The 115,343-nt window shown below is 46.4% G+C and carries 109 protein-coding genes and 2 other annotated features (2 of these 111 running past the window's edge); of the genes, 101 read left to right on the forward strand and 8 right to left on the reverse strand.

The annotated features are described in order from the left end of the window. From lon to yajC, 49 genes are all read left to right on the forward strand, one after another. Nucleotides 1–1,282, forward strand: the 3' portion of a protein-coding gene (gene lon, locus AC0VYE_RS09160; protein ID WP_076271652.1) for an endopeptidase La. It extends 1,088 nt beyond the left edge of the window; 1,282 of the gene's 2,370 nt are visible here — the last part of the coding sequence; its start codon lies beyond the left edge, outside the window; its stop codon occupies nucleotides 1,280–1,282. Then, complete coding sequence (gene yihA / locus AC0VYE_RS09165; protein WP_076271653.1) at nucleotides 1,279–1,866, forward strand: ribosome biogenesis GTP-binding protein YihA/YsxC; 588 nt, start codon at nucleotides 1,279–1,281, stop codon at nucleotides 1,864–1,866. Before lon ends, yihA begins: the two co-directional genes overlap by 4 nt. A 212-nt stretch (nucleotides 1,867–2,078) precedes the next feature. Beyond that, on the forward strand, nucleotides 2,079–2,669 hold the full coding sequence (locus AC0VYE_RS09170; protein ID WP_339207840.1) for a non-ribosomal peptide synthetase module: 591 nt from the start codon (nucleotides 2,079–2,081) through the stop codon (nucleotides 2,667–2,669). Between the two features lie 169 nt (nucleotides 2,670–2,838). Continuing rightward, nucleotides 2,839–3,522, forward strand: coding sequence for a YjgB family protein (locus tag AC0VYE_RS09175; protein ID WP_076271655.1), 684 nt, complete (start codon nucleotides 2,839–2,841; stop codon nucleotides 3,520–3,522). 281 nt (nucleotides 3,523–3,803) lie between these two features. Further along, nucleotides 3,804–4,202, forward strand: a complete 399-nt coding sequence (gene speD, locus AC0VYE_RS09180) for an adenosylmethionine decarboxylase (RefSeq protein ID WP_054027216.1) — start codon at nucleotides 3,804–3,806, stop codon at nucleotides 4,200–4,202. Between the two features lie 199 nt (nucleotides 4,203–4,401). Next, the gene (gene hemA, locus AC0VYE_RS09185) at nucleotides 4,402–5,784 is read left to right on the forward strand and encodes a glutamyl-tRNA reductase (protein ID WP_076271656.1); all 1,383 of its coding nucleotides are present in this window, start codon (nucleotides 4,402–4,404) and stop codon (nucleotides 5,782–5,784) included. Nucleotides 5,785–5,806: 22 nt separating this feature from the next. Continuing rightward, complete coding sequence (locus AC0VYE_RS09190) at nucleotides 5,807–6,619, forward strand: cytochrome C assembly family protein (protein ID WP_076271657.1); 813 nt, start codon at nucleotides 5,807–5,809, stop codon at nucleotides 6,617–6,619. 31 nt (nucleotides 6,620–6,650) lie between these two features. Continuing rightward, nucleotides 6,651–7,295 carry a precorrin-2 dehydrogenase/sirohydrochlorin ferrochelatase family protein gene (locus AC0VYE_RS09195; protein WP_475447373.1) on the forward strand — a complete coding sequence of 215 codons (645 nt, stop codon included), beginning with the start codon at nucleotides 6,651–6,653 and terminating at the stop codon, nucleotides 7,293–7,295. Beyond that, nucleotides 7,295–8,266 (forward strand): hydroxymethylbilane synthase, encoded by a 972-nt coding sequence (hemC, locus tag AC0VYE_RS09200; RefSeq protein ID WP_339207845.1) that lies wholly within the window; start codon nucleotides 7,295–7,297, stop codon nucleotides 8,264–8,266. Before AC0VYE_RS09195 ends, hemC begins: the two co-directional genes overlap by 1 nt. A gap of 5 nt (nucleotides 8,267–8,271) precedes the next feature. Further along, on the forward strand, nucleotides 8,272–9,840 hold the full coding sequence (gene cobA, locus AC0VYE_RS09205) for a uroporphyrinogen-III C-methyltransferase (RefSeq protein ID WP_475447375.1): 1,569 nt from the start codon (nucleotides 8,272–8,274) through the stop codon (nucleotides 9,838–9,840). Nucleotides 9,841–9,843: 3 nt separating this feature from the next. Continuing rightward, nucleotides 9,844–10,842 (forward strand): porphobilinogen synthase, encoded by a 999-nt coding sequence (hemB, locus tag AC0VYE_RS09210; RefSeq protein ID WP_076271668.1) that lies wholly within the window; start codon nucleotides 9,844–9,846, stop codon nucleotides 10,840–10,842. Nucleotides 10,843–10,846: 4 nt separating this feature from the next. Continuing rightward, a complete protein-coding gene (gene hemL, locus AC0VYE_RS09215) occupies nucleotides 10,847–12,148 on the forward strand; it encodes a glutamate-1-semialdehyde 2,1-aminomutase (RefSeq protein ID WP_076271661.1) in 1,302 nt (433 codons plus the stop codon). An 86-nt stretch (nucleotides 12,149–12,234) separates the two neighbouring features. Continuing rightward, entirely contained in the window at nucleotides 12,235–13,236 is a 1,002-nt protein-coding gene (locus AC0VYE_RS09220) for an RluA family pseudouridine synthase (RefSeq protein ID WP_475447378.1), read from the forward strand. Nucleotides 13,237–13,325: 89 nt separating this feature from the next. Beyond that, nucleotides 13,326–14,606: a LysM peptidoglycan-binding domain-containing protein gene (locus AC0VYE_RS09225; RefSeq protein ID WP_475447380.1), complete on the forward strand. Its 1,281-nt coding sequence runs from the start codon at nucleotides 13,326–13,328 to the stop codon at nucleotides 14,604–14,606. Nucleotides 14,607–14,725: 119 nt separating this feature from the next. Next, nucleotides 14,726–14,966, forward strand: a binding site (T-box leader). A 56-nt stretch (nucleotides 14,967–15,022) separates the two neighbouring features. After that, nucleotides 15,023–17,665 (forward strand): valine--tRNA ligase, encoded by a 2,643-nt coding sequence (locus AC0VYE_RS09230; protein ID WP_475447383.1) that lies wholly within the window; start codon nucleotides 15,023–15,025, stop codon nucleotides 17,663–17,665. Between the two features lie 29 nt (nucleotides 17,666–17,694). Continuing rightward, the gene (locus AC0VYE_RS09235; protein ID WP_475447385.1) at nucleotides 17,695–19,080 is read left to right on the forward strand and encodes a bifunctional folylpolyglutamate synthase/dihydrofolate synthase; all 1,386 of its coding nucleotides are present in this window, start codon (nucleotides 17,695–17,697) and stop codon (nucleotides 19,078–19,080) included. 7 nt (nucleotides 19,081–19,087) lie between these two features. Further along, nucleotides 19,088–20,482 (forward strand): UDP-N-acetylmuramate--L-alanine ligase, encoded by a 1,395-nt coding sequence (gene murC / locus AC0VYE_RS09240; protein WP_339207856.1) that lies wholly within the window; start codon nucleotides 19,088–19,090, stop codon nucleotides 20,480–20,482. An 823-nt stretch (nucleotides 20,483–21,305) separates the two neighbouring features. Beyond that, on the forward strand, nucleotides 21,306–22,727 hold the full coding sequence (locus tag AC0VYE_RS09245; protein WP_475447387.1) for a hypothetical protein: 1,422 nt from the start codon (nucleotides 21,306–21,308) through the stop codon (nucleotides 22,725–22,727). 61 nt (nucleotides 22,728–22,788) lie between these two features. Further along, the gene (locus AC0VYE_RS09250) at nucleotides 22,789–23,031 is read left to right on the forward strand and encodes a DUF4321 domain-containing protein (protein WP_076270861.1); all 243 of its coding nucleotides are present in this window, start codon (nucleotides 22,789–22,791) and stop codon (nucleotides 23,029–23,031) included. A 54-nt stretch (nucleotides 23,032–23,085) separates the two neighbouring features. After that, complete coding sequence (locus AC0VYE_RS09255; RefSeq protein WP_076270876.1) at nucleotides 23,086–23,715, forward strand: Maf family protein; 630 nt, start codon at nucleotides 23,086–23,088, stop codon at nucleotides 23,713–23,715. Nucleotides 23,716–23,805: 90 nt separating this feature from the next. Further along, nucleotides 23,806–24,495, forward strand: a complete 690-nt coding sequence (radC, locus tag AC0VYE_RS09260; RefSeq protein ID WP_076270860.1) for a RadC family protein — start codon at nucleotides 23,806–23,808, stop codon at nucleotides 24,493–24,495. Between the two features lie 39 nt (nucleotides 24,496–24,534). Then, entirely contained in the window at nucleotides 24,535–25,563 is a 1,029-nt protein-coding gene (locus AC0VYE_RS09265) for a rod shape-determining protein (protein WP_076270859.1), read from the forward strand. A gap of 73 nt (nucleotides 25,564–25,636) precedes the next feature. Further along, entirely contained in the window at nucleotides 25,637–26,485 is an 849-nt protein-coding gene (gene mreC / locus AC0VYE_RS09270; RefSeq protein ID WP_475447390.1) for a rod shape-determining protein MreC, read from the forward strand. Then, nucleotides 26,482–27,006 (forward strand): rod shape-determining protein MreD, encoded by a 525-nt coding sequence (mreD, locus tag AC0VYE_RS09275; RefSeq protein ID WP_076270857.1) that lies wholly within the window; start codon nucleotides 26,482–26,484, stop codon nucleotides 27,004–27,006. Before mreC ends, mreD begins: the two co-directional genes overlap by 4 nt. A gap of 65 nt (nucleotides 27,007–27,071) precedes the next feature. Continuing rightward, entirely contained in the window at nucleotides 27,072–27,737 is a 666-nt protein-coding gene (locus AC0VYE_RS09280; protein ID WP_076270856.1) for a septum site-determining protein MinC, read from the forward strand. 3 nt (nucleotides 27,738–27,740) lie between these two features. Beyond that, nucleotides 27,741–28,532: a septum site-determining protein MinD gene (gene minD / locus AC0VYE_RS09285; protein ID WP_054027234.1), complete on the forward strand. Its 792-nt coding sequence runs from the start codon at nucleotides 27,741–27,743 to the stop codon at nucleotides 28,530–28,532. Between the two features lie 7 nt (nucleotides 28,533–28,539). Further along, nucleotides 28,540–29,685 (forward strand): FtsW/RodA/SpoVE family cell cycle protein, encoded by a 1,146-nt coding sequence (locus AC0VYE_RS09290; RefSeq protein WP_076270855.1) that lies wholly within the window; start codon nucleotides 28,540–28,542, stop codon nucleotides 29,683–29,685. Nucleotides 29,686–29,848: 163 nt separating this feature from the next. Further along, nucleotides 29,849–30,766 (forward strand): peptidoglycan DD-metalloendopeptidase family protein, encoded by a 918-nt coding sequence (locus AC0VYE_RS09295; RefSeq protein ID WP_475447393.1) that lies wholly within the window; start codon nucleotides 29,849–29,851, stop codon nucleotides 30,764–30,766. Beyond that, complete coding sequence (locus AC0VYE_RS09300; RefSeq protein WP_475447395.1) at nucleotides 30,759–31,640, forward strand: M50 family metallopeptidase; 882 nt, start codon at nucleotides 30,759–30,761, stop codon at nucleotides 31,638–31,640. Before AC0VYE_RS09295 ends, AC0VYE_RS09300 begins: the two co-directional genes overlap by 8 nt. Before the next feature lie 37 nt (nucleotides 31,641–31,677). Then, nucleotides 31,678–32,907, forward strand: coding sequence for an Rne/Rng family ribonuclease (locus AC0VYE_RS09305; RefSeq protein ID WP_076270852.1), 1,230 nt, complete (start codon nucleotides 31,678–31,680; stop codon nucleotides 32,905–32,907). 101 nt (nucleotides 32,908–33,008) lie between these two features. Further along, nucleotides 33,009–33,098: a sequence feature (ribosomal protein L21 leader region), on the forward strand. 15 nt (nucleotides 33,099–33,113) lie between these two features. Next, nucleotides 33,114–33,425 (forward strand): 50S ribosomal protein L21, encoded by a 312-nt coding sequence (rplU, locus tag AC0VYE_RS09310; protein ID WP_053374798.1) that lies wholly within the window; start codon nucleotides 33,114–33,116, stop codon nucleotides 33,423–33,425. A gap of 11 nt (nucleotides 33,426–33,436) precedes the next feature. Further along, nucleotides 33,437–33,775 carry a ribosomal-processing cysteine protease Prp gene (locus tag AC0VYE_RS09315; protein ID WP_054027239.1) on the forward strand — a complete coding sequence of 113 codons (339 nt, stop codon included), beginning with the start codon at nucleotides 33,437–33,439 and terminating at the stop codon, nucleotides 33,773–33,775. 88 nt (nucleotides 33,776–33,863) lie between these two features. Beyond that, nucleotides 33,864–34,175 carry a 50S ribosomal protein L27 gene (gene rpmA, locus AC0VYE_RS09320; protein WP_076270851.1) on the forward strand — a complete coding sequence of 104 codons (312 nt, stop codon included), beginning with the start codon at nucleotides 33,864–33,866 and terminating at the stop codon, nucleotides 34,173–34,175. Nucleotides 34,176–34,386: 211 nt separating this feature from the next. Continuing rightward, nucleotides 34,387–35,124, forward strand: a complete 738-nt coding sequence (locus AC0VYE_RS09325; RefSeq protein ID WP_076270850.1) for a Spo0B domain-containing protein — start codon at nucleotides 34,387–34,389, stop codon at nucleotides 35,122–35,124. Between the two features lie 13 nt (nucleotides 35,125–35,137). Next, nucleotides 35,138–36,463: a GTPase ObgE gene (gene obgE, locus AC0VYE_RS09330; RefSeq protein WP_076270849.1), complete on the forward strand. Its 1,326-nt coding sequence runs from the start codon at nucleotides 35,138–35,140 to the stop codon at nucleotides 36,461–36,463. A gap of 131 nt (nucleotides 36,464–36,594) precedes the next feature. Further along, complete coding sequence (locus AC0VYE_RS09335; protein WP_076270848.1) at nucleotides 36,595–37,032, forward strand: ACT domain-containing protein; 438 nt, start codon at nucleotides 36,595–36,597, stop codon at nucleotides 37,030–37,032. A gap of 24 nt (nucleotides 37,033–37,056) precedes the next feature. Continuing rightward, nucleotides 37,057–38,343 (forward strand): homoserine dehydrogenase, encoded by a 1,287-nt coding sequence (locus AC0VYE_RS09340; protein ID WP_076270847.1) that lies wholly within the window; start codon nucleotides 37,057–37,059, stop codon nucleotides 38,341–38,343. Between the two features lie 5 nt (nucleotides 38,344–38,348). After that, complete coding sequence (gene thrB / locus AC0VYE_RS09345; protein ID WP_076270846.1) at nucleotides 38,349–39,344, forward strand: homoserine kinase; 996 nt, start codon at nucleotides 38,349–38,351, stop codon at nucleotides 39,342–39,344. Next, nucleotides 39,341–40,210, forward strand: a complete 870-nt coding sequence (gene pheA / locus AC0VYE_RS09350) for a prephenate dehydratase (RefSeq protein ID WP_430057746.1) — start codon at nucleotides 39,341–39,343, stop codon at nucleotides 40,208–40,210. Before thrB ends, pheA begins: the two co-directional genes overlap by 4 nt. Before the next feature lie 201 nt (nucleotides 40,211–40,411). Further along, the gene (locus AC0VYE_RS09355; RefSeq protein WP_475447401.1) at nucleotides 40,412–42,814 is read left to right on the forward strand and encodes a LysM peptidoglycan-binding domain-containing protein; all 2,403 of its coding nucleotides are present in this window, start codon (nucleotides 40,412–40,414) and stop codon (nucleotides 42,812–42,814) included. A gap of 197 nt (nucleotides 42,815–43,011) precedes the next feature. Continuing rightward, entirely contained in the window at nucleotides 43,012–43,659 is a 648-nt protein-coding gene (locus AC0VYE_RS09360; protein ID WP_475447402.1) for a BofC C-terminal domain-containing protein, read from the forward strand. 161 nt (nucleotides 43,660–43,820) lie between these two features. Next, nucleotides 43,821–44,324 carry a crossover junction endodeoxyribonuclease RuvC gene (ruvC, locus tag AC0VYE_RS09365; protein ID WP_076270842.1) on the forward strand — a complete coding sequence of 168 codons (504 nt, stop codon included), beginning with the start codon at nucleotides 43,821–43,823 and terminating at the stop codon, nucleotides 44,322–44,324. Then, entirely contained in the window at nucleotides 44,321–44,956 is a 636-nt protein-coding gene (ruvA, locus tag AC0VYE_RS09370; RefSeq protein ID WP_054027250.1) for a Holliday junction branch migration protein RuvA, read from the forward strand. The genes ruvC and ruvA overlap by 4 nt, the downstream gene beginning before the upstream one ends. Before the next feature lie 19 nt (nucleotides 44,957–44,975). Then, complete coding sequence (gene ruvB / locus AC0VYE_RS09375; RefSeq protein ID WP_076270841.1) at nucleotides 44,976–45,977, forward strand: Holliday junction branch migration DNA helicase RuvB; 1,002 nt, start codon at nucleotides 44,976–44,978, stop codon at nucleotides 45,975–45,977. 6 nt (nucleotides 45,978–45,983) lie between these two features. Beyond that, on the forward strand, nucleotides 45,984–46,451 hold the full coding sequence (locus tag AC0VYE_RS09380) for a thiol-disulfide oxidoreductase DCC family protein (RefSeq protein ID WP_076270840.1): 468 nt from the start codon (nucleotides 45,984–45,986) through the stop codon (nucleotides 46,449–46,451). Then, the gene (locus tag AC0VYE_RS09385; protein WP_475447406.1) at nucleotides 46,441–48,561 is read left to right on the forward strand and encodes a SpoIID/LytB domain-containing protein; all 2,121 of its coding nucleotides are present in this window, start codon (nucleotides 46,441–46,443) and stop codon (nucleotides 48,559–48,561) included. Before AC0VYE_RS09380 ends, AC0VYE_RS09385 begins: the two co-directional genes overlap by 11 nt. Before the next feature lie 10 nt (nucleotides 48,562–48,571). Next, nucleotides 48,572–49,618 carry a tRNA preQ1(34) S-adenosylmethionine ribosyltransferase-isomerase QueA gene (queA, locus tag AC0VYE_RS09390; RefSeq protein WP_475447408.1) on the forward strand — a complete coding sequence of 349 codons (1,047 nt, stop codon included), beginning with the start codon at nucleotides 48,572–48,574 and terminating at the stop codon, nucleotides 49,616–49,618. Nucleotides 49,619–49,640: 22 nt separating this feature from the next. Then, a complete protein-coding gene (gene tgt / locus AC0VYE_RS09395) occupies nucleotides 49,641–50,774 on the forward strand; it encodes a tRNA guanosine(34) transglycosylase Tgt (protein ID WP_179089915.1) in 1,134 nt (377 codons plus the stop codon). 14 nt (nucleotides 50,775–50,788) lie between these two features. Further along, nucleotides 50,789–51,106: a preprotein translocase subunit YajC gene (gene yajC / locus AC0VYE_RS09400; RefSeq protein ID WP_076270836.1), complete on the forward strand. Its 318-nt coding sequence runs from the start codon at nucleotides 50,789–50,791 to the stop codon at nucleotides 51,104–51,106. A gap of 55 nt (nucleotides 51,107–51,161) precedes the next feature. Here the strand turns inward: yajC and AC0VYE_RS09405 are convergent, their stop codons facing one another. Continuing rightward, on the reverse strand, nucleotides 51,162–51,557 hold the full coding sequence (locus tag AC0VYE_RS09405) for a TIGR04086 family membrane protein (RefSeq protein ID WP_256711052.1): 396 nt from the start codon (nucleotides 51,555–51,557) through the stop codon (nucleotides 51,162–51,164). 259 nt (nucleotides 51,558–51,816) lie between these two features. Between AC0VYE_RS09405 and AC0VYE_RS09410 the strand changes: the two genes are divergently transcribed. Beyond that, entirely contained in the window at nucleotides 51,817–52,536 is a 720-nt protein-coding gene (locus AC0VYE_RS09410) for a YetF domain-containing protein (protein WP_475449503.1), read from the forward strand. Between the two features lie 58 nt (nucleotides 52,537–52,594). Here the strand turns inward: AC0VYE_RS09410 and spoVB are convergent, their stop codons facing one another. Continuing rightward, nucleotides 52,595–54,172, reverse strand: a complete 1,578-nt coding sequence (gene spoVB / locus AC0VYE_RS09415; protein ID WP_076270833.1) for a stage V sporulation protein B — start codon at nucleotides 54,170–54,172, stop codon at nucleotides 52,595–52,597. Nucleotides 54,173–54,393: 221 nt separating this feature from the next. On the opposite strand from spoVB, the gene AC0VYE_RS09420 reads away from it, so the two are divergent. From AC0VYE_RS09420 to AC0VYE_RS09490, 15 genes are all read left to right on the forward strand, one after another. Beyond that, a complete protein-coding gene (locus AC0VYE_RS09420) occupies nucleotides 54,394–54,633 on the forward strand; it encodes a post-transcriptional regulator (protein WP_076270832.1) in 240 nt (79 codons plus the stop codon). Between the two features lie 82 nt (nucleotides 54,634–54,715). Then, the gene (secD, locus tag AC0VYE_RS09425) at nucleotides 54,716–55,948 is read left to right on the forward strand and encodes a protein translocase subunit SecD (RefSeq protein WP_076270831.1); all 1,233 of its coding nucleotides are present in this window, start codon (nucleotides 54,716–54,718) and stop codon (nucleotides 55,946–55,948) included. Then, nucleotides 55,938–56,852: a protein translocase subunit SecF gene (gene secF, locus AC0VYE_RS09430; protein WP_475447412.1), complete on the forward strand. Its 915-nt coding sequence runs from the start codon at nucleotides 55,938–55,940 to the stop codon at nucleotides 56,850–56,852. The genes secD and secF overlap by 11 nt, the downstream gene beginning before the upstream one ends. A gap of 61 nt (nucleotides 56,853–56,913) precedes the next feature. Beyond that, nucleotides 56,914–57,831, forward strand: coding sequence for a cation diffusion facilitator family transporter (locus tag AC0VYE_RS09435; RefSeq protein WP_475447414.1), 918 nt, complete (start codon nucleotides 56,914–56,916; stop codon nucleotides 57,829–57,831). A gap of 32 nt (nucleotides 57,832–57,863) precedes the next feature. Continuing rightward, nucleotides 57,864–59,882 (forward strand): single-stranded-DNA-specific exonuclease RecJ, encoded by a 2,019-nt coding sequence (gene recJ, locus AC0VYE_RS09440; protein WP_475447416.1) that lies wholly within the window; start codon nucleotides 57,864–57,866, stop codon nucleotides 59,880–59,882. 22 nt (nucleotides 59,883–59,904) lie between these two features. Continuing rightward, entirely contained in the window at nucleotides 59,905–60,435 is a 531-nt protein-coding gene (locus AC0VYE_RS09445) for an adenine phosphoribosyltransferase (RefSeq protein WP_076270828.1), read from the forward strand. Between the two features lie 198 nt (nucleotides 60,436–60,633). After that, complete coding sequence (locus tag AC0VYE_RS09450; protein ID WP_076270827.1) at nucleotides 60,634–62,814, forward strand: RelA/SpoT family protein; 2,181 nt, start codon at nucleotides 60,634–60,636, stop codon at nucleotides 62,812–62,814. A gap of 54 nt (nucleotides 62,815–62,868) precedes the next feature. Further along, the gene (dtd, locus tag AC0VYE_RS09455; RefSeq protein ID WP_076270826.1) at nucleotides 62,869–63,312 is read left to right on the forward strand and encodes a D-aminoacyl-tRNA deacylase; all 444 of its coding nucleotides are present in this window, start codon (nucleotides 62,869–62,871) and stop codon (nucleotides 63,310–63,312) included. Between the two features lie 92 nt (nucleotides 63,313–63,404). Continuing rightward, on the forward strand, nucleotides 63,405–63,575 hold the full coding sequence (locus AC0VYE_RS09460; protein ID WP_179089914.1) for a hypothetical protein: 171 nt from the start codon (nucleotides 63,405–63,407) through the stop codon (nucleotides 63,573–63,575). 332 nt (nucleotides 63,576–63,907) lie between these two features. Beyond that, nucleotides 63,908–64,060, forward strand: coding sequence for a hypothetical protein (locus AC0VYE_RS09465; protein WP_179089913.1), 153 nt, complete (start codon nucleotides 63,908–63,910; stop codon nucleotides 64,058–64,060). Nucleotides 64,061–64,247: 187 nt separating this feature from the next. Then, entirely contained in the window at nucleotides 64,248–65,513 is a 1,266-nt protein-coding gene (gene hisS / locus AC0VYE_RS09470; protein WP_076270825.1) for a histidine--tRNA ligase, read from the forward strand. A 28-nt stretch (nucleotides 65,514–65,541) separates the two neighbouring features. After that, nucleotides 65,542–67,362: an aspartate--tRNA ligase gene (aspS, locus tag AC0VYE_RS09475; RefSeq protein WP_076270824.1), complete on the forward strand. Its 1,821-nt coding sequence runs from the start codon at nucleotides 65,542–65,544 to the stop codon at nucleotides 67,360–67,362. Between the two features lie 29 nt (nucleotides 67,363–67,391). Further along, nucleotides 67,392–68,147, forward strand: a complete 756-nt coding sequence (locus AC0VYE_RS09480) for a tRNA threonylcarbamoyladenosine dehydratase (RefSeq protein ID WP_430057769.1) — start codon at nucleotides 67,392–67,394, stop codon at nucleotides 68,145–68,147. Continuing rightward, on the forward strand, nucleotides 68,144–68,803 hold the full coding sequence (locus AC0VYE_RS09485) for a YdeI/OmpD-associated family protein (RefSeq protein ID WP_475447420.1): 660 nt from the start codon (nucleotides 68,144–68,146) through the stop codon (nucleotides 68,801–68,803). The genes AC0VYE_RS09480 and AC0VYE_RS09485 overlap by 4 nt, the downstream gene beginning before the upstream one ends. 193 nt (nucleotides 68,804–68,996) lie before the next feature. Further along, a complete protein-coding gene (locus AC0VYE_RS09490; protein ID WP_475447422.1) occupies nucleotides 68,997–70,304 on the forward strand; it encodes a replication-associated recombination protein A in 1,308 nt (435 codons plus the stop codon). Between the two features lie 90 nt (nucleotides 70,305–70,394). Here the strand turns inward: AC0VYE_RS09490 and AC0VYE_RS09495 are convergent, their stop codons facing one another. Both AC0VYE_RS09495 and AC0VYE_RS09500 read right to left on the reverse strand, forming a co-directional pair. After that, nucleotides 70,395–71,480: a copper resistance D family protein gene (locus AC0VYE_RS09495; RefSeq protein WP_076270821.1), complete on the reverse strand. Its 1,086-nt coding sequence runs from the start codon at nucleotides 71,478–71,480 to the stop codon at nucleotides 70,395–70,397. Beyond that, nucleotides 71,480–72,049: a copper resistance CopC family protein gene (locus tag AC0VYE_RS09500; protein ID WP_441912575.1), complete on the reverse strand. Its 570-nt coding sequence runs from the start codon at nucleotides 72,047–72,049 to the stop codon at nucleotides 71,480–71,482. The genes AC0VYE_RS09495 and AC0VYE_RS09500 overlap by 1 nt, the downstream gene beginning before the upstream one ends. 376 nt (nucleotides 72,050–72,425) lie before the next feature. Here AC0VYE_RS09500 and AC0VYE_RS09505 point away from each other — a divergent pair, with 376 nt between their 5' ends. Continuing rightward, on the forward strand, nucleotides 72,426–73,766 hold the full coding sequence (locus tag AC0VYE_RS09505) for a hemolysin family protein (RefSeq protein WP_475447425.1): 1,341 nt from the start codon (nucleotides 72,426–72,428) through the stop codon (nucleotides 73,764–73,766). Between the two features lie 74 nt (nucleotides 73,767–73,840). Here AC0VYE_RS09505 and mnmA read toward each other — a convergent pair whose 3' ends face one another. Continuing rightward, a complete protein-coding gene (mnmA, locus tag AC0VYE_RS09510) occupies nucleotides 73,841–74,974 on the reverse strand; it encodes a tRNA 2-thiouridine(34) synthase MnmA (protein ID WP_475447427.1) in 1,134 nt (377 codons plus the stop codon). Nucleotides 74,975–75,175: 201 nt separating this feature from the next. Between mnmA and cymR the strand changes: the two genes are divergently transcribed. The 15 genes from cymR to AC0VYE_RS09585 all read left to right on the forward strand — a co-directional run bounded on the left by cymR (nucleotide 75,176) and on the right by AC0VYE_RS09585 (nucleotide 91,512). Continuing rightward, nucleotides 75,176–75,595, forward strand: a complete 420-nt coding sequence (cymR, locus tag AC0VYE_RS09515; protein ID WP_054027272.1) for a cysteine metabolism transcriptional regulator CymR — start codon at nucleotides 75,176–75,178, stop codon at nucleotides 75,593–75,595. A gap of 12 nt (nucleotides 75,596–75,607) precedes the next feature. Further along, nucleotides 75,608–76,762 (forward strand): cysteine desulfurase family protein, encoded by a 1,155-nt coding sequence (locus AC0VYE_RS09520; protein ID WP_475447429.1) that lies wholly within the window; start codon nucleotides 75,608–75,610, stop codon nucleotides 76,760–76,762. A 17-nt stretch (nucleotides 76,763–76,779) separates the two neighbouring features. Next, nucleotides 76,780–77,316, forward strand: a complete 537-nt coding sequence (locus AC0VYE_RS09525) for a PRC-barrel domain-containing protein (RefSeq protein ID WP_083682557.1) — start codon at nucleotides 76,780–76,782, stop codon at nucleotides 77,314–77,316. Nucleotides 77,317–77,329: 13 nt separating this feature from the next. Then, on the forward strand, nucleotides 77,330–77,527 hold the full coding sequence (locus tag AC0VYE_RS09530) for a hypothetical protein (protein WP_054027275.1): 198 nt from the start codon (nucleotides 77,330–77,332) through the stop codon (nucleotides 77,525–77,527). Nucleotides 77,528–77,682: 155 nt separating this feature from the next. After that, nucleotides 77,683–78,753 carry an AI-2E family transporter gene (locus tag AC0VYE_RS09535; RefSeq protein ID WP_076270816.1) on the forward strand — a complete coding sequence of 357 codons (1,071 nt, stop codon included), beginning with the start codon at nucleotides 77,683–77,685 and terminating at the stop codon, nucleotides 78,751–78,753. Between the two features lie 354 nt (nucleotides 78,754–79,107). Next, a complete protein-coding gene (gene alaS / locus AC0VYE_RS09540) occupies nucleotides 79,108–81,741 on the forward strand; it encodes an alanine--tRNA ligase (RefSeq protein WP_475447432.1) in 2,634 nt (877 codons plus the stop codon). A gap of 50 nt (nucleotides 81,742–81,791) precedes the next feature. After that, the gene (locus AC0VYE_RS09545) at nucleotides 81,792–82,058 is read left to right on the forward strand and encodes an IreB family regulatory phosphoprotein (RefSeq protein ID WP_076270873.1); all 267 of its coding nucleotides are present in this window, start codon (nucleotides 81,792–81,794) and stop codon (nucleotides 82,056–82,058) included. Between the two features lie 121 nt (nucleotides 82,059–82,179). Next, entirely contained in the window at nucleotides 82,180–82,596 is a 417-nt protein-coding gene (ruvX, locus tag AC0VYE_RS09550; RefSeq protein WP_076270814.1) for a Holliday junction resolvase RuvX, read from the forward strand. 8 nt (nucleotides 82,597–82,604) lie between these two features. Next, on the forward strand, nucleotides 82,605–82,901 hold the full coding sequence (locus AC0VYE_RS09555; protein ID WP_076270813.1) for a DUF1292 domain-containing protein: 297 nt from the start codon (nucleotides 82,605–82,607) through the stop codon (nucleotides 82,899–82,901). Next, a complete protein-coding gene (locus AC0VYE_RS09560) occupies nucleotides 82,901–83,212 on the forward strand; it encodes a DUF1292 domain-containing protein (RefSeq protein WP_054027280.1) in 312 nt (103 codons plus the stop codon). Before AC0VYE_RS09555 ends, AC0VYE_RS09560 begins: the two co-directional genes overlap by 1 nt. Before the next feature lie 183 nt (nucleotides 83,213–83,395). Continuing rightward, nucleotides 83,396–84,502 carry an endolytic transglycosylase MltG gene (gene mltG / locus AC0VYE_RS09565; protein ID WP_076270812.1) on the forward strand — a complete coding sequence of 369 codons (1,107 nt, stop codon included), beginning with the start codon at nucleotides 83,396–83,398 and terminating at the stop codon, nucleotides 84,500–84,502. Nucleotides 84,503–84,556: 54 nt separating this feature from the next. Next, nucleotides 84,557–85,489 carry a peptidase U32 family protein gene (locus AC0VYE_RS09570; RefSeq protein ID WP_475447436.1) on the forward strand — a complete coding sequence of 311 codons (933 nt, stop codon included), beginning with the start codon at nucleotides 84,557–84,559 and terminating at the stop codon, nucleotides 85,487–85,489. Between the two features lie 95 nt (nucleotides 85,490–85,584). Beyond that, complete coding sequence (locus AC0VYE_RS09575; RefSeq protein WP_083682555.1) at nucleotides 85,585–86,847, forward strand: peptidase U32 family protein; 1,263 nt, start codon at nucleotides 85,585–85,587, stop codon at nucleotides 86,845–86,847. A 198-nt stretch (nucleotides 86,848–87,045) separates the two neighbouring features. Beyond that, nucleotides 87,046–89,262: a methyl-accepting chemotaxis protein gene (locus AC0VYE_RS09580; RefSeq protein WP_475447438.1), complete on the forward strand. Its 2,217-nt coding sequence runs from the start codon at nucleotides 87,046–87,048 to the stop codon at nucleotides 89,260–89,262. 210 nt (nucleotides 89,263–89,472) lie between these two features. After that, the gene (locus tag AC0VYE_RS09585; protein WP_475447440.1) at nucleotides 89,473–91,512 is read left to right on the forward strand and encodes a peptidoglycan D,D-transpeptidase FtsI family protein; all 2,040 of its coding nucleotides are present in this window, start codon (nucleotides 89,473–89,475) and stop codon (nucleotides 91,510–91,512) included. Between the two features lie 68 nt (nucleotides 91,513–91,580). Here the strand turns inward: AC0VYE_RS09585 and ytvI are convergent, their stop codons facing one another. Further along, the gene (gene ytvI, locus AC0VYE_RS09590; RefSeq protein WP_076270809.1) at nucleotides 91,581–92,744 is read right to left on the reverse strand and encodes a sporulation integral membrane protein YtvI; all 1,164 of its coding nucleotides are present in this window, start codon (nucleotides 92,742–92,744) and stop codon (nucleotides 91,581–91,583) included. A 166-nt stretch (nucleotides 92,745–92,910) separates the two neighbouring features. Between ytvI and AC0VYE_RS09595 the strand changes: the two genes are divergently transcribed. Next, nucleotides 92,911–94,302 (forward strand): polysaccharide deacetylase family protein, encoded by a 1,392-nt coding sequence (locus AC0VYE_RS09595; protein WP_076270808.1) that lies wholly within the window; start codon nucleotides 92,911–92,913, stop codon nucleotides 94,300–94,302. Between the two features lie 170 nt (nucleotides 94,303–94,472). Here the strand turns inward: AC0VYE_RS09595 and ilvD are convergent, their stop codons facing one another. After that, nucleotides 94,473–96,158 carry a dihydroxy-acid dehydratase gene (gene ilvD / locus AC0VYE_RS09600; RefSeq protein WP_076270807.1) on the reverse strand — a complete coding sequence of 562 codons (1,686 nt, stop codon included), beginning with the start codon at nucleotides 96,156–96,158 and terminating at the stop codon, nucleotides 94,473–94,475. Nucleotides 96,159–96,399: 241 nt separating this feature from the next. Between ilvD and AC0VYE_RS09605 the strand changes: the two genes are divergently transcribed. The 18 genes from AC0VYE_RS09605 (at nucleotide 96,400) to melA (ending at nucleotide 113,786) form a co-directional block, all read left to right on the forward strand. Continuing rightward, nucleotides 96,400–97,104, forward strand: a complete 705-nt coding sequence (locus AC0VYE_RS09605) for a response regulator transcription factor (protein ID WP_475447443.1) — start codon at nucleotides 96,400–96,402, stop codon at nucleotides 97,102–97,104. Continuing rightward, nucleotides 97,094–98,194: a sensor histidine kinase gene (locus AC0VYE_RS09610; RefSeq protein ID WP_144376879.1), complete on the forward strand. Its 1,101-nt coding sequence runs from the start codon at nucleotides 97,094–97,096 to the stop codon at nucleotides 98,192–98,194. The genes AC0VYE_RS09605 and AC0VYE_RS09610 overlap by 11 nt, the downstream gene beginning before the upstream one ends. Before the next feature lie 96 nt (nucleotides 98,195–98,290). Then, entirely contained in the window at nucleotides 98,291–99,259 is a 969-nt protein-coding gene (locus AC0VYE_RS09615) for a D-alanyl-D-alanine carboxypeptidase family protein (RefSeq protein WP_475447446.1), read from the forward strand. A 216-nt stretch (nucleotides 99,260–99,475) separates the two neighbouring features. Beyond that, entirely contained in the window at nucleotides 99,476–99,778 is a 303-nt protein-coding gene (locus AC0VYE_RS09620; RefSeq protein WP_475447448.1) for an urease subunit gamma, read from the forward strand. A gap of 93 nt (nucleotides 99,779–99,871) precedes the next feature. Further along, on the forward strand, nucleotides 99,872–100,240 hold the full coding sequence (locus tag AC0VYE_RS09625) for an urease subunit beta (protein WP_475447450.1): 369 nt from the start codon (nucleotides 99,872–99,874) through the stop codon (nucleotides 100,238–100,240). Then, entirely contained in the window at nucleotides 100,237–101,952 is a 1,716-nt protein-coding gene (gene ureC, locus AC0VYE_RS09630; protein ID WP_076270803.1) for an urease subunit alpha, read from the forward strand. Before AC0VYE_RS09625 ends, ureC begins: the two co-directional genes overlap by 4 nt. A 42-nt stretch (nucleotides 101,953–101,994) precedes the next feature. Further along, nucleotides 101,995–102,687 carry an urease accessory protein UreF gene (locus AC0VYE_RS09635; RefSeq protein WP_475447452.1) on the forward strand — a complete coding sequence of 231 codons (693 nt, stop codon included), beginning with the start codon at nucleotides 101,995–101,997 and terminating at the stop codon, nucleotides 102,685–102,687. A gap of 25 nt (nucleotides 102,688–102,712) precedes the next feature. Then, nucleotides 102,713–103,441, forward strand: coding sequence for an urease accessory protein UreG (ureG, locus tag AC0VYE_RS09640; protein ID WP_076270802.1), 729 nt, complete (start codon nucleotides 102,713–102,715; stop codon nucleotides 103,439–103,441). Next, complete coding sequence (locus AC0VYE_RS09645) at nucleotides 103,441–104,334, forward strand: urease accessory protein UreD (protein WP_475447455.1); 894 nt, start codon at nucleotides 103,441–103,443, stop codon at nucleotides 104,332–104,334. The genes ureG and AC0VYE_RS09645 overlap by 1 nt, the downstream gene beginning before the upstream one ends. Nucleotides 104,335–104,529: 195 nt before the next feature. Then, on the forward strand, nucleotides 104,530–104,973 hold the full coding sequence (locus tag AC0VYE_RS09650) for a MarR family winged helix-turn-helix transcriptional regulator (RefSeq protein WP_076270801.1): 444 nt from the start codon (nucleotides 104,530–104,532) through the stop codon (nucleotides 104,971–104,973). A 145-nt stretch (nucleotides 104,974–105,118) separates the two neighbouring features. Further along, nucleotides 105,119–106,156 carry a BMP family lipoprotein gene (locus AC0VYE_RS09655; RefSeq protein ID WP_076270800.1) on the forward strand — a complete coding sequence of 346 codons (1,038 nt, stop codon included), beginning with the start codon at nucleotides 105,119–105,121 and terminating at the stop codon, nucleotides 106,154–106,156. A 116-nt stretch (nucleotides 106,157–106,272) separates the two neighbouring features. Then, nucleotides 106,273–107,772 (forward strand): ABC transporter ATP-binding protein, encoded by a 1,500-nt coding sequence (locus AC0VYE_RS09660; protein ID WP_475447458.1) that lies wholly within the window; start codon nucleotides 106,273–106,275, stop codon nucleotides 107,770–107,772. Further along, on the forward strand, nucleotides 107,765–108,814 hold the full coding sequence (locus AC0VYE_RS09665) for an ABC transporter permease (protein ID WP_076270798.1): 1,050 nt from the start codon (nucleotides 107,765–107,767) through the stop codon (nucleotides 108,812–108,814). The genes AC0VYE_RS09660 and AC0VYE_RS09665 overlap by 8 nt, the downstream gene beginning before the upstream one ends. A 2-nt stretch (nucleotides 108,815–108,816) precedes the next feature. Then, nucleotides 108,817–109,740, forward strand: a complete 924-nt coding sequence (locus AC0VYE_RS09670) for an ABC transporter permease (RefSeq protein ID WP_076270797.1) — start codon at nucleotides 108,817–108,819, stop codon at nucleotides 109,738–109,740. 68 nt (nucleotides 109,741–109,808) lie between these two features. Then, nucleotides 109,809–110,483, forward strand: a complete 675-nt coding sequence (locus tag AC0VYE_RS09675) for a sulfite oxidase-like oxidoreductase (protein ID WP_076270796.1) — start codon at nucleotides 109,809–109,811, stop codon at nucleotides 110,481–110,483. A gap of 4 nt (nucleotides 110,484–110,487) precedes the next feature. Then, nucleotides 110,488–111,210 carry a nucleoside phosphorylase gene (locus AC0VYE_RS09680; protein ID WP_076270795.1) on the forward strand — a complete coding sequence of 241 codons (723 nt, stop codon included), beginning with the start codon at nucleotides 110,488–110,490 and terminating at the stop codon, nucleotides 111,208–111,210. Between the two features lie 32 nt (nucleotides 111,211–111,242). Next, the gene (locus tag AC0VYE_RS09685; RefSeq protein WP_475447461.1) at nucleotides 111,243–112,157 is read left to right on the forward strand and encodes an AraC family transcriptional regulator; all 915 of its coding nucleotides are present in this window, start codon (nucleotides 111,243–111,245) and stop codon (nucleotides 112,155–112,157) included. A gap of 132 nt (nucleotides 112,158–112,289) precedes the next feature. Next, the gene (gene melA, locus AC0VYE_RS09690) at nucleotides 112,290–113,786 is read left to right on the forward strand and encodes an alpha-galactosidase (protein WP_475447463.1); all 1,497 of its coding nucleotides are present in this window, start codon (nucleotides 112,290–112,292) and stop codon (nucleotides 113,784–113,786) included. Here the strand turns inward: melA and AC0VYE_RS09695 are convergent. Next, nucleotides 113,783–114,397, reverse strand: a complete 615-nt coding sequence (locus tag AC0VYE_RS09695) for a 3'-5' exonuclease (protein ID WP_076270792.1) — start codon at nucleotides 114,395–114,397, stop codon at nucleotides 113,783–113,785. The two genes, melA and AC0VYE_RS09695, sit on opposite strands and share 4 nt — an antisense overlap. Before the next feature lie 595 nt (nucleotides 114,398–114,992). On the opposite strand from AC0VYE_RS09695, the gene AC0VYE_RS09700 reads away from it, so the two are divergent. Then, nucleotides 114,993–115,343: the 5' portion of an MFS transporter gene (locus AC0VYE_RS09700; protein ID WP_475447465.1), read on the forward strand. The gene runs 906 nt beyond the window's last position; only the first 351 of its 1,257 coding nucleotides appear in the window; it begins with the start codon at nucleotides 114,993–114,995; its stop codon lies off the right edge, out of view.

A 115,343-nucleotide genomic window follows, 5' to 3' on the forward strand; every position in this document is an offset into this window, starting at 1 on the left:
CTCGCTTGCCCGTTCAATTGCCAAGTCGCTTGGTCGTAAGTTTGTGCGTATCTCGCTTGGCGGGGTGCGAGATGAAGCGGAGATCCGCGGTCACAGGCGGACTTATGTAGGCGCTATGCCAGGAAGAATTATTCAAGGCATGAAGACAGCAGGTTCTTCAAACCCTGTATTTTTGCTGGATGAGATTGACAAAATGGCGATGGATTTCCGTGGAGATCCAGCTTCAGCACTTCTAGAAGTGCTCGATCCGGAACAAAACAACACGTTCAGCGATCATTATGTAGAAGTGCCATTTGATCTATCTAATGTGATGTTCGTAACGACCGCGAATGCGATGCACAATATTCCTCGTCCGCTGCTTGATCGGATGGAGGTCTTGTATATTCCAGGATATACGGAGCTTGAGAAACTGCAAATCGGAAATCGTTACCTATTGCCGAAGCAGAAAAAGGAACATGGCTTGACCGAGGAGCAGCTCATTGTCTCGGAAGACGTATTGCTCCAGCTGATTAGGGAATATACGAGAGAATCCGGTGTTCGTAATCTAGAGCAGCAAATTGCAGCAGTGTGCCGTAAGGCAGCGAAACGATTTGTTGCAAATGAGCAAACGGAATCCACCGAGCCATTTGAAGTTACGAGTGAGGAGCTCAAGGAATTGCTGGGGCCATCGAAGTTCCGTTATGGCCTTGCTGAGAGCGAGAATCAGATCGGAGCGGTGACTGGTCTTGCGTGGACTGAGGTAGGTGGAGATACGCTTGTCATTGAAGTCACAGTAATGCCGGGTAGCGGAAAACTAACGTTAACTGGTAAACTAGGTGATGTCATGAAGGAATCTGCTCAAGCGGCATTCAGTTATACACGCTCGAAAGCGATTGAGCTGGGCATTGACCCAAGCTTTCATGAGAAAAATGATATTCATATTCATATTCCAGAGGGTGCGATTCCAAAGGATGGTCCATCAGCCGGCATTACGATTGCAACTGCGCTTATCTCCGCGCTTACAAACCGCTATGTGGATAAGGAAGTAGCGATGACGGGCGAAATTACGCTCAGAGGCCGCGTGCTTCCGATTGGCGGTTTGAAGGAAAAATCGCTGGCAGCACATCGTGCAGGCATTCGCAAAATATTGTTGCCGAAAGAAAATGAACGGGATCTAGGGGATATTCCCGATAGCGTACGACATGATATGCAATTTTTTCCTGTCAGTCATATGGATGAAGTGCTGCAGCATGCGTTGCTTCCGGTTCAAACGGAAGAGAAAGCAGGTACAACGATTTTATGAAAATTACACAAGCAGAATTCATCATCAGCGCAGTAAAACCACATCAATACCCAGAGGACGCCTTGCCAGAGATAGCTCTGGCAGGGCGTTCGAATGTCGGAAAATCTTCATTGATTAATAAACTTATTTTACGCAAAAACTTAGCTAGAACGAGCTCGCAGCCCGGCAAAACGCAGCAGCTTAATTACTACCGCGTGAATGACCTTATTTATTTGGTTGATTTTCCGGGGTATGGCTATGCTAAGGTTTCGAAAACTCAGCGCTTGCAGTTTGGCGAAATGATCGAACGTTATATCCGTGACCGTGAGCCGCTTAAGCTTCAGCTGCTGGTCATCGATATTCGTCATGAGCCGTCTTTGCTCGATCAGCAAATGTACAAATGGTTGAAGCATTATGAAATCCCGACATGCGTCGTTGCGACCAAGGCGGATAAAATTCCGAAGTCGAAATGGGACAAGCATATTAAAATGATCAAAAAAACGCTTGAAGTCGACCCAAGCGATTCCGTCGTATTATTCTCGTCTGAATTAGGGCTTGGACGCGAGCAACTATGGGACATCATAACCGAAGCGATTGCTACATGAGGTAGCAAGACCAGCAAGTTATTCTATAAAGCAGAGGATTTAGTGAAATAGTCGGCTTTCCTCGTGAATTCTTCCGTTATTTTGTGGAATATGCGAGAATATCGGGGATGAACGACAGGAATAAAATGATAAGATCACGTATAATATACTTAAGCAACAAGACCAAAGTTAAAGACCAAAGCGTGCAAGTTCAAAGAATTGAGGAGATTTTTATGGCTAAGCGGCTAGCCACAGAGTATGTAAATGCCAAACTGCAATTGACGAATGAAGAGATGGCTGAGTTTATCCGTTCATTTGAAGAGCAACAAATACACCTTCAGGTGTTGGTGCTTGACAATGGGAATCAGGAGCTCGTTCTCGAAGATGTAGCAGGGAGGGAAGAAGTCCGACTGACCTTTGAACGTCAACAAGACTATTACGTGTGCGTATTATCTTGCCGTCTTGTGCAACCGAGGCTGACCAATGCTATGCGAAAAGCTCTTTCAGCTTTCCGTGGCAACGCGATCGTCAACCGAATCTACAGTCATTATACGATGATCTATCATTATAAGAATGGTTCCGTTCACCAAATTGTCGAAAGCTCGAGCACAGGGGAGCGCATTGTATTCGAATTCAAGGATACACTTGGCCAACTGGAGCGTGTGTTCCAAAGTCGTTTGATCGAGCGGGAAATCGGATTGTTAAGCAATGCAGTCAATGAATTGCTAGATCTTCGCAACCAAACGAAGGATGCTGAAGAAATTAGCAAAATCGATGAGCGTTTAACCGATCTGACTCGCAAGCTCTTCATCCTTGAAGCTTAAACCATTTAGGAAATCTTGATTAAAGAGGCTGCTTTCGCAGCCTCTTTTTTTGTTTTCAAAATATTGCATCTATGAAATTTGCAACATTTTGCGTGTTTAAACAGTTAGTATCAGGGTAAGGCGAGTGGATAGCATCTTAGTTTTTTATACAACAAGGAGATGAATAGGAATGAATCAAACCAAACGATTTAAACAATTTGCTATCGGAATATCATTTGCGATCGCATTATCTTTAACAGCGTGCAGCAATAAGGATACAGGAGCAGATCAAGTGCCGCCGCCGGCAACAGCGATGCCGAGCAATCAGCCAGAGACAAGTACACCGGCCTCACCGGACACGAGGCCAAGCGTCCCGCCTTCTGAACAGCCTAATGAGCAACCAGGCGGCAATGGCGCTGAGGAGCCGTCTAGCGGCTCTGAGGCCGGAGAAACGATCAGCTCAGTCTATGCGCTTGCGAAGGAAGGCAAAGTTCCAGGCTCTGATTATGCAGCTCATATCGCATTATATGATGATATAGAGAAAAAATGGGGCAAGCCTGATACCAACGAATCCGCTGGGAAAGGGATGTATGCTGCCTACAAAGATAAAGGGATTACATTTGGATACAACAAAGGCATGCTTGTTTATGATGTAAGATCTTATTCGAAAAAGCTTCAAGGCATTACATTGAAAGACATAGAGATTGCGCTTGGGTCTGCTGATGAAAAAACGGTTAACGGTACGGATGACATTTATACGTATGAGGTCAATAAACAATATCAGCTTAAATTTATTTTGGCTGAAGCAACCGGCAAGGTGGATCACATCTCTGTATACAGTCCGCAGGACGCAAAAAATAATATGGCGGGATGATCGCACAGCCCATTGCGAGATAAGCTTCAACGTCATACATTGAAAACGGGGCTGGCAATGAAAGGTTATTTCCATCCTTTAGAAAAAAAGTATTGCAATTATCCCGGATAGATGTTATTTTTATTCTCGTTGAAAAGATTGTTGATGTTAATAATAGGAACCAGGATTCACTCAGGACATTGTTATGTTGCGAGAGATTAATCCCTCGAGAAGTGAATGACGTAGGTCCTAGCGGATGAAATTTTTCAAACATTTTATTCCTAGGAAGGGGGAACCGGAAGATGGAATACTCAACTTTCGGAAGACACGTTGCTGTTGATACTTGGGGTGTAGACTTTGATCTACTGAACAGCGCTGAATTTTTGCAATCACACATGGTAGAGGCTGCAGAGGCTTGTGGTGCTACTGTATTGTCGGTTCAAGCCAAACAATTCGATCCTCAAGGCGCAACTGTGCTCGTGCTGCTGTCGGAGAGTCACCTCTCGATTCATACGTATCCTGAGAGAGGTTTTGCTGCGCTTGATTGTTATACTTGCGGCGAAACTGTAGATCCTCAGCTTGCGATCGACTACATGCTCGCTGTACTGAAGCCAAAAGCGACGTATGCGAAGAAGCTTGTACGCGGTATGGGCGAACTGCAAGTAGAAGAGCCAAAAATGAAACAAACTGAGCTCGTTTAAGAGCTTTAAAACTTATTGCTCATAGCGAAATAACCATGGATGGTATCCATGGTTATTTCTTTGTAGTAAAAGGGAATAATGAGTCTGTACTTTTCAAATATTATTCATAAATGAACATTATCTGAATGTTTTACTATGCTATAATTATCGATAACATCAATGCTTGATCGCTTAAAGAGAAGGAGGCAGGTGACCGCGCATGCACATTATCGCAGTAGGACTGAATTACCGAACGGCTCCCGTAGAAGTAAGAGAACAATTTGCGTTCGCAGAACGGGATTTGCCGGAAGCATTAATACAGCTCATTCAGACACAAAGCATAATGGAATGTGTCATAGTAGCGACCTGCAATCGGACGGAGCTTTATGCAGTTGTAGATAGGCACCATCTATGCGGGCATTACATTCGAAGCTTTATGGAGAAGTGGTTTAAGCTGCCTAGGCAGAACTTCACCAACCATTTATATATGTATGAGGACGAGAAGGCGATTGATCATTTATTCCGTGTAACGAGCGGACTTGATTCCATGGTCATCGGCGAGACCCAAATTTTGGGACAAGTAAAAACAGCTTTTCAGCTCGCGCAGCAGCAGAAGACGACAGGTACAGTTTTTAATATGCTGTTTAAACAGGCGGTTACGATGGCCAAGCGTGCCCATTCCGAAACGTCGATTGGCGAATCTGCTGTTTCTGTGAGCTATGCTGCCGTTGAGCTTGGGAAACGGATTTTCGGACAATTCAACAAAAAAACGGTTATGGTCATTGGTGCGGGTGAAACGGGCGAACTGACTGCCAAGCATCTGTACACGAATGGCGCAGATCGCGTCGTTGTTGTAAATCGCACCTATGAGCGGGCAACACAGCTGGCAGACAAGTTTAATGGAATCGCATGGTCGATGGAAGAAGCGGTAGATAAGCTTCATGAAGCAGACATTATTATCAGCTCCACTGGCTCGAAAGAATACGTGTTAACGCGCAAACAGGTTGCAGAAGCTATGCAGCGTAGAAAAGCGAAGCCGCTCTTTATGATTGATATTGCGGTACCGCGTGATTTGGACCCTTCGATTGCTGCCGTTGATAATGTATTCTTGTATGATATTGATGATTTAGAGGGCATCGTGGAAAGCAATCTCGCGCATAGGCGTCAAGAGGCTGCCAAAATTGAAGCGATGATTACCGAAGAAATTGAAGTGTTCGAGCAATGGTACAAAACGCTTGGCGTTGTTCCCCTTATTCGAACTTTGCAATCCAAAGCAGCAGGCATTCACGAGGAAACGATGAACAGCTTGACGAATAAATTGCCTGATCTCGGCGAGCATGAGCTTAAAGTAATCCGTAAGCTTACAAAAAGCATCGTTAACCAAATGATGCAGGATCCTATTTTACGAATTAAAGAAATGGCTGGCGAGAAGCGGGCAGACGAAGCGATGGATATGTTCGTTAAGCTGTTTGCACTCGAGGAAGATCTTGCTAAAGCGCGTCAAGCGGAGCTTGAAGCGGCAACAGATACTGTCGCTGCTGCAAAAAAGAAAAATGTTCAACCCCATGCAGCTGCGGCGGTATTAGCACCTATTACAAGGTAGAGGGCTGCTAGGTGGAGGAGCTATGGAGACGCAAAACTTTTTATATGATGCGATACTTTATATTTACGCCCTGAGCCTGCTGTTTTATTTCTCCGACTTCATGAATGCAAGTCGGAGAGCGAAACGGATGGGTACAGGGCTGCTTATTTTTGTTTGGGTATTACAGACTGGTTACCTTGTTACTCGCATCGTATCTCATTTGCAAATGACGGAAGTATCAACCTTTGAATACTGGTTAGGCTTTTCTTGGCTTTTAGTTACCATTTCGCTAGTGATCAGTCGATTTATTAAAATTGATTTCATTGTGTTTTTTGTAAATGTTGTTGGTTTTGCGGTGTTGGCGCTTAACCTGTATAGTGACCCTGGAAATGGCGAGTCGCTTAAAGTTTGGGAAACAACAAGAGAGCTATTATACATTCATATCAGTCTTGTTTTGCTTGCGTATGCTGCATTAACCATAGGCGCTTTGTTCGCCGGCATGTATTTGTTTTTGCATAATCAGCTAAAACGAAAGCGCTGGTCAAACTTTGTGCGCAGATTGCCAAGCCTCGATATGATTGAGCGTTATGGAGATCGAGCAGTCATTGTTGGCGTTCCATTGTTTGCAATGTCGCTTGCGATTGCGGTGACGTCCATACTTGTCGAAAGACGGTTTGCGTTGTTGATTGACTGGAAGGTACTGTCTTCCTTTGGAACCTTGGTTATGTACATTATTTATGTGTACCAGAGAGCGATGCTCAAACGTCCCGGATTGCAATTGGCCCGCTTTTATATTATTTCGTTTGGTTTGCTGCTTCTGAATTTGTTTACTAATTATTTCTCCTCCTTTCATTAACGAGAATTGACTGCTGGAGGCAAGGACGGCAATGAATGGTTTATATCCAATTTTCATGCAGCTTATAGGCAGACGCTGCGTTATTATCGGCGGCGGAAGCGTGGCACAGCGAAAGCTGCAAGGGCTGCTGGCTGCTGGAGCGGATAAAATATGGGTCATCAGCCCGTCATTAACTCCTCAAATCGTGAGTTTGGCTTCCGAAGGGAAAATCCGCTGGTTCCAGCGAGAGTACAATGATGGCGATCTTGCGGGAGCATCGTTAGTGTTTGCGGCAACAAACGATAAACGTTTAAATGCGGAGATTGCGGCTGCGGCCGATCAGCTTGGCATTTTAGTAAATGCGGTGGATGATGCGGACAAAGGCTCGTTTATTTCACCTTCGATTGTCAGGCGTGGAGATTTGCTGCTGGCGGTTACTGCTTCAGGCGCAAGCCCGGCGTTGTCTCAGCAAATAAAGAAAGAGCTTGCAGCGCTTTATGGCCCGGAATACGAAGAAATAACGATAGTATTGCGACGCTTTCGGGAGAAAGTGTTAAACAGCTTGCTTGATGAACAGGAGAGACAATCCGTGCTGAAGCTTGCGGCCGAAGAGGCAGCGACGCTAAAGCGGATCAATATTGATATGGATGAATGGCTGCAAAGCCTGCTTCATCGGATAGACAGGGGGCTTACATAATGGCAACAACTAACCAAGGACAACGAATTATCGTGGTAGGAACAAGGCAAAGCGCACTTGCGCTTACACAAACGGGACAAGTGATCGATGAACTGACACGCATAAGTGAGAAGCATGGGTTTGATTATAAGTTTGAAGTAAAAAAAATAGTAACAAAAGGTGATCGCATACTTGATGTTACGCTGTCTAAAGTAGGTGGAAAAGGGCTGTTCGTTAAGGAAATTGAACAAGCACTTGCAGATGGTGTAATTGATTTGGCCGTTCACAGCATGAAGGACATGCCTTATGAGCTTCCGGAAGGGTTAATAAATGGAGCAATTCCAAGACGCGTCGATCCTAGAGATTGCCTTATCACTCGTGAAGGCGGCGGATTGTCTGAATTGCCTCTAGGCGCGAGAGTGGGAACGAGCAGCCTGCGCAGATCCTGCCAGCTTAAAAACGCGAGACCTGATCTTCAGCTTGAGTCCATAAGGGGCAATATAGATTCCCGTATTCGCAAATTAGAAACCGAAGGATTCGATGCGGTTGTACTTGCTGCAGCTGGACTGAAGCGCATGGGATGGGAAGATCGCATATCTGCGAACATTCCTGTTGATGTATGCTTGCCTGCTGTAGGACAAGGCGCACTTGGCATTGAATGCCGCGAGAATGATGAACAAGTTCGAGAGCTGCTTTCCCTTCTTAACGATGATGAAACCGAGGTTACGGTACGAGCTGAGCGAAGCTTCCTCGGTTCACTGAATGGTGGATGTCAGGTGCCGATAGGCGCATATTGCACATTAGGTGATGAGCTCCCGGGCCAAAGCGGGAAACATGAGCTTATCCTGACGGGCATGGTCGGATCGCCGGATGGAGCAACGCTGCTGAAAGAAGTGATGAAGGGGATTGATCCTGAACAGCTTGGCCGTGATGTTGCGGATGCGCTCATTGCACGCGGCGCAGACCGTATTTTAGCTGAAATTGGGGGATGACGGGCTTGGACAAGGGGAAGGTATACTTAGTTGGCGCCGGACCGGGAGATCCGAAGCTGATTACGGTGCGCGGACTGCAATGCTTGGAGGAATGTGAGGTTGTCGTTTACGATCGCTTGGCAAGCCCGAGATTGCTCCGGTACGTGAAGCCGGGAGCGGAGAGAATCTACGTCGGCAAGCTGCCGGACCGTCATACGATGAAGCAGGAGGAAATCAACCAGCTTCTTGTCGATTTGGCGCTGCAAGGCAAGATCGTTACACGTCTGAAAGGCGGAGATCCTACGATTTTTGGACGAGTTGGAGAAGAAGCCGAGCTTCTTTATGATAACGGAATCGAGTTCGAAATCGTGCCAGGCATTACCTCGGCAATCGCAGTTCCCGCTTACGCGGGCATTCCAGTCACACATCGTGATATGGCATCATCCTTGTCCATTATTACGGGTCATGAGAGTCCGGATAAGCTTGACCGCTCCATTCATTGGGATAAAGTTACGAATGCTACGGGAACCCTTATTTTTCTAATGGGTGTCGCCAAAATAGGATATATTTCTGATCAGCTCATGAAGCACGGCAAGCCGCCGCAAACGCCAGTTGCGCTTATTCGCTGGGGAACGAGAGTTGAACAGCGTACCATTGTTGGCACGCTGGAAACCATTGAGGGGATTGTCAAAGCAGCGAATTTTCAGCCACCTGCTGTCATTGTGGTAGGCGACGTTGTACTGCAGAGAGAGAAGCTGAAATGGTATGAGAACAAGCCGCTATTTGGCTTGCGTATACTCGTTACACGAGCTAGAGCACAGGCAAGCGAGCTAGCTGAACAGATTGAAACGCTTGGCGGGGAGCCTTGCGAGTTTCCAGTTATTGAAACGATTGAACCAACGGACCCCGTTGTTGTAGCTAACTTAAAGGAACAGTTGGAGCAGGCAGAACAATATGAGTGGCTGATGTTTACGAGCGTAAACGGCGTGGAGTACTTTTTTGAATGGCTGCGTAAATTTAATATCGATATTAGGAGATTTTTTGGTGCGAGAATTGCAGCAGTTGGTCCTAAGACAGCTGAGGCGCTTGCAAAGCGCGGCTTAGTAGTTGATGAGCTGCCTGTAAAGTTCCATGCGGAAGGCTTGCTGGACAAGCTGGCGCCGCAGCTGAAGGCCGGAGAACGAGTGCTGCTGCCTCGAGGAGATCTTGCACGCGAGGTATTGCCCCGTGAACTGAAGGCAATAGGACTTGTGCCAACGGAAATCGATGTTTATGAAACGGTTATTGTCGATGAGCAGGACGAGCTTGCCCTCGAATGGATTCGCGAGAAAGAAATTCACATGATTACATTCACTAGTTCATCAACGGTGACCAATTTGCTTGAGGTATTGAGACGCAAGGGCATATCAGATCCAGTACAACTATTAGCGGACATTCCGATTGCGAGTATTGGCCCGCTTACAACGAAGACTGCAGTAGAAGCAGGCTTGAAGGTTGCTATTGAGCCAGAAGATTCAACGCTGGATAGTATGCTTAAAGCAATCGTTGATTATCAGCAAAAACAACTTGCTAAGCTAGTCGAGGAGGAATACTAAGTGATGAGTTTCCCAACAGTAAGAAATCGCAGATTACGCAAAACGTCTGCTCTTCGGAGCATGGTAAGAGAAACCGTGCTGAGTGTAAATGATTTTATATATCCGATCTTCGTTACGCATGGTGTAAATATAAAAGAAGAAATTCCATCAATGCCGGGTGTATACCACCTGTCGATGGATCTTTTGGAGCAAGAGATTCGTGAAGTGGTTGCTTGCGGCATTCAATCAGTGCTGCTGTTCGGCCTTCCAGAATATAAAGATGCTTTAGGATCTTCGGCTTATGATGCGAACGGTATCGTTCAACAAGCGATAAAAGCAGTGAAGAAATGGGCGCCGGAGCTTGTTGTTGTCGCTGATACTTGTTTATGCCAATTTACCGACCACGGTCATTGCGGCATCGTACATTTGCATGAGGAAACAGGCATAGCGGAAGTGGATAATGACTCCTCGCTTGATCTGCTCGTACAAACGGCTGTATCGCAAGCGGAAGCAGGAGCAGACATTATCGCACCTTCCAATATGATGGACGGCTTTGTGCTTGCTATTCGTGAAGGTCTAGATGATGCTGGCTTTAGTGATGTTCCGATTATGTCTTACTCTGTTAAATTTTCTTCGGCTTACTATGGCCCTTTCCGTGATGCCGCACATTCGGCTCCACAATTCGGCGACCGCAAAACATACCAGATGGATCCAGCCAACGTACGCGAGGCGCTTCGTGAAGCAGAGTCGGATATTGCTGAGGGCGCCGATATGCTAATGGTCAAGCCTGCTCTAGCTTACTTGGATATTTTGAGACTGCTTAAGGATAAATATAATTTACCGGTTGTCGCTTATAACGTAAGTGCCGAATACTCGATGGTGAAAGCCGCTGCAGCTAATGGCTGGATTGATGAGCAATCGATCGTTCTTGAAACCTTGCTAGGCATGAAGCGTGCTGGTGCTGATCTCATTATTACGTACCACGCAAAGGATGCGGCACGTTGGTTGAAGGGAGAGGGGTAAGCAGATGAGTGAACAGTCGAACCTTAGAAATGATGCGCGCTCAGTAGAAGCTTTCGAAAGAGCGAAAAAAGTAATGCCAGGCGGTGTAAACAGCCCGGTTAGAGCATTCAAATCAGTGGGCTTGAACCCTGTCTATATGGAGCGGGGAGAAGGCAGCCGCATTTATGATATCGATGGCAACAGCTATATCGATTATGTAGCATCATGGGGCCCTCTCATTATGGGGCATGCCCATCCTGAAGTTATCGAAGCAATTAAACGTACGGCAGAGAAGGGGACAAGCTTCGGCGCCCCAACAGAGCTTGAAACATTGATGGCTGAGCTTGTTTGCGAGCGAGTACCTTCAGTTGATATCGTTCGCATGGTTAACTCCGGTACGGAAGCGACGATGAGCGCCATTCGGCTTGCTCGCGGTTATACGAAACGAAGCAGGATTTTGAAATTCGAAGGCTCATATCATGGTCATGCGGATAGCTTGCTCATTAAAGCAGGCTCAGGCGTTGCGACGCTTGGCTTGCCTGACAGCCCGGGTGTGCCAGAGCATGTAGCTTCGCATACGATTACGGTACCATACAACGATATTGAATCGGTAAAGCTTGCTTTCGAAAAATTCGGTGAGGAAATTGCTTGTGTCATCGTTGAACCGGTAGCTGGCAACATGGGCGTTGTTCCGCCATTGCCTGGTTTCCTGCAAGGGTTGCGCGACATTACAACGCAATACGGTACGGTTCTTATTTTTGACGAGGTAATGACGGGCTTCCGTGTTGGTTATAACTGCGCGCAGGGACTTTATGGTATTACGCCAGACCTTACTTGCTTCGGCAAAGTTATTGGCGGCGGCTTGCCAGTCGGCGCATACGGCGGCAAACGGGAGCTTATGGAGATGATTGCACCGAGCGGACCTATCTATCAAGCGGGAACCTTATCAGGCAATCCGCTTGCGATGGCGGCAGGTTATGCAACATTGAATCTGCTAACCCCTGAAGTGTATGAGCATATGGAGCGTCAAGCGGTTAGGCTGCAGCTTGGTTTTGAAGCGAATGCGCGCAAACATGGTATTGCAAATACGATTAACCGTGTTGGATCGATGGTTTGTCCGTTCTTCACGGATACGTTTGTCATCAATTTCGAAACGGCAAAAACATCCGATCTAGAGCGGTTTAAGGCTTATTTTGCGGCGATGCTTGATTTGGGTGTAAGCATTGCTCCTTCACAATTTGAAGGCATGTTTGTTTCCGGGGTTCATACGAATGAGGACATAGATGCGACAATCGAAGCGCATGATATTGCGTTTAGCCGCTTGTAATATCGCTGTATTTTGAAATGAAGGTAAGAGGCTCGTAAGGAAGCGAAGTTGTTTTTTGCTTCGTTTACGATTGGGAGGAACGTTATATGATTGATGGTCGGATGAAGAGGAATGGACAATGGCTGGAGCTAGAATGGCTTGCTCTTGGCGCTGCGTCCTCTGATACCATTAATCCTGAATCGGAAAAGGATCCGGCAGCAACGCCGGAGCTTGCGCAGCCGCGGGCTGGCAGTCATCCGCACCTTGTGCGTCAGTGGCTGCTGGCCCGTTCCTTTTTTCCGCAGAAGTGGATTAATCGGTTGTTTTCAATTGGAGGCATTCAGTGGAACGGGGAGCAGCTGCAGCTGCTTGCTTTCCCGCCAGTAGATCCGCGAAGTGATGCTTCATATCGTCACTTGCGAAGGGATACTAAACTAAATGTGCCAGATGTGTTATATGAAGACGATTTCTGCATCGTATTTGACAAGCCTGCTGGCATGGCAGTGCATGGATCATCTCCGGGTCAAAGCGGAACGCTCGATGAGGCGGCGGCATGGCATCTTTTGAGCCAAGGCGATCCGCTGAATATACGTCATATCCACAGGCTGGATGATGATACGTCTGGTCCCGTTCTATATGCCAAAAATGATTTGGCCCAGTGGAAGCTTGATGAGGCGATGAGAGCGAAAGCGATAGACAGACAATATATGGCTGTCGTTCAAGGCCGGATGTCAAAGCCTTCGGGTACGATCAATATGCCAATAGGGAAGGATCGACATCACCCGGCAAGGCGCAGAGTTTCAGAAAACGGCGATCTAGCAATTAGCCATTACGAGGTTGTGGCAGCAAGTTCTCGATCGTCACTAATCCGTGTAAAGCTCGAGACGGGACGAACGCATCAAATTCGGGTTCATTTAAGTCATATCGGACATCCGCTGCTTGGAGACGGTTTGTATGGAGGAAGCACAGCACAGTTGAAGCATCAAGCGCTGCATGGGGAAAAGCTTGTTTTTCCTCATCCTCTGACCGACTCGCTAATAGAAGCAGCCTCGCCTTGGCCGCAATGGCTGAAGCAGCTTTCAGTAGAGATGGAGTTCCGTTCAAAATGATAGTCATGCTCCTGCCCAACCTACCATATAGATAAGTAGTGAATGTAACGTTAGACCAAGCATTCAGTATGAGAGGGGAGGATTTAGGCGTGTCGGATCAAACGAACGGATTACGATTTGATGTGTATGAGCGCGTCCACTTGCCCGATGATGTTGCGGCAATTGACGAGTTGGAGGAAATTGAGCTTGTTCCTCGTATTCAAGTTATCGATCAAGGGGACCATGCCGTGCTTAGAGGGCAGCTTCTGCTTAGCGGGGTATATAGGAGTCAAACTGATTCCGAAAACTCCCTGACGCTGGAGCACTGGATACCGGTCGAAATAACGCTGCCAATGAACCGCATATCACGGCTGGATGATATTTCGATTGAAATTGACAATTTTGACGTCGATCTTTTGTCTGCTCGCACATTAAACATTACGGGTGTTCTTTCTTTGCGCGGTATTTCTGCTCAGCCTATTCAGGAGCCGGAGGACATTTGGCGAGAAGAACCTTTTACTGTCATTCATCAACGGGAAGTTTATGATGAACGAGCCTTGGAAGCTTTTAACGGTCAAAATGCCGCTAATGAACAATCGTACATAGCGGAAGAGCTTGAGTTTGCTGCGCAAGAGGAGATTTCAAACGAGACAATAGCCGATGCATCGGATGAGCCTGAGGAAGCAACAGTAACCATCTCTTCCTCATCGTCAGGCGGAGGCTGGTCATCTTCGCAGTTATTCGCATCTCCTGCTCCGCAGGAAGAGGATGTGGAGCGCCAAGAAGATGAGAGAGAAATTTCGCTATCTTCTCAGCAAACAAGCAACGAGGGCTGGTTAGCAACATCCTCGCCGTTTGCAAATGATTCCGCAGTGATTCCACCAGTTGAAGCAGCAAGCGAGCAAGTACTGGCGGAGGAACGTGAAGAGCCGGTACAAATCGATGCTCCAATAGCTCCAGTAGCAGAGGCTATCCCGCAGCAGAGTCTTATTCCAGAGCAGGAAAAGCAGGAGCCGCGTATCGCAATTACAAACAAGCAGCCGCAAGAGGGTTCTGGTTTGGCAGGAGATGTCGGCATTCTCACGCTGCTTCAGACGAGCCGGCGTGAACAAGCAGCACGTCAGGCGGCTGAACAGGTAGTCGCTCAGCAGCGGGCAGATGAGGAAGCTAGAGTACAGGCTTCCGGCGATGAGATTGAGTGGAAAAACTTATTTCTGGGCAAACGCTCGGAAGATAAGGAATTTAAGAAAATTCGGATGTGTATTGTGCAGCGGGACGAGACGCTTGATGTCATCGCTACACGCTATAGCATGAATCCGAGAGAAATTGTAATGTATAACCGTTTGGACGACTCAAGCGTGTCGGAAGGACAGCTGTTATACATTCCATAGAGGCTTCTATAACGAAAATGCCCTTATTGCTCATTAATTTGAGCGATAGGGGCATTTCTTGCTTCTGCCGAGGTTGACTCAGGTCAGCAACAAAGGTATGATAAAAGTATATATGTGTTATAACGACATTGATGGGGAATAGTAGGCAGCAAAGCCTTCAGAGAGTGGAACCGTTACGCTGAGAGGTTCTGCAGGAAGTGACTGCTACGAGTCGCCCCGGAGTTGCCTGAGCCAAGTAGGAGCAACCTGTGCTCTACCGAAGTCAGGCCGGCCGCAGCCGTTATCTGTTTGAGTGCCATGCGGATACATTTCGTATGGAACAAAGGTGGTACCACGGAAGCTTAACCTTTCGTCCTTTATGATAAGGGCGGCAGGTTTTTTTTGTTTTTGTAGATCGATTTATGGAGGATGGACGAATGTCAGAAAATCAAACGACAACTGCAATGCCGACAACTTATGATCCTAAGGCAGCTGAGCAGAAATGGTACGATTACTGGATGCAGGGAAAATTTTTCGAGGCAGGCAAACGACCGGATGCACAGACGTATACGATTGTTATTCCGCCTCCTAACGTTACCGGAATGCTGCATATCGGGCATGCGTTAGATTTTACCCTACAAGATATTTTAATTAGAACGAAGCGTATGCAAGGTTTCGACACGCTATGGGTGCCAGGAACTGACCATGCGGGCATCGCGACGCAAACAAGAGTTGAGCAGAAGCTGCGTGAGCAAGGAATTTCGCGCTACGACCTAGGTCGTGAAGCATTCCTAGAGAAAGTATGGGAGTGGAAGGATGAGTACGCAAGTACGATTCGCGATCAATGGTCGAAGATGGGACTTTCCCTTGATTATTCGAGAGAGCGGTTCACTTTGGATGAAGGCCTCTCCAAAGCTGTACGCGAGGTTTTTGTTAAGCTCTACGATAAGGGCTTGATCTATCGCGGCAAAAAAATCATTAACTGGGATCCTGCTGCACGCACAGCTCTTTCAGATATTGAGGTAGAGCACAAGGAAATCAATGGACATTTGTATCACTTGAAATACCCGCTTAAGGACGGTTCAGGCTTTATAACGGTTGCAACGACACGTCCAGAGACGATGCTCGGCGATACAGCAGTAGCGGTTCATCCAGAGGATGATCGTTACAAGCACTTGATTGGACAAATGATCGTGCTTCCAGTCGTTGGACGCGAAATTCCAATTATTGCAGATGAGTACGTGGATAAGGAATTTGGTTCAGGTGCCGTAAAAATTACGCCTGCACATGATCCAAATGATTTTGAAGTTGGCGAGCGTCACAGTCTGCCGCAGATCATTGTGATGGATGAGACAGGTACAATGAACGCTGAAGCTGGTCCTTATCAAGGTCTCGACCGTGCGGATTGCCGCAAGCAGCTCGTTATGGATTTGCAGGAGCAAGGGGTATGCGTGGAAATCGAAGATCATGTGCATCAAGTTGGTCACAGTGAGCGCAGCGGCGCCGTTGTTGAGCCATATTTGTCTACACAATGGTTCGTTGCAATGAAACCTCTAGCTGAGGCTGCAATTGCAGCTCAAAAGGCTGGCAAAGGTGTCAACTTCGTACCTGAGAGATTCGAGAAAATATATTTGCACTGGATCGAGAACGTACGCGATTGGTGTATTTCGAGGCAGCTATGGTGGGGTCACCGCATACCGGCTTGGTATGATGAGACGACAGGTGAAACACATGTATCCCGTGAGAATATGGAAGGCGATCACCTTACCCAAGATAATGACGTGCTTGATACGTGGTTCAGCTCCGCATTATGGCCGTTCTCTACGCTAGGCTGGCCGGATGAAACGAATGACCTGAAACGTTATTACCCAACGGATGTACTCGTAACGGGTTATGACATCATTTACTTCTGGGTATCCCGAATGATTTTCACAGCTCTTGAGTTTACAGAGCAGTCTCCGTTCAAGGATGTGCTGATGCACGGACTTGTCCGTGACTCCGAAGGACAAAAGATGTCCAAGTCGAAGGGCAATGGTGTCGATCCGCTTGAGGTAATCGAGAAATATGGCGCAGATGCTATGCGTTATATGATCTCGACAAGCAGCACGCCAGGTCAGGATTTGCGTTTCCGTTGGGAGAAGGTTGAGCAATCGCGCAACTTTGCGAACAAGATTTGGAATGCATCACGCTTCGCACTGATGAATCTTGAAGGGGTTGAAGCAGCTGATATTGATATCACTGTTAATCTCGGAACAGCGGATCGCTGGATTTTGCATCGTCTGAATGAAACGGTTCGTGATGTAACTCGATTAATTGACAGCTATGAGTTCGGTGAAACTGGACGTCTATTGTATAATTTCATTTGGGACGATCTTTGCGACTGGTACATTGAATTCGCTAAGCTTAGCCTTTACAGCACAGATGAAGCAGCTAAAAAAGCTACGCAATCGGTACTTGCTTATGTGCTAGACCGTACGCAGCGTCTTATTCACCCGTTCATGCCATATATCAGCGAAGAGATTTGGCAGCATCTGCCTCATGTTGGCGATACGATCACTTTGGCAGAATGGCCGGTTTATGATATTGCGCTTGAAGCGCCGGACGCTGTGAAAGAGATGGAGCTCCTGATGGAGATGATCCGTTCAGTGCGCAATATCCGAGCAGAAGTAAATGTTCCGATGAGCAAAAAGATTGAAATGCTTATTAAGCCTGCTAGCGAGGCTGAAGCTGCTATTATGTCCCGCAACGAAGAATTTATTAAACGTTTCTGCGGTACGTCAAGTTTGGAGACTGGCCTGCACATTAGTGCGCCGGACAAAGCAATGACTGCGATTTTAACTGGTGCTGAGATTTATTTGCCGCTTGCCGGCTTAATCGATATCGCTCAGGAAATCGCTCGTTTAGAGAAGGAACATCAGCATTTGAATACCGAGGTAGAGCGGATTGAGAAGAAGCTCAGCAATGAAGGCTTTGTGGCAAAAGCGCCAGCTAAGGTTATCGATGAAGAACGCGCCAAAATGAACGATTATGCAGACAAACGCGACAAGGTACTAGCTAGAATTGCGGAATTGCGCGGATAACGCTGCAAAACGGAAGAAGGACGATTAGTATGACAGATCAACAAATAGAGCAGCGGCCTGCAGGGCCGCTGCAATCCTACCGGGAAGCGGTAGATTGGATTACTGGGCTAATTCCATTCGGTATTCGTCCAGGCCTTGATCGGATCGAGCAATTGATGGAACGGCTGGATAATCCGCATCGCAGATTAAAGTTTATCCACATTGCCGGGACGAATGGGAAAGGGTCTACTTGTGCATATTTGACGAGCGTTTTGCTGCGCGGCGGATATGATGTAGGCACATTTACATCGCCATATATAACGAAGTTTACGAATCGTTTTCAATATAACGGCATCGATATCGAAGAAGAGACGCTGCTTAGACTTGCCAATGAGCTAAAACCTCATGTTGATGAGCTTGCTCAGACAGAACTAGGCTCGCCAACGATGTTTGAAGTATCAACAGCGCTGGCTATTCTTTTTTATGCGAAGGTCACTTATCCCGATTATGTCGTGTGGGAGACTGGACTTGGCGGCAGGCTTGATGTGACAAATATCGTTCAACCGGTTGTTTCCGTCATTACGAATATTGGCCATGACCATATGGATAAACTCGGCGATACGATTGCTGCAGTTGCGAGCGAAAAAGCTGGCATTATTAAAGCAGGAATACCGGTCATTAGTGCGGTTACTCAGCCTGAGGCAATTGAGGTTATCAAGCAAGCAGCTGAAGGCAAAAAAAGCACGCTATATTTGTTAGGTGAACAATTCCATGAAACGGCAATCTCGGTTCGAGAGAATGAGCAAACTTTCCGCTTCGACAATCTGTTCCGCAGCATCGAGCCTTTGACAATCACGCTAAATGGTGCCCATCAACGGACGAATGCAGCGGTTGCTGTCATGACGCTTGAGATACTTCGCCAATATAATGCACTGGTCATCGAAGATGATGTACTGGCGGAAGGACTTCAAAAGGCTGCGTGGCCGGGACGACTTGAGATGGTTTCTAATCAGCCTCGTATTTTGGTCGATGGCGCACATAATCCAGAAGGTGCAGAGTCACTCGTGGACGCTTTAAAAAATACTTACAAATATGATCGGTTACATCTTATGATGGGTATGCTGGAGAATAAGAATCATCAGGATGTTCTTAAGCATATACTACCAATAGTGGATACGCTTATTGTGACCGAGCCTGACTATCGAATGAAAAAAGATGCCTCTGCTTTGGCTGATTTGGTACGTGAAATGCGTCAGCAACAGCCAGATCAGTACGCTTTCGAGCTTGTGGTGGAATCAAACTGGCAAGCAGCATTACAAAAACTACAACAGTTAACCGGGGAAACAGACCTTGGAGTCGTGACAGGCACGCTATATTTAATTGCTGACGTTCGCTCCCGTATTTTGTATGACTCGGATTCTGAAAAAGGTTGGTGAACCGTCTTTGAATACGGCAGAACACGTTCATTTCATCGGAATCGGCGGTTACGGTATGAGTGCCATTGCCCGCGTTATGCTGGAAATGGGCTATAAGGTGACCGGGTCCGATGTCGCACGTCAAGAATTAACAGAGAAGCTTGCAGCAAATGGTGCCAGCATTTATATCGGTCATCAGCCCGAGCATGTGAATGGAGCGGACTTGGTCGTATACTCTACGGCACTTTCCAAAGATAATGTTGAACGGAAAGCAGCTGAAGAGCTTAACATCCCAGTTTTGCATCGATCGCAAATGCTGGCTAGATTGATGAACGCAGGCAAAGGAATCGCAGTAGCCGGCGCACATGGCAAGACGACGACCTCTTCAATGATCGCGCTTGTTATGGAATCTTGCGGTGCGGATCCAACCTATATTATCGGTGGCGAAATCGTTAATGTAGGTACAAACGCAAAAGCGGGCAAAGGTGAATACGTCGTAGCGGAAGCGGACGAGAGTGATGGTTCATTCCTTCATTATCACCCTACGCTTGCTATCGTGACGAATATTGAGCCGGATCATCTTGAAAATTATGATGGCGATTTCGGCAAGCTGAAGGCTGCTTATGTGCAGTTTTTGCAGCAGGTGAAAGCGGACGGCAAGGCGATTGTATGCGCGGATGACGAGACGGTTAACGAATTGATACCGCAAGTATATCAAGGCAATATGAATTCATCGCAGCTAGTGACTTATGGCATTGACGGCGATGCAGACTATAAAGCTCAAAATGTTGTACTTGGAGACCGGAAGGTAACCTTTACAATGACGCATAAAGGGGCATTGCTTGGAGATGTGGAGCTGTCTGTTCCAGGCCTTCATAATGTGTACAATGCAATGGCTACTGTTATTACTTGTCTCGAAGCAGGCTTGTCCTTTGACAAAATTGCTGTTGCGATTCAATCATTTAGAGGCGCGAAACGCCGCTTCCAGGTGCTTGGGGAAGTTAATGATATTTTGGTCATTGATGACTATGCGCATCATCCAACGGAGATCAGAGCGACAATCAGCGCTGCTAAAGCAACAGGTAAACGTATTATTGCCGTGTTTCAACCACAGCGTTATACGAGGACGTTTTTCTTATTCGAGCAATTCAGCCGTGCATTCCCAGAGGCCGATGAGGTAATCATTACCGACATCTACTCGCCGGCAGGCGAATTGCAAATCGAAGGAGTAACATCCCGCAAGCTGGTGGAGCTAATCAAAAGCAACAGCAACGCGAACTCCGAGTATATTCCAACCAAAGAAGAAGTGCTTGCATACTTGACTGAGCGGGTCGCACCAGGCGATCTTGTTATCACCATGGGAGCAGGCGACATTTGGAAGGTAGCGGATTCGTTAGCGAAATCGTTAAAATCAAACCAATAAGCAGCTAATGCCCGGGATTCCATATCGGAATCACCGGGCATTTTGTATAAGCATAGGACTTTTCGTAAAAAAGGCTGTAAATAAGCCCACATAAAATTAACTTCAAAAACCGATAAAGATGAATCTCATTAGTCCAATTCCCTATCCTCATTTGCTTGTACTCACTACATAATTCACCTCTAACTTTCTAACTCTCTACCTCATTCATTCATTCATTCACTGATCTCATCAACCCACTTAAACTAGCACTAGCTAAATATCCTCATAATTAACAACCCCAATAACCTATGCTTTAAAAAGACTCCACAGCCTCCCAGCGGGACGGAGCGCACTAAACGTCATAAATCTACAATCAAAGTTTACGGACCTTTAATAATCCGTTTACGGGTCTCAGAATGCACATCAAGGTTTTAAGAAGTGCCGATCGTGTCCCAGCGGGACAGGCTTTTGTTAGTCCAATTGCGAGTCTAAGAGGATGCAGCAAGGTTTGTAGAAGCTTCCAGCGGGTCCCGGAGGGACAAAGCGCTCCAACGCTGCATGAACTGTTGGACGCCGGATGTGGTTATACGTTAGTTGAGTTGCGGGTGTCCAGAGGGTGCAACCCTTGGGGCCCTCCCTTGGAAGGGAGGGTTTGGGTGGGTTCGAAAATCATTTAATCATTTAATTTTTTAATTTTAAAATTAAAGTTTGAAATTGTAATCTCATTAAACTATAAATTTAAAACCTTTGAAGGTTTGGTAGACAACCCTCTAAGGGCATGGGTCTAAATCTCTCAAATGTCTCATAGATTAATACTAGATGAAAGGGACAAGGAGTGGATGAAATGACTCAGAAAAACCGTATTACTTATCGTTTTGACCGTAATGGCAATGGACAGTCCGTTAACGAAGAAAGCCGCAGCAATGACAATCAACAAGAGGCTCTCGATCATAAAGCAGCATCACCCAACAACTCTAATAACAATACGAATAAAATGATTTCCAAGAAAGTTGTTCCTCTATACCCATCTACAGAGAAGCATTCCGTCAGCGAAGTGAGTCCATGGAACAGTCCGTTCCAAGAGGATATTGGCGCATTGGAGCAGCTTATTAGAGATGCTGATTCAAAGACAGTATCCACTCCAAAACAGGCTCAGCCCAATCCTCCAAAAGAGAAGAAAAAAACGATAAAACCAACTTTTATGGATGATCCCTATGAGCAGCCTGAGGATCAACAGACATATGCGGAAAGGTATTCAGATAGGGATTATATGCAGGAGCCGATTCAAGCGTATGAAGAAGAGTTCGTAGAAGACGAAATCAGTATAAAAAGAGTGAACTATGCACGAATGAAACGTATGGCGGGAGCGCCATCGTGGTTTAATGTGTTTTTGTCAGTGACGGCTGCGCTTGCTACTGGAGCGCTGTTTGGTTATTTATTGTTGTCATTGTTTACGGGGGCAAGCATTTGGCCGGGGGGAGCTGGCAATAAGCCTGATTCAGTGCCCGTGATTGGAGATTCTGTCCAAGAAGGAACAGGAAAAGATCCGGTTGCAGGTGTAGGTGAGGAAAGCAAGGAAGCGGGCGTTGAAAATAAAAATGACCCTGCAGCAAAACCGGATCCGAATACTGCGATGGCTGCACTTAAAGGGCTGGATCGTTCTTATTATTTGCTGCAATTTGGAGTGTTTAGCAATACAGAGGGCAGGGATGCCGCAATGGCGCAATTGGCCGAGAAAGGGCTTGCTGGTGCTGCTATGACAAGCGCTGCTGATTATCGCGTATATGCTGGCATGGGTACAGATCGAAAAGGAGCTCAGGTTATTCGGAATATGATGCCGGAAATCGATCTTTATATCAAAGAAGTAAATATAGTAAATCCAGGAAAAATACCGTTTAAAGGCGATCAAAAAGCAGCACAATCTTTCTTCGATCAAACGGCAGTAGTCGTCCAAATGTTGGATGAATTAACATTAGCCCAGCTGGAACAGCCGACCTTATCGCCGCTTGGCGATGTTGCAGCAAATTCGTGGAAAGCCGAGCATCAAAAATGGACAGAAAACGCGGAAACGCTGCGAATAGGTATAGTAGATGCGGAAGGTAAGGCCTATTTGGATAAAATCAATCAAGCGATGAATGCGGCAGCAAAGACGATGGTAGAGTACGATAAAAAGCCTTCTCAAGCACAATTGTGGAAGACACAAGCGGAAGTTATGGAAGTGATCATTACGCAAAAAGAATGGTTTGAGAAGATCAGCGCATTGTAAACGAATAGGTTCATGCGTATAATAGTCTTAGGTGTCATTTCATGGCGAGAGGCGTTGAAAGATGAAGAAAAACGGCTGGATTCTTCTCATTTTTATCATATTTGGATTGTTGGCTGGTGCTCTAGTAGCGCGATGGCTGACTCCAGTTCCAGGCATCTCTTTTTTAACGAAACCAATCGAAACATCATGGTCACCTGCTGTCGATCTATATGTGCTCAGTTTCAACCTAACGCTTCATCTGCAATTCAGCTTGTTTAGCTTAATTGGAGCCGTAATTGCAATTTGGTTATACCGCAAAATGTAGAGCAGCAGACATTGACGTATGAAGGAAAGCATGAAGGAGCGCAGCATTCAATTTATGGAATATAAAAAATTACGCAACGAAGCGATTAGCCAGCTAGTACTGGCCTCTTCGTCACCGCGCCGGAAGGAACTGGTCGCATCGCTGGACCTTTCTTTGCCGGTTTATATTTTGTCTACTGATACGGATGAAACGATTGAAGCAGGCTGGTCGCCATCGGAAGTTGTAGAGCAGCTCAGCCTGCGCAAAGCAAAAGCAGCTATACCCCTGCTGCAACAAAAGCAGGAGGTACCAACGTCTTTAATTATTGGTGCGGACACCATTGTCGTGCTTGACGGAGATGTGCTTGGCAAGCCTGCTGACGACGAAGAGGCAAAGTCTATGCTTAGACGCCTTCAAGGCCGCTCCCATGAAGTGTATTCAGGAGTTGCTTGTGTTCTCTCTGCAAGCGGGGAAGCATTGGTTGCCCATCGCAAAACGAAGGTAATGATGAAGCCGCTTAGCGAGGATCAAATTGCTAGGTACGTTGCTACCGGCGAGCCGAGGGACAAGGCGGGCTCTTATGGCATACAAGGACTTGGAGCGACGATTGTAGAGCAAATTGACGGCTGTTATTTTAATGTCGTTGGCTTGCCGTTATCGCTTCTCTCAGACATGCTCGCTTCCTATGACATTGCTGTTTTTTAAAAGGTAACTTAATTGATTTCAATCGGATTTTTTTTCTTGAATGTGGCATGATATGAATAATTCATTTTTTTGAAGAGGCGGGATTGGGACATGTTGCCGCAACCTATGATTTTGCGTGAAGTCCCCCATGAAGAACGTCCAAGAGAGCGCATGATGAAATATGGGGCAGAAGCACTTAGCCATACCGAATTGTTAGCCATACTGCTGCGCACAGGTACGAAGCGGCAATCCGCCGTACATTTGGCAGGAGCGGTGCTTAAGCAATGCGGCAGCCTGCGTAATTTAATGGATATGAGCATGGAACAATTAACAGCCATTCGAGGAATTGGTCCGGCAAAGGCGATTCAGCTTCGTGCTGGCATTGAACTGGGAAGAAGAATTTCCCGGAGTCAGCTTGGTGAGACGGTTATTGTGCGCAAGCCGCAGGATGCTGCGGAATATGTGATGGAAGAGCTTCGCTATTTGAAGAAGGAGCACTTCGTATGTTTGTTTTTAAACACAAAAAACCATATTATTGCCCGCGAAACCTTATCTGTCGGTACGCTTAATGCATCGCTAGTACATCCTCGAGAAGTATTTCGTGCAGCTATTTCACGTAACAGCGCATCTATCATTTGTGTTCATAATCACCCAAGCGGCGATCCTACGCCGAGCCCAGAAGACATTGCATTAACGGGACGTCTAGCGGAAGCTGGACAGCTAGTCGGAATAGAAGTTCTTGACCATTTGGTAATCGGTGACGGAAGATTCGTAAGTTTGAAGGAACAAGGTCATATGTAATATAATAAAGTGATGTGGCAATTAGAAGGGAGCAAGAACATGTTTGGTGGTTTTTCGAAAGATTTGGGTATTGATTTAGGAACAGCGAATACGTTGGTATTCGTCAAAGGAAAAGGAATTGTGGTAAGGGAGCCTTCCGTGGTGGCCCTTCGTACAGATACAAAAACAATTGAAGCAGTAGGCGAGCAAGCCAAAAAAATGATCGGTAGAACGCCCGGCAACATTCGTGCTGTTCGTCCGATGAAAGATGGCGTTATCGCTGATTTTGAAACGACTGCTACGATGATTAAATATTTTATTCGACAAGCCCAGAAGCAGCGTTCTTTATTTCCCCGCCATCCAAACGTTATGGTTTGTGTGCCGTCGGGCATTACAGCGGTTGAGAAACGCGCAGTCGAGGATGCGACTAAGCAAGCTGGAGCTCGTGAGGCCTATACGATTGAAGAACCATTCGCAGCAGCGATTGGCGCTGATTTGCCTGTATGGGAGCCGACAGGCAGCATGGTAGTTGATATTGGTGGAGGTACAACTGAGGTTGCTGTTATTTCATTAGGCGGAATCGTTACGGCGAGATCCATTCGTGTAGCTGGTGACGAGATGGATGAAGCGGTTATACAATATATTAAAAGACAATACAATCTCATGATCGGGGAACGTACATCCGAGCAGCTGAAGATGGAAATTGGTTCAGCACTTCCACTGGATCGTCCGGAAACGATTGAAATTCGTGGACGCGATCTCGTATCGGGATTGCCTAAGACACTAGCGATTACATCCGATGAGATTACAGAAGCATTAGCAGATACCGTTAATGCCATTGTTGACGCGGTGAAAGTAACGCTGGAGAAATGCCCGCCGGAGTTGTCTGCGGACATTATGGACCGGGGTATCGTCCTCACAGGCGGCGGCGCCTTGCTGCGCAATCTGGACAAGCTGCTTCAAAGAGAGACAGGCATGCCGGTTATTGTTGCCGACAATCCGCTTGATTGTGTTGCGATCGGTACTGGCCGCTCGCTCGATAATATTCATTTATTTAAAGCAAGAAGCTCATCTCGTTCGAGACGCTAAGTTAGGTCCGATGGGGAAACGGATATGAAATGGGCAGGTGGTCGAGCTGTTTAAGCTAATGAGAAATAAGCGTATGTTTATGCTTATGATCGGGTTTATTTTATTCATAGCGGTCATCGGCTTCTCGCTAAGCGACCGCAAGGAATTATCGTGGCCGGAGAAATTTTTGAAGGATTCGGCAGCATACGTGCAGCAATGGTTCTACAAGCCCGCTGGTTATATAGCGGGCTTCTTCGAGGATATTAGTAATTTACGTACGATTTATGAAGAAAATGAGCAGCTGCGCCTTACAGCTGCAGCTTATTCTCGTGACAAGATTAATTACAATTTCGTAGAAAAAGAGAATGAACGTTTAAAGGCAGAACTCTCGTTCACACAGCGTCAGAAAGAGATGTACAATTATAATTATTTGATCGCACAGGTTGTATCGATCAGCAACGATGCGAATAACCGCACGATGACGATTAACCTAGGTTCCAGAGATGGCATCAAACCGAATATGGCTGTAACAACCATAGAGGGGTTGATCGGTCTCGTAAGCTCAGTAACCCCCAATTCGGCAGCCGTAACTCCAATTACAGAACTTGACGAAGCATCACCAACGTTCAACTCCATTGCTGTGACGATTATGGGTCGTGAGAATGATTCATTTGGTGTTCTGAGCAGCTACAACAAGGAAACGTCTAGAATCGTTATGACGAAAATTGCCGAAGACGATAAAATGGAATTTCAAGATACAGTTATTACATCTGGCCTAGGCGGAATTTATCCAAGAGGACTCGTTGTCGGAACGGTTGAAAACAAGCAGCTTGGCGACTTCGGACTTACATATACGGCATCGGTCAAGCTATCAGCAAGTTTTGATCATCTGACTGAGGTATTCGTTGTTCAGGTCCCTGAAATGGAGGATGCCGAGAAATGAGCTTGAACCGAATCATCCTGCTCATGTTGCTCTTGTTCGTTATCGAGGGAGCAGTGATGCCGTGGATTATTCCAGCCGGCTTCGGTCAACGGATCATTCCTCACTTTGTATTTGTAATGGTCATCTTCTCAGGTCTATATAGCAGAAGGCATCTTGCACTCATGCTTGGCATAAGCTTCGGATTGCTTCAGGATATTGTATACTTTGGTCATCTGCTTGGAATTAATGCGTTTATTATGGGTTTAATGGGTTACTTTACTGGCGTATTGCTGGAGCATCGCCGTTCAACGCTTATGATGGCGATTTCTGTTGTGGGATTTGCCTGCATTCTATATGACAGCGCCATATATTTCATTTACAAAGCATTTCGAATTACGAATGAAAGTTATGCATGGGCACTTATCGATCATATCCTTCCTAGTTTATTTTTGCAGCTGGCGTTTGCACTCTTGTGTTATGTACCGGCTCGAAAATGGTTTGAAGGGCAGACATTGGTCAAAGCAGAGAAGGATGAGGAATAAAATATTGCTGCAGGCAGGATTTTGCCCAGCTTAGCAAGAATCCATTAGGTTGGGGAGGGACGAACGTGACCGATAAGCAGCATATTATTATTAAGGGTGTAAAAGAAGGTCTCGTGTTCCTTCTCGACGATAAATGTGAATTTGCGACGCTTCTAGATGAATTGCAATACAAGCTGGAGAAGACGCATCAGCAGTTGCTCACAGGTCCCCTTGTTCACGTTCAGGTGAAGCTTGGATCCAGGCAGATTTCTGATGATGATAAAGATCGCATCAAAAACGTGATACGTTCACAAGGAAACCTAATGGTTCAATCTGTTGAGTCTGAAGCGCCTAAGATCGATCCTCAGCTCGGACAGCAACCTAATCTGCAAGTGCTCACGTCTATTATACGCTCAGGCCAAACTTATGAGCATGATGGGGATTTACTTTTAATCGGCGATTTGAATCCGGGCGGTACTTTAATGTGTACAGGTGACATATATGTGCTGGGTGCATTGCGCGGAACCGCGCATGCTGGGATTGGCGGGAGGACGGACGTGATTATAGCGACTTCACTCATGCGGCCAACTCAGCTCCGCATTGCGGATGTAATCAGCAGACCGCCAGAGGAATGGATGACCGGCGATGCCTCTATGGAGTTCGCCTTCTTAAGTGAAGGTAGAATGCAAATTGATAAGCTAGCGCAATTATTCCGCATACGGCATAATCCTATAATGTTTAAAGGAGTGTAGAATATGGGAGAAGCGATTGTTGTAACATCAGGGAAAGGCGGCGTCGGCAAGACGACCACTTCGGCGAACCTGGGTACCGCGCTAGCTTTACTTGGTAAGAAGGTTTGCATGGTTGATACAGATATTGGACTTCGCAATCTGGACGTGGTTATGGGACTTGAGAACCGAATCATTTATGATTTGGTTGATGTTGCCGAGGGCCGCTGCCGCTTGAACCAGGCGCTCGTAAAGGACAAGCGCTTTGAAGAGCTGTACATGCTTCCTGCCGCACAGACGAAGGATAAAGATTCTGTTACGCCTGAACAAGTTCGAAATATGATTTTAGAGCTCAAGAAAGAGCATGACTATGTTATTATTGATTGCCCAGCAGGGATTGAGCATGGCTTTCGAAACGCAATTGCAGGTGCTGATCGAGCTATCGTGATCACTACACCTGAGAACGCTGCGGTACGGGATGCCGATCGTGTAATCGGACTGCTGGAGCAGGAGAAAATACCAAGTAAGCTGATCATTAACCGGATTCGTCAAAATATGATGAAAACCGGTGAAATGTTGGATATCGATGAAATTTGTCAAGTGCTGGCAGTCGATTTGATCGGAATCGTACCTGATGATGAGAAAGTTATTTCTGCTGCAAACAGCGGAGAGCCGACAGTTATGAATCCGGCTTCACGTGCCGCAATCGCCTACCGGAACATCGCACGCCGCATACTTGGCGACATGGTTCCTCTCATGCTGCTTGATGAGAAGGCGGGAGCGTTCAAACGTTTCCGTAAGTTCCTCGGAATAGGATGATTACGACTTGCTTAACAAATTAAAAAAGCTGGATTGGGGAATTTTGATAATCTTAGTTTTCCTTATGATTATCAGTATCGTACTTGTCTATAGTGCAACTGCAAATAATCCAAAGTACGCAGGTCATGAGATCAAACAGCTGAAGTTTTACGGCTTGGGCTTTTTTGTAGCTATAGCAGCCACCTTATTTGATTATCGTATCGTTCTCAAGAGCTGGCATGTCCTTTATGGCATAGGGGTTACATTGTTGATTCTTGTTTATTTCTTTGGAGCGGTAATCAATGGGGCTAGAGGATGGTTTCAGTTTGGAGCTTTATCGTTTCAGCCTGCGGAAATGGTCAAAATTATACTCATTATCGGTATCGCTTATATTATGGGACGACGGCAAGGCGATCGGCTGACGCTCACCCAAGATTTGCTTCCGATTGCAGCATTTGCTTTTCTGCCGTTTATGCTCGTAATGATTCAGCCGGATCTCGGCAATGCGATCATATACGTAGTCATCGTGTTAGGGATGTTATGGATTGGGAATGTCAAATATTCTCATGTTATTACAGGGATTACAGTCGTTGTTGTAAGTCTTGTCCTTTTTGTTTCTCTGTTCAACACATTCAATCAAGAAATTTACAATTACTTGAAAGATAATGAAATGGGACATTGGCATAAAAGGATTAATACTTTCATTAATCCGGAGACGGCAACTGCAGATGACAAACACCAATCGGAAAATGCACAAATTGCAATCGGTTCAGGCGGTTTAAACGGTGACGGTTATTTGCAAGGCGATATGAAAAATGGCGGTTTTGTACCTTATCCGTATTCTGACTCGATTTTTGTTGTTATTGGCGAGGAATTTGGTTTTCAAGGCGCAGCCATCTTATTGCTTCTGTATTTCTTGCTCATATATCGGATGATTATTATTGCTTTTAAGTGTTATGATTTGCGAGCCTCGTACATTATTATTGGCATCGTGTCCATGTATGTGTTCCAGGTGTTCCAAAATATCGGAATGATGATTGGAATTATGCCAATTACGGGAATTACGCTGCCGTTTATTAGTTATGGAGGCACATCACTTCTGCTTAATATGCTGTCAATCGGACTTGTATTCAGCATTAAGGCACATCAAGAAAAATATGAGATGGCTGACTAAAGGTTAGTCAAGCTAGAAAGCTGCTTCTGAGACGGATGTTATCCGATCTTGGGGTGGCTTTTTTTTATGATTAGCTGCGCTCGCATACTTGTCTCAATCCCCACATATCCATGTATAAAGGAACAAGCTGTCCCAAGGACGATGGAAGCGGGGGGGAAACGAGATGTTAATGAAGGATAATGAGAAGCGGCGCAATCAGCATAAAAATCAAAATACAGGGGATCGGAACTCTGTGCCTTTACAAGAAGAGGACATATATTCAGACCCTCGCATGCCATACAAGCACGAATATTTTGATGAAGACGAGGCGGAGGAGCTTGATCCAGAGGTCGTTTGGAAAACCAATCCTAATCCATGGGCAAATTGGAACGAGGACAAAGGGTATGTTGATAATAGAAGATTTATAAAAGGGCCAGTTCTATCGAATGAGAACGATCCGGGATCAGGCGGCGGGAAAAATAATTATACTTTCGGCAAGGAGCTGAAATGGAAGCTAGCAGTAGCATTGCTGTTATTTGGCGCGGTATGGGCTATGTTTCGATATGATACGGAATACACGCTCAAGGGACAAGCGCTCGTAAAACAAGCGCTTACGGATGAGATTGATTTTGCAGCTGCGGCTGCTTGGTATAAGGAAACGTTTGCCGGGGCTCCCTCCTTTATTCCTATTTTTCAGGACAATCCTGAACCTGCAGTAGGCGCAGATGGAACGGTAAAGCTGCCTATCGTAACCCCATTGGAAGGAGGATCGCTTGTTCGAACGTTTGCGGAGATGCTTAATGGTATAGAGCTTGCTGGAAGCTCTGAAGCAGAGGTTGTTGCGGCAGAGACGGGGCGCGTATTGCTATTATCAGATCAGGGTACGCAAGGTTCGACTATTGTTATCCAGCATGTCAATCAGCGCGTAACCGTATATGGGATGCTTGGGAAAACGAATGTTAAAGTAAATGACTGGGTTGAGGCAGGCGATTCTATCGGCAACCTGCTGAAAGCTGAAGGTACGCAGCCAAGCCTGCTATATTTTGCTGTTAAACAAAATGATTTGTATATCGATCCCGTGGGCGTGATACCGATTGATTAAATGGAAAGGAATCCTATGGTCGGTCCATCCGTTGTTCGTTATCATTATGCTTGGGTCGGTCATGACAGGATATTTTGCCGAGCTGATTACCTTGTTTTTACTCGTGCTTGTCCATGAAATCGGCCATGTTATTGTAGCTCGGGGCTATGGCTGGACGATAAAGGAAGTAAAGCTGCTGCCCTTTGGCGGTGTTGTCGAGGTTGAGGAAGCCGGCGGCGTACCTGCAAAAGAAGAGGCAATTGTGGCGATTGCGGGTCCCTTGCAAAACGTTTGGATGGGACTAGCTGCTTGGGGCTGCGGGCAGCTTGGCATATGGGACTTAGCATGGGCGGAGTATGTATGGAAAGCAAATCTAATGATCGGCTTGTTCAACCTGCTGCCTATTCACCCGCTTGACGGAGGGAAGCTGCTGCAGGCGGCATTAAGCTACACGGTTAACTATTATAAAATGCTTGTTTGGAGCGCGCGAGTCAGCTTGTTTTTTAGTGTGCTGATGATCATCGTCTCCTTGCTTCCATGGTTAGTGTATAAGGACGGGATTCAACTCAATCTGCTCATTGTCGGCATATTTCTTGTGATGACGAACTGGACGTACTATCGTAATGTTCCCTATTTGTTTTATCGTTTTCTGATGTACCGGGAAAGAATCACGCTGCAGGCGCTGAGGCTCGGCCACATTGCAAGTCCTATTATCGTAAGCGGCAAGCAGTCAATCATCTCGGTAGCAAGGCTCTTTCAAAGGGAGCGATATCATCTGATATACATGGTGGAGTCGCACAGCAAGGAAGTCAGAGTGCTGCCGGAGCAGAAAATTGTTGAAGGCTGTTTGTCCGAAAATAATCCGAATCGTGCAGTGTCGGAACTTTTCAGTTAAAATAGATGAAAAGCGTACGGGCAGGTGATATTCAGGAATGAAGCAAATGTTGATGCACGTTAACGGTGAAATGCTGCAAACCGCTGTACTGGAAAATGGCCGCCTAGTCGAATTTTTTATGGAAAAATCAAAAGCAAGCAGTTTGGTTGGCAATGTGTATAAAGGTCGTGTCGTGAACGTGCTGCCTGGCATGCAGGCGGCTTTCGTAGATGTAGGACTAGCTAAAAATGCATTTTTGTACATTGATGAGCTGCTCCACCCTCATTTGGAAAAACAGCCAGCTGAAAAGCCGCTCATTCAAAATATGGTCAGGCCTGGACAGGAATTGCTCGTACAAGTTATGAAGGAGCCGCTGGGAGGCAAAGGCGCCCGTGTCACTACACATTTCTCACTGCCTGGGCGGTTTCTTGTTTATATGCCAAATGCCGATTATATTGGCGTTTCCAAAAAAATCAGTTCCGAAAGCGAGCGTTCGAGATTGCGAGCCATCGGCGAGAAGCTGCGTGAGCTGGAGGAAGGCATTATTTTACGAACGGCGGCTGGAGCTGAAAGCGAGCTGTCTTTGCATGCCGATGTCGCAGGGTTAAGAGAGATTTGGCAAAGCATTTCGGAACGAAGCGTGGAAGCGAGTGCGCCAAGCGAGCTGCACAGAGAAGCAGGTCTCATGCGGCGGGCTGTACGAGACACACTTACGATGGATATGGATGAAATATGGATAGACAATGCGGATAGGTTTGAGGAAGCGTCAGCACTGCTGGAGGAAATGACCCCTCAGCTTCGTGAGCGGTTAAAATGTTTTGAATCAAGGCAAGGCAATTCTTTATTTGATACGTATCGTGTGACGGAGCAGGTGACAAGAGCGTTCGAGCGCAAAATTCAGCTTACCTGCGGGGGGCACCTCATATGGGAAGAGACGGAAGCTCTGACGGTTATAGATGTGAACACAGGCAGATTTATTGGGACATCTGGCCTTGAGGATACGGTGTTCCGCACGAATATGGAAGCAGCTGACGAGATTGCAAGATTGCTCCGAGTTCGAGATGTAGGCGGCATTATTATTATTGATTTTATTGATATGGAGCAGGACAACCATCGCGAGCAGGTTATGCAAAGACTCGTAGAGAAAGCGCGCAATGATCAAACCAAATGTACGATTTTGGGCTGGACAAAGCTCGGATTAATTGAAATGACGCGTAAAAAGGCTCGTGAGAATGCTGTCCATCAACTGATCGAGCGCTGTGAGAGCTGCGGAGCGCACATAAAATGATCAGAGTTGTATAAATAGTTTAAATTTTCTTGTTGGATGAATTGATATAGCTTGCATAGTATGGTACAATCTTTGGGTGTGTGTCTCGTACCTCAGTGGAATGGGACGTACAAGTACCGCTCCGATTGGGTAAACAAGCGTTTGCGGCGCAGGCCGTAAGCCACCTGAATTAGGCGAGTCTTCGAAAATAAGGAGGTGCACCAACAATGTTCGCAATTATCGTAACTGGCGGCAAGCAATACAAAGTTCAGGAAGGCGATGTAATCTACATCGAAAAACTGGATTCTGAAGCAGGCGAAAGCGTAACGTTTGATCGTGTTTTGGCGGTTTCTAAAGGTGACGGTCTTGTAACTGGAACTCCGGTTGTTTCCGGCGCTACAGTAACAGGCAAAGTCGAGAAACAAGGCAAAGGCCAAAAAATCATCGTTTACAAATACAAAGCCAAAAAGAACTATCGTCGTAAGCAAGGTCATCGTCAACCGTTCACAAAAGTAACAATCGAGAAAATCCAAGCGTAAGAGGAATTTCTATGATAACAGTTACCTTTGTACGAAGAGCCGCTGACAGACGTATCGTATCATTTGCGGTCGAAGGACATGCTAAATATGCGAAGCCCGGCAAAGATATCGTTTGTGCGGGTGTATCAGCCATCTCGGTTGGTACCGTTAACGCGATCGAAGCTCTAGCGGGAGAGGAGCTCCCTGCCAAGATGAAGAACGGCTGGCTATCGTCGGATATTCCGACGCTTGCAGACGAGGCTTCAGACGGCCGGATGCAGCTGCTGCTGGAATCAATGGCGGTTATGCTTGACACTATTGCAAAATCATACGGCAAGCATGTCGTTATTCATGAACATCTTAATGCGTAAGCATTCGGTGCAGGTTTGTTTTGCAAGCCTCTAGTTCATGCTTACGGTGCAGCTTTGCTCACCAATCCTTTAGAAGGAGGGAATAACTATGTTGAAACTGAATCTTCAGCTCTTCGCTTCGAAGAAAGGTGTAGGTTCCACTAGAAACGGACGTGACTCACAGTCGAAACGCCTTGGCGCTAAACGTGCTGACGGTCAAACCGTATCTGCTGGAAGCATCTTGTTTCGTCAACGCGGAACAAAAATTCACCCAGGAACTAACGTAGGCATCGGGAAAGACGATACGCTTTTTGCATTAGTAGAAGGCGTAGTGAAGTTCGAACGTTGGGGACGCGACCGCAAAAAAGTGAGCGTGTATCCAGCTGTTCTTGCTCCGGTAGCTGCAGCAGTAGAAGCTTAATACAACCTTATATATGCAACAAGCCCCGGCCTGCATCGCTTGGCCGGGTTTTTTTATTCCATGGCTGATGACCGTAGGACGGCTGCGTGATATACTGGATAAGCAAGCAAAAATGCCTAAGGCGTCTCGGACGCTGAAGCAGCTTTGACGGGGAAATATAATATATTTGTTGTTATATTTTCGGGAAATACGAAGAAAGTAGGTTTAATCGATGGGACGCTTAACAACGGTGAAATATTACGCGGCGGCAACCATTTTATTGCCATGCGCCGCTGTACTTATTTGGCCCAATCAAGTGTGGTTAACTGCTGTCTTTCTCGTTTGGCTTATAGCTGTTGCGACTTACTGGATACGAACGGAACGGAAAGAGCACGCAGAGCGGACTGCGCGAACGATTCAATCGTTGCAAAACTCTGCAATACGAACTCTCAATCATCATCGTCATGACTGGATGAACGACCTGCAAGTCGTGTTTGGCTATATTAGGCTCAAAAAGCTGGATAAAGCCGCCGAGTATGTGGAGAAAATAAGTGAACGGATGGCTGTGGAGAGCAGTATATCCAAGCTGGGAGTTCCTTCACTGATTAGTTATATTCAATCGTTTCGTACGATATCGAATTCGCTGGAGTTACAAATTGTAATTAAAGGCGACATTCATTTAAACGAAATAACGGCAGATGCCGATCAAATAGCCGAAACGCTCATTCATACGATTAACGCATATCGGTTTGCGGCTAAGCCTGGCTATGGTAATGCTGCTGTTCTTACGCTGGAGCTATCGCTGGATGAGGATGCACTGTATGCAGCCTTCTATTATGATGGCGAACTAATGAATGAACAGCAATGGAAGCAAAAAATACAACAGCAGTTGGAAGGCGCGCCAATGCAGCCGATCAACTTCGAGCAGCCGTATGCAAAGGTGTTGCTGAGGGCGGAAATGCGCGCATGAACGGGGGCACATCATGTTTGTCGATAAAGCGAAGATATTTGTAAAAGGCGGCGACGGAGGCGATGGTATCGTTTCTTTTCGCCGTGAGAAGTATGTAGAGCAGGGCGGTCCTGCAGGTGGCGACGGAGGCCGAGGCGGCGACTTGATCTTTCAAGTTGACGAGGGTCTGCGTACACTGATGGACTTCCGCTATCAGAAGCATTTCAAGGCTGATCGCGGCGAGCGCGGAAAAGTAAAAAGCATGCACGGAGCGGGCGCTGATGATACAATCGTACGGATTCCACCCGGCACAATAATCGTTGATGATGATACGCAAGAAATTATTGCGGATATGACTCGTCACGGTCAACAAATCGTTATTGCAAAAGGCGGACGCGGCGGACGCGGCAACATTCGCTTTGCTACGCAAAACAATCCAGCTCCTTATATTTCGGAGAATGGTGAAGAAGGACAAGAGCGCTGGGTTGTTCTTGAGCTTAAAGTAATGGCAGATGTAGGCCTTGTTGGTTTCCCAAGCGTAGGCAAATCAACCCTGCTATCTGTCGTTTCTGGCGCTAAGCCGAAGATCGGCGCTTATCACTTTACGACCATTACACCGAATCTAGGTGTCGTTGACGTTGGGGATAGCCGCAGCTTCGTAATGGCTGATTTGCCTGGACTTATCGAGGGAGCGCATGAAGGCGTTGGTCTAGGTCATGAGTTTCTTCGTCATGTAGAGCGGACGAGGGTTATCGTTCATGTTATCGATATGTCAGCGTCTGAAGGACGCGATCCTTTTGATGATTGGGTGAAAATCAACGAGGAGCTTGTTCTCTATAATGAGAAGCTAGCAGATCGTCCGCAAATTATTGCTGCAAACAAAATGGACATGCCGGATTCTGAGGAGCAGCTTGAGTTGTTCAAGCAAAAGCTCGCAGAAGTTAGCGGTGAACGTCAATATGAAATTTTGCCAATCTCCTCGCTAACGAAAAAAGGCGTACAGGAGCTACTATATAAAGCAGCTGATATTCTTGATACGGTTTCAGAAGAAGTTGAAATCGCAGATGTGAAGGATGTTGCTGAACGTAAAGTTTATACGTACGAGAAGCGCGAAGAAACGACTTTTACCATCCATAAGGAAGATGAAGTGTTCGTTATTGTTAGTGCTGGCATTAGCAACTACATGAAACGGATGAATTTGACTTCGTATGATGCGGTTATGCGTTTTGCACGCACGATGCGCAAAATGGGTGTCGATGCCGAGCTTCGCAAGATGGGAGCAAAAGACGGCGATATGGTTCAAATCGGCGACTTTGCTTTTGAATTCTTCGAGGGCAGCGACTATAATCCGAATGGCTAGAGCATTCGCACATATTAACAAATGAAGACGGCGAAAGCCGTCTTTTCTTGTTTTGCCTATTGCCCCAAACGGTATATTTCGATATAATGTCCACTATAGGTGAACAATTGTCTTTTTGAGGAGGACGTATAGTGACGAAACGCTATTATGTCGTTCGAGAGGATATTTTACCGGAAGCGATTATGAAGACGATACAAGTGAAGGAGATGCTTGGCCGAGGAGATGCGGCAACCGTGCATGAGGCGGTTGAACGTGTTGGACTTAGCCGAAGCGCTTTTTATAAGTATAAAGATGGTGTCTACGCGCTAAATGAGCTGGAACGAGAACGTATTGCGACCATTTCTATGGATTTGGAGCATCGTTCAGGCGTACTCTCCAACGTACTTAGCATGGTGGCGAGCCAGGATGGCAATGTGCTGACGATGAATCAGTCCATTCCGCTCCAAGGTTTCGCTAATGTCGTCATTTCGGTCGATATTTCGCAGCTTTCCGGAGAACTGTCATCGCTGGTTGAAATGCTTCGCAGTCAGCCAGGCGTGCGTAAAGCTTCGGTCATCGGACAAGGATAACAGAATGGATAATGGAGGGTATATATGAAGCCGGTTAAAGTTGGTTTATTAGGTCTTGGTACAGTTGGTACAGGTGTAGTTCGAATTGTTGAGGGACATCAGGATGATTTGGCTAGTCAGGTCGGTTCGCCGATCGTAATTGAAAAGGTACTCGTTCAAGACAAAAGCAAATCGCGTAATATTGCAGTGGATGCAAGCAAGCTAACTGAGGATCCTTGGGAAGTCATCCGCCACCCTGAAATTGATGTTATCGTTGAGGTTATGGGTGGAATCGGGCTTACGAAAGAATATATACTAGAAGCGCTGTCCCTCGGCAAACATGTCGTAACGGCAAATAAAGATTTAATGGCAATGCACGGTCCTGAAATATTGGCCAAAGCCAAAGAAAACCGCTGCGATGTTTTGTATGAAGCAAGCGTAGCCGGCGGTATTCCGATTATTCGTACACTTGTCGAAGGTTTCGCCTCCGACCGCATTAATAAAATTATGGGCATTGTGAACGGCACAACGAATTTTATTTTGACAAAGATGAGTCAAGAAGGCGCTTCGTATCTGGATGTGCTTAAAGAAGCGCAGGAGCTTGGTTATGCGGAGTCTGACCCGACATCAGATGTCGAAGGACTTGATGCAGCGCGCAAAATGACAATTCTCGCTACAATCGGATTCCGTGCCAATGTAGCGCTTGAGGATGTATCCGTTCAAGGAATTTCATCGGTATCCAAAGAAGATATTTTGTACGCGAAGCGTCTTGGCTATGAAGTGAAGCTGCTTGGTATCGCAGAGCGTCAGGATGATTTGATCAGCATCAGCGTTCAACCAACGATGGTGAAGCAATCGCATCCTATCGCATCGGTAAACGGCGTGTTTAACGCGGTTTATGTATATGGCGAAGCTGTTGGTGAAACGATGTTCTACGGCGCAGGCGCGGGTGAGCTTCCGACAGCTACGTCTATCGTATCCGATTTGGTAGCCGTTGTGAAAAACCTGAAGCTTGGTGTGAACGGCATGCAGGGAAGCCTTGCTTATAAAGAGAAGAAGCTCAAGACTGACGAGCAGATCTCATCTAAATATTTCATTTTGCTTAAAGTGGCAGATCGTGCCGGCGTTCTTGCACGCATAACGCAAGTATTCGCTGACTTTGAAGTCAGCTTGGAGTCAGTATTGCAGCAGCCGACACCGTCTAATCCGGAAGCTGAGATCATCATCATCACTCATGACGCGAACAAAGCAGCTATCCAGAAGGTGCTTGCTAAGTTTGACTCGCTGGATGTCGTTCATAAAGTGAAAAGCGTCTACCGCGTAGAAGGATAAATCTTATGAACAATCGCAGAGTAATCGTAAAAATACCAGCAAGTACAGCAAATCTCGGACCAGGGTTTGATACGCTTGGGATGGCTCTTTCGCTATACGCATGGATTGAAATGAGCATCTCTGAACAAACGGAATTCCAGTTTTACGGCGATCAAATGAATGGATTGCCAAAGGACAAAACGAATTTAATCTATAAGGTTGCGCAGCTTGTGTTCAAAGAAGCAGGCGTATCCGTGCCAGAGCTCTCGATTTCGATGCACAGCGATATTCCGCTCACTCGCGGACTAGGCAGCAGTGCGTCAGCAATCGTAGGCGCTCTGGTTGCTGCGAACGCATTGATTGGCGGTCCGCTCACGGATGATAAGCTGTTCCAAATGGCAACAGCGCTGGAAGGTCATCCGGACAATGTCGGCGCGTCATTATACGGCGGCATTGTCGTCTCGGCTTGGGATGGGGAGCGAGCAGATTATGTTAGAATTGAGCCGCATCACAAGCTGAAGACGCTTGTCGCGATTCCAGCCTTTCAGCTGTCGACGGAGAAGGCGCGTCATGCGCTTCCGTCTTCAATTAGTATGGCTGACGCCATATTTAACGTCAGCCGCAGCTCTTTGCTCGTCGCAGCGCTTGCTGGCGGCGAGCTAGGTATGATTCGCCATGCGATGAAGGATCGGCTGCACCAGCCTTACCGTGCAGCATTGATTCCCGGCATGGCAACTATACTGGAGCGCGCGGTAGAGCACGGCGCGCTTGGTGCTGCGCTAAGCGGAGCAGGGCCGACGCTGATTGCATTTGTTGAGGATACGGAAGCCGGTGCTGCACACAGCTCGGGCGAATCCATGCTTGAAACATTTCTGCTTGATACGCTGAAGCAGGAGGGCATTGAAGCGAATACGCTATGGCTGTCGCCAAGCGCTCAAGGTCCTCAAATTACGATAGAGGAAATTTCTTCGCAGCCTGCGATTCCTCTTCCGGATCGAATTAAAGGAGATATGAAGCGATGAAGACGATAGCGGTTTTACCTGCTGGATCTGTATCGGATGAGGCAGCAAGACATTTATTCCGCGGTGAAGAAATAAACTGGAAGCATCACCGGCTAATTTCTGATGTGTTCCTGTCTACTGTCAATGGAATAAGTGATTACAGCATCATACCGATCGAGAATACGATTGAGGGTTCTGTTAGCCTTCATATGGACTGGCTTGTACATGAAGTTGATATTCCGATTCAAGCGGAGTGGGTGTACCCCTCCATTCAAAATTTGATCGGCCGACAATCTGAGCTGTTAAACGATAATGGGGAAATGGACTACTCACGTATTACTAAAGTGATCAGCCATCCTGTAGCGATCGCACAGTGCTTGCAATTTCTGCGTACACATCTTCCGCATGCGGTTACAGAACATGTCAGCAGTACAGCTGAGGGCGTTAGAATCGTTCAAAACAACCCGAATGCCGGTTTGGCAGCTATTGGCACGATGACTGCTGCTGCGAACGAGAAGCTTGATGTTCTCGCAAGTGAGATTACAGATCATGATAATAATTACACTCGGTTTTTGCTGGTCGGATCAGAGCCCTATACCGATCGTAAATCCGATAAAATAAAAACGAGCATTTTAATTACATTGCCAGAGGATTACCCGGGAGCGCTCCACCAGGTTCTTTCTGCTTTTGCATGGCGCAAAATCAACTTGACCCGAATTGAATCGCGCCCGACGAAGAAGAAGCTCGGCAATTATTATTTCTTCATCGACATTGATATGGCTCTTGATACCGTTCTGCTTCCTTCAGCCATTCAAGAAATTGAAGCAATCGGATGTCAGGTTCGCGTATTAGGAAGCTATCCAAGCTTTACTGAATTCAAGAAATAAGCATAGCTGGTTGCTCTAAAGTGTAGAATGAAACGATACATGAATAGAAAGCCGAGTTCACTCTGATGGGTGAACTCGGCTTTTTACTATTTTTTTTGTGAAAGTGGAGACACCTGCCCATATTCTGCATAGGATGTAAGGATTGATAATAGGCATTAGCAGTGCCTGGTTATTCAGAACGTGACAGGAGGTTAACAACGAGTGAAAATCCATATTGTGAAGAAAGGCGAGTCGTTATACTTTATCGGCCAAAAGTATAATGTATCGCTCGAAGAGCTTTTGAAGCTGAACCCGGGTATTACGAATCCGGACGCCATTGATGTTGGCATGAAGCTGAAAATTCCTTCAAGCATCGCGGGCGGCGCAGGAGGTGGAATGGACATCATGCATCAGCATATTGTGAAACAAGGTGATACCCTTTGGAAGCTCTCGAAAGCTTGGGGCGTGCCGCTCGCGGATATGATTAAAGCGAATCCGCAGCTCAAAAATCCGAATGTATTGCTTACTGGTGAAGTTGTGAATATCCCTAAAGTAGGCGAAACCATGACTGAAGGAACTGGTGGCCAAGGTACTGGAGGTACTGGACAACAAGCTGGACAGAGCGTGGCACAAAATACGGGAGGTCATCATGCCCTTCACCCAAGCTCAATCATGCAAGGGGTACAGGGCTGGGTCGGAAAGCTTTCTACAGCGCCTATTATTGGAAAAACACCAACAGCTCCAATTGCAGGCAAGACGCCAACTGCGCCTATTGCACCAGCACCGGTAGCCCCTGCTCCTGAAACGCCTGTTGCACCTGTTCAAGAGAAAAAACCAACAGCACCTATTGTGAAGCCAGTAGAACCAGCTCCTCTTCCTGCCCCTAAAGCGGCAGCAGTTGAGCCAGCCAAAAAGGCACTGCCAATCGAAAAGCCTGTTGAGAAAAAGCTAAAACCGATTCATTCCGAATACAAGCCAAATGTTGATTTATTCAAGCAATATGGCATCCCAGCAACCGAAGCATTATCCTTGTATGATTTGCCAAAAGCACCTGAAGCAATCTCGCCAGCTGCACAACAGCCTACTTACGGAGGATATGGGCATCATCAGCCAATGATGACTATGCCAGCTCAGATGGGATATGGTTACGGGCAACCGATGACCATGCCAATTCAGTCGGGCTATGGATTTGGTCAACCAATGACCATGCCAGCTCACATGGAACATGGCTACGGTTACGGAGATTGGCATCAACCTGTGCCATTCGGAAGTACGGTAAGCCCAATGCATGAAGGAAACGAGGCGCCATTTGAGTGTCCGCCGGGGATGGTATTTGTTGGAAGTTACCCATCTCCATCCAGCATGCCTATGGGCGTTGGCCCTGAATGGGGTTATGGTTATCCAATGATAAATCCACTCCAGCATGGCATGCAGGAAAATGGTCAAATGGTAGCCGGAACTTCTGCATTCCCGAACCAAAGCATGGTATCGCCGCTGGCAACACAGCCGAACCAAGGTATGGTATCGCCGCTGGCAACACAGCCGAACCAAGGCATGGTATCGCCGCTGGCAACACAGCCGAACCAAGGCATGGTATCGCCGCTGGCAACACAACCGAACCAAGGCATGGTATCGCCGCTGGCAACAAAGCCGAATAAAGGTAAGGTGTCCCCGCAAGCGACACAGCCAAACCAAGGCAGTGTATCACCGCTGGCAACACAGCCGAACCAAGGCAGTGTATCACCGCTTGCGACACAGCCAAACCAAGGCGCTGTATCGCCATTTGCGACACAGCCAAACCAAGGCGCTGTATCGCCATTTGCGACACAGCCAAACCAAGGCGCTGTATCACCATTTGCGACACAAGCAAACCAAGGCGCTGTATCGCCATTTGCGACACAACCAAACCAAGGCGCTGTATCGCCATTTGCGACACAACCAAACCAAGGCGCTGTATCGCCGTTTGCAACACAGCCAAACCAAGGCATGGTATCGCCATTTGCAACACAGCCGAACCAAGGCATGGTATCGCCGTTTGCAACGCAGCCAAACCAAGGCATGGTATCGCCGTTTGCAACGCAGCCAAACCAAGGCATGGTATCGCCGTTTGCAACACAGCCGAACCAAGGGATGGTATCGCCGTTTGCATCGCAGCCGAACCAAGGGATGGTATCGCCATTTGCAACAGAGCCGAACCAAGGTATGGTATCGCCGTTTGCAACACAGCCGAACCAAGGAATGGCTTTCCCATCGAGCATGCAGCCTGAGTATGGTTATGGCTCCGGCTATGGTCATGGGGGTCATGGGAATGTAATGCCGGTTCAAGTGCAAAATGATGGCGGTTATGGTTATCCTGTAGCAGGTTTTTCCCCATACTCACAGCAGTTTCCATCTAATCAGGGTTGGCCTCAAACAGCCGGTGTAGGCAATATGAATCAAGACGATTGCGGCTGTAAAGGGAATCGTTCTGATCAAAACACCGCAAAGGCGGCTGATGTACAAATTGAAAAACCAGCAAAGATAGTTGTACCAAAGAAATCGAACAAGAAAGCAGTTATTCGAACAGTTTCCACACGGCCTAATAAACCGAAAAAACGTGGAAATCAGCCTTGGATCAATCGTTAAAAGAATACATGCTGCCCCAAAGGTCTACTGTCCTTTGGGGCTTTCTTTATTATGAATACATAATGCTAATCATTTTTTTGAAAAAAACAAGTATCGGACAAGCAGATTAAACTATGGATTCTTACAAATAAATCGTCTTGAATATTTATGTAATTATGGCGCATACTATCAAAAAATATAAAGAAGGGGTCTTCCCTATGATGGAATTCAGCCTTTGGAAAAACTTAAAGAAACGTTTAAAGAGAAAGCGGCGTCCCGTTTGGATGTTAGGCGTTATTATGTTTTGCTTGCTAGCAGGTTGGCTCTTTATCGCTAATAAAAATGTTGTCACAGCTGCACCAAAGCCAACAGCGAATCAAACGAGCGTAATTCAAGAACTGGAGAAGCTTGATGGAGCGCTATCTGCGAAGCTGCGCCTCGTATATGTGTGTGGCGAAGAATCGAAGATGCTAGGTCAATTGATGAGTAAGGAGATTGTTCAGTTAGTGCTTGCACATCCGGAGTGGAAGGTCATGTTGAATCAAGAACAGGGCACCGTTCAGTTTGAAGAGCGTATTGAGGATTTGTCCGAGCATTGTAAAGCGAATGCGTATATGGGCGTCGACAAGAAAGGGAATCTTACACTTTATGACGGTGCTCCAAAAAAAGAAAAGGTCGTTCGAACCTTTTTCCAACTCGATGTACGCTATATGGAGAGCAGTTTGCCACAGGATAAGCTGGACCAGCTTACCAGAGGGATTCGGATAACCGACATGGAAGAATATAATAGTGTTCTATCCACCTATAGCGACTATGCTATTGAGCAAAATCAGAAAGTTATGAACCCAGCCTATCAGCAAGAGTAAGTAACTAAGGAGATCGCACATCATCGTGCGATCTCCTTTCTTTATGTCTAAAGGCCGAAATATCAAACGCGCGTTCTCATTCACGCCATCTTTTGCTATAATGGATGAAGCAACTTTCAGTGAGTATGTGGAGAAAGCAGTTATTTTGAGGAGATGACCGTTTGCGCGTTCTTGGAATTGACCCTGGTTATGCGATCGTTGGATTTGGTTTCATAGATAAGATCGGACACAAGCTTACGCCCGTGCAATACGGTGCGATTCAGACGGAAGCTCATACGCCTTCAGAGCAGCGTTTGCTGCAAGTTTACGAGTCTGCGGGCGCTTTAATGGATAAATATAAGCCGGATACTGTGGGCATAGAGAAACTGTTTTTTAATCGAAACGTGACGACGGCTTTTGATGTGGCGCAGGCTCGAGGCGCTATTATTTTGGCTGCTGCGCAGCGTGGATTGCCTATTGGCGAGTATACGCCGCTTCAAGTAAAGCAGGCGGTTGTTGGTTATGGCAAAGCGGAGAAGAAACAAGTGCAAGAAATGGTTAAGGTTTTTTTGAAGCTTTCGGCAGTGCCGAAGCCCGATGATGTTGCCGATGCGCTCGCTGTTGCGATCTGTCATGCGCACTCGGTCGTACTCAATCAGAAAATAAATGAGGTGAAACGTTCATGATCGATTTTTTAAGAGGCAATGTCGTCCATCTAGAATCCGAATATATCGTTCTGGACGTAAGAGATACCGGCTATCGTGTATTTACTCCTAATCCGTATGCATTTGCAAAAAAAGAAGAGCCCGTCGTCGTCTATATTCATCATAACGTTCGCGAGGATGCTGTTTTGTTGTTTGGCTTTGAGACGAGAGAGGAGCAGACGCTGTTCCGCAAGCTGCTGGAGGTATCCGGCATTGGTCCGCGCGTCGCTTTGGGCATTTTGTCAGGTGGTCGACCGGATGCGGTTATAGCCGCTATTCAGCAGGAAAATATAGCGTTTCTCATTAAGCTTCCGGGCATAGGGAAAAAAACCGCACAGCGGATGATTCTAGATCTAAAGGACAAGCTGATCGGGGCGGGGCTGGATGGAGGTCTTTTGACTGCAGCAGGTGTTGCGCTTGATCTCACATCGAGCAGGCATTCAGGTCAAGGCGCAGGCACCGCTTGGCAGGAAGCAAGGGAAGGGCTTGCTGCGCTGGGCTACACAGCAGCGGAGCTTGATAAAGCATGGAATGGATTGCAGCATAGCGTTACGGCGGAGGAATCAGTCGATTCTTTGATGAAGCGGGCTTTGCAGCAGCTATTTAAAGGTTAAAGTAGGGAGATGAAGGCAGATGGATGATAGAATCATTTCCGCCAACCTGATGATGGAAGATCAGGCAGTTGAGCTCAGCTTGCGTCCCCGTTATTTAGCCGAATATATTGGGCAAACAAAAGCCAAGGAAAACTTGAAAATATATATTGAAGCAGCAAAATTGCGTAAAGAAGCGCTTGATCATGTACTGCTTTATGGCCCCCCGGGTCTTGGTAAAACGACTTTGTCGAACATTATTGCCAATGAGCTTGGAGTGAGCCTTCGCACGACATCCGGACCTGCGATTGAACGTCCTGGTGATCTTGCCGCACTGCTCACGAACCTGCAGGAAGGCGATGTACTCTTTATTGATGAAATTCATCGCCTTCATCGCACGGTAGAAGAAGTATTGTACCCGGCAATGGAAGACTTTGCACTCGACATTATGATTGGCAAAGGGCCGAGCGCGCGATCGGTTCGTCTCGATTTGCCGCCGTTTACCTTGATTGGCGCGACTACAAGGGCAGGGCTTTTATCTGCGCCGCTTCGTGATCGTTTTGGTGTAGTGAGCCGATTAGAATTTTATACGATGGATGAGCTTGCGTTCATTGTTGCGAGAACAGCAGAAATATTGAACGTCAGCATTGTAGGTGAAGCGGCTTCTGAGATTGCAATGCGGTCTCGAGGAACACCGCGGATTGCGAATCGTCTTCTTAAACGAGTGCGTGATTTCGCGCAGGTGCGCGGCGACGGAGTGATTACACATGACATCGCGCGTTCGGCGCTTGAACTGCTGCAGGTAGATAAAATGGGACTCGATCTCATCGATTTCAAAATGCTGCAAGCGATGATGACTACTTTTGCCGGCAGGCCAGTTGGCCTTGATACAATCGCAGCAACGATAGGCGAGGAAAGCCAAACGATTGAGGATGTCTATGAGCCGTATTTAATGCAAATCGGTTTTTTACAGCGAACGCCGCGAGGCCGGATTGCTACGGAAAACGCCTATCGTCACCTAGGTCTACCGATACCGGGGAGGTAGTACGCCATGAGTTCCAGAGCCAAAGGTGCCGCTGAGAAACTTTATGTTATCTATGATGGCCATTGCAATCTGTGCCTGGGTTCCATTGCGAAGCTGAAGGAGCTTCATTCTAAAGCGGATTTGCATTATGTTCAAATTCAACAGTTGGAGGCAGCAGGCAGTACGGAACAGCTAATTCCTTCCGTTGGTTTGTTGAAATTTGATGAGTTGTATGAGAAAATGCATGTTGCTGATGAGCAGGGGCAGCTCTTTGCTGGTGCGGATGGAATTGTCCGTATATTAAGAACGGTAAAGGGCTTTCGCTGGCTATCAGTAATTTATCGAATACCTGGTATGAAAAGCATAGCTAATCGTATGTACAAATTTGTAGCCAAAAGAAGATATGAATGGTTTGGATCTACAGAACAAAGCTGTTCCGTTAATGGCTGCGAATTGCCGCAGAAGAGGGAGGAGAACAACAGGAATGTCAATTAAACGGAATATGAAGCGTTACTTAATTATGACGATCGCAATTGTACTGCTTGCTACAGCATGGACAGGCTCTCCATCACAGGCAGCAGTGCCAAAGCTCGACAATATCCGAGTTGCTTTGTTCATGCAATTGCCTGGGAAATACGATGATACGACAGCAGCTGCCACATTTTCATCAACGGGTGGAATGAGCATCGGTGTAAGGCAGCCTGATGGCATCAATAATTGGTTTAATGTAGATGGAGCAGCTACAGCTCGATTCGCAGTTGACAGCTTTAAAGTCAAAGTGTACGAGAGCTCCACGTTTGCTTCAGCTCTAGCTGTACAGAAACGTTTGCAAGCTTTGAAAGGTACTGCTTTTATAACCTCCCTTTCAAAAAATGGTGCAATCATCTATCAGGTTATTGAAGGTACATACAAAACAGCTGCAGAAGCTGTTACTGCGCAAACGAAGTGGAAGGGTGATAGTGAGCTGTCTAAGCTAGTTGGCGGCTCGAACTCGGTAGTTCAAGGCCCACTTCATTTGGAGAGCGCTCCTTTGACCAGCAAAGCGGATGCGATAGCAGCAGCCAGCGGCTTCGGCGCAGTTGGCCTCGATGCCTATGTTGCTATTCGTTCACAGCAAAATGGATCAGCGTACTACTCGGTAATGGTAGGGGCGGCTGTATCAGCTGCTGAGCTGCAAATTGTTAAAGCAGCTGCCGCAAATACTTCAGGCGGAGCGGCTTTGAAGGAGGCCGATGCTAGTTCGGCTTACTTGCTCATAAGAAATGACCATACCGTAACTGCCAAAGCTGAAAGCAGTTCTGAGCTGTATTTGTTTGCTGGCAACGACACGAAGGTTACGGTGTCTCCAATCGGGAATGATCCAATTAAGCTAAACGAGCGGAGCGCTCGCAGCTATAGAGGACTATTTGAGCTTAGTATATTAAATGGACGGATGGCAGTCGTAAATGAACTTCCATTTGAACAATATTTATATTCCGTTGTAGGTGTGGAAATGTACCCTACATGGCCGATCGAAGCACTTAAGGCACAAGCGGTTGCTGCACGCACTTATGCCTTAAATCGAGGATTTGGTTTCCAGATTGCACATGTTGTGGATACGACTTTAAGCCAAGCTTATTACGGTGTAGGCTCAGAGCGGCCATCAACCATTGCTGCCGTCGAAGAGACAGCAGGCGAAGTTGCAATGTACAATGGAAAAGCTATTGATGCGATCTATTCAGCCAACAGTGGTGGATTTACGGCTGATGCCAAAGAAGCGTGGGGGAATGCAGTTCCTTATATGCAGGCTGTCAAAAGCCCGGACGCTTCATCGGAGGCAGGTTTGAACAATTGGTACCGCGTTGTTGTCCCTAGCGGAGCTATTGGTTATATTAGAGAGGATTTACTAGCCGAGACAGGAGAAACGACAGCAGCAGGAAGTCGTATCATGCTAGTAAATACAAACGGCACAAAAGTGCGCAAGCATCCACTTATTCAGGATACGATCCCTGTCATTGCAACGGTTGACAACGGAACACGGGTCGTTGTGCTGGATAAAAGTGTAGAATCCAATTCAATGACTTGGATACGTGGTCCTTACAGCGCACAAGAAATGTTAACAACGATTAACGGCAAAGTGAAGACTCCCGTCTCAGGTCCGCTCAAATCACTCGAAGTGAGCCAGCGCGGCGCTTCAGGACGTGCGACAGAAATTACAGCAAATGGACAAAAGCTAGCTGTTACTTATCCAATTGATTATCGTGCTGCACTAGGTGTACAAGGGTCTTTGCCAAGTACGTTGTTCCAGATTGAGGAAACTGCGAAGGTTGCTATGATTGGTGCTGGATCAGCAACACGTACGAAGCCGTCGGATTCGAATCCTGTTTATATGATTAGTGCCGGAGGCGCAAAAACAGAGGCGGTTAACGCTAACTTGTTTATATTAGATGGCAGCGGTAATATTCGCGCAGCTACGAAGGAGCCTTCGTTCCGTTTTGTAGGGTCTGGCAACGGACACGGGGTCGGATTATCGCAATACGGAGCATTAAGCCTAGCTCAGCAAGGGTATGACTATCAATATATTTTGAAATACTACTACAAAGATGTCACCATCGCTAAGGAATGATTGAATCGATATGAACGTAGAATGGTTTGATTTTGAATTACCGGAACATTTAATTGCTCAGACGCCATTGCTTGACAGAACGGCCTCGAAATTGCTTGCATTAAACAAGCAAACAGGCGAATTGACGCACAATAGATTTACGGATTTAGAGCAGTATGTTAAGCCTGGAGATGTCCTAGTTCTAAATGACACTAGAGTTATTCCAGCCAGGTTGACGGGGATGAAGAGCGATACGGGCGCTAAGATTGAGCTGTTGTTATTGAAACAGCTCGAGGATGGCAGCTGGGATGCGCTCGGAAAACCGGCAAAACGTTTAAAGGTCGGCACCGCTCTATCCTTTGGAGATGATGGTGCAGGCAATCCGCTGCTGCGCGCTGTTGTTCTGCAAGAAGGCGAAATGGGCGGACGTACGATACGGTTTGAATATGAGGGGATATTCCAGGAGCTGCTTGACCGTCTTGGAGAAATGCCATTGCCTCCGTATATCAAGGAAAGGCTTGAAGAACGCGAGCGATATCAGACCGTGTATTCCAAACATGCGGGGTCGGCAGCAGCACCAACGGCGGGCTTGCATTTTACAGATGAATTTCTTCAGCGTCTGCAGGCGAAGGGCGTTAAGCTCGCCTACGTAACACTGCATGTTGGACTAGGCACATTCCGTCCAATGTCCGTCGACCTTGTTGAGGATCATGAAATGCATGCAGAGTATTATGAGCTGAATGAACAAAATGCCGCAATAATTAATGAAGCCAAACGGAGCGGAGCACGTATTATCGCTGTAGGGACAACCTCATCTCGCACGCTGGAAACTGTTGCTGCTCGCTTTGAAGGAAAAGCAATCGAAGCTTGCAACGGCTGGACATCTATTTTTATTTTCCCAGGTTACGAGTTTAAGCTTGTCAATGCATTACTCACCAATTTTCATCTGCCAAAGTCAACGCTCGTTATGCTTGTAAGTGCGCTGGCTGGACGAGATGCTGTCATGCACGCCTATGAAGAAGCGATTGCTCATGAATATCGATTTTTCAGCTTTGGCGATGCCATGTTTATTTACTAATTAGGAATAGGAAGCGTGAATTGTGGCTGTAAAATATGAATTAATCAAACAATGCAAACAATCAGGAGCAAGACTAGGACGTGTACACACTCCGCATGGTGTGATTGAGACGCCTACCTTTATGCCGGTAGGCACACAAGCTACTGTGAAAACGATGGCTCCAGAAGAGCTGAAAGCGATGGATGCTCAAATTATTTTGAGCAACACTTACCATTTGTTCCTAAGACCGGGACATGACATTGTAAGAAATGCTGGTGGATTGCATAAGTTCATGAACTGGGATCGTCCAATTCTAACAGACAGCGGCGGATTCCAAGTTTTTAGTCTTAGCGAAATGCGTAAGATTACCGAGGAAGGCGTACACTTTCGTTCCCATCTCAATGGCGACAAAAAATTTCTTTCACCAGAAGTAGCGATGGAAATTCAAAATGCTCTTGGCTCTGATATTATGATGGCATTTGATGAATGTCCGCCATTTCCTGCCGAGCATGACTATGTGAAGAAATCGTTGGAGCGTACGACACGTTGGGCAGAGCGCTGCCTTAAGGCTCACGCAAGACCGCATGACCAAGGGCTGTTCGCTATCGTTCAAGGGGGGATGTACAAAGATTTGCGTATTCAAAGCGCAAATGATTTGACTTCCATGGATTTCCCGGGGTATGCTATTGGTGGACTGAGTGTTGGAGAGCCTAAACATTTGATGTATGATGTTCTCGACTATACGGTTCCCATTTTGCCAGCGAATAAACCACGCTACCTTATGGGAGTTGGATCGCCGGATGCATTAATTGAAGGGTCTATCCGCGGTATTGATATGTTCGATTGTGTTCTGCCAACGCGTATTGCTCGCAATGGGACAACTATGACAAGCCAAGGCAGACTCGTCATCCGTAATGCGAAGTACGCTGAGGATTATGGTCCTCTGGATCCAGAGTGCTCATGCTATACATGCACGAATTATTCCAGAGCTTATATCCGGCATTTAATTAAAGCGGATGAGACGTTCGGTATGAGGCTGACGACTTATCACAATTTGCATTTCTTGCTACAACTCATGCGGGACGTTCGGCAAGCGATCATGGATGACCGGCTTTTGGATTTCCGGGATTCCTTCTTCACAAGCTACGGCCTGTTCGATAATGAGAAAGGGTTTTGAAAGGAGGGATTTCGATGTTGCAAGCAGCAGGTGAAGCAGGATCAACAAATATCCTACAAATGATTTGGCCTTTTGTGCTTATGTTTGCGGTTTTTTATTTCTTGCTTATCCGTCCGCAGCAGAAGAAACAAAAGACTCGTGCAAGCATGCTTAACCAATTGAAGAAAGGCGATAAAATTTCAACAATTGGTGGATTGCATGGCACAGTCGTTGAGCTGAGTGACGATACGGTTGTTATTCGTGTCAACGATACAACTAAAATGACATTTGAGCGCAGTGCAATTAATACAATTATCAACTCCGCACCAGCGTCGGTTGATTTAGAGAAATAATTAAAAAAACCGACTGACATGCTTGCATGTCAGTCGGTTTTTTTTTTGTAAATGTTCATTTCTTCATATTTACGCCAATCATACCGCCAAATGCGCCTGATAGGAGAGCAGCGCCTAGAAGAAGGATGCTGTGTACGGATAAGGAAGCATTTGAAGCAAGAAAGCTGATAATGATAACGATTACGCCGTAAAGCAAACCGAGCAATGCGCCATTATACCAGCCTTTGTTCTCAGAGCGTCTTCCTGATGTAAAGCCCCCCGCTAGTGCTGCGAAGCCGTGAACCAGCATGGCGTTAGAGGGCAGACTGCTTTCCTTCATTGCCGTAAAATGCAAAAGCAGTGAGAGCAGCAATGCGCCTACTGCTAGCCAAATGATTGAAAAAAGCACTCCGGCAAGCAAAGGTGAAGCGATTAAAGGCGGCTTAGGTGCTTGTTTAACCGAACTCATCATATTCCCCCCAGCGTTATGAACGTATTACTTATCCATATGGTCAAGCCAGGTAGAATAGTACAGGAATCAGCTTGTCAGTATGTATTTATGAGCAGCATATTCCGCATTGCCATATATTCGTATAAACAGCAGGAGTATGATGTTGTAACACGTAGGTCAGAATAGCTTTACGGACAAAACGCAGCTGGCATCAGCTCGAATGATAAAGACGAGGAGGCGGTTTCCTTTGGAATTTTGGGGCCTGTTGATCCGGACGATAATGATTTATTTCGTCGTATTTCTGATCATGCGTTTTATGGGGAAACGAGAAATCGGTAAACTTTCCGTGTTCGATCTCGTTATTTCAGTCATGATTGCTGAGATTGCAGTCATTGTTATTGAAGACATGGAGCGGGCGATGTGGGAAGGCATCTTACCGATGGTCGTTTTGATGATTATTCAAGTAGGCAGTGCTTTTATGACGATGAAGAGTCGAAAGCTAAGGCTTCTGTTTGATGGCAAACCAAGTGTAATTATTGACAAGGGCAAGTTGAATAGTGACGTTATGCGCAAGCAGCGGTACAATCTGGATGATCTAATGCTGCAGTTAAGGGAAAATAAAATCAGTGCTGTATCGGATGTTGAATTTGCGATTTTGGAGACGAGCGGTAAGCTGTCCGTCATACCCAAGGAAAATGCTGATGAGTCTGAAGAGGGCAGTAATGAAGATCAGGAATCAGAGCGATCCGACCAAAAGCTGAAGCAGTACAATCAAACGAATATTTTTCCACCGAAATATCGCTTTGAGATATTGCCTGTCCCGCTTATTATGGATGGCAAGGTGCAGGACAAAAACTTGGAAAATCTTGAAAAGACAAGATTTTGGCTAAAAAATGTATTGCAGGAAAGAGGCGTCTTCGATTTTAAGGACGTGTTTTTTTGTACGATTGACTATAAAGGGAAGTTGTTTATTGATACGCACGACAAAAAACCGCGTTAAAGAGAGGGCTTTTCCCTTTCTTTACCGCGGTTTTTATCATTCGACGACCTTACCATTGTTATTTAAACCAAGCCCCAAACAATGGTATACGCGCCATATCGTGGCGATCAATGATTTTCATTACGATCATCAAAATTAAATAAATGATTACGCTAGCTGCGCATGCAAGAAGTAAATTTACCCATTCCATGGAGAGCGGTTCATGATTCATCGTAAACTTGGCGGCAGCTCCCATAATAATCATAGCGGTGCCAACTTTTACAAAATCAAGCACTTTCATATGGAAGCCAATGAACCGCAATACGCTAATGCCATGCAATAATGTGACGAGTACGATATTAACATTAATGGCGATTAAAGCTCCATAAATTCCAAAATCAGCATTCGATGCAAGTTGGACAATAAGAAATAGCTTGACCACCGCACCAATTAATGTGTTAATTAATGCCGTTCCCGGTTTATTTAGTGCTTGGAGTGCTGCTTGCAGAGGAGCCTGCAGATAGATGAAAATGCCAACGGGAGCGATGAGCTGGAGCATCGGAGCTATTTCGACATGGTTATAAACGATACGGCAAATCGGTTCAGCTAACAAAGCCATAATAACAACAAAAGGCGCCCCTGAAACAAGTGCAAGCCTCATCGATTGATGCAGCCGTTTGTGAATTAACGCATGATCTCCGCGTGCAGCCGCTTCGGATAAGGAGGGTACCAAAGAAACAGCAAGAGAGTAGGTTAATGCTGTTGGCAGTAAAAGCAGCGGTATGATCATTCCTTGCAATGCTCCGTATTGCGCTGTGGCGACGCCCGTTGTAATTCCTGCCGCCGCTAAGCTCCGAACGGTAAAGATGGATTCCAGCAAATAGGAGAAGGAGCCGACTAATCGACTGCCTGTAACGGGAATGGATAAGCTAAGTAATTTTCGCAATACAGGAATGTTTTTTCCTGGTTTTTCATTTGGTTGACTGAGAGCTTTTTGTTTGATACGGGATTTGTCTCTGTAGTATTTCCAAAGCAGTACGGCGAGGCCGCCGATCTCTCCAAGCACGGCTCCAAGCATAGCGCCGGCAGCCGCCCATTCAAGTCCATAGGGCAGGAACATGAAGGAAAATGATAGCGATGCAACAATGCGCAGCAAGGTTTCTACGATTTGAGATACCGCGGTAGGAATCATGTTCTGTTTGCCTTGGAAGTAACCTCGATAAACTGAAGATATGCCAATAATGAGCAGCATAGGCGTCATAACCATAAAGGTGCGGTATACTCGGGCATCCGGCAGCACATGCTTCGTTATCCAAGGTGCAAAAAGAAGCATGAGTGCGGTCAACAATATGCCTAGCGAAGTAACGAGGAGCATTGCCGTTCGAAAAATATACTTTACTCGTTTGGAATCGCCTTGCGACTCCGCTTCAGCAATCCATTTGGCAACGGCAAGCGGAATGCCTCCTGTGATGAGGGTTATCATGACAGTTAGAAACGGATAGCTTAGCTGGTATAATCCAACACCCTCTGCCCCCATAATACGGGGGAGGGCAATGCGAGGTATGAAACCAAGCAGCCTGTTAATTAAACCTGCGGCAAGCAATATCATGGCGCCTTTTATAAAGTTTTGCTTTGTTTGATCCGATCGTTTTGTCATTATGTTGTACCCTCTTCTCTATCATGAAATAACCAAATCCTGCCTGATATTGATGTGAGTCGAAGTGTTTAGACAAGCATGTACTATCATCTTTATGCTCGGCATGTCCAGTTCCATGTCAGTCAATTTATAGATTAGCAATGAAGCGGGCAGGAAAAAGGCAGAGGTACAGCGAATAGATGGGATACAGCTTTATGTCATAAGCTTTTGGGAGGCGCAGCATGGCAGACGAAGAATTAAATCGTATGATTGAGGAGCTATGCAACAGCAAAGCGGAGGAATTTCATCTCATTGGCTACGAACATGTAACGGGTCAAGAGGTTTGGGAATGCGTTAGCCAGAAATATAACAAATCGGGGCAGCCCGAGCTGCATGAATTAGTAAATGATATTTTATCTTTAAAAGTTATGAAATTTATGAATTTCATGACGATAAGCGCATACAAAGGAACCCAATTTTAAATTGACGGTTTCTTTTTTTTTGACTCGATTTTGTCCCGTCTGTATAATAGGAATATTGAGATCATAAGGGGGATTTAGACGTATGTTCGGGAAGAGAATAATTGCCTTCCTTGCGATCGTAGTCATTATGTTTGGCGTTATCGCTTGGACAAGCCCATCGCTAGTGAAAGACGTAAGGCTAGGCCTTGATTTGAAAGGCGGATTTGAGGTTTTGTACGAAGCTACGCCGCTTGAAGGTGGAGAAGCTGTAACACCGCAATCACTAAAGGAAACGGCTAAAAGTTTGGAAAAACGGATTGACGAGCTCGGTATTGTGGAGCCGGAAATTACAACTGAAGGCTCAAACCGTATTCGTTTGAGACTTGCAGGAGTTGCGAACGAGAATGAAGTAAGAGAGATTCTTGCCAAACCAATTAATTTAACGTTCCGCGGACCTGACGGCAAGATCGAGCTGGACGGCAGCGATTTTAAGCAAAATGGCGCAGGTGTTGGTTATGACAACTTAAGCAAACCTTTTGTTACGATCGAACTTAAGGATGCGAAAAAATTCGAGGAAATTACGACACGGTTGATCGGTTCGTACTTAGCGATCTATCTCGATGATAAAGAGCTTTCCAGACCATCCGTAAGAGAACCGATTTCAGGTGGATCAGCGACAATTACAGGTGAATATACCGTAAATGAAGCGAGAGAAATGGCCGATATGATTAACCTCGGCGCATTGCCTCTCAAGCTCACTGAGAAATATACGCAAAGCGTTGGCGCTAAACTAGGACTAGCTTCCTTGAAAGACACCGTTGAGGCGGGTGTTATCGGAACAGTCATTATTTTGATATTCCTTGTTATTTTGTTCCGTATTCCAGGCATTGTAGCTGGTATTACAGTAATTACTTATACTTGGCTCTTGATCGTAGTATTTAATTTAATGAATGCGACCCTAACACTCCCAGGTATAGCCGCCTTTGTGCTTGGTATAGGTATGGCGGTCGATGCGAATATCATCATGTATGAGCGGATTAAGGAAGAGATTCGAAGCGGGAAAAGCTTGCTTTCATCGCTTAAAGCTGGATCGAAAAACTCATTCCGTACCATTATGGATGCGAACATTACGAACATCATTTCAAGTGCAGTATTGTACTTTATCGGTAACGGAGCGATTCGTGGTTTTGCATTAACGATGATTTTCAGTATTTTGGTAAGTATGCTTACAAACATCTTCTTGTCCCGCTTTTTAATTATGCTCCTTATTAAGAGCAACCTGTTTACAAAACCAAGCTACTATGGTGTGAAGGAGGCAGAAATCCGTGAACTTTAATACAAAAATTCGTTATGATTTCATCGGGAACCGCAATAAGTTCTTTCTGTTCTCGATCACGTTAACCGTAATCGGCATCTTGTCTTTGCTTTTTTTCAGCCTTAATTTCGGTGTTGATTTCAAGGCCGGTACGAATATGGATATTTCAGTAGGCAAAGCAGTAACCCAGCAGGATGCGAAAGAAATTCTTGTGAAAGCAGGAATCGAAGGCATCACGCCTACAGTTGGCGGTACAGGTGAAGAACGTGTAACGGCTCGTTTTGACGAAGTGCTTACACAAGCCAAAATTACTGAAATTCAAGACTTATTTAAAGCGAAGTATGGTGATCAAGTATCGGCTGAGGTTAACGTCGTATCGCCGGACATGGCGCAGGAGCTTGGGATCAAAACGATCTGGGCAGTACTGATTGCCAGCGTAGCCATTATGATTTATGTCATGATTCGTTTTGAATGGCGCTTCGCACTAGCTGCGAACATAGCGATTTTGTATGATGCTTTTGTCGTTGTCGCGTTGTTCTCGATATTCCGTCTGGAAGTTGATCTTCCGTTTATTGCGGCGGTATTGACCACTATCGGTTATTCTATCAATGATAAAATCGTTATTTTTGACCGGATTCGTGAAAATCTTCGGTTTGGTCAATATAAAAACCGTGAGCAGCTCGCTGAGATGGTTAACGCAAGTATCTGGCAAACAATGGCGCGTAATATCTATACTGTATTAGCAGTGCTTATCGTTGCAGTATGTTTGTTCATCTTCGGAAGCGAGTCAATCAAGCTATTTGCCCTTGCAAAAATCATTGGTCTTACAAGCGGTGCGTACTCGTCCATTTGTATCGCGAGCCCGCTATGGCTAATGCTAAAAGGCAGACAAAAGCCAAAGGCTGTTGTTAAGAAAACAGCTTAATAATAAGCAGTTGAATGCTTACGAAGTGGTTTTGCATGCGCAAAACCTTTAGGAGGTATAAATGTCAACCACACAGCGATATGTAAAAGCAGAGTCCGCAAGCTGGGCCGGCTTATGGGGAAACATGCTGCTGGCTCTATTTAAAGGTGTAATAGGATGGTTGTCAGGAAGCAAAGCGCTGCTCGCGGATGCATTTCGAACAGCGGCTGAGGTCGCTGCAGGAGTTGTTGCCCTTTCAGGTTTGAGGGCAAGCCGGCAGCGAAAAATGGCAAACCCGGGTGCCAAAACGGTACCAGTAGATTTAAGAGGAGAGACGGCGACAACGATATTGTTGTCAGTCGTCCTTCTCATCGTTGGGCTCGAAATCGGTATATCTGCCATTAGAGACCTTTCTGATCGTGTAACGAGCGCTCCGCACTGGAGTGCGGCAGTGGCCATCGCGCTTGCTCTAATCGTTCAGCAGCTGTTTTTTCCATCGAAGGATCGAATGACAGGCCTTTATTGTTCAGTCGCAGCATTAGTTGGCGCAAGCGGAGCGATTATTGGTAAAATGCTGAATGTGCCGGTGCTCTATTATTTTGACCCGGCGGCAGCGATCGTTATTGCGGTCATTGTTATCGTAAACGGCTACAGAATGGCTACAGTCTTTATGCGAAAAGATGAACATAGCAAGACTTCAGAGGAAAATCCGGATGAGCTGATGCAGCTTATTCAACGTGTTGATGGAGTCATTACTGTGCAAACCTTGCGAGCGAAAGAGCATGGTCATTATGTCATTGCAGAAATGGTTATTAGTGTAAATCCACGCATTTCTGTTCTTGAGGGTCAAGAGATTGCCAAAAGGGTAAAGCAGCTCGTCATGAAACGTTTTATACATGTCACGGATGTATCGATTTTCGTTGAGCCTTATGATCCTGGTTATCCTTATAAGTCTAATCATGATCCGAATCAGGAGCAGATGCCGACACTGCTGCAATAAGAACAGCAAACAGCAGGAGAGGAGCAAGCAGCATGATTCAAAGGAAGACAAGATGGGCTGTAGCGCCATGGTCTGCTGACGACGAAGCAAAAGCGAAGGATTTGGCAGCGAATCTGAGTTTGCCGCCGCTTGTAGCGAGACTTCTTGTGCAGCGCGGCTTTGATGATACCGAAGCGGCTGAACGTTTTTTGCGAGGCGGAGTGGAGCATTTTCATGATCCCTATTTATTGCTTGGAATGGAGGCTGCCGTTGCACGAATAAAGCGAGCGGCAGCAAGCAATGAGAAAATAAGGATATATGGTGATTACGATGCGGACGGTGTTTCAAGCACATCTTTATTGGTACATTTATTTCGATCATTAAATTATGAATTTGATTATTATATTCCTCATCGTGCTTTGGAAGGTTACGGATTAAACAAAAAAGCGATTGAGCTGGCTGCTGAAGAGGGCATCGGTTTAATTGTTACGGTTGATACGGGCATCAGCGCTGTTGAAGAAATTGATTATGCGAAGCAGCTCGGGATTGATGTCGTTGTTACTGATCATCACGAGCCGCCAGAGCAAATCCCAAATGCTGCAGCAGTCGTTAATCCGAAGCAAGAAGGCTGCGCTTATCCGTTCAAAGGACTTGCAGGCGTAGGCGTTGCATTCAAGCTGGCGCATGCGCTATTAGAACGTCCTCCGCTTGAGTGGGCCGACATTGTGAGTCTTGGAACAGTAGCGGATTTAATGCCTCTTAAAGACGAGAATCGTATTTTTGTTCGCTGCGGCTTAGAACGATTGAAAAATCACGCAGGAGTAGGCTTCCGAGCGCTGGCAGAGGCTGGCGGCATTGAGCTGGACAGTATTACTGCGACAGGCATTGCTTTTGGAATGGCGCCTCGCATTAATGCAGCTGGAAGGCTCGATCATGCGAAACGTGCAGTCGAACTGCTCACAACCGACGATTATGACAATGCGATTTTGACTGCAATCGGATTGGACAGTTTAAATAAAGAACGGCAGCGCGTAGTGGAGAGTATCGTGAAGGAAGCCGAGCTGCAGTGGCAGACCAAATGCGACGATGCTGCAGCCGCGAATGCAGCACCTCCGCCAGTCATTGTGCTCTCAGGTGAAGGCTGGAACGTTGGCGTCATCGGTATCGTTGCCTCCAAACTGCTTGAACGCAATTATAAGCCTGTTATTATACTTGGGATAGATGAGCAGACAGGGATGTGTAAAGGCTCTGCGCGCTCCATAGAAGGCTTCGACCTGCATGCAGCCCTTACAGCTTGCGACGAGCTGCTCGATCATTACGGAGGACACCAGGCCGCTGCTGGAATGAGTCTTCATCGCGATCGACTATCTGAATTTGAACAGAAACTTGGCGAGCTGGCTGCTGAATGGCTGAGCGCTGACGATTGGATTCCCAAAACGTCTGTTGATCTTGTATGCTCGGTTAGCGAAGCCACTCTCGATACGATTACCGAGCTTTCACAGCTTGAGCCGTTCGGGATGGGAAATCCATCGCCAAGATTGCTGTTTCAGAAGACGGAGCTTGCAGATCGTCGTAAGATAGGCAAGGAGTCTAGACACTTAAAGCTATCGCTTGGAAGCGGCCGTCGTCTATTAGACGGTATCGGCTTCAGTATGGGAATGCTAGCAGAAGGATTAAAGCCAGGCAGCAAAATTGATGTTGTCGGCGAATTATCTGTTAATGAGTGGAATGGACAGCGCAAACCTCAGCTTCAACTGCATGATGTGCATTTTGATCCTGCAGCTGTTGAATTTCCAGAGCGAGAGCAATTCGGCAAAGTGTATCAACTGTTGAAACAGCTGGGGCAAGTTCCGCTTCAAGGATTAAATGCTCGCTTATCGAAGCAAAGTGGTTTATCCTTAGAGACGGTTGAGCTTATGCTGGCAGTATTCGAGGAGCTGCAATTTATTAACCGAGACAATGGTTTGATGCATGCAGCAGCCTCACCTCAGAAACGTGATTTAGCTACTTCTGAACGTTACCGAGAAGCAAAAGCACAATTTGAAGCAACACAAATGATAATGAATAGTTAGAAATGGAAAGGGTTGACCTCAAGTGTCCAACACACAATACAACTTCAAAGATTACATCCGGGTAATTCCTGATTTCCCGCAACCAGGTATCCGTTTCAAAGATATTACGACGCTTCTGAAAGATGGAGGAGCATATCGTGCTGCGATTGAAGAGATGCGAGTTGCCGTTCAGGATATGAAAATTGATGTCATTGCAGGACCAGAAGCTCGCGGCTTCGTAGTAGGCGCACCGCTGGCGATTGCGCTAGGCGTAGGTTTTGCTCCGATTCGCAAAAGCGGCAAGCTGCCAGGCGAGACGATTACAGCAAGCTACGACTTGGAGTATGGACAGGATAAACTGGCTATGCACAAGGATGCAATCACACCGGGCCAACGCGTACTCATTGCTGACGATCTGCTTGCAACAGGCGGAACGATCGCAACATCAATCAATTTGATTGAGCAGCTTGGCGGTGAAGTAGTAGGCGCAGCTTTTCTAATTGAACTTGCATACTTAACTGGCCGTGAGAAGCTTAAAGGAATCGATGTATTCTCACTAATGACTTACTCATAATTCAAGCAGCAAGATTGCTCTATAAAATGACCGCCTATCCCCCTTATTCGCATTTTGCGAGAAGGTCAGGCGGTTTTATTTTATTGCTGGAGGTCTCTGGTAGTTGACGCGGTACTGTGATTACAGGCATAATATTATAAAAACTCGGAAAACGCATGAATGGGATCCGCCAGGAGTGTAATCAGAAAGGGACGTTTCATGGGCATTGAGCATTTACTCGAGAAGGCATCCGCCTATATGAAAGAGCAGGACCTTATACGCATCCAGGAAGCCTATGACTTTGCGGAGCAAGCCCATCACGGACAAGTACGGAAATCGGGAGAGCCATATATTCTGCACCCCGTAGCGGTGGCGGATATTCTTGTTGATATGCAAATGGACGTGCTGTCCATTATCGCAGCATTGCTCCATGATGTCGTTGAGGATACAACTGTTGATTTGCAGACGGTGCGTGCGAAATTTGGCGAAACCTGTGCGATGCTGGTAGACGGTCTAACGAAGCTCGAAAAAATTCAATTTCGTTCTAAAGAAGAGCAGCAAAACGAAAACTATCGTAAAATGTTTGTCGCCATGGCTCAGGACATTCGCGTCATTTTAATAAAATTGGCTGACCGTCTTCATAACATGCGCACGCTGAAGTTCCAATCGGAAGAAGCGCAGCGTCGTATCGCTTATGAAACGTTGGAAATATTTTGTCCGATTGCTCATCGCCTCGGTATTTCAGCTATCAAATGGGAAATGGAAGATATTGCGCTTCGTTATTTGAACCCGCAGCAATATTACCGTATCGCCAATCTCATGAAGAAGAAGCGTGCGGAACGCGAGCAGTTTATTGACGATGTCATCTCCCGGATTACCGAGAAGCTCGAAGAAATGGGTATTGAAGGTGATATTTCTGGTCGCCCTAAGCATTTGTACAGCATTTACAAAAAAATGACTGATCGCAACAAGCAGTTTACGGAGATTTATGATCTGCTTGCTATTCGTATAATCGTTGATAATATTAAGGACTGCTATGCTACGCTCGGAATTATTCATACGCTCTGGAAACCGATGCCTGGCCGTTTTAAGGACTATATCGCGATGCCGAAGGCGAATATGTATCAATCGCTGCATACGACCGTTATAGGGCCAAATGGAGAGCCTACAGAGGTACAGATTCGTACTTGGGAAATGCATCGCACCTCAGAATACGGAATTGCGGCACATTGGGCTTACAAAGAGGGTTCGCTTGTACCAGGCGGCAACTTTGAAGATAAAATGTCATGGTTCCGAGAAATATTAGAGCTTCAGCATGAAGCGCGCGATGCGTCGGAGTTTATGGAGTCGCTAAAAATGGACTTCTTTGCCGATCTCGTATTTGTATTTACGCCTAGCGGTGAAGTCATTGAACTGCCAGCTGGTTCTGTACCACTTGATTTCGCCTACCGGATTCATACGGAAGTGGGCAATCGAACGATTGGCGCGAAGCTGAACGGTCGAATTGTGCCGCTTGACCATAAGCTCAAAACCGGAGATATCGTTGAAATATTAACGTCGAAGCATTCTTATGGACCAAGTCAGGATTGGGTGAAAATTGCGCAGTCCTCACATGCTAGAAGCAAAATTCGGCAATGGTTCAAGAAAGAGCGTCGCGAAGAAAATGTAGCAAAAGGCAAGGACCTGCTTGAGCGTGAGCTGAAGCGTTTGGGGCTTGAGCCTTCCGCATGGCTGCAGGAAGATAAGCTGCAGGAGGCTGCCGCGAAGTTTGCATTTAACGATATTGAGGATATGATGTCCGCTATCGGCTTTGGTGGAATTACGGCTGCACAAATTTGCACGAAACTTACTGAAAAGATGCGCAGAGAGGCCGAGCTGGCAAGCCAGATTGAGCTTACAAGCGAAATCAAGGAAATAAAATCGCCGGGCAATCGTAAATCACGTCCGAATCAAGGCGTGACTGTGAAGGGCATCGACAATTTGCTCGTTCGTTTTGCACGCTGCTGCAATCCTGTTCCGGGAGATGCCATTATTGGTTACATTACTCGCGGTCGCGGCGTTTCAGTCCACCGAATGGATTGTTTGAACATTCCTTTCGGCGATCAGGGCGAAGAGGGCGAACGCGTAATAGAGGTAGAGTGGGAAGATAATATCGATGCCAATTACAGCGTCGATATCGAAATAACCGGACACGATCGCAGAGGCCTTCTGAATGAAGTGTTGCAGGCTGTATCCGAAAGCAAGACGAACATTTCAGCTGTAACCGGACGTTCTGTAAAAAACAAAATGTCGCATATTCATATGACGGTGCTTATCCGCAATGTCGAGCACCTTACTTCGGTCGTTGAGAAGATCAAACGAGTGCAGGATATTTATTCTGTTCAACGGATTATGCAATAATCGTTTTGCTCTTGCCGCATTGAGATCAAAACGAATATCGGAGGTTTTTAAGCAGTGAAGGTTGTCGTTCAACGCAGTAAACAAGCAAAGGTAGTCATTGAGGGTGAAACAGTAGGTTCAATTGACTCGGGGCTTGTGCTTCTTGTAGGCATGACGCATGAGGACACAGAAGCAGATGTCAAATGGATGGCTGATAAGGTAGCTAACCTGCGTATCTTTGAGGATGAGTCAGGTAAAATGAATCATTCTATTTCAGATGTTGGCGGGCAGCTGCTTTCGGTCTCACAGTTCACACTGTATGGAGACTGCCGTAAAGGCAGACGCCCTAACTTCATGGCAGCCGCCAGACCCGAGCAAGCAGAGCAGCTGTATGATTTGTTTAATGAGACGCTTCGTTCCACCGGATTGGTCGTGGAAACGGGGCGCTTTGGTGCGATGATGGACGTGGAGCTCGTGAATTCCGGGCCTATAACGTTAATTTTGGATAGCCGTATTTAACTAAGGCAACGCGGGAAACAATATAGTGTAGGCTGTGCACGCATCATAAGAAGCTTGTACAAGCAGTATGCCATATTGGAGGTAAACCGCGAATGCACCAATCACGCAAGGAACAAGGGATGGAACGAGCATCTCGCAGACTGCTTCATTCCGATCGCAGAGAAGCTAAAATTTTTGCAGAGCTTGAGGAAGATATGGAAGCAGCGGAGGAATGGGCGGGTTTCCCGCAGCACCCGCGCCGCGATAATTCGGGTCAACTATAGCATAAGCATACCGCCGCCCAAGCCGAGAGCTCGGGCGGTTATCTTTTGAAATAAACAGCTGGAGAAAAGGGCATTTATACAAAGTCTCCATTAAAACGCTTTCGAAATTGTAATATTACTGTAATCAATCTCTAACTTTTTTTTAATATCATTGACCTATAATAGAACTCGACCCCCTTTTTAAAATATATTTTACTTTTGGACCTACAAATACGTTTTGTAGGTTTTTTTCTGCCTATTTTAAACTGGATGGCGTTGCTTGGGCAGTTCGATCTTGACTTTAATCTTAGTCAGAGGTAAAATTAGTCCTCAGTATAGATATGGATTCGTTGATGGGACAAAGTAATTCTACGCCTTATATTCAGAGAGGGACGTCACTTGGCTGCAAGCGTCCTTATATTGGCAGAATGAACAGACTTCCCGGAGAACAGACGGTGAACGGCAGATGGCAGCAAGCAATTAGGCTTGCAGCTAACGCACAGTAGCTGGACTGCGGATGACGGACGTTAACCGTCTTTGAGCGAGCCGAACGCATAGGATGCAGGCTCGAAATGTGGGTGGTACCACGGGAGATTCACTCTCGTCCCTTATGGCGCAAGCTATTAGGAACGGGAGTTTTTTGCGTTTTCCGAAATTTAACCCGTTTATTATGAGGGCAGGAGGGGTTATTCAATGGCATTTCAGAAAATGCCGGGCACACAGGATATTTTGCCTGGCGCGGTAGAGAGATGGCAGTATGTGGAGCAGAAGGCTCGGGATATTTGTCAGCGTTATAATTTCCGGGAAATTCGTACGCCGATATTTGAATCCACTGAGCTGTTTCAACGGGGCGTCGGTGAAACGACCGACATCGTTGAGAAAGAAATGTATACCTTCACAGACCGCGGCAATCGCAGTCTGACGCTTCGTCCGGAAGGAACTGCAGGCGTTGTAAGGTCTTACGTAGAGAACAAGCTGTACGGCGAGCCAGACGTGTCTAAATTGTATTATATCGGTCCGATGTTCCGTTATGAGCGCCCGCAGGCAGGCCGTTATCGCCAGCTGCATCAATTTGGCGTTGAGGCTATCGGTTCGGTTGATCCTGCTATAGACGCAGAAGTCATTGCACTTGGCTATACCTTTTATACAGAGGTGGGTCTAAAAGGCGTACGCGTAGAAATTAATTCCGTCGGCACACCGGCTGTACGTGCGGTGTTCCGCGAGCGTCTGCTTGCTTTCTTAGAGCCTAAGCGTGAGCTGCTCTGCAAGGATTGCCAATCACGGATGGATCGCAATCCGCTGCGCGTGCTTGATTGCAAGGTCGATCAAGAGCATTTTACGGATGCGCCGTCTATTTTGGACAGCCTGGACGAGGAATGCCAAATTCACTTTGATAAAGTAAAAATGTATTTGAGCGACATGGGCATTCCTTATGAAATCAATCATCGCCTCGTTCGCGGACTCGACTACTATACCCATACGGCCTTCGAATATAAGGCAGAGGGTATCGGTACGATCGATACTGTCGGCGGCGGCGGTCGCTATAACGGCCTAGTATCGGAAATCGGCGGTCCTGATCAGCCGGGTGTCGGTCTTGGTTTAGGTCTTGAAAGAACGATTTTGCTGCTTCAGCATCAAGAAACAGAATTGCCGGTTTTTAATCAAATCGATGTGTATGTGGTTGCGCTTGGCGAAGCTGCAGAGCGTGAGGTAACTAAGCTCGTTTACCAGCTAAGACAGCAAGGCATACGTGCAGAGCGCGATTATCTTGGTCGTAAAATGAAGGCGCAAATGAAGTCGGCAGACCGTCTTCAAGCTCGTTTTACCGCTATACTAGGCGACGATGAGCTTGAGCGCGGCGAGATTTCCTTGAAAGACATGACAAAAGGCGAACAGCGTGTTGTTGCACTGGATAAGCTCGCTGAAGAAATTAGTCGTTCGTTTGCTACACAAAAATAAATCTAACTAAATGAGGAGAATGAACACAATGTTGTTAAAAACACATCACTGCGGCCGCTTAACGAAAGCGGACGTCGGTCAATCAGTTATTCTAAACGGCTGGGTACAACGTCGCCGCGATCTTGGCGGTGTCCTATTTATCGATCTTCGCGATCGTTCTGGTATTGTACAAACGGTATTCAACCCGGATTTCTCAGGTGACGCACTAGCGATCGCTGACCGTGCTCGTAATGAGTTCGTCCTTGCTATTCAAGGAACAGTAGTGGAGCGCGATGCTGAAACTTACAACGCTAACCTTGCTACCGGTGAAATTGAAGTTCGTGTTACAAAAATTGAAGTGTTGAACGCTGCTAAAACGCCTCCATTCCCAATTGAGGATGGCGTAGAAGTAGACGAGTCGCTTCGCTTGAAATATCGTTACCTTGACCTGCGTCGTCCAGAAATGCAAAAAACGTTGTTGCTTCGTTCGAAAGCAGCAAAGGTTTTCCGCGATTTCCTAGACGGAGAAGGCTTTATCGACGTAGAAACACCAATTTTAACGAAAAGCACGCCTGAAGGCGCGCGTGATTACTTGGTGCCAAGCCGTGTGCATGAAGGTGAGTTTTTTGCATTGCCGCAATCGCCGCAAATCTTTAAGCAGCTTCTAATGGTTGGCGGTATTGAACGCTACTACCAAATCGCTCGCTGCTTCCGCGATGAGGATCTTCGTGCAGACCGTCAACCGGAATTCACGCAAGTCGACATCGAGACTTCTTTCCTTTCGCAAGATCAATTGCTTGCTATGATGGAAGAGCTGACAGCTAAGCTTCTGAAAGAAACAGTTGGCGTAGAGCTTGAGCTTCCGTTCCAACGTATCACTTATGCAGATGCAATGAACAAATACGGCTCCGACAAACCGGACCTTCGTTTTGACCTAGAAATTAAAGATATTACCGATATCGTTTCAACTAGCGATGTAAAAGTATTCGCAAGCGTTGCAGCAGGCGGCGGCGTTGTTAAAGCGTTGAACGCTAAGGGCTGTGCAAGCTGGAGCCGCAAAGAGCTTGATGACTTGCAGCCGTTCGCTGCTCGTTACGGCGGTAAAGGGTTAGCTTGGATCACAGTGAAGGATGGCGAATGGCGCGGGCCGATCGTTAAATTCCTTAAACCGGAAGAGATTGCTTCGCTAACTGAGCGTCTGCAAGTTGAAGATGGCGATTTGCTAACTTTCTCTGCAGATAAGAAAAAAGTGGTTTGTGATGTACTTGGCAACCTGCGCTCTAAGCTTGGTAAAGACCTCGGCCTGATTGACGAATCGAAATTCAAGTTTGCTTGGGTTGTTGACTTCCCATTGCTTGGCTGGGATGAGGATGCGAAGCGTTATGTTGCTGAACACCACCCGTTCACACGTCCAAATGAAGACGACCTTCATTTCTTCGATACGGATCCAGGCCAAATTCGCGCACAAGCATACGATCTAGTTCTGAACGGTTATGAAGTTGGCGGCGGCTCTATGCGTATTTACAAGCGTGAGGTACAAGAACAAATGTTCAAAGCGCTTGGCTTTAACGCGGAAGAAGCACAAGAGAAATTCGGCTTCTTGCTGGATGCATTTGAATATGGAACGCCTCCACACGGTGGTATTGCCTTTGGTTTCGACCGTCTGGTGATGCTGCTTACAGGCCGCACGAATTTGCGTGAGACGATTGCATTCCCAAAAACGGCAAGCGCAACAGATCTTCTCTGCGATGCGCCGTCCGAGGTCGAGCTTTCGCAGCTTGAGCAATTGCATATCCGTACAGTTCTTAAACCGAAGCAACCAGTTGCAGCGGCAGCAGCAAATGCAGCAACAGAAACTAGCGAAAAATAAGCAATCAATACGAAGGAGGCGGCGGCCGGATGCTTCACCAATTTTCACGAACAGAGCTGGCTATTGGGCCAGAGGGGCTAGCGCTAATGAAGGGGAGCACGGTTGCCGTGCTCGGCATCGGAGGCGTTGGCGGCATTGCAGCTGAGGCGCTTGCACGCACCGGAGTTGGACGTATTATTCTCGTTGACAAGGACGTTGTAGATATTACGAACGTTAATCGTCAGATTCATGCGCTCACAACGACAGTGGGGCAAGTGAAATCAGAGCTTATGCGCGATCGGATTAAGCTGATTAATCCTGAATGTGATGTCATTGCCCTGCGTATGTTTTATACGGAAGAGACGTTTGAACAGTTTTTCGAGTACCCGCTTGATTATGTTGTGGATGCGTCCGATACGATTTCGTATAAGATTCATTTGATCAAGCAATGTCTCGAGAGAAAAATTCCGATTATTTCTAGTATGGGCGCAGCGAACAAGATGGACCCGACGAAATTTCAGGTTGTCGATATTTCGCAGACGCATACCGATCCTTTAGCAAGGGTTATTCGTACTAAACTTCGTAAGGAAGGCATCAAACGCGGCGTTAAGGTAGTATTCTCAACGGAGCTGCCAATGAAGCCGCGTGAGGATGTTACGAAAAAAATCGTTCCCGAGAATGCGCCTGACATTCGCAAAGCGAAGCAGCCTCCGGCCAGCAATGCATTTGTTCCTCCGGTAGCGGGTCTGATCATGGTTAGTGTCGTCGTGAAGGATTTGCTTGCTGCTGGCGGCATTGAGGTATGAACGAAGAGCTTGTCAAAAAGCTGCGATTGATGCCGGATATGAAGGCGCTTGTCCTAAGGCCGCCTTCCGAGCATTACTTGGAGGAGCTTGGATTACAAGCAGCATCAGCAGCTATTGATGCAGATTTGCAATACGACTTTGTGCTTCTATTTGTTAACAGCTTAGCTGAGCTTGCGGAGCATGCACCAGCAGCTATCCAGGCAGTTAAGCCTGATGGATTGTTATGGATCACGTATCCCAAGGGCTCGTCTAAGGTGAAGACGGACATCAACCGAGATACGGGCTGGAAGCTGATGCTGACATTTCATGTTGAAGGCGTCGCTATGATATCGATGGATGGCACATGGTCATCTATGCGTTATCGTCCAGAAGGTGCTGCGCAAAAGAGTAAAGCTCGGCGAACATCCTCAGCAGCCGTTTCCAGCACATCATCTACTGGGTCGGCTGAAGAGCTTCCTTTTCCAGATGATCTAGCAGCAGCTTTACAGGCATCTAGTACAGCAGCAGCCTTTTTCGAAAGCAGCCTGACCGCTGCAAAGCGACGTGATTTCGTAAAGTGGATTACGGATGCGAAGCGGGAAGAAACACGCATGAAACGAGTAGCAGCAACTATCGATAAGCTGGAGCGAGGTTTAAAATCTCCATTCGATAATTAACCAATAAATAAATAGCCGTTTCTAGAGAAAGCGATTTTGCTTTTTCTGAGAATCGGCTATTTTTTTATATACCAGCCATCCCATATTCCACGATATAAACGTTGATGAGATCAGAACTCCGTGTAGATCTGGCGAACAAATGTGCTTGTATGCTATGATCGGAGTAACAGATGGCAGAAGGTTGGGGACCAGAATGGATTTATTTTCATATCAAGAGGAAGAAGCGCCTCGCGCCAGGCTGCTTGCAGATCGCATGCGGCCGCAAACATTAGACGAATATATCGGGCAAGAGCATATAGTAGGAACGGGTAAGCTGCTGCGGCGGGCTATTGAAGGCGATCAAGTGTCGTCCATTTTGTTGTATGGTCCGCCGGGCTGCGGTAAAACGACGCTTGCACATATTATATCTTTGCGGACAGCAGGCGAGTTCGTGAAGCTGAACGCGGTAGATGCTTCGGTAAAGGATGTACGTGAAGTTATCGAGCTGGCTCGCACCAACAAAGCGATGTACGGCAAGAAGACGACGCTTTTTCTAGATGAGGTGCATCGCTTTAATACAGCTAGGCAGGATGCGTTGCTTCCTGCTGTCGAGCAGGGCATTATTATTTTTATAGGGGCGACAACAGAAAATCCATTTCATCATGTGAATGGCGCTCTATTGTCACGTTCAACTTTGTTCCAGCTAGAAGCGCTTGGCGAGGAGCACGCCTATGAGGCGATGATAAGAGCACTAGCCGATCGTGAGCGGGGTTTAGGCTTTATGGACTTGCAAGTAGACGAGGACGCGCTGCGGCATATCGCTGCAATGGCTGGCGGAGACATCCGCAGGGCGCTTAATGCGCTTGAGCTGGCTGCGGTGACAACGCCGTCTGAGATGGATGGTTCTGTCCGGTTGACGCTTGAGGTGGCTCAAGAGTCTATAAGGAAGCCGTCCATACGCGCAGATCTATCTACACAATATGATGTGCTGTCGGCATTTCACAAAAGTGTAAGAGGTTCAAGCGACGCAGCGTTGTTTTGGTTTTTATATGCTGTGGAGAAGCTGGGAATGGACCCGATGACGTTTATCCGTAGACTGATTGTCGCATGCAGCGAAGATATTGGACTTGCTAATCCGCAAGCGATGATTCAAGCGGTTACAGCGATGGATGCCTATCATAAGATAGGCTGGCCTGAAGCGAAATATAACATCTCACAAGCAATTCTGTTCGCGGTAGAGAGTCCTAAGTCGAATGCTACTGCCATTGCAATCGGCAATGCAGAGGCGGCAATCGAGCGAGCAGGCGGTGCAGAGGTACCGCTGCATTTGCGCGACACCCACTACAAAGGGGCGCAGCAGCTTGGTCACGAAGGGTATCAATATCCGCATGATTTTCCGAACCATTACGTAAAGCAGCAATATTTGCCGAATACGCTTGGGGGAATGACCTTTTATAAGGCTACCGAGCAAGGGATGGAAGATAAAATAAGGCAAAATCAGCAAAAGCGCCAAGGAAAATGATAAGTTAATTCATAAAAAAACTCCTGCTAATTTGATGGAGGTAAGCTCATTTCTAAGCTTACCTCCATATTAGCAAGAGTTTTTCTTTTATTAAGCAATCGCAAACATCAGGCCGAAATAACCGAATACCACTGTCAAAATACCCATTACAAAAGCTGGCATAAGCTTATTTACGCGATACATCCAAAGCAGACCGACCGCCATTAGTGCAGCTGCCGCAAGCATGAGCAGGCACTCCATGTTCAGCGTGAATTTCAAGCTGATGTCAGGGCTGAAGTTTCCTTTGTAAATTGAAGTGAAAAATGGAGAAGGTGATTCCGATTGCAGTGTCTCCTTCACCTTATGCGGTGGTGCTTGTTGACCAAGCACACCTGTTGCTGCAAGCACGAGCAAAGCAATGAAGCTTTCTGCTTTTAGCCAGCGTCTTGGATTGAAATTCGGATTGGTTTTTGCTATTTTTTTGTATCCGAAGCCATTTGAGAAAGCAAACAGCAGCAGAGGCAAAATCAGTAGATGTTTAATCAGCAGCATCTGACCGTAGGGAAGCATCCATGAGTTTACATATTCTGGAGTTGTAAATGACATAAGCGTAATGCCAGCAAGAAGCGTTACAACAACAGATACAATGGCTACTGGCGAAAACCAACGCAGAAATGCGTTCCAATTGGCATCATCTTTGGAAAACCAACTGATCACAAACAAAATGCCGATCCATACACTGACTGCGAGAAAATGAGCAGAATGTGTAATTAAGCCTTTAAATCCATACAAGGATGAAGCATGTCCTGCATAACCCAGCCACACAATTAGCAAAAAGGTAACAAACAAAGCTACCTTAGGCATATGCTTATCGCCCCGGAATGCTTTAAGACCTAGCAGAAAAGCGAGTCCAGCTGATCCGATGGTTGTCCAAACCCACGCTTTGCCTGTATTAACATCGAGCAGGATGCTCTTTAGAATAGCGCCGTAGCTCATGTCAAAATCTTTGGCAAATACGATAGCAAGCTTATGAATAGGAACGTAGGATAAGAACGGTATTGCTACTGCGCATGCGAGCAGCAGGCCATGCGGTACATGAACGGAAGGCCTTCTGTCCTCCGGTACAAGCCGCAATAGAAAGGTGCCCGTTAAAATGGCGAAGCAAATGTATAGAAGGCCTTCGCTGATATAGATCATTATTTGCGCCTCCGCATGAATAAGAGAACTGCTGCTACGATAATGACACCGATAACGACATAAGGAGTATAGTTTGTCCCAGCATCATTAGTTGTAGCTTCACTGCTTCCTCCGTCAGTATTAGTGCTAGCATCAGGTGAAGGAGTAGGAGCCGTTGTCTCTGCTGGTGCTTCAGTAGCTGTAGCTGTTGGTTCTTCGCTTGGTTGTTCAGTAACAACAGGCGCTTCTACAGTAAACGAATAATCGCCTTCCACCGAATGACCATCCGCTCCGATAATGACCCACTTTACTGTATAAATGCCATTAGGCAAAGCAGCAGGAACTGATCCGGTCATCGTCATGCCGTCAACCTCGACCTTTTCTTTTTCCATTTCCTCGCCAGCAGCATTTAATATTTTAAAATTACTAAGCTTCTCGATCTTTGTGTTAAATGTCATCTCTATACGCTCTGGTGAGGCAGCGACCGTCGCATCTCGCGCAGGCACCGCGCTTTCTAGTTTGGAATGGGCCATCGCTACGCCCGGAACGAGCCATAGAGCGGCAAGAAAAATAAGCAATATTCGTTTCATTATTAAACCTCCTACATATTTTTGTAACGAGCCTACTTGGTAAGCTCATTGCATTATAACAGATTCCAATTCGCTGTTGCGCCAAATAAAATGATCAATTCATTGCGGCTTAGTGAACATTTGTTGAAGATCGTTTGATGTTTCCTATAAAAAACGCTTAGAAAGACTGGAAATCTGCGTATAAGTGCTAGCCTATGGCGAATAGACATAATTACAGTCTTGAGAGCGGTATGGCTCGTATGCTTTACCGTTTGACGCGGCGGTTTGTCATCTAGGAGAGATCTCACACTACACAAAGATTGCCGTATCTTTGTTCCAAAAGGAGGTGCACCTGTCATCGCATCCCGTTTCATTTCTTGCGGAGGACAGGAATCCATTGATTGACCCATTACCGACCAGCTTGTCTCTGCTGCTTATTTTTGTTTTTATCATGATGAACAGTTTTTTTGTTGCTGCCGAGTTTGCAATGGTGAAGGTAAGAGGAAGCCGCTTAGATACAATGATCGCTGATGGTGATTCGAGAGCGAAGCTTGCCATTCGTATGACAGGCAATTTAGATGCTTATTTGTCTGCGTGCCAGCTTGGCATAACGCTTGCTTCGCTTGGCCTTGGATGGGTTGGCGGTCCAGCTATTGCAAATGTGATCAAGCCTGCTATGGCTTTCATCGGCATTCGCAGTGAATGGTTTGTTCATACCTTTTCATTTTTGCTTGCCTTTATTCTCATTACGATGCTGCAAATAGTACTTGGAGAGCTGGCGCCAAAAACGATTGCAATCCGCAAAGCTGAATCCATTACGCGATTGACAGCGTTGCCGCTCGTTTGTTTTTATAAGCTTATGTTTCCCTTTATTTGGTTATTTAACGGGGTAGCCAATTTGCTTCTTAGAAAAATTGGAATTGAGCCTGTGACCGAGAAGGATTCGGCGCACACGGAGGATGAAATTCGGATTTTGATGAAGGAGAGCCACAAAAACGGTTTAATAGATAATATGGAGCTTACGCTTGTTGATAACATTTTTGATTTTGCCGAGACGAATGCGCGTGAAATTATGATACCTCGAACAGAAATGATATGTCTGAATACAAGCTGCACTTTAGCCGACAATAAAAAAATTGCACTGGAGCAAATGCTGACGCGTTATCCGGTTTGTGAGAATGACAAGGACAATATCATTGGGTTCGTGCATATCAAGGATTTACTGAAGGACACGATGCACAATCTGCAGGATATAAGGCAAATTACAAGACCGATTACAACAGTACCCGAATCGATGCAAATTAGTACACTGCTGAAGCTGATGCAAAAACGAAAGTCGCAAATTGCTATTTTGATTGACGAGTACGGCGGCACTTCCGGCTTAGTAACCCTCGAGGATATTATGGAGGAAATCGTCGGCGAAATTCAAGATGAATTTGACGAGGAACGAGAGCCTCTTGAGAAAAAAGACGACAATACCTACTCCATTAGCGGTCTCATGCTGATTGAGGAAGTCAACAGCTTCTTCAATCTCGATATCGAAACGGATGATTATGATACAATCGGGGGCTGGATGTATTCCAAAATAAACATACCTCCTGTCAACAATCAGCGTGTCGATCACGCTGGAGAATATGAATTCATTATCGAAGAGACGGATCATCTTCGGATCTCCAGGCTTCTGATTCGAAAAATTGGCGAGAGAAAAAAAGGACAGAACGGCCAATATTTTGGCTGAACATAAACGTTTTGATCAAAAGAAAAGCTGCCTAATGCATCAATAGCGGATGCTTCAGGCAGCTTTTCGTGTTGTTAGGCTTGCTTTGCGAAATCAGCAGCAGGATCGACTTTCTTAACTTTATCGATCGTGCCTCCGCCAAGGCAAACGTTGCCGTCGTAGAGCACGACAGCTTGTCCGGGTGTAATGGCTTTCTGAGGCTTGTCAAACACGATATGCGCGTTTCCATCTTCGCCAATCGTTACGCTGACGCCTTGATCTGGCTGGCGATAACGGAATTTGGCGGTGCAGTGGATGGTATCTCCGCTGGTTACAGGCAGAATCCAGTTCATGCCAGTTGCCGTCAAGCTCTCTGAGTATAGGCTAGCATGCTGCTCTCCCTGTACAACATAAAGAATGTTTTTCTCCAAGTCCTTGTCTGCTACGAACCAAGGCTCGCCGGAACCTGATCCGCCAATGCCAAGTCCTTGGCGTTGGCCGAGCGTGTAATACATCAGCCCGTCGTGACGACCTTTTTTCTCGCCGTTTCTAATATCAATCATATCGCCGGCTTGAGCGGGAAGATAGCCGCTAAGGAAGGTTTTGAAATTGCGCTCCCCAATGAAGCAAACGCCTGTGCTGTCTTTTTTCTTAGCGGTATAAAGGCCAGCTTCTTCAGCAATACGGCGTACTTCAGGCTTCGGCAAATGCCCAATCGGGAACATCGCTTTAGCCAGCTGCTTCTGATTAAGGGCACTAAGGAAGTACGTCTGATCTTTATTTGAATCGACTCCGCGAATGAGCTTCGTTGTGCCATCCTCGGTACGTTCTACTTGGGCATAATGGCCTGTTGCCAAATAATCCGCTCCAAGCTCCAAAGCGCGCTGCAGGAAGTCGCCAAATTTAATCTCGCGGTTGCACATAACGTCTGGGTTAGGCGTACGTCCGCGCTTGTACTCATCTAGAAAATAAGTGAATACCTTGTCAAAATATTGCCGTTCAAAATTCACGGTATAGTAGGGAATGCCAATTTGTTCACATACACGGCGTACATCTTCAGAATCCTCTTCCGCCGTGCAATGACCGAATTCATCGGTATCATCCCAGTTTTTCATAAAAATGCCGACAACGTCATACCCTTGCTGCTTTAGCAGCAGTGCAGTGACGGAAGAATCGACGCCGCCTGACATCCCGACGACAACTCTTGTCGAAGCTTTTGGTTTTTCCATCGTAAACACCACCTTGCTTGAATCAAACATTTATTATTGTAACATAGGCTGCAAACTTTTTCATGAAGATGTCAACCTTTTTGCACACTCCGCCCGCTCGATATGTTAACATATAAGTGAAATGGGAATACAGAGAATTAACAACCAATGAGGAAGACACAATCATAATTCAATACTAAAAACAATAAAAGAGGTGCCACTTTGAAAATATCGACGAAAGGCCGTTATGGCTTAACAATTATGATGGAGCTTGCGGCTAAATTTGGTGAAGGCCCGACTTCGCTCAAGAGTATCGCTGAACGAAATCAGCTTTCCGAGCACTATTTGGAGCAGTTAGTAGCACCCCTTAGAAATGCCGGCCTTGTGAAAAGCATTCGCGGAGCTTATGGCGGCTATATTTTATCGAAGGATCCGGAAACGATTACGTCTGGGGATATTATTCGAATTCTTGAAGGCCCGATTTCGCCTGTAGACTTTACAGAAGAAGATGATCCGGCTAAACGTCAGCTTTGGCTGCGCATTAGAGACAGTATTGCAGAAGTATTAGATTCGACTACGCTTGCAGATCTAATTAATTTCGAAGATGCTGGCAAACCTGATAGCTATATGTTCTATATTTAAGGAAGCCGACCTATGACAAATCATTATTTTGATCATGCCGCCACTACACCTATGCATCCTAAAGTCATCCAAGCGATGCTTGAGGTAATGCAAGGCTCCGGCGGCAATTCGTCTAGTATGCATGCTTTTGGAAGAGCGGCCAAGCATCAGTTAAATCGATCACGAGATCTCATTTCAGCAGCAATTGGCTGCAAGCCGGGACAATTATTATTTACCTCAGGTGGAACGGAAAGCGATAATGCCGCTTTGATTGGGGCTGCTAGAGCACAGCGTAAACGAGGCAAATCACATATTATAACTTCAGCGGGTGAACATCACGCTGTTCTTCATACATGCGAATGGCTGGTTAAGGAAGAAGGTTTCTCCCTAACCGTACTACCTATTGATAGCTTTGGACGAACATCACCAGAGCTTGTTCAAGAAGCCATGACCCCAGAAACAGGCCTTATTAGCATCATGCATGGAAATAACGAGGTTGGAACGATTCAGCCGATTGAAGAAATAGGGCGCATAGCTAGAGCTGGCAGTGCTGTTTTTCATGTTGATGCTGTTCAAGCTTTGGGCTCATTCGAGTATAGGCTCAATGAGCTGCCAGTCGATTTGATGAGCTTCTCCGCCCATAAGATTAATGGTCCTCAAGGTGTTGGGGCACTTTATGTGGCTAATGGTACTCCGATTGACGCTCTTCAGCATGGTGGATCCCAAGAGAGAAAGCGACGTGCAGGGACAGAAAATATTGCGGGGATCGTCGGGTTTGCTGCCGCAGTTGACATTTGTGTGAACGAGCGAGAAAATAAGCAACTTTTTATGGACGAGCTTCGTAAGAGATGGATAGAACTGCTTCACAACCATGTTGAAGTGCCTATCGTTATAAATGGCTCGGAGCAGCACTATTTGCCGCATATCGTAAATATCAGCTTTATTGGTGTCGATACGGAAACGATGCTTATGAATTTGGATATGGAAGGTATCGCAGCAGCAAGCGGTTCTGCTTGTACCTCCGGCGCGCTTGAACGGTCACATGTACTTCGAGCAATGCAATTGCCCGAGGAACAAATTAATTCTGCTGTAAGATTTAGCTTTGGTTTGGGGAATACTTTGGAGGAATTAGAAGATGCCGCACAAAAAGTTGGAACAATCGTGAGGCGTATTCGTAATAACTACTAGGAGGACTCCAGCTAAGCGTGATCAAACTTCAACGGCTTATTGGACTACCCGTAATCGTTATCCATTCCGGCAAACTTGTTGGAACTGTCAAGGACGCCTGGTTCGATGAGCATTGGCAGCTGAAAGGGCTAATACTCGATTGTCCCAAGTGGTTTGCTTCCTCCGTAAAAATAGTGGAGTGGACTCACGTGATATCCTGCGGAGAGGACACCGTTATTATAGCAAGTGAAGCAGCGATCGTTCGGATGAAGTCGAAGCAATTGCTACGTTCATATGACACAGGATTAGTGAAATTAAAGGATCTGCCCGTCGTAACTGTACAAGGTATTCAACTTGGCAGAGTGTCGGATGTTTATTTTTACCCAAAAGAGGGTACACAAATAATAGGCTACGAGCTTACGGACGGTTTTGTTTCGGATCTGATGGAAGGGCGCAGATGGCTGAAGGCGCCGAGTGATCCGGATAGCGTATTACTCGGGGAAGACGCGATTATTGTTCCTGCTGTCAGTGAAGCGGAATTGGAGCCTGTCGCAGCTTCCAATTTCAGAGGATAGGGAGAAATGAAAGATGATGAGATGTCCGAATTGTAATTCGAAAGATATCGGAAAGATCGGTTCCCACCAGTTTTATTGCTGGGGCTGCTTCATTGAACTGACGGTTAACGGCGACAAAATGTCGGTTTACCAAGTGGAAGAGGATGGCACGTTAAGCTCACTCGACGACTTGTTCTTTGAGGAAGAAATTACACAAGTTCACGTCAACTGACGTGCGTTGCTATAAACTTGAATATCAAAAGACGGTCTTCGGCCGTCTTTTTTTTGCTGTTATAGGATGATTTAGGGCGCTTGTACATATACTGAACTAGTTCGGCTTGTCTTGCTAAGAGCGAAGCGGATAAAGAAAGTTCGGGGGTGAGGACGGTGGAGCGCTTTACGAAGAACCGTCTGTTTGTCTGGCTGGTTTACATCATACTGGGACTGCTTGCGATTTATCTTATGCTGCTTATAAAGCCGCTTATTGTGAACGTATATGTGTTTGTAAAAGCCGTTTTTGCTCCATTTATAATCGCGATGATAATTTCTTATGTGCTGAATCCGATCGTTACGATGCTGCATGACCGAAAGGTTCCTAGGACGATTGCCGTGCTGCTCATATATGCAGTGTTTTGTGCAGTCATTACGGTGATTCTCGTTAACTTGATTCCAATGTTCATCGAACAAGTACAGGAAATCAATCGACATGTGCCTGAGCTTTCCATGCGTGCTCAAAATATCGTCACGGACATTAACAACACTTCTTTTTTGCCGGAAAGCATTCGAAGCGGGCTTAATAAGTCACTTTTGCATATGGAAAAAAAGCTGTCGGAGAGTTTGTTCAACTTTGTTAACAATATCGGGTCCATGTTAAATGCAGTGTTTATCGCGTTTATTATTCCGTTTCTCGCCTTCTATATATTAAAGGATTTTGATGTGTTTGAAAGAACGGTCATTACGTATGTACCAAAGTCACATCGCAAAAACACGGTCAGGCTGCTTAAAGATATCGATACAGCACTCGGCAGCTATATTCGCGGACAGTTTTTGGTTTGTATTATCGTTGGCGTGCTTGCTTATTTCGGGTACCTGTTGATCGGCATGCCTTATGCACTGCTCCTTGCCGGCATCGTTGCGATAACGAATGTCATTCCGTATCTCGGTCCTTTTTTTGGAGCGGCACCTGCAATACTAATGGCTTCTACGGTTTCCATTAAGATGGTCATCCTTGTCGCGATTATCAACACCCTGTGCCAAATACTCGAAGGCAACGTAATCTCTCCACAGGTGGTAGGCCGTACGCTCCATATGCATCCCTTGTCGATCATTTTTGCATTGCTGGTCGGAGGGGAGATTGCCGGCATTGTTGGCATGATTTTGGCGGTTCCTATTTTTGCAGCCTGCAAAGTGATCATTCAGCATATGTTCGCCTACTACGTGCGAAGAAAGATTATTTGACAGGCGGATAGGCTGTGGCTATAATTTTAAAATAATCAAGTGTCAATTATAAGGGAATAAATCGTTGATGAAATGAAGTAAGCCAATGCCCGTTAGCCAGAGAGAAAGCTTCTTCGCATTTGCTTTTCGATAAGCAATCGCGTCGGTTGAGAGAGCTTTTATAACGAAGAGTGGCCGAAAGCTATTTTCGGAGTGTGAATGAACTTCACCGGTTGGACCCGTTAATGTCTAATGAAGGCGATTGCTCTAGCTTATGCAGCGAGGCAATAACCAGGGTGGTACCGCGATTCTATTCGTCCCTGTCAATGACAGGGGCTTTTTTTGTGTTTTATCATTTGAAGGGGGCTCATCCTAATGAAAGCTAGTGAAATTCGTGCAAAATGGCTTGCATTTTTTGAAAGCAAAGGCCACAAAATTGAACCAAGTGCATCGCTTGTACCGCATAATGACCCGTCCTTGCTATGGATTAATGCAGGTATGGCGCCGCTAAAGGCTTATTTTGACGGACGCATCGTTCCAGAAAACCCGCGTATTACGAATTCACAGAAGTGCATTCGTACGAATGATATCGAAAACGTAGGCAAAACCCGCCGTCATCATACGTTTTTCGAGATGCTGGGCAATTTCTCGATCGGTGATTACTTCAAGGAAGAAGCTATTACTTGGGCATGGGAGTTTCTGACTGAGCCAAAATGGATTGGTTTTGATCCTAATCGCTTGTCTGTAACGGTATATCCAGAAGATGTAGAAGCATTCGAGTTCTGGAATACGAAAATTGGCCTTCCTGCTGAACGGATCTATAAGCTGGAAGAAAACTTTTGGGATATTGGCGAGGGCCCTTGCGGACCTTGTACAGAAATTTTCTATGACCGCGGTGACAAATATGGCGATCTTTCGGACCCAGAATGCTGGCCGGGCGGTGAGAACGAGCGTTTCCTAGAAGTTTGGAACGTTGTATTCTCACAATTCAATCATAATAAAGACGGCAGCTACACGCCGCTTCCAATCAAAAACATCGATACAGGCGCAGGACTTGAGCGTTTTGCTTCGATATTGCAGGATGTGGATTCGAACTTTGATACGGATTTGTTCCGTCCAATTATCGACCGCACTTGTGAAATTGCGAAAGTTAGCTACAAAGTGAATGAAGAGCATGATGTTGCGCTTAAAGTTATTGCCGATCATATTCGTACAGTAGCGTTCGCAGTAGGTGATGGCGTAATGCCTTCAAACGAAGGCCGTGGCTACATCATTCGCCGTTTGCTTCGCAGAGCTGTTCGTTACGGAAAAACAATCGGAATCGACCGTCCGTTTTTGCATGAGCTGACTTCAATTGTTGGCGAGGTTATGGGCGTTTATTATCCAGAGGTTGTAGAGAAGCGTGAATTTATCGAGCGGGTTATTCGTACGGAAGAAGAGCGTTTCCATGAGACATTGTCCGATGGACTAACTATGCTGTCTGATCTGGTAGCTGCTGGTACGAAAGCTGGCCAAAAAGAGATTAATGGCGACGATGCATTCCGCTTGTATGATACTTACGGCTTTCCTTTCGATTTGACGGAGGACTTTGCTTCGGAAAATGGAATGACGGTTGATCGTGCTGGATTCGACGCAGCGATGGAAGCACAGCGCGACCGTGCACGCGCAGCTCGCCAAGATACTGGAAGCATGAAGGTTCAAGGCGGACCGCTCGGCGATTTCACGGTTAAAAGCGAGTTTGTTGGCTATAATGAACTGGTAACTGAGTCAAAAATCATTGCCATCGTTCATGAGGATCTGTTGGTTGAATCGGCTCCAGAAGGCAGCAAAGTCGTTGTGATATTGGATCGCACACCTTTCTATGCAGAAAGCGGCGGACAAATCGGAGATACAGGAACGATTACGGGCAAGGGCTTTACACTGCAGGTTGAAGAAGTAACCAAAGCACCGCACGGTCAAAGCGTCCATCATGCTGTTGTTACCTCAGGTACTGCTCGTACAGGTGAAGCAGTAGAGGCGAGCGTTACTAGAGCTGTGCGCGATGACATTATCAAAAACCATACGGCAACGCATTTGCTTCATAAAGCGCTCAAAGAAGTGCTTGGCGATCATGTCAATCAAGCGGGCTCTTCGGTAGAGGCTGAACGCCTGCGCTTCGACTTCTCGCACTTTGGCAGTATAACTGCTGAAGAGCTAGTAACGATTGAACGCCGCGTCAATGAGCAAATTTGGCTAGGAACTCCAGTATCCATCGAAACGAAATCATTGAATGAAGCTAAAGCAATGGGCGCGATGGCGTTGTTCGGCGAGAAATACGGCGATGAGGTTCGTGTGGTTCAGGTTGGCAGCTATAGCTTAGAGCTATGCGGAGGCTGTCATGTAAGCAATACATCGCAAATCGGATTGTTCAAGCTGTTAAGCGAGAGCGGTATTGGGTCGGGTGTTCGAAGAATTGAAGCCGTTACGGGTAAACATGCGTATAACTATTTAGATGGTCAGCTTGACCTGCTTAAGCAATCGGCTGCACTTCTGAAATCAAATGCAAATGATGTGCCAAAACGGATTGAAGCATTGTTCGGCCAAGTGAAGGAATTCTCTCGCGAGAATGAATCCCTTCAAGCGAAGCTGAGCCGGATCGAAGCAGGATCACTTGAGCAAAACGCTAAAATAGTGAATGGCATCACTGTCCTTTGCGCAAAAGTGAATGCTCCTTCAATGGACGCGCTTCGCGGCATTGTTGATGAATTGAAGCTGAAGCTGGAGTCAAGCGTGATCGTGCTTGGTGCGATTTCGGATGACAAGGTGAACCTTGCAGCTGCCGTTTCAGCAGATTTAATTAAAAAAGGTTTCCATGCAGGCAAAATTGTAAAAGAAGCTGCAATTCATTGCGGCGGCAGCGGTGGCGGACGCCCAGATATGGCGCAAGCAGGCGGAAAAGACACAACGAAGTTGGATGAAGCGTTGAAACTTACAGAAGAACTAGTTCTTAATCAAACAAATGTGATATGATATGAGTGTATATCTCATTGAAATGCGGTTTGGAAAGCGAGGTGCTGGCGATGAGTTCCATGGACAAAACAATGAAATTTAACGTGAAGGCGGAGGGGGTTGAATCTTCTCAAGACATTCTGCTATCCGTGCATGAAGCGCTTCTAGAGAAAGAGTATAATCCGATTAACCAGATCGTTGGGTATTTGCTGTCCGGAGATCCCGCGTATATTCCGCGGCATAACAACGCCAGGAGTTTAATTCGCAAGAAGGAACGAGACGAATTAATCGAAGAGCTTGTCCGGTTTTATCTAAACCATAAGAAACAACAAGCGTAAACGGCTAAAGCCCCCTTTAGGAGGCTTAGCTATCGTTTCGCAGAGAAATATAAGCAGTTTATAAGCAGATAAACTTATAAATTCTTATATTTTAACTAATGAGGCAGGAGCCGGACAAGACATGAGATTGATGGGACTTGATTACGGTGACCGCAACATAGGAGTTGCTGTCAGCGACGCTTTTCGTTGGACCGCGCAAGGAACTGGTGTTATTGAACGAAGGCGAGACCATAGTGAGTTTGACCGCATTGCTGATCTGGTTAAGGAGCATGAGGTTAGTGAAATTGTTGTTGGTCTTCCAAAAAACATGAATGGCACCATCGGTCCACGTGGAGAAATTTGTATAGAATTCGCAGAACAGATTAAGCAGAAACTAAACATACCTGTTCACCTTTGGGACGAAAGGCTGACAACGGTAGCTGCCGAACGAACGCTTATTGAAGCGGACGTCAGCCGGAAGAAGCGAAAGCTTGTAATAGACAAAATGGCGGCAACGCTTATTTTGCAAAATTATCTCGATTCTAAAGCGAAAAGGTGAGGGTAAACATGACAAATGAAGAGTTGGAATTCGAAGAGCCGGAAATTATTTATATCCCGGATGAAGAAGGAAACGAAGAGGAATTCGAAGTCATCATGAAGTTTGAAGTTGATGGTTCCGATCAGAAATATATGATGGTAGTTCCGCTTCATGGAGAAAATGACGAGGAAGATGAAGTATATGCTTTCCGTTATGAAGAAGAAGGCGACGACCTGAAGCTGTATACCATTGAAGATGAAGAAGAATGGAATATGGTTGAGGAAACGTTCAACACTCTCCTTGGTGAGATGGAGGAAGAAAATTAATGTCCGGCACAGAGCATGAAGCACCTAAGAAGCTGAATACGCTGCGAGCGGCATTCGGCAATGAAATTGAGCTTGAAGCAGATGACGGCAGCGTAGAGGTATACGATATTAAAGCTGAGTTTCAGCTAGGGGATCGCATTTATGCAGCCCTGCAATCGGATCCGATGCGTGGCGAGGATGATGTTGAGCTATTCCGCGTCATTCAAGTCGATGGTGAACCGCAGCTGGAAAACATCGAAAACGATGAAGAGTGGGAAGCTGCATCAGAAGCGTACGATGATTTATTGTTTGCTACTGACGAGCGTCCATAAAACGTCGTGTAATGTATATGCATCTAACGAGAGAGCGGCCAATAACCGCTCTTTTGTTCCATGTTTAGCGTTAATTACTCAATTACAGCATTTTCAGCTGAGCCATAATAGGATGGTCTCAGCCATTTCGCCTGCGCAAATCGATATACCGAAAATGATGCATTATAAAAAGGGGGTCTAATTTTGGACAAGTCATCACAGCACCTTGAGCAACAATCATCATCGGGACCGAGGAAAAGCCGCATTACATTATGGGTTATTTTAAGCTTGTTAGGAATTATGATTATTGGTGCTGGAAGCGTTGCTTTGTATGTGTGGAGCAGCTTGAAGCCAACAACTGCTGGTGCGGTTCAGAAGATTGATATTCCAAGAGGAACATCAGCGAATGAGGTTGCAGAATTACTGGAAGAGCAAGGGATCATTAAAAATGCATTTATATTTAAATATTACTTGAAGCTTAAGGATCAAGGCGGCCGCTTTCAGGCGGGACTTTATGAGCTGAACCCCGGCATGAATAATGAAGCCATTATAGCTAAGCTCAATGCTGGCGACACCGTAGAAGCAGAAACGATTCGATTCACGATTCCTGAGGGCTTTACCGTATTGCAAATTGCTGACAAGCTTGCTCAAGAGAAATTGATCAACAAAGAAAAGTTTATTGGATTAATTGCATCGGAAAACAATTGGGGTGATGCGGAGTCTGTTCGCTCCATTCCCAATAACGATAAGCTGCATCAGCGTCTTGAAGGTTATCTGTTCCCTGAAACGTATGAGATGAAAAAAGAAAGCACAGAAGAAGATATTATTAAACGGATGGCGCTTGAACTCGACCGGAAGCTTGCTGAGCTTCCAGAGGGGTGGATGGAAGTGCTTGAAGAGAAAAAAATGTCCTTTCATGATATGCTGACAATCGCGTCGCTTGTAGAGCGTGAAGTCGTTGTGGACGAGGAAAGAGCTCTCGTATCGGGCATTATTTACAACCGGATTGAAGGTGGCATGAAGCTTCAAATTGATGCTACCGTTCAATATTCATTAGATAAGCCTAAGGAACGTCTTTATGAGAAGGATTTACTCGTAGACAGTCCTTATAACACGTATAAGGTAGAAGGTTTGCCGCCTGGGCCTATCGCAAGTCCAAGTCTTAAATCAATTGAAGCGGCTATATATCCGGAAGATACGGAATATTTTTTCTATGTAACCAAGAAGGATGGAAGTCAGACTCATTTATTCGCAAAAACATATAAAGAGCATTTGAAAAACATCGAGAAAAGTAATCAAACGGCTGGGTAGTCATACGATTAGATAGGAAACGAAGCTTGACGGTGTTTTTAAGGAGGATCAAGTATGGCGTACAAGCCGGAATTGTTAGCTACCGCTGCATCTATAGAAGAGCTGGAAAGGCTCATGGCAGCAGGCGCGGATGCTTTTGTCATTGGCGAAGCACGCTACGGTATGCGATTAGCAGGAGAGTTTAACAAAGAAATGATAGCGCAGGCAGTAAAGCTCGCTAAGCCTAAGGGCGTGAAGATCTATGCTGCCCTTAACAATCTTATGGATAATGAAGCAGCGGATTCATTAAATGATTATGTAACCTCGCTTGCTGAAGCTGGCGTTGATGCACTAGTATTCGGCGACCCTGCGGTCTTAATGGCTGCTAGGCTGCATGCCCCAGGCATGGCGCTGCACTGGAATGCTGAAATGACCTCAACTAATTATGTTACAGCTAATTATTGGGGCCGCAGAGGTGCTACTAGATATGTGCTCGCACGCGAACTCAATATGGAACAGGTTTGCGAGACAACGGCTAGTACAGAACTTGAGGTTCAAGTACATGTGCATGGGATGACGAATATTTATCATTCGAAGCGTTCGCTTGTAGAGAGTTATATGGAACATCAGTCGGAGACGGATCGGCTTCCGGAGAAAGACAAGGATCGCGGGCTTTATGTGATGGAAGCGGAACGGCAGGACGAGCGTTATCCAATCTACGAAGATGCGAACGGCACTCATATTATGAGCTCGGATGATGTTTGTATGGTAGAGAACCTTCATGAGCTGCTGGATGCTAAAGTAACCAGCTTGAAGATTGAGGGATTAATGAAATCTACCAAGTACAACGAAATTGTTGTGCGTTCATATCGGCAAGCAATCGACGCCTATTTGGCTGATCCAGAGGGCTACATTTTCCAAGAGGAATGGCTTGACGCGATTAAGAAAGTCCAGAATCCGCAGCGAGAGCTGAGTTTTGGCTTCTTCTTCAAAGAGCAAGTCTATTAATAAGTTAATGCTTACGAAGTGAGTTTTGCTTCGCAAAACCAAAGTTAATGCTTACGAAGTGAGTTTTGCTTCGCAAAACTTAGGAGGTACACATAGTGACAACAATTGAGAAGACGACACCTCGCTATCAAGGCAAACGCCATCGGCTGGACAAGCCGGAGCTGCTCGCACCAGCCGGAAATTTAGAGAAGCTGAAATTTGCGATTCATTACGGAGCTGACGCGGTTTATATCGGCGGTCAAAAGTACGGCTTGCGCTCCAATGCAGACAATTTCAGCTTTGAAGAAATGAAGGAAGGCGTTGAGTTCGCGAGCCGCTATGGTGCAAAGGTGTTTGTCGCGACAAATATATATGCGCACAATGAGGATGTAGAGGGACTTGAAGACTACTTGCGCAATCTAGAAGCAGCAGGAATCTCAGCTATCATTGCCGCAGATCCTGCCATTATTGAAACGGCACAGCGAGTAGCTCCGAAGCTTGAGGTTCATTTGAGCACGCAGCAATCTACACTGAATTGGCAGGCTGTGCAGTTCTGGAAGGAAGAAGGCTTGCCACGCGTTGTGCTGGCCCGTGAAACGAGCTTTAAAGACATTGCAGAAATTAAAAAAAATGTTGATATTGAGATCGAAGCGTTTATTCATGGAGCTATGTGCTCATCTTTCTCTGGTCGCTGCGTATTGTCTAATCATTTTACGGATCGTGACTCCAATCGTGGAGGCTGCTGTCAGTCATGTCGCTGGAAATACGATTTGTTTGTTGACGATATGCCAATGTACCCGGAAGAAGAAGATAAGTTTACAATGGGCTCCAAAGATCTATGCATGATTGAATATTTGCCGGAGCTTATTGAAGTTGGCGTTGACAGCTTCAAAATCGAAGGACGAATGAAAAGTATCCACTATGTGGCGACGGTCGTTAATGTTTATCGTCAAGCGATTGATGCGTATTTTGCTGATCCCGAGCATTTCGAGCTGAAGCAGGAATGGGTGGATGAGATAAATAAAGCTGCCAACCGTCCGTTAAACACTGGGTTTTTCCTTGATACACCGGGTGCGGAGGATCATATTTATGAGCCAGAGGAAAAAGCAGCGCCATATGATTTTGCAGGAGTAGTAGTAGATTATAATGATAAAACGGGTTTTGCGATCGTGCAGCAGCGCAATCACTTTAAACTCGGACAAGAAATCGAATTTGTTGGTCCGAAGGGTACTTTTTTCAAGCAAACGGTAACCGAAATTACGGACACAGACGGCAATGCGCTTGATGCGGCTCGCCATCCTTTGCAGCATATTCGCATTCGTACGTTAAAGCCGGTTAAACCGATGGATATGATGAGAAAGAAGATCGGGAAGAAGTAAATAGGCAAAACATGACTAGAGTCTTATTTTTTTAGAAAATAAGACTCTTTTTTTTGTATTTATTATTATGAAATGACAAGAATGTGTCGATATAAAATAATATACTGTAAATCTACTGTAAATACATATTTCGGCAAGATGCGCTAGCAGCAAACGTACTATTTTGGACTTACAATATTAAAGGCGGTGTCTTCCCTCATGGAAAACCAAGAAGAACAAAAAAAGAAGAAAACAAAGAAACAGAAACAGGAAAAAGAGCAAAATAGCACAAACGAAATTAAGTCAGGTACAAGTATGAAAGCGTCATCAAAAATGCAATCTTTATCACAGGCAGCAAAGGCCGCGACGGTATCTGTAAAAGGCACAAAGCTTTCAAACCCGATTAAATCAGTAGGAACGAAACTATTTACGATTATCTTTTGCAGTATTATCGCGTGTGTATTGACAGTAGGTCTAATGGCTTATTCAAAGTCGAAGTCGATTATTGAAAATAAAGTTTCAGAAGCGAGCTTTCAAACGATCAATCAGGTTGCAAACAATATGGACGTTATTTTCAAGACGTATGAGGATTTATCGCTGCAAATATTAATTGACAAAAGCTTTCATGAAATTGTAAGGAAAATGCTTGACGGCGGTGACGATTTCAGCAAATTTGAGGCATCGCGTAATTTAAGCGACAAAATGCAATCATACGTTATGGGTAATAATACGATCGTTTCCATGATGCTGCTGCCAGTAAATCCGAATCTGACGGTCGTAACATCAGGCAGGGCAACTACTGGCACGGCGGAGAAATTAATGAATACAGACTGGTTTAAAGAAACTGTCGCAAATGCAGGGAAAACAAACTGGATTCCGCCTCAGCCTGAAGGCATGTCAGATCCAGCAGGCGGTCCCACCATTGGCTTGAGTCGACTCATCAAAGATATAACTTCAAGTGAAGCATCTTATGTATTGCTGCTAGAGGTGCAAGCTTCAACGCTTGCGAAACGCTTCGAAGAAGTTAACCTTGGTGAAGGCAGCCAGCTTTCGATCGTGAATGCAAACGGTGAATATATTACAAATGGTGATCCTGAATTGGTAGGCAAGCCAGCCAGCATTACATTCCCAACCGAAGGCGATAAAGCGCTTGAGGATTCGTCGAAAATGAAAACGACAAACGGTGCTGAGGTTCTGGCTACATACAAAACATTCGAAACGATGAACTGGAAGCTGCTAGGCACGGTACCGGTAAAAGAGCTAGTAAAAGATGCTAAAGCGATTCAAAATTTGACATGGATTACAGTATTTATCGCAGCACTTATTGCAATAGCAATCGGTATTCTCGTAATTATGACGATTGCACAGCCACTGGTTAAGCTTCGCAACCTAATGACTGAAGGAGCAAGCGGCAACCTTACCGTACGTTCTGTCATGAAAAAACGCCAAGATGAAATTGGTGAGCTAAGCGACAGCTTTAATCTTATGATGACGCAAATAACTGCTCTAGCAGTACAGACGACAAGATCAGCTGAGGATGTACTGGTTACAGCTACTGAGCTCGGAGACGCTTCTCGGAAAACAGCTATTTCTGCTAAGGAGATTGCAGTCGCAACAGAGGAGATCGCGGGAGGAGCAACAAGCTTAGCTGTTGAAGCGGAGCGAGGTTCTGACCTTACAGGAAACATCGATGTTCAAATGAAAAAAGTTATTGCAGCCAACGAACAAATGGTGAACTCTGCGCAAGCCGTTGAGAAAGCAAGTGAGCAGGGAACAAACTATATGGGCGTACTTATTCAAAAAACGAGCATGACGGAAGAAATGACCCGTTCTATGGTAGAGAAGGTTGATGCTTTGAAGGAAAGCACTGGCTCTATCGTAAAAATTCTAGACGTACTCAATAGCTTAACGAAACAAACGAACATCTTGTCATTGAATGCGACGATTGAAGCTGCTCGCGCAGGCGCAGCAGGAAAAGGCTTTATGGTCGTTGCCGATGAAATTCGCAAGCTGGCGGACCAAAGCCGCCAATCCATTGACGTTGTTGGTCAAATCACGGAGAAAATTAGAGGAGAGATTGACGAGACGGTTCATGTTTTGTCCGATGCTTATCCGTTATTCCAAGAGCAGATCGGTTCTGTAAAAGAAGCGAATCAAATTTTCTTAACCGTTTCTGGTCAAATGGGAGAACTAGTTAAGAAGCTGGATCTCGTTACGGATTCAATCGGGCAATTGGATGAATCGCAAGTCGTATTAGGCGAAGCGATGACTAACGTGAGTGCAGTAGCTGAAGAATCTTCCGCTACATCAGAAGAAGTTGCATCACTTAGCACAGAACAGCTAAGCATTAGCGATGGTATGGTACGCTTGTCGGAGAAGCTGGATACGGTATCTCGTGAGCTCAAGGATTCACTTTCTAAATTTAAAATTAATTAGCAATCAGGGTATCCTATTAAATGGTTAACATTGAAGGAAGAGCTATTCAGGCAGTTAATGCTGAACAGCTCTTTTTTTTGTTGTAGAAAATAGAATGGATGTTTGAAGGAGAGCCGCGGAAGGAGATAATGAACGTATAACAACAGATTCCAGCGCTTATCAAACATTAGACAGCATTATAAAGGAGCTTTCGCAGGATGAGAACGGGACATGATTAAACGAATAACAATGGCTGCTTGTTTCATTAGTTTAATAATGCTGCTTTATATTGGCCGCTTAGCTTGGATTCAATTGATGCCTGGAAGCTCCTCTTCAGCGGTCCTTTCTCCACTCGCAAACCGGGGAGGATGGCAACGGCTGTCTGTTCAGCAGCGTCAACGAAACTTGGTGCTGGACACAGGCAGAGGCGACTTCTATGATCGCTATGGAAAACCGATAACAGGTGAAACTTACTCGGCCGTTGCTTTATTTCCCGTACGGGCAGAGCTGCGCGGTCAAAAAAAGAGTTTAGCTGAGCTTAGCCGCTTACTAGGCGTAACCATGGAGCAGCTGCAGCAGAAATGGGATGCTGTGCGAGAGCCTGTGTTTTGGAAGGCTGATGGGATGCAGGCGCCTTTGCGACTGACAAATGATCAAATTACCCGCCTAAAAAAACTTGAGCTAAACGGTATTCGTGTGCTTCCTTATCGCAATCGCTATTTGCCGGATTTTGATGCGAAGCATCTGATTGGCTTTACAAGCCAGCATCCTGAGTGGCTGCAGGTTAACCATGCGGAAGATCTCGTAAGCGGCAAAAGAAAGCTAGTAGATCAGGTTGGCGGGTCGGGTCTTGAGAAATCGCTGGACAAGCTGCTGCATGGAGTAGGGGCTACTTCTGTTTCCTACTTCCTCGATGGACGTAATGCTCCAATGCACGGCCTTGATATGCGGATTACGCAGCCTGGCAATCGATATTATCCGCTTAAAGCGATGACGACGATTGATTTGCAGCTGCAAAACGAAATCGAAGCATATGTGGATGCACAAGGCTTGCAAGAGGGAGCAATCGTTGTGCTGGATGCGAGCAATGCGGATATTGTAGCGATGGTATCGCGGCCGCAATTGAAGCCAGGACAGTTCCAAAGCTCCGACGGCAGCGAGTGGGCTAATCATGCAATCAAGGCGGTCGCTCCCGGCTCTGTGTTCAAGCTAGTTGCGGAAGCAGCTGCGCTGGAGGCGGGTGTAGTTAATCAGCATGAAACGTTTTTTTGCAATGGTGAATACGGCAAATATGGCTTATCCTGCTGGAAGGAAGGCGGACACGGCCGCTTGACGCTCCAAGAGGGCTTGGCGCAATCTTGCAATATTGTGTTTGCAACGCTGGCTGAGCGGCTTGAAGCTAAGCAGTTGAAGCGGACCGCAGACTTGCTCGGGATAGGGCAGCAAGCAGGCTGGCATCGCGATGAAGCTTTTGGCCCCTTTTCATCGCCGCTGAGACTGCTTGAGGAAGAAGATCGCGGACAGCTGTTTGCAGCCGTTAAGAGCAAGCTCGCTTGGAATAGCGGCGGTGAGATGGGTGAGCATGAGCATGAGCACGAGCATGAAAATGGCAGTGGCAATGACAATGACAATGGCTTTGGCAGTGGAAGTGGCAATGATAACGGCAGTGGCAAAGAGAATGAAAATGGCAACGGCAACGGGAAGCGTAATGCGAAGCGGAGCGGGAAGTTTGATGCGGCGCAGCAAGCGCGGGAAGAAGCAGCCATGCTGGCTGGCGTCGATGGCGGCGTGCTCGCGCAAAGCGCGCTTGGGCAGCGTGATGTAAGGATGTCGCCGCTGCAAGCGGCAAATCTGATTGTAACGCTGCTGAATGAGGGGCGCGTAATGGAGCCGCGCCTAGTGAGTGAAATCCGCTATGCCAACGGCCAGCGGATGGTGAAGCTGCCCGCGCAGCGCGCGCAAGCGATCCGTGGCCGGATTAAACCGGCCACGGCGCATGCGCTGCTGCGCGGCATGCAGGCGGTCGTCGACCATGGAACCGGTCGATCGATCCGCCAAGGGCTGTGGGCGATTGCCGGCAAATCCGGCACCGCCGAAACGACTCAGGCCGGAATCGCCCGCAACCACCAGTGGTTTGCGGGCTACGGCCCGGTCAAGGCTCCACGATACGCCGTAGCGGTCCTCGTGGAGAACAAGCCGCCTGGGAGCTCGCACCAGGCGACTAAGCTCTTTCGCGGCGTCATGGATATCGCCGCACGCCATTCCAAATAAAATGAGCCACCCCATTGCAGACGAATCAACGTTCGTTTGCAACGGGGTGGCTCTGTTTTATTTGCGTATTATTGTTCCTTGATGTCCTTGTTATTGATTTTCACCGATATACTGTCAGTGTCGTCCGGCTTGTCCGAAGGGTTGTCGTATTCCCCCTGCGGAGCGTGAATCCAGCGGTGGAAATAACCTTGATCATACAGCGCTTTGATTAAGATCATAAGAATAGGTGATAATATGACACCTGCGACGCCAAAGAGCGATAAGGATACAATCATGAAAGCGAGCATTGTAAAGGCGGATACGCCTAAGGAGTCGCCTGTAATTTTTGGTTCAAGAATTTGGCGTGTAAGCACAACTGCGAGAAAGAGGACGGACAGCCAAATGGCAAGCGAGACTTTGCCGACAATAATTAAGTAAATAATCCATGGGATAAAAATAGTGCCTACGCCGAGCAGCGGCAAAATGTCGAAAATGGCCGATACGACTGCTATGACAAAAGCATTTTCTACGCGCAGCAGTAGGAGCGCGATCAAAATAACGACAAAGGTGATACTAATCATCTTGGCTTGCGCTTTAATATATAACGCGATTCCTTTAAATACATTGTTTCTAAGGAAGAAAAATGCCGTTTTGAAGGTGTTTGGCGTTTTGTCCTCGGCTGTCTTTTTCCAAGTCGTAATTTCGATGCTTAAGAAATAAGCTAATATAATCCCAACTACAAAATTAAAGATGAAAGTTGAGAAGGATGTGACGTACCCGATGATGCTAAGCAGTACAGTCTTCCCAAACAATGCTAAGGTTGAAGAAGCACCTTCAATGAGGTCTTTGGAGCGCTGAACCAAATCTAAATCTGCGGGCAGATTCCCAAATCTGGTTTGCACCTCTTCAGTCAGATTAGCGATTTGAACAGCGAGCATTTCTTGATATTTCGGGAAGTTGTTAACGAGCTCAGTTCCTTGCTTCGTAATCAGGTAAGCTGCGCCTGAGAAGGCGGTAAGTAAAATTAAAGTGAACAGCAGAATCGAAATGCCGGAAGCGATCGATTTTTTCATGCCAAGCTTATTTAGACGCCTTGCCAGCGGCTCAATACATAAGAAAATGAGAAAGGATAAAAATATAGGCGTTGCGATTCGGTACAAATAGCTGAAAGAAAACATAATTAAATAGACAGTTAGTGCAATGAGTGCGATGTCAAAGGCGGTTCGCCAATACTTTTTGTAAAAGGGCAGCATAATGTTTCTCCTTCTTTTTCCATATTCATATTTCCATAAAGATTGTACTATAGTTTTTAAAAAGATGCCTATTTTTAATTGCGTTATGCTACAATTAATACTACTGTTGTTGTTTTGTACCGCTATTTATTCGTCGACTAAATCATATAACGGTGGGGAAAACAAAATGGAAAATTTGCTGTTATGGGGATTATACGTAGCATCCTTCTATGCGTTTCTTCCTGGCCTCATTAGCCGTACTTTTGGCTTTCGTGTTTTTAAGAAGGGCCGTGTGGGAAACGAAATATCTTTAACGTTCGATGATGGGCCAGATGAGATTTATACGCCGCAATTGCTCGATCTTCTTGCCCGCTACAATGCGAAGGCAACCTTTTTTGTTGTCGGCTCACATGCCGAGGGACAAGAAGAGCTGCTGAAGCGGATGAAGGATGAGGGTCACAATATTGGTGTCCATAATTACGTTCATAAATCGAACTGGTTAATGCGTCCGAGGACGGTTAAGCGCCAAATCGAGCGTACGCTTGACATTATTGAGCATGCTACGGGAGTGCGATCGACTTATTATCGCCCGCCATGGGGAATCGTAAATGTATTCGATTATGCGAACTTAGGCCATTTGCAAATTATTTTGTGGTCGGCAATGTTCGGTGATTGGCGGATACGTTTAGGGTCAGAACGATTGAAAAACCGGATGATGAAAAAGCTTCGGCCTGGTGAAGTCATTCTATTGCATGATTGCGGCATGACCTTTGGGGCGGACAAGGATGCACCGAGAAATATGCTTACGGCACTTGAGGCTTACTTAGAAGAAGGTACGAAGCAAGGTTTCCGCTTTGTTGGCATTGAAGAAATGATGAAGCGATCTGAAGCAGCGCGTGCTGCTCATACATCACTCTTGAAGAAAGCGATGATATCGCTTTGGCTGACATGGGAGCGTCTGTTTCACGTCGTTTTCCGTTTGAAAACGGTTGGTGATGTGAAGGATGCAGCGTTTCATTACCGGGTGACCACATACACTGGTCAGGACATTGAGTTAGCAGAGGGAGGACGCGTCTCAAAGGGAGACCGTATTGCTGAACTGCATTTTGACAACAAGAAATTGTCGATGATTGCAGCAACCTCAAAATCTCCTGTAGCTACAGGTATTCGCATGCTGCGTGAAGTGGAGCAAGCTCTTCCGATGCTCGCAAATCAGCTTGCTGAAGATACAGATGCGAATGACATCAAAGCGGTATATGGGGTTACAATGATCCATCGCGGGGCTGATCGATTAGGATTTGAAATATTTCAGCTGCCTGAGGGCTGGTTTGCCAAATCATCGCGTGTGTACTTGCGTGTATTGATTAAAGTATTAACGAACACGAAGCAGACTTCTCAGAGCAAGAAGAAAAGAGAACTGATCTCGCCGCGTATGCTGTTAATGCCCGTCGCAACGATTAGGTCCTATGCAACGGCACAGCTGAACATGATTCAAGATATAAGCCAGACAGTAGAGAGAACTTTAAACGCAGCAGCCGACGAAGCTGCGCAGTTAGGTACAAAAACAACAGCGATTTAATGTTGAGATATAAATGACATTTATCCAAATGAATGTTAAATAAATAAAGGAGTGCAGGCTGTTTCCAGCCTGCACTCCTTTTGTTTAAATATAAGAAAAGTTATCTATTGCTCCAACTTATCTTTTCGGTCAAAGCTGCTTCATCATCCAGAGGATGCTGAAGGCGATAACTACATTTTCATTACGCCGCCAGTGCTGGCAGATGTAACAAGGTGAGCGTAGCGAGCCAAGTAGCCGCGCTTGATTTTTAGCTCGAAGCCTTTCCATTCGGAACGGCGTTTCTCGAACTCTTCGTCGCTAATAAGAAGATCCATCGTACGGTTGTTCATGTCGATCTCGATGATATCGCCGTCTTGTACGAAAGCGATAGGGCCGCCTTCAGCTGCTTCAGGAGAAGCGTGGCCGATGCTGATGCCGCGAGATGCGCCGGAGAAACGTCCGTCTGTAATGAGGGCAACCTTAGCGCCGAGTCCCATACCAACGATTTGCGAAGTTGGTGCAAGCATTTCTGGCATACCAGGGCCGCCGCGTGGTCCTTCGTAACGAATGACTACGACATGACCTTCTTTGATTTTTCCGTTAGCGATGCCGTGAAGCGCTTCGTCTTGGGAATCGAAACAGATAGCAGGACCTTTGTGGTAGCCGCCAACGGACTTGTCAACTGCACCTGTTTTGATAATAGCGCCGTGAGGAGCCAGATTACCAAATAGTACAGCCAAACCGCCGCGTTCTGTATGCGGGTTGTCGATGGTATGAATAACATCGGTGTCTTGAATTTCACAGCCAATAACATTTTCACGAAGCGTTTTGCCAGTAACGGTGATGCAGTCACCATGCAATGCGCCTTCTTTCTTGAACAGCTCATTAAGGACAGCACTTACGCCGCCTGCATTATGCACATCTTCAATGTGATAATCGGATGCAGGAGCGATTTTTGCCAAATGCGGTACGCGTTCAGCTACTTCGTTAATACGCTCAATTGGGTACTCGATTCCAGCTTCATGCGCGATTGCTAGCGTGTGAAGAACTGTGTTTGTTGAGCCGCCCATTGCCATATCTAGAGCAAATGCATTGTCGATTGTATCTTTTGTAACGATGTCGCGAGGTTTGATGCCTAGCTCGATGATTTTCATCAATTGGCGAGCAGCGTCTTTAACGAACTCTTTGCGTTCTGGAGAAACAGCAAGAATCGTGCCGTTACCAGGCATTGCAAGTCCCATGCCTTCTGCCAAGCAGTTCATGGAGTTTGCAGTAAACATACCGGAGCAAGAGCCGCAAGTCGGACAACCGAATTGTTCAAGCTCCATCAGTTGATCGTCATTGATTTTACCAGCTTGGTGAGCGCCTACGCCTTCAAATACGCTGGAGAGTGAAATCGAACGACCATCGGATGTTTTGCCGGCTTTCATAGGTCCGCCGCTTACAAGCATAGTCGGGATATTGACGCGAAGTGCGCCCATGATCATGCCTGGTGTAATTTTGTCACAGTTTGGAATACAAACCATACCGTCGAACCAGTGAGCATTTACGACTGTTTCAATGGAATCGGCAATAATTTCACGGCTAGCAAGTGAATAACGCATACCGATGTGACCCATTGCAATACCATCATCAACGCCGATTGTGTTAAATTCGAAAGGAACGCCGCCAGCTTCACGGATCGCTTCTTTAACGAGCTTGCCGAACTCCTGTAGATGAACGTGACCAGGAATAATATCAATATACGAGTTGCAAACCGCGATAAACGGCTTGTCGAAATCTTCCTCTTTTACGCCTGCGGCGCGAAGCAAGCTGCGATGTGGTGCGCGGTCGAATCCTTTTTTGATCATGTCTGAACGCATTCTTTTGGCCGCCATGTAAGTTCCCCCTATATGCTTATTAAAATATCAATACTCTCGATTTTATCACAACGGACAGGCGTTGGCTATAACGTCAGCCGAAAGGCGTTTCACAAATAAATGTTAAAAAAACATTAAAAATGGCTTAAACATTGTGATATTCCGTGAAACAATAGGACATCATGCAGGTTAATCATGTATAGTATGCTCATTGGTAACGATGAGAATAATTTGAAGATGAATAAGGAGGCGCTTGAAATTGGAAAGAAGAGTATTAATTGTTGATGATGAGCGGGAAATTGCCGATCTTATAGAGATCTATTTGAAAAATGAAGGGTTTATTACCGAAAAGGCGTATGACGGGGAGCAGGCGCTGCTTGCTTATGCGCGAGATCCGTTTGACTTAGTCATCTTAGACATTATGATGCCGAATATGGACGGGCTGGAAGCTACGAGGCGGCTCAGGCGCGATCAATCGGTCCCCATTCTAATGCTCAGCGCAAAAGCAGAGGATATGGATAAAATTATGGGGCTGATGACCGGTGCGGACGATTATATGATCAAGCCGTTTAATCCGCTTGAGCTTGTGGCTAGAGTGCGCTCTTTACTGAGAAGATCCTATCAGTACAGCGGTCAATCAAGTGCGAATAACGGGGCGCGACTAGATAAGGAGCTTCGACTTGGACCGCTGCGGATCGATAAGCTGAGCCATACGGCTGAAATAGACGGCAATCCGCTGCATCTCACTTCTACTGAGTTCGGCATTTTGCATTTGCTCGCTGGCCAGCCTGGCCGCGTGTTTAGTGCGGAGGATATTTTCCAGCAGGTGTGGAAAGAAAAATATTTTGATTCCAACAATACGGTAATGGTCCATATCAGCAAGCTTAGAGATAAGCTGGAGAAGGAGCTTGGTGATAAGATGATCATCACGGTCTGGGGGGTTGGCTATAAAATTGAAGGATAACATTGCATTAAAGCTTGTCTTTCGTTCGCTGCTGAATATGGTGATAAGCGCCGTGCTATCGGCCTTTTCACTGTATATCCTTTTAGGGTTCGGAATGTGGCTTATCGATAATGTAAGGCCAATGAGAGTTTTATATCAATTCGTTAATTCTATAGTTGATGGCAGACAGCTTTTACCTATAGCAGGGAGCGTGTTTTTGTTTTTTGTATTTTATATCATTCTCCAGTGGAGCTTATTTCATTATCTCGGTCAAATGAATAAGACGGTTCGCGGCATTGCTGACGGTACCTATGATATGGATTACCAAATCGAAGTGCGGAAAAGAAATATATTTGGTCCTATGGCAGCCAATATGAACAGCTTGGCAGGAAGGCTCCATCATGCGCTAGTGGAAGAGCGGAAGGCAGAGCAAACCAAAAACGAATTGATTACGAACGTTTCCCATGATTTGCGTACACCTTTAACGTCAGTGCTTGGCTATTTGGGACTGATTGAGCAGGATCGTTATCGAGACGAGGTAGAGCTGCGTCACTATGTTCAAATCGCTTATGAAAAATCGATGCGGCTGAATGTCCTCATTAATGATCTTTTTGAATATACGAGAATGAGGCATGATACGACTGCGCTTAAAGTAACGAATTTTAATTTAATCGAAATGCTCGGGCAGCTGCTCGTGCAGTTTCGTTTGCCGCTGGAGGAAGCGGGAATGCAGAGCAAGCTGGTGACAGATAAAACGTCAGTCATGATCAAGGGAGATGCAGCCAAGCTTGTGCGTGTATTCGAGAACTTGATAGTGAATGCCATGAATTACGGCAGAGACGGCAAACAGGTCGTTGTGACTGTTCAGTTGGAGGGCAGTGCAGCCGTTATCGAGGTTATTAATTTTGGTGAACCGATTCCAATGATGGACATTCCTCATATTTTTGAACGATTTTATCGCGTAGACAAATCAAGAACACAGTGGTCAGGCGGTTCCGGCTTAGGGCTTGCCATTGTCAAAGGCATCGTTGAAAAGCATGAAGGTACGATTTCGGTGACGAGTGATTCGGAGCAAACGGCATTCCGTATAACCTTGCCGATTATTAATTAATAATTAAGGGTTTCTTATGGTTTGTTTACGGTCTCCTTAAACTGACACTCCTATACTTGGTTGTATAGAAGAGACAGTGAAAGGGGATCGTTTTTTATGCAGCAAGAAACGTATGGAAGAAAACGTGGAGGTACAATCTTGTGGCTTCTAACCGCAATTGGAGTGATCATCAGTGTCTTTTACGTCATTTCATTAAAAGGCAGCCCATCTAAAGCTGATTTGCAATTGGATTCTAGCTCGGCTATTTTAATAGATCTCAATACAGGGGAAGTGCTCTACGAAAAAAATGCAAATGAAGCGCTGCCGCCTGCAAGCATGTCGAAGCTGATGACAGAGCTTATCCTATTAGATCTCACAAGTGCAGGTACGCTTGATTGGAAAGAACAAGTGAAAACCAGCGCTTATGCTGCAGAGGTGCCAGGTTCCCAAATAGGCTTTGCGGCAGGGGAGATCTATACGGTTAGAGAGCTTTTTGAAGCGATGGCGATTCATTCCGCGAACGATGCGGCAGTAGCGCTTGCAGAGCATGTTAGCGGCAGTGAGGCTGCATTTGTTCAATTAATGAACAATCGGGCTGCTAAGCTGGATTTGTCCAACCAAACCGTCTTTGCGAATGCAACGGGGCTTAGCCATGAGGATCTGCTTCCGTTCGAAGCTGCTTCTTCAGAAAGAGACACCATGATGTCAGCCAAGGATACAGCAAAACTAGCTGCCTATTTACTGAAGAAGTATCCTGAGGTAGTCGATGTTTCCAGCCGCAATAGCGTGAGGCTTGCGAGCACCTCGCAAAGATTGAAGACGACAAACATGATGTTAAGCGGCATGCCGTATGCATTTCCGGGCAATGACGGATTGAAAACAGGTTATACCGTGCAGGCTGGTTATTGCTTTACAGGTACTGCGAAGCAGGATGGCAAACGGCTTGTATCCGTCATTATGGGTGCGAAGACGCCAGAGCAGCGATTCACGGAAACAGGGAAGCTGTTTGAATACGGTTTTCAATTAAGCGGCTTGGAGAGCGTAATGGGGCATGTGCAAAGCAAACTCGGCTTTAAAGTAGGATAAACAAGGTTGAATTAAATCTGTTTTTCTCGAATGATGAAGAATATAGTCGATCATTCTCATCTAAATAGTTGTGTTATTGTCATGTTAAGTCTAGAACGAGCGCAAGTCGCTTTTTCTGGACTTTTTGTTTTTATGTCATAAAAACTAACATTAAATGATTTACGAACCGGTTTTTGCTGTTTATAATAAAACTAATACAGATAAAGAGGTGAGTATATGCAATTGACCGAACGTGAAAAAGAAAAGCTGCTCATTACGATCGCTGCAGATTTGGCAAGACGACGAATGAATCGCGGCTTGAAGCTTAATTATCCTGAAAGCATAGCGTTAATCACCTCTGAAATTATGGAAGGCGCTCGTGATGGAATGACCGTTGCACAGCTAATGGCATTTGGAACAAAAATTTTGAATGCGGATCAAGTCATGAGTGGCATACCGCAAATGATTCACGAGGTTCAGGTGGAAGCGACTTTCCCAGACGGAACGAAGCTTGTTACCATTCACGACCCGATAACTTGAAAACGATAAGTAAAACGGCTATGGGCATCATTTCATTTGATATAGAAAGTGGCATGAGAACGATCAGCTTTATAGGGGAGGAGAGAATGGCCTGTGATACCTGGACAATATCGAACGGCTGACGGTGAAATTGAATTAAGTGCAAGGCGAATGACGAAGCAGTTAATTGTAGTAAATACAGGAGATAGACCGGTTCAGGTAGGCTCTCATTTTCATTTTTTTGAAGTGAATCGTGCATTGAGGTTTGATCGCGAGGCAGCTTTCGGAATGCGTCTTCACATCGCAGCAGGGACAGCGGTTCGTTTCGAGCCCGGTGAGGAGAAGCCTATAACTGTCGTTGAGCTAGGTGGTACAAAGCTATCTTATGGACTTAATGGTCTCAGCCAAGGGAAAGCGGAGAACGGCAGGATGCCAGATGTTGTTCGCGAACGACTTGCGGCTTGGGAGGGCGAAGGTAAATGACTAAGATGGATCGACGCAGCTATGCGGCCATGTTTGGCCCTACAACGGGTGATGCCATTCGGCTGGCAGATACGGAGCTATGGGCACAGATTGAACATGATTACACGGTGTATGGCGATGAATGCAAGTTCGGCGGCGGCAAGGTTATACGCGATGGCATGGGGCAGTCGAGCGGCGCGCTGCGTGATGAGGGTGTGCTGGATACATTGATTACGAATGCCGTTATTATCGATCATTCCGGCATTGTGAAAGCAGATATCGGCTTAAAGGATGGATTTATCGTTGGCATCGGCAAAGCCGGGAATCCAGACATTATGGACGGCGTGCACCCGAATATGATTGTTGGCGCAAGTACTGAGGTTATTGCCGGAGAAGGAAAGATTGTAACAGCAGGAGCCATTGATTCGCATATTCATTTTATTTGTCCGCAGCAAATTGAAACGGCGCTCTCCTCAGGCGTCACGACGATGATCGGCGGCGGAACAGGTCCGGCAACAGGAACCAATGCAACGACGGTAACACCTGGCGCGTGGCATATGCGGCGCATGCTGGAGGCAGCCGAACATTTTCCGATGAATATCGGCTTTACGGGTAAAGGCAATGCTTCGTTCACCGCTCCGCTTATTGAGCAAATTGAAGCGGGAGCTATTGGGCTTAAGCTGCATGAGGACTGGGGAACGACACCAGCAGCAATCGATGCCTGCCTGCAAGCAGCAGATCAGTATGACATTCAAGTTGCTATCCACAGCGATACACTGAATGAGGCAGGTTTTGTTGAAGATACACTGGCAGCCATTGGCGGAAGAACGATTCATACTTATCATACCGAGGGCGCGGGCGGCGGTCATGCCCCAGACATCATCATCGCGGCAGGCGAGATGAATGTTTTGCCGTCATCCACGAATCCTACTCGTCCTTTTACAATTAATACGATAGAAGAACATTTGGATATGCTGATGGTTTGCCACCATTTGGACAGCAGTATTCCTGAGGACGTTGCATTCGCTGATTCTCGGATAAGGCCGGAGACGATTGCAGCGGAAGATATTTTGCATGATATGGGCGTATTCAGCATGATTAGCTCCGATTCACAGGCGATGGGGCGCGTAGGAGAAGTTATTATCCGCACATGGCAAACGGCAGACAAGATGAAAAAGCAGCGAGGACCACTCCTTCCGGACAATGAACAGCATGATAACTTCCGTATTAAGCGCTACATTGCCAAATATACGATTAATCCTGCGATCACGCATGGTGTCTCTCATCTGGTAGGTTCGCTGGAAGCTGGCAAATTCGCCGATCTTGTCATTTGGAATCCAATGTTTTTTGGCGTCAAGCCGGATCTCGTCCTGAAGGGCGGGAGCATCGCATTTGCGCAGATGGGTGATCCAAACGCTTCAATCCCAACACCGCAGCCTGTGTTCGGTCGGCCGATGTTCGCGTCTTTTGGGAAGCTGGTGTTTAGCAGCTCGATTACCTTTGTATCTCAGGCAGCCTATGACCTCGGGGTTGCGAAGGAGCTCGGACTGCAGAAACGTATTGAACCTGTAAAAGGCTGCCGCAGCGTAACGAAGAAGGATATGATCCACAATGATGCAACGCCTAAGCTTGAGGTGGACGCGGAAACCTATCATGTACTGGTAGATGGCGAGCATGTGACCTGCGAGCCAGCTGAGGTGCTGCCGATGGCGCAGCGTTATTTCTTATTTTAGCTGTGCGCTGCGGCCATGGAGGACAGGAGGGCGAGCGAAAAATTGAATGATGATATGAAATGGCTGGCTATGCAGCAGCTGCTCGATTCAGCGCTGCCGATCGGCGGCTTCTCGCATTCGTTCGGACTTGAGACCATGGTTCAAGATGGCCGTATGAATCGTTCTTCTCAGCTCTATGATTATGCCTCTGCCATGCTCTTGCAAAGCTGGGCAACCTCGGATGCGATGGTGATCAAGGCCGTATATAGGGATGCGCCAAAAGGGAATTGGGAGAAGGTGTGGGCGATTGAGCGGATTGTTCATTTGCAAAGGGTCGCCTCAGAAACACGCAGCGGCGTAGAGAAAATGGGACGTCGGCTGCTTCAGCTTGCAGCAGCCATACATCCGCAGCTGGATTGGTCGCCTTTACTGGATGCGATGAAGGCAGGGAATTGTTTTGCTTCCCATCCTCTCTCGCACGGCTATGCCTGCTGGGTGCTTGGCATATCGGAGGAGAAAGCGATCCAAGGCTATTTGTATACTTGCATCGTAACTTGCGTCAACAGCGCTCTGCGGCTGATGTCGATGGGACAGACGGAGGGCCAATCGTTGATCGCAAGGCTTATACCGCTAACAGCAGACGCTTTGGAAATCGTGCGTGCGATGGTGCCGGAACAAGCCTATTCTAATATGCCGATGGCGGAGATGGCGATGATGCGCCACGAGAGGTTATATTCGCGATTATTTATGTCTTAATTATAAATTAATGGAGGAATGAAAAATGTGCCAAGGACAAGGACATACGCATCAGGAATGGGAAAGCCCGGCAATAGACAGCTCAAGGCCGATCCGTATCGGTATCGGGGGACCAGTAGGCTCAGGAAAAACAGCGCTTGTTGAACGATTAACGCGTGAGCTTCATACCAAATACAGTCTCGCTGTCATTACGAACGATATTTACACGAAGGAGGATGCTCGTATTTTGTTCAATACGGGTGTGCTGCCGGAAGAACGTATTATCGGTGTTGAAACTGGCGGGTGCCCGCATACAGCCATTCGAGAGGATGCATCGATGAATTTTGAAGCTATCGAGGAGCTGGAGCGGCGGTTTGACCATCTGGATCTGATTTTCATTGAGAGCGGCGGAGATAATCTTGCTGCGGCGTTCAGTCCTGAGCTTGTCGATCGTTTTATTTACATTATCGATGTCGCCCAAGGCGAGAAGATTCCACGCAAAGGCGGACCTGGCATTATGCGCTCGGACCTGCTTGTCATTAACAAAATCGATCTTGCGCCGTATGTAGGAGCGAGTCTCGCAGTTATGGAAGCTGACACAATGAAGATGCGCGGGGAGCGTCCTTTCGTTTTCTCCAATTTGTTCGGCGGCGATGGCGTGGATGAAATTGTGAATTGGCTTACACATGAGGTAGCTCATGCGCGCGGAACGGAACACTCGCATGTGATCCAGCTTACGAGCATACCTGATGACAAGCGGCACACAGCTTCCTAATGAGGAATGAGCAAAGCAGTGCAGAGGCTGCAGCCATTCGGCACGAGGATAGTGCAGTGGGAGAGGTCAGGACATCCGTACTGCGTGCAACGTTTGCCAGCCGCCTCGGTCAAACGTTAATCGGCAATAAATATCATACCGCTCCGATAAAGATTGCCAAAGCTTTTCCACTGGATGGTCAGCTGGGCGTAATCGTAATGGATGTTTCACCTGGCCTGCTCAGCGGTGACCGGTATGAGCTGGAATGGACAGCCGAGCAGCACTCTCATGTCATGATTACGAACCAATCGTATACGAAGGTGCATCCTAGTTTACCTAACAGTGAATCTTCGATGCAGCAATTGTTCGAACTAGAGGCAGATGCAGTCGTCGAGCATATGCCGGAGCCCATTATGCTATATAAGGAAGCAGCCTTTCGAAACGATACACAGGTTCGACTGCAAAAAGGGTCCGCTTGGCTGCAAGCCGACGTCCTTTGTCCAGGTCGCACGCTTCGCGGCGAACGCTTCGACTATCGCTCATACAGCAATTCATTAACGGTTCATTATGGTGAAGAGCTTATCTTCTCGCAGCGTCAGCGAGTAGTGCCAGGCAGTCAAGTTATAACTGCGCCTGGCAGCTGGGATGAGATGACGCACTGGGCTACCTTTTATATGTTCAGTGACCGTGTCAACAGCAGCCATCTGGAGCAGCTTCAGGAGAAGCTGGACAGCTTCGAAGCTCCGGAGGCTCATAAAGTAATTGGCGGTGCGTCTATGACTTATCGTTACGGTGTTGCGGTGTCAGCAGCCTCAACAGCAGCATGGCCGCTGCAGCAATTAATGCAAGAGCTGTGGCAGACTGCGCGAATGGGACTGCTTGGCAAGCCGCCGCTGCGATTTTTGCAAGGATAGATCAAGCAGTTTTATACTTTTTCAGAAAAAAGGTCAACCTTCAACCTTCGGTTGGCCTTTTTGTACTAAATCAAAAAGGTTTCATATTTATTTCGTGAAGAACGTTAGTTAAACAAAGGAAGGGAAGGTATAATATGAACAACAGGATGGACTAAAGAAAGTAGATAGGTTGGTGATCAATTGGAAGCTTCAAATATGGAAAGACAAGAGTTAATGAGGCGGCTGGACGAATCGTTTCGTCAAGTGAGAAGACAAATAAACACCGAATGGCACACCTATAATGTGCATGGCTTAGGCATGACCCATGGGAAAATGCTAATTATTTTAGGGAAATCAGGACCACAGAAAGCATCAGCTTTGGCTGAGCAGCTGCTCATCACTAGTGGTGGAGTTACTGGAATTGCTGATCGTTTGATAGAGCTCGGGTATGTGAAACGCGAACGCGGCGAGAAGGATCGGCGTGTCGTGATGCTCGAAATTACGGAAGAGGGTTTGGAAATCATCCATTTAATTGAGACGATACGCTCGAAGCTGATGCTTAAGCTGTTCGATGGCATGTCGATAGCAGATATGGAGCAAGGTGTTCAGTTGTTTGAGCAAATGAGTCGCAATATGGAATCGGATGTTACAAATTCGTGACTAATTTCATATTTCATTATTATTGTGGATGAATTTAGTGTAGAATAAACTAGAAATTTGTCGAATCGAAAAAGATTGACAAAATCCGATAAAACAACTAGGATTAAAAGGAATTAATACATTCAATTGTTTAGGGGAGATTACGATGAAAAAGGTTTTTGCTTTGGCGGTATCGTTGTTTCTAATGGTTGCGATTGTTGCAGCTTGCGGATCTAACAAAAATGAACCAGGAAACGCAGCGAATAACGGTGCAGGCGACAAAGCGGACAAGAAAAAAATCGCTCTTGTATTGCCCGAAAAAATTGGCGTTAACAAGTTTTTTGTATTGATGGATGAAGGCTTCAAAAAAGCAGGCGCAGAGTTTGGCGCTGAAGTGAAAACAATTGAGTCCACTGACCCAGCGGGTTTTGAACAAAATCTTCGTGCAACTGTAGCTGAAGATTACGACTTGATTATTACAGCAACATTCCAAGCAGAAGATGCACTTAAGAAAGTGGCTGCTGAAAATCCGGACAAGTCTTTTGCAGTTATCGATACTGTAGTTGATCTTCCAAACGTTCGCAGCGTTAACTTCCGCGAGCATGAAGCTTCCTACTTGATGGGAGCACTTGCAGGTCTTGCAACTAAAACAAATATTGTGGGTGCAGTCGTTGCAATGGACGCTCCACTTCTTAGCAAATATACATCAGGATTTGAACAAGGTCTGAAAAGCACAAATCCAGATGCACAATTCCTTATCAACTATGTAGGCAGCTTCACGGATCCAGTTAAAGGTAAAGAGCTTGCGCTTCTTCAACAGTCCAAAGGCGCTGACTTTATCGCAGGTATGGCAGCAGTTGGCGACAATGGTGTGTTTGATGCAGCGAAAGAAAAAGGCTTCTTCACTTCAGGTCAAGATACAGACCGTACGGATGAAGATCCAGAGCATATCGTGCTTTCACAATTGAAAGGTACGGATGCAGTTGCTTACGAAACAGTGAAAAGCTTCGTTGATGGCAGCTTTGCATTCGGCGTTGCAGACTACGGCTTGAAAGAAGACGGCGTAGGCTTGACTTTCGTAACAAGAGACAGCAAATCAACGCTTAGCCCGTTTATTGGCCAAGAAAATGTCGATAAAGTAAAAGCTATCGCAGAAGACATTAAATCTGGTAAAATCGTAGTAGTTAATCCGCTAGCTCAATAGTACAACAGGCCGGCTGCTACCCATGCAGCCGGTTTGCTTGTTGCCTAGAAGCTTCCTCTGTAATCGAGGGAGCGGTTTTTTTGTTTATATCGGGATTGAAAGGGGAGAGCTTTTGTATGTTGCTGCAAATGGACAGCATTACGAAGTCATATGGGAGCGTAACCGCAAATAGCAATGTTCAGTTTTCGCTGCAAAAAGGAGAAATTCATGCCTTAGTCGGTGAAAACGGTGCAGGAAAAACGACGTTAATGCGTATTCTGTACGGGATGGAAAGTCCAACTAGCGGTGAAATTCGCATTGACGGCAAGCCGGTTTCGTTCGGGAACCCAGCTGATGCGATTAAGCATAAGATTGGAATGGTTCATCAGCATTTCATGTTATTCCCGACGTTTACGATTGCCGAAAATATCGTTATTGGGCGCGAGCCCTCCAAAGGCGTAGGTTTTGACCGTAAGGCAGCTGCCACAGAGGTGGAAAGAATCGGCAAGCTTTATGGCATGCCGGTAGACCCTTGGAAGAAAGTTGCAGATTGCTCGCTTGGCATGCAGCAGCGCGTTGAAATATTGAAAGTGCTCTATCAGGGCGCTGAAGTTATTATTTTGGATGAGCCAACTGGCGTCTTGACGCCGCTCGAAGTGAAAGAGCTGCTCATTGCGATTAAAGGATTAGCTGCGCAGGGCAAAAGCTTTATTCTTATTAGTCACAAGCTGCAAGAAATTATGGAAGTTGCTGACCGCGTTACCGTCCTTCGAGATGGCAAGGTGACGGGAACAGTCGAAGCGAAAGACACGAATGCGGAACATTTGTCACGGCTTATGGTAGGCCGGGATTTAGTACATATATCACGAAATAAGGTGAGCAGAGGCAAGCCTGTTCTTGAGGTATCAAATGTTTCTATTCCAGGTGTCAAAGCGAAGCCGCTACTAAGCGATATTAGCCTTCATGTCAATGGGGGCGAAATTGTGGGGATCGCGGGTATTTCAGGCAATGGTCAATCCGAGTTATTGCAGACGATATCCGGTTTAATGAAACCCGGAGCCGGCACAATCAAGCTGCTGGGTAAAGATGTGACCGGTGCGCCGGTTGGCGATATTCGTGAAAGCGGGCTTGCTCATATTCCTGAGGACCGTTACCAGTGGGGCGTTGCGAAGGATGCGACCGTTACGGAAAATGGCTTGATGGGACATGCTGACAAGCATCAAAAGCTTGGTGTATTGAATGGGACGAGCATTCGTCAGATGGTAGGCGAGTGGGTGACACGCTTTGGGATAAAAACGGGCTCTTTATCTACGAAAGCTCAGTATTTATCCGGCGGAAACCTACAGAAGCTTATCGTTGCACGGGAACTTGCGCAGAAGACGCCGTTTCTTATCGCAGCGGAGCCAACGCGAGGCGTTGACGTCGGCGCAATGGAAATTATACATGGCGAGCTTCTAAAGAAGCGGGATGAAGGCGGAGCGATATTGCTTGTTTCATCAGAGCTGACTGAAATTTTGAAGCTATCTGATCGGGTGTTGGTCATGTATGAAGGTAAGATCGTAGGGGAACTGGATGCTGACAAAGCTACAGAAGAGCAAATTAGTTTGTTAATGGCGGGAGGAAAAGCGGTTGGATAAGCTGGTACAATTCGGACGTTCGCTGTTACAGCCGCTTTTGGCTGTTATCATCGGTTTAGCAGCGGGTGCGATTGCCATTGTTATCGTCGGAGGCTCCGTAATGGAGACATACGCGGAAATGTGGAAGGGCGCCTTCGGCAGCTTTTATTTTTTTACGAATACGCTCAGTAGAGCTACGCCTATTATCCTTATTGGTCTAGGGGTGGCGCTGGCATTCCGGGCTGGATTTTTCAATATGGGCTCAGAAGGCCAAATGGTATTAGGCGCTCTAAGCGCAGCGGTAACGGCAATTTATTTGCCGGGGCCAGGTTGGTTTAAGCTCGTAGCTGCTATTATAGCTGGAATTATTTCCGGGGGAATATGGTCGGCATTCGCAGGATGGCTCGATGCTAGATTTCGAATGAATCTGCTCATTACCACTTTATTGCTCAATTATATTGCAACGTTGTTTGCAGGTTATATTGTATCGTATCCGCTCAAGGATCGTACAGGCTCTGCTGCAATGGCACAGACGGTTATGCTTGATCAAAGCGTATGGCTGCCGAAGCTGTTTAAAGGAATGAGCCTTCATGGCGGATTTATTATCGCTGTAGTCGGAGCAATATTGCTGTTCTTGTTCATGCGCTATACCGTTAAGGGTTATGAAATTAGAATGCTTGGCGGCAATCCGTTGTTTGCAAGCTATGGCGGCGTGCAGCGTGGAAAAATGATGCTTATCAGCATGTTCGTCAGCGGAGGTTTTGCTGGACTAGCTGGCTCCGTTGAAGTGCTCGGCACGCAGTACCGCTATTTGGACGGCGCTTTGACTTCGCCAGGTTACGCATGGTCGGGTATCATGGCCACATTGCTTGCCGGATCGCATCCGCTCGGTACGGCTGTAGCTGCGATTTTGCTTGCTGCACTGCAGACCGGCGGTATGGGCATGGAGCGGAATACAGATGTTCCGCTGGAAGTATCAAGCATTATTCAAGCGGTGCTCATTTTATTCGTTTCTGCTAAGTTCACATACTCGTTCATTAAACGCAGGAAGGCGAGGTCATAAGTATGGATTTTTTATTAGATGTCTCGCTGTACGCCTCGACGCTTCGTATGGTTACACCAATTCTGCTTGCGGCACTCGGCGGCGCAATATGCGCGCGTGTTGGTTTGTTTAATGTAGGCCTAGAAGGTTTAGTATTGATCGGTGCATTTTCTGGGATTGTAGGCAACCACTTCACCGGAAATGTGTTCGCAGCCGTATTGTTTGCGGTATTATGCTCACTCCTGTTTTCAGTGCTGTTCGGTTTTATGAGTATTCATCTGAAAGCGAATGTTATCGTTGTTGGTATTGCGCTTAACTTTCTGGCGCTTGGACTTACGACATTCTCCCTACGTGCGATCTTTGATGTGAAAGGCGCATACTACAATAAGGATATGATTGGGCTGCCTAAATGGGATATTCCATTGTTAAAAGATATTCCATGGTTCGGAGAAGTTTTATCCGGGCATTCCCCGCTTGTCTACTTGTCCATCATTCTCGTTATTGTGCTGCAGCTGTTTTTGTTCAAAACGGTTACGGGCTTTCGCTTGCTGGCAGCTGGAGAGAATCCGACAGCAGCCAAAAGCTTAGGCATCAAGGTAACTCGCATTCAATATGGAGCAGTGCTGCTCTGCGGCGCTCTGTGCGGGTTAGCAGGCGCGCAGCTGTCGCTCGGCAATGTCACCATGTTTACAGAGGGAATGACTTCCGGTAGAGGATTCATTGCGCTCGTTGCAACGATGTTAGGCCAATCCAATCCAATCGGTGTTGCGGCATCAAGCTTGCTGTTCGGATTTATGGATGCACTCAGCATCAGGCTGCAGGGCTTTGCGCTGCCGACTCATTTTACGATGATGCTGCCTTATATCGTTACGATTCTCGCGATGTTGTTCTTTAAAGATAAAGGTTATATGCAGGAAGCTCGCAAGTCGAATGAGAGCTCCAGGTAGAGCTGAGATGCTTTATAGCTTGAAATGAGAAATGAATCAGCAAGGAATGGAATTTGGAGGTATACGAGATGCATAAAAAAGCAGAACGTCTCAAAAAAGTGACTAGCATTAAACAGACGGTGCTCGCTCCTGAGATCGCTCATCGGATTCCGCCTGGTCAAACGATGACCGAGCGTTTTCCGATTTTGCATGAGGGAGAGGTTCCTTCCTATGACATCAACACCTGGTCGCTGCGAGTATTCGGCGAGGTAGAGGAGGAGCGTACGTTCAGCTTCGAAGAGCTGCTTGCTATGCCTCAAACCCAAACGAAGTGCGACATTCATTGTGTAACGCGCTGGTCGAAGCTGGACACAGAATGGGAAGGCATTAAGTTCAAGGACTTGCTGCCTTTGCTGGGCGTTAAGCCAGATGCCAAATATGTTATGTTTCATGCAGATGAGGACTATGACACAAATGTGCCGCTTGAGGATTTATTGCACGATAATGTGCTGCTTGCGCATCGATTTGACGGTGAGCCGCTGACTGACAAGCATGGCTGGCCGATGCGGATGCTCGTTCCTCATTTGTATTTTTGGAAAAGCGCAAAGTGGATTAGAGGTATTGAGTTTATGAAAGAGGATCGCGAAGGTTTCTGGGAGCGCAACGGCTTCCACAACTATGCCGATCCATTTAAAGAACAACGCTTCACGAGCGAAGAGAATTCGATGCCGGAAGACGAATGGATAACGAAGGAGTTTGATTAATCAGATGCTGCCTATACTACAAGTTAACCCAGAAGATTTGCCGGCTTACGCTATCGTATGCGGTGATCCACGCCGCGCGGAGACGATTTCACAGAAGCTGGATAATGTAAAAGAGCTTGCATTCGCTCGCGAATATCGGACATTTGTTGGTGAATATCAAGGCGTAAGACTAGCCGTGGTAAGCCACGGCGTAGGTTCGCCAGGAGCGGCGGTATGCTTCGAGGAGCTTATCCGCGGAGGCGTTAAGACACTTATTCGTGTAGGTACAGCGGGATCTTATTCAGCAGATCACCCTGCAGGAAGCCTCATCGTCAGCACAGCAGCAGTTAGAGCGGAAGGGCTCACGCATCAGCTGGTGCCTGCAGGATTCCCGGCTGTTGCAGACAGCGCGGTTACTGAAGCGTTGTATGCATCTGCGCTTGAGAGCGAAGGCATTGTTAAAAAAGGCATAACAGTAACGCTTGATGTCTTTTTCTCAGGAGTTGTAGACATTCCGCATCGCCAGTACAAACAAGCAGGCGCACTTGCTGTTGAAATGGAAATTGCGGCTTTGTTCGTTATCGCAACGATGCGCGGTGCACGCGCGGGAGCGATTCTCGCACTGGACGGTTACGCAGATTCTGATTTGGCGGGCGAATATGATCCGCATACAGATGTTGTAGCGAAAGCGATCGAGCGTGAGATTGAAACGGCGCTTCTTGCCGTTGTTAAGCTTGCATCCGCGTAACCATACTTGTCTTTAAGTAAGGGGGGCTTCACGTGAGTGGGACGTTGTTTAAGCGAGAATGGCTGAATGGAGATTTTTATCCGCATGTGTTTGCTTATTATTTTAAGCAATGGTCTGATTACGAGATGGCCTTCCACACGCATGATGCAATCGAAATTATGTATGTCATTTCCGGAGCTTGCGGGATAGAGCTGGAAGCAGAGGCAACCAGCCATGCATGTGAAATGACGCTCAAGAAGGGTGATTTCATTATTCTTGATGCGAATGTGCCGCACCGACTGACCGTTGACGAGCGCGGGCCCTGCCGGATGCTTAATGTTGAATTTGATTTTAGGGAACGCCTCTCGGCGTTTCCCTCTATACGGCAGCTTGCGATGGAGGACGAATTTGTGGACAGATTGATCACAGAGCCGCCCTCTTATTTGTTTTTGCGTGATCCAAATGAAGTGTATCAGGTGCTAAAGAGCCTAGTGCTTGAGCTGGACAGCCGAGGCAGGAGCGTCAATATGAAGGCAGAGTTGTTGTTTGCTCAGCTGATCTTGGCGATAGCACGACTTCATAAGGAAGCTGGCGTAAAAGGGGCTAATCCGATCGAAGCATATGTGAAGCAGTCGATTGAATATATGCATCATAACTATGATAGAGATATTCAAGTAAAGGATATTGCTGCAGCAGTAAGCTTGCATCCAGGTTATTTGCATCGTGTATTTCGCGCGCAGATAGGCCAAACGTTAACGGGCTATTTAACGGAGCTCCGGATGGAGAAAGCAAAAATGCTGCTCCGTGAGACGGATATTGCAATAGCGGATATTTGTGATTATGTTGGCGTGGGGAGCAGGCAATACTTTCATGCGATGTTCAAAAAATATACGAAGCAGACGCCAATTGCTTACCGTCACTCGGTCGATACGCAAACATTGGACTTCCGCTGGCAGCGCAATGAATAATACAAAGTGACGATTTCTGACACTATGAATGGCAGTTGGTCACAATATTGATAACGCTTCCGTTTTATCGTTGCTAAAATGTAGAGGAGATTAAACAAACTCTATTTAGACGATAATCGGAGGCTGATTGGCATGTCTACTTTTAAAATTGCATTTATAGGCGCAGGCTCGATTGGATTCACGCGTGGACTGCTGCGGGATTTGCTCGCTGTACAGGAGTTTCAAAACATTGAAGTCGCATTTACAGATATTAATGCACATAACCTGGAGATGGTGACTGCGCTTTGTCAGCGTGATATTCATGAGAACGGCTTGTCGATTTCCATTCAATCGACAACCGATCGGCGCGAAGCTTTGAAGGATGCGAAGTACGTCATTTGTACTATTCGTGTCGGTGGTCTTGAGGCTTTCGCAACGGATGTTGATATTCCGCTCAAATACGGCGTTGATCAATGCGTTGGCGATACGCTCTGTGCTGGTGGCATTATGTATGGACAGCGGGGCATCGCTGAGATGATGAACATTTGCCGTGATATCCGCGAGGTTGCTGCTAAGGATGTTCTTCTGCTCAACTACGCGAACCCGATGGCGATGATGACTTGGGCATGCAACAAGTATGGCGGTGTGCGGACGATTGGTTTATGCCACGGCGTGCAAGGCGGACACTGGCAAATAGCCGAAGCTTTTGGACTGAAGCAAGAGGAAGTCGATATTATTTGTGCGGGTATCAACCATCAGACCTGGTATATCCAAATTAAGCATAACGGTGAGGATCTAACTGGCAAGCTGCTTGAAGCATTTGAGAAACATCCAGATTTCAGCCGTACGGAAAAGGTACGCATTGATATGCTGCGCCGCTTCGGGTATTACAGTACGGAGTCTAACGGTCATTTGAGCGAATATGTCCCTTGGTATCGGAAGCGGCCTGAAGAAATTAACGATTGGATCGATTTGAGTTCATGGATTAACGGAGAAACGGGCGGGTATCTTCGTGTATGCACGGAAGGACGCAATTGGTTCGAGACTGATTTTCCAAACTGGATGAAGGACCCTGCAAATGAATTCAAGTCGGAACTGCGCAGTCATGAGCATGGTTCATACATCATTGAAGGACTCGAAACAGGACGAATCTACCGAGGTCACTTTAATGTGGAAAACAAAGGGGTTATAGCTAACCTGCCTAACGATGCCATCATTGAAGCTCCAGGTTATGTTGATCGCAACGGCATTTCAATGCCATTCGTGGGCGATCTGCCGCTTGGTGCCGCCGCGGTGTGCAATGTAAGCATCTCTGTGCAGCGTCTTGCTGTAGAGGCAGCCATAAATGGCGACATTAACCTGCTCAGACAGGCTTTTATGATGGACCCGCTAGTTGGCGCAGTTTGCAATCCGAAGGAAATTTGGCAGATGGTCGATGAGATGCTTGTGGCGCAGGAGCAGTGGCTGCCGCAGTATACAGATTCTATCGCAGCAGCCAAGAAACGCCTAGAGGAAGGGCCGTTGCTTCCTACGCGTGATTATAAAGGCGCAGCGCGCCTGAAGGTGAAGACGGTTGAGGAAATGCAGCAGGACCGAGATGCCGCAAATAAAAATGCAGGCGAATCGGATAAGGGCAAGGAGCGGGTTTAACGAGGAGCGTATTTCAGCTCCATTGCTTCAAGCCTAGTCCCTGGCGGCGTCCAAGCAGGCGGTCCAAATTTCTTGAGGTAGCCTAGTGTATTGAGGTAGCTCTCTACCGATTGCTCTTCATCCATCTTGCGGAAAATTTCCCAACAAGCGATAACATCATTCAGTGCACGATGACCGCCAATGAGCGGAATGCCATAACGATCGGACATGTCTTTCAGTGTATGCGGATAAACATGCCGCGCGCGGCTAATCGTGAGCGTATCGATGAAGCTGTTCGAAAATGATCTGCCCGCAATGCGAAGCAAGGAATGGTGCAGGAAACCAAGGTCGAAGGCGGCATTATGAGCAATCAAAACGTTATCGCCTATCATTCGGTTCAAAATACGGAATGCGGTGTCCTCGTCCATGCCGTAGGAGGTCATCTCATCCGTGATGCCGGTGAGCTCTGTTATTTTGGCAGACAGCTTGCCATCGTAACGTACGAGAGTACTGAATTCACTCGCTATTTCACCATTCACGCAGCGGATCGCAGCCATCTCAATCACTCGATCCTTCTTCGGATCAAGGCCGCTCGTTTCAAAATCAATGACAGTATAAGAATGATTAGTCATAGTTGGTTCACCACTTTTTCTAGTTATAAGTTGCAATCGTATATGAGATAATTCGACAAAAAAGATAAATAACCTTCATTGTGAACATAAAACGACCCATTACCAGAGCTTAGTTAGCCGGTAATGGGTCGTTTTTGCTTGGATAGATTCAGTTTGCAGACTAGTGGTTATTGCCGGATGCATTGCCTTTTTTGTCGGAAGTTTTTGTCGTTGTATTTTTGGTTGCATGACCTTGCTGCTTCGCCATGGTCGGTTCACCCCCTTCTCAATGTAATGGTTGTATTTTGTGAATGGAGGGGGGAGGCTATTCGCGATTAGGTACAATTAGTATGCTTTTGAAGCGAATGTAAAAATTAACCAGATTAAAACTGTTTAACCGCTATATCTGCCATTTTCAAGTCGGATCGGCAAGTCTAATCATGCGAACAAGGGATATAAACAATGAATACGGTTACTTGATTGCTCCATATGGAAGAATAACGACTATTTTGAAGGAGTGAGCGCTTTATTGAATCGAGGGTATATGATAGCCATGTGATAAACTAAATAGAAAAGAAAGCGCTTATCAGTTGAGAAGCTACGGGGGATGCTGCAAATGCGGACGGGGTCGAGATTTTGGAGTAAATGGAATGTAATGAAAGGTACGCCGCTTCCGCCAGAGAGCAGACTTAGCAAGGAAGCGATAACGGCTTTAATCATTCATTGTTGCTTTCAGTTTGGCGCATCGATGTCGGGTTTGTTTCTCAATTTATATTTGTGGCGGTTAACGCAGGATTTGACCGTAAACGGAATTTATAACATCATCGTTTTCATCGTAACGCCTCCGGCCTTTGCACTAGGTGGCTGGATTGCGAAGCGGCATGATCGAATGGTCACTTATCGACTAGGTATCGTCATGATTGCCATCTTTTATTTGATGGTCGTCATTGCGCAAGAGCATGTGGCT

The organism is Pristimantibacillus sp. Z349TD_6 (genome assembly GCF_056173205.1).

Bases quoted from the DNA above. Each gene is read 5' to 3' on its own strand.
- yihA (WP_076271653.1), top strand. From the start codon at position 1,279: ATGAAAATTACACAAGCAGAATTCATCATCAGCGCAGTAAAACCACAT.
- AC0VYE_RS09170 (WP_339207840.1), top strand. From the start codon at position 2,079: ATGGCTAAGCGGCTAGCCACAGAGTATGTAAATGCCAAACTGCAATTG.
- AC0VYE_RS09175 (WP_076271655.1), top strand. From the start codon at position 2,839: ATGAATCAAACCAAACGATTTAAACAATTTGCTATCGGAATATCATTT.
- speD (WP_054027216.1), top strand. From the start codon at position 3,804: ATGGAATACTCAACTTTCGGAAGACACGTTGCTGTTGATACTTGGGGT.
- hemA (WP_076271656.1), top strand. From the start codon at position 4,402: ATGCACATTATCGCAGTAGGACTGAATTACCGAACGGCTCCCGTAGAA.
- AC0VYE_RS09190 (WP_076271657.1), top strand. From the start codon at position 5,807: ATGGAGACGCAAAACTTTTTATATGATGCGATACTTTATATTTACGCC.
- AC0VYE_RS09195 (WP_475447373.1), top strand. From the start codon at position 6,651: ATGAATGGTTTATATCCAATTTTCATGCAGCTTATAGGCAGACGCTGC.
- hemC (WP_339207845.1), top strand. From the start codon at position 7,295: ATGGCAACAACTAACCAAGGACAACGAATTATCGTGGTAGGAACAAGG.
- hemB (WP_076271668.1), top strand. From the start codon at position 9,844: ATGAGTTTCCCAACAGTAAGAAATCGCAGATTACGCAAAACGTCTGCT.
- hemL (WP_076271661.1), top strand. From the start codon at position 10,847: ATGAGTGAACAGTCGAACCTTAGAAATGATGCGCGCTCAGTAGAAGCT.
- AC0VYE_RS09220 (WP_475447378.1), top strand. From the start codon at position 12,235: ATGATTGATGGTCGGATGAAGAGGAATGGACAATGGCTGGAGCTAGAA.
- AC0VYE_RS09230 (WP_475447383.1), top strand. From the start codon at position 15,023: ATGTCAGAAAATCAAACGACAACTGCAATGCCGACAACTTATGATCCT.
- AC0VYE_RS09235 (WP_475447385.1), top strand. From the start codon at position 17,695: ATGACAGATCAACAAATAGAGCAGCGGCCTGCAGGGCCGCTGCAATCC.
- AC0VYE_RS09245 (WP_475447387.1), top strand. From the start codon at position 21,306: ATGACTCAGAAAAACCGTATTACTTATCGTTTTGACCGTAATGGCAAT.
- AC0VYE_RS09250 (WP_076270861.1), top strand. From the start codon at position 22,789: ATGAAGAAAAACGGCTGGATTCTTCTCATTTTTATCATATTTGGATTG.
- AC0VYE_RS09255 (WP_076270876.1), top strand. From the start codon at position 23,086: ATGGAATATAAAAAATTACGCAACGAAGCGATTAGCCAGCTAGTACTG.
- radC (WP_076270860.1), top strand. From the start codon at position 23,806: ATGTTGCCGCAACCTATGATTTTGCGTGAAGTCCCCCATGAAGAACGT.
- AC0VYE_RS09265 (WP_076270859.1), top strand. From the start codon at position 24,535: ATGTTTGGTGGTTTTTCGAAAGATTTGGGTATTGATTTAGGAACAGCG.
- mreC (WP_475447390.1), top strand. From the start codon at position 25,637: ATGTTTATGCTTATGATCGGGTTTATTTTATTCATAGCGGTCATCGGC.
- mreD (WP_076270857.1), top strand. From the start codon at position 26,482: ATGAGCTTGAACCGAATCATCCTGCTCATGTTGCTCTTGTTCGTTATC.
- minD (WP_054027234.1), top strand. From the start codon at position 27,741: ATGGGAGAAGCGATTGTTGTAACATCAGGGAAAGGCGGCGTCGGCAAG.
- AC0VYE_RS09295 (WP_475447393.1), top strand. From the start codon at position 29,849: ATGTTAATGAAGGATAATGAGAAGCGGCGCAATCAGCATAAAAATCAA.
- AC0VYE_RS09305 (WP_076270852.1), top strand. From the start codon at position 31,678: ATGAAGCAAATGTTGATGCACGTTAACGGTGAAATGCTGCAAACCGCT.
- rplU (WP_053374798.1), top strand. From the start codon at position 33,114: ATGTTCGCAATTATCGTAACTGGCGGCAAGCAATACAAAGTTCAGGAA.
- AC0VYE_RS09315 (WP_054027239.1), top strand. From the start codon at position 33,437: ATGATAACAGTTACCTTTGTACGAAGAGCCGCTGACAGACGTATCGTA.
- rpmA (WP_076270851.1), top strand. From the start codon at position 33,864: ATGTTGAAACTGAATCTTCAGCTCTTCGCTTCGAAGAAAGGTGTAGGT.
- AC0VYE_RS09325 (WP_076270850.1), top strand. From the start codon at position 34,387: ATGGGACGCTTAACAACGGTGAAATATTACGCGGCGGCAACCATTTTA.
- obgE (WP_076270849.1), top strand. From the start codon at position 35,138: ATGTTTGTCGATAAAGCGAAGATATTTGTAAAAGGCGGCGACGGAGGC.
- AC0VYE_RS09340 (WP_076270847.1), top strand. From the start codon at position 37,057: ATGAAGCCGGTTAAAGTTGGTTTATTAGGTCTTGGTACAGTTGGTACA.
- thrB (WP_076270846.1), top strand. From the start codon at position 38,349: ATGAACAATCGCAGAGTAATCGTAAAAATACCAGCAAGTACAGCAAAT.
- pheA (WP_430057746.1), top strand. From the start codon at position 39,341: ATGAAGACGATAGCGGTTTTACCTGCTGGATCTGTATCGGATGAGGCA.
- AC0VYE_RS09360 (WP_475447402.1), top strand. From the start codon at position 43,012: ATGATGGAATTCAGCCTTTGGAAAAACTTAAAGAAACGTTTAAAGAGA.
- ruvA (WP_054027250.1), top strand. From the start codon at position 44,321: ATGATCGATTTTTTAAGAGGCAATGTCGTCCATCTAGAATCCGAATAT.
- ruvB (WP_076270841.1), top strand. From the start codon at position 44,976: ATGGATGATAGAATCATTTCCGCCAACCTGATGATGGAAGATCAGGCA.
- AC0VYE_RS09380 (WP_076270840.1), top strand. From the start codon at position 45,984: ATGAGTTCCAGAGCCAAAGGTGCCGCTGAGAAACTTTATGTTATCTAT.
- AC0VYE_RS09385 (WP_475447406.1), top strand. From the start codon at position 46,441: ATGTCAATTAAACGGAATATGAAGCGTTACTTAATTATGACGATCGCA.
- queA (WP_475447408.1), top strand. From the start codon at position 48,572: ATGAACGTAGAATGGTTTGATTTTGAATTACCGGAACATTTAATTGCT.
- yajC (WP_076270836.1), top strand. From the start codon at position 50,789: ATGTTGCAAGCAGCAGGTGAAGCAGGATCAACAAATATCCTACAAATG.
- AC0VYE_RS09405 (WP_256711052.1), bottom strand. From the start codon at position 51,557: ATGATGAGTTCGGTTAAACAAGCACCTAAGCCGCCTTTAATCGCTTCA.
- AC0VYE_RS09410 (WP_475449503.1), top strand. From the start codon at position 51,817: ATGATTTATTTCGTCGTATTTCTGATCATGCGTTTTATGGGGAAACGA.
- spoVB (WP_076270833.1), bottom strand. From the start codon at position 54,172: ATGACAAAACGATCGGATCAAACAAAGCAAAACTTTATAAAAGGCGCC.
- AC0VYE_RS09420 (WP_076270832.1), top strand. From the start codon at position 54,394: ATGGCAGACGAAGAATTAAATCGTATGATTGAGGAGCTATGCAACAGC.
- secD (WP_076270831.1), top strand. From the start codon at position 54,716: ATGTTCGGGAAGAGAATAATTGCCTTCCTTGCGATCGTAGTCATTATG.
- AC0VYE_RS09435 (WP_475447414.1), top strand. From the start codon at position 56,914: ATGTCAACCACACAGCGATATGTAAAAGCAGAGTCCGCAAGCTGGGCC.
- recJ (WP_475447416.1), top strand. From the start codon at position 57,864: ATGATTCAAAGGAAGACAAGATGGGCTGTAGCGCCATGGTCTGCTGAC.
- AC0VYE_RS09450 (WP_076270827.1), top strand. From the start codon at position 60,634: ATGGGCATTGAGCATTTACTCGAGAAGGCATCCGCCTATATGAAAGAG.
- AC0VYE_RS09460 (WP_179089914.1), top strand. From the start codon at position 63,405: ATGCACCAATCACGCAAGGAACAAGGGATGGAACGAGCATCTCGCAGA.
- AC0VYE_RS09465 (WP_179089913.1), top strand. From the start codon at position 63,908: ATGGGACAAAGTAATTCTACGCCTTATATTCAGAGAGGGACGTCACTT.
- hisS (WP_076270825.1), top strand. From the start codon at position 64,248: ATGGCATTTCAGAAAATGCCGGGCACACAGGATATTTTGCCTGGCGCG.
- aspS (WP_076270824.1), top strand. From the start codon at position 65,542: ATGTTGTTAAAAACACATCACTGCGGCCGCTTAACGAAAGCGGACGTC.
- AC0VYE_RS09480 (WP_430057769.1), top strand. From the start codon at position 67,392: ATGCTTCACCAATTTTCACGAACAGAGCTGGCTATTGGGCCAGAGGGG.
- AC0VYE_RS09485 (WP_475447420.1), top strand. From the start codon at position 68,144: ATGAACGAAGAGCTTGTCAAAAAGCTGCGATTGATGCCGGATATGAAG.
- AC0VYE_RS09490 (WP_475447422.1), top strand. From the start codon at position 68,997: ATGGATTTATTTTCATATCAAGAGGAAGAAGCGCCTCGCGCCAGGCTG.
- AC0VYE_RS09495 (WP_076270821.1), bottom strand. From the start codon at position 71,480: ATGATCTATATCAGCGAAGGCCTTCTATACATTTGCTTCGCCATTTTA.
- AC0VYE_RS09500 (WP_441912575.1), bottom strand. From the start codon at position 72,049: ATGAAACGAATATTGCTTATTTTTCTTGCCGCTCTATGGCTCGTTCCG.
- mnmA (WP_475447427.1), bottom strand. From the start codon at position 74,974: ATGGAAAAACCAAAAGCTTCGACAAGAGTTGTCGTCGGGATGTCAGGC.
- AC0VYE_RS09520 (WP_475447429.1), top strand. From the start codon at position 75,608: ATGACAAATCATTATTTTGATCATGCCGCCACTACACCTATGCATCCT.
- AC0VYE_RS09530 (WP_054027275.1), top strand. From the start codon at position 77,330: ATGATGAGATGTCCGAATTGTAATTCGAAAGATATCGGAAAGATCGGT.
- alaS (WP_475447432.1), top strand. From the start codon at position 79,108: ATGAAAGCTAGTGAAATTCGTGCAAAATGGCTTGCATTTTTTGAAAGC.
- AC0VYE_RS09545 (WP_076270873.1), top strand. From the start codon at position 81,792: ATGAGTTCCATGGACAAAACAATGAAATTTAACGTGAAGGCGGAGGGG.
- ruvX (WP_076270814.1), top strand. From the start codon at position 82,180: ATGAGATTGATGGGACTTGATTACGGTGACCGCAACATAGGAGTTGCT.
- AC0VYE_RS09555 (WP_076270813.1), top strand. From the start codon at position 82,605: ATGACAAATGAAGAGTTGGAATTCGAAGAGCCGGAAATTATTTATATC.
- AC0VYE_RS09560 (WP_054027280.1), top strand. From the start codon at position 82,901: ATGTCCGGCACAGAGCATGAAGCACCTAAGAAGCTGAATACGCTGCGA.
- AC0VYE_RS09570 (WP_475447436.1), top strand. From the start codon at position 84,557: ATGGCGTACAAGCCGGAATTGTTAGCTACCGCTGCATCTATAGAAGAG.
- AC0VYE_RS09580 (WP_475447438.1), top strand. From the start codon at position 87,046: ATGGAAAACCAAGAAGAACAAAAAAAGAAGAAAACAAAGAAACAGAAA.
- AC0VYE_RS09585 (WP_475447440.1), top strand. From the start codon at position 89,473: ATGATTAAACGAATAACAATGGCTGCTTGTTTCATTAGTTTAATAATG.
- ytvI (WP_076270809.1), bottom strand. From the start codon at position 92,744: ATGCTGCCCTTTTACAAAAAGTATTGGCGAACCGCCTTTGACATCGCA.
- AC0VYE_RS09595 (WP_076270808.1), top strand. From the start codon at position 92,911: ATGGAAAATTTGCTGTTATGGGGATTATACGTAGCATCCTTCTATGCG.
- ilvD (WP_076270807.1), bottom strand. From the start codon at position 96,158: ATGGCGGCCAAAAGAATGCGTTCAGACATGATCAAAAAAGGATTCGAC.
- AC0VYE_RS09615 (WP_475447446.1), top strand. From the start codon at position 98,291: ATGCAGCAAGAAACGTATGGAAGAAAACGTGGAGGTACAATCTTGTGG.
- AC0VYE_RS09620 (WP_475447448.1), top strand. From the start codon at position 99,476: ATGCAATTGACCGAACGTGAAAAAGAAAAGCTGCTCATTACGATCGCT.
- ureC (WP_076270803.1), top strand. From the start codon at position 100,237: ATGACTAAGATGGATCGACGCAGCTATGCGGCCATGTTTGGCCCTACA.
- ureG (WP_076270802.1), top strand. From the start codon at position 102,713: ATGTGCCAAGGACAAGGACATACGCATCAGGAATGGGAAAGCCCGGCA.
- AC0VYE_RS09645 (WP_475447455.1), top strand. From the start codon at position 103,441: ATGAGGAATGAGCAAAGCAGTGCAGAGGCTGCAGCCATTCGGCACGAG.
- AC0VYE_RS09650 (WP_076270801.1), top strand. From the start codon at position 104,530: ATGGAAAGACAAGAGTTAATGAGGCGGCTGGACGAATCGTTTCGTCAA.
- AC0VYE_RS09655 (WP_076270800.1), top strand. From the start codon at position 105,119: ATGAAAAAGGTTTTTGCTTTGGCGGTATCGTTGTTTCTAATGGTTGCG.
- AC0VYE_RS09660 (WP_475447458.1), top strand. From the start codon at position 106,273: ATGTTGCTGCAAATGGACAGCATTACGAAGTCATATGGGAGCGTAACC.
- AC0VYE_RS09670 (WP_076270797.1), top strand. From the start codon at position 108,817: ATGGATTTTTTATTAGATGTCTCGCTGTACGCCTCGACGCTTCGTATG.
- AC0VYE_RS09675 (WP_076270796.1), top strand. From the start codon at position 109,809: ATGCATAAAAAAGCAGAACGTCTCAAAAAAGTGACTAGCATTAAACAG.
- AC0VYE_RS09680 (WP_076270795.1), top strand. From the start codon at position 110,488: ATGCTGCCTATACTACAAGTTAACCCAGAAGATTTGCCGGCTTACGCT.
- melA (WP_475447463.1), top strand. From the start codon at position 112,290: ATGTCTACTTTTAAAATTGCATTTATAGGCGCAGGCTCGATTGGATTC.
- AC0VYE_RS09695 (WP_076270792.1), bottom strand. From the start codon at position 114,397: ATGACTAATCATTCTTATACTGTCATTGATTTTGAAACGAGCGGCCTT.